Raw genomic sequence first — 85,531 nt, forward strand, 5'->3', positions numbered from 1 at the left:
GAGATTCCTGGCGCAGCCCTTCTGGCCGCGGTATTCCTGCGCGAGTCTCTGCCGTCCGGGACCTATGCGGGGCTAGCCTTGATCCTGGCCGGACTCGCCGTCGTCGTAATCGGTCAGCGGCGCGGTAAAGCCGGCCCTGAAGACAAGATCGCCGAGCTGGGTACCGACTGACGCGGAAGGTTACCGTCCGTGCTGCTACATGCCGCCGCGGCGCGCGCCCTGGCTCGTGTTGGCTGCGTGAATGGCCCGGAGCAGTTTCGCCGGGAAATAGACCGAGAAGAACACCACCATCGGGGCCTTCAGCGCCATTTTCTTGACGTTGTGGGCCTTGTAAGTGCGGTCGAAGCGGGTCACGTAATAGCGATAGTCGCGCGGTGAGTCCTCAAGCCTGCGGGCAGACATGCCGGAGACCATCTGCGGCCAGTACTGCACCCTGAGATCGTGGTCGGCAAGGTGCAGGGAAAGATCGATGTCCTCATGCATCTCGTCCTTCTCGTCCAGGCAGGTCTCGTCACGGATGGTTTCCCACGCGGAGCGGCGAAGCGCCATGTTGGAGCCAAAAAGGAAGTGGTACTGGTGCTTCGCAAGCCGAAGCATGAGCTGGCGCATTTTGTCGTCGGCTTTGAGCCCGAATCGACGCATGGGCATGTCGTAGTAAACCACGGGACCCGTAGCTGCTTGGGCAGAAGGATCCGTGAAGGCCTTCTGGACTTGTTCAACCCAGTCTGGTTCCAGGACGGAGTCGGCATCGATCCGGCCAAGGATCTCCGATGTAGCGCTGTTGAGGCCGAAATTACGGGTAGGGATGAGGCCTTGGGTCTTGTCCTGGCTCAACAGGATGATAGGGCTCTCCGGGTACTCCTGCTGCATCTGCTGGACGATCTGGGCTGTGCGGTCCTTGGACATGTTGTCCACGACGATGATCTCGTCTGCAGGCACTGACTGGTAAACGGCCGCGATAAGGCATTGCCGGATGACGCTCTCTTCGTTGTACGCCGGAATGACGATTGAAACGGTCGGCTTCACGGGTGCGACGGCTGCGTTACTGGCTGCATCTGCGGAAGATCTATCGGCTAGCATCCCCATAAATCTAGCATCAGGCCGGTGTCCGCTGAGGAAGCCTTCGGTGACATGTGGCCAAACAGTTGAAGGGACCCCGGCGAACCGGAATCCCTTCAACGTGAAGCGAGTATGGCTTTCGACTAGGCCTCGTGCTTTCCTGCTTCGTCCATGGCTGCCTCGTGCTTGCCGGCCTCGTCCTTGCCTGCCTCGTCCTTGTGCAGGCTGGCGGCGATGTTCTTCACCGCGGTCTTGGCGTCGGTTGCCACCTTTGCAGCGGCATCCTTGGCGTCCTCGACGGCGTCCTTTGCCTTTTCGGTTGCGGTTTCGGTTTTCTCAGCTACTTTGGTGGCGGCTTCGTTGGCCTTCTCGGCAACCTTTTCTGCTGCCGCCGCGGCCGGAACCGGTGAAGGAGTCACTGGGACCGGAGTCTTCCACGGGTCTTCCACGGGGCGGCTGGCCTTCCATGCGGCAACTCCGGCTGCCGCCGCTGCTGCCAGAACCGTGAAGATCAAGAGTCCGCGCTTCTTGGGCTTCTTGGTCTTGGCGAGTTCGTTCGAGACCGCCTTTGAGGCTTCCTCGGCTGCGGTTTTCAGCTGGGCCTTGGTGGCCTGTGCTTGCTCCTGGAGATTGTGCACCACTCCCGAGTCCACCAGCTTCTGGGCGACGGCATCCACCTGCGCGGGTGCGTTCTCAAGAGCGTGGTGGACAACTTCGGAGGCTTGACCGAGCTGCTCGGAGAGCTTGGGCAGGTACTCCTCAACAACCTTGTCCCGGGCGTGGCTAAGAGCCGGTGTGGCCTTATTGAGTGCGTCCTGGATCTTGGGCGAGGCGTCCTCGACGGCGTCATGGATCCGCGGTGCGAGGTTCGCCAGGCCTTCCTGGAGCTTCGGCGTGACGGTAGCAACGCCGTCGGCGAGGTTGTGCGCGGCCGATTTCAGGCCTTCCTGGAGCTTGGGCGAAGCGGTGTCGATACCGTGCTGGATACGGGGAACCGCCCAATTCACTGCTGCTTCGACGCGCGGCGTCGCCCAGTCCTTGGCATTCTCGACACCATTCACAACGGTGTGTTCAAGTTCGCGGGCAATCCGGTCCGATTTCTTCACAACTACCTCCCGATTATCATGCTCGTTTGTTGTTAGCCTACGTGGCTTGACCGGCACCGGCTATTGATCCAGCGGATTCATGGAAGATTTCACCGAGCGCGGAACCGGCCTCCTGGCCGCCTCGCCGTTGACCCTGCATGGAAGAATGGCGCTATGACCATCGCAACCGCAAAAGCAACTTTCCACACGAGCCTCGGCGACATCGTGGTTGACCTCTTCGGCAACCACGCGCCAAAGACGGTCGCCAACTTCGTTGGCCTGGCCACCGGCGAGAAGTCCTGGACGCACCCTGAGACCGGCGAAGACAAGACCGGTACCCCGCTTTACAACGGCACCGTTTTCCACCGCATCATCAAAGACTTCATGATCCAGGGCGGCGATCCCCTCGGCCGCGGCATCGGCGGACCGGGCTACAAGTTCGACGACGAGATCCACCCGGAGCTGAGCTTCAACGCCCCCTACAAGCTGGCCATGGCCAACGCAGGCATCCAGATGGGCAAGGGCACCAACGGTTCCCAGTTCTTCATCACCACGGTTAACACTGATTGGCTCTACGGCAAGCACTCCATCTTCGGCGAGGTTGCCGACGAAGAGTCCAAGAAGGTTGTCGACGCCATCGAGGCCGTCCGCACCGGCATGGGCGACCGCCCCGTTGAAGACGTCGTCATCAACAGCATTGACATCGTCCAGCTCTGACCCCCGGAGCCTAGCAACATATGAGTTACGGAATCCCGGCGGCAGAGCCGTCCGCAGACATTCCGGTGTGCCCCAGGCACCCGGACAGGCCCTCTTACGTGCGGTGCCAGCGTTGCGGGCGTCCTGCATGCCCCGAATGCCAGCGGGCGGCCGCCGTCGGGTTCCAATGCATTGACTGCGTCAATGAAATGAAGCGTTCGACGCCGGCCGCGCGCTCCGCCTATGGCGGCGCCATTTCGACAGGCCGGCCCCTGGCGACGTACGTGATTATTGGGCTGTGCGCCCTGGTGTACGTCCTGCAATGGTTGATTCCCGGCAATGTGGTGGAGGATCAACTTGCCTTCGCGTCGGTCTACGCCACCCCGCAGTTTGGGGCCTTCGAACCCTGGCGGATGCTGACGTCTGCCTTTGTCCATTCGCAGGGTTTTGTCCTGCACATCGTGCTCAACATGTACATGCTCTGGATCTTTGGCCAGGTCCTTGAGCCCGTTCTGGGGCGCATTCGCTTCCTGGCCGTTTATCTACTGTCCGCAGTCGGCGGCTCTGTGGGTTTCCTGCTCCTAACACCCATGTTGCCTCCAACCGGAGTGGAAGGCGCTTCCGGCGCGATCTTCGGCCTGTTTGGCGCACTCCTGGTGGTCCAAAGCCGGCGCGGCGGAGACACAAGGCAGCTGTGGATCCTCATTGCCATCAACGGAGCCATTGGCTTCTTGGTCCCCGGTATCGCCTGGCAGGCCCACTTGGGCGGGCTCATTACAGGTGCGCTCTCCGCGGCCGTCATCGCCTTTGCTCCGCGTGGACCGCGCCAGGCACTGCTCCAGACAGCCGGCATGGCAGTGGTGGCCGGGATTCTGGTCCTGGCCACCGTCCTTAGGGCCACGGCAGGCTAGCCCTTCCTCGCGCTTTACCCGAGGAGTTCCTCCAAGCGATCCATCGATTCCTTGATGCCCGCATCCATGCCGCTGGCTACCGCCATGTCCCTGGCCTCGACCGAGGGGAACACCGAGCGCTGCACGACGCGCGTGCGGCCCCCGAGATCCTCAAACCTCGTGGTGTCCAGGGTGACCTGACCAGGGGCGCCGTCGAATTCGAAGGTCTGAATGATCCTCAAGGGTTCTTGAACTTCGTGGAAGACCCCTCGGAAGCCGAATTCGTTGCCTTCGCGGTCCGAATGTACGTAGCGGTAGCTGCCGCCGGTCCGCGCGTCGTAGGACTCTAGACGCATTTCCAGGCGCCGCGGGCCCAGCCATTTCACCACAAGTTCGGGATCTGTGAAGGCCCGGAACACGCGATCCGGAGCGGCGTCGAAGTCGCGGCTGGTGTCGATGAACGGCGTGCCGGCCGTGACGTCAATGGTTGTTGTGTTGGTGCTCATTGTTCCTTCTCCTTTTCCGGATAGTCCCCTTCGGCCAAGTCAGCAGTAGTCTCTCCGGCTAACCGGGTTTCACCGGCCAATAGCTCGTCCAGCCGGGTGAAACGCTCTTCGGCCTGAAGACGGTAGCTCTCGATCCACTCGGCCAAGGGACCCAGCGCCGTGGTGTTCAGGTGACAGGGCCGGCGCTGCGCTTCCCTGCTCCTAGTGATGAGCCCGGCGCCTTCCAGCACCTGTAGATGCTTTGAAATGGCTTGGAGGGTGACGGTGAATGGCTGGGCGATCTCAGTGACGGTGGCGTCGCCCAAGGCCAATCGCGCCAGTATCCTGCGGCGGACAGGATCGGCGAGTGCCATGAAGGCCTTATTGAGCTGGTCTTCAGGATCCCGCACTGCTGCTCCAACAGTCTCCGGCATGTGTCTCCCCTGCCAGGCTCAGGCTCGAGCGTCGCGGACGGCTTTCCGCAGCACACAAGCACTTTGCTTCTTCAACTAGCTGCTTCTTGAAGTGTTATTCAAATAAGTCGTTTATCAACTGGTTCATTGAATAAACCAAGCCTAGGACTGTGCACGAACACCGTCAAGACCCTGAACGTGTTTTCCACAGGTGTTATCCACATTGTGTGTAACTTACAAGGATGTAGTTCCGTTGTGGATTGGCTGTGTGGGCTGAGATGACGCGGGTGACGGATTCCTCTGCGGATTAACGTCCACAGCTGTGGATAACTTTTGCCAGCGTGCCTGTGGTTATGTGGATAAGAAGCCCGTAATTCAGGGGTGTGTGGACAACCTCACTGTTGGCAGTGGCCGGGGCGCGGTATCAACAGGGTTATCAACATTGTTAATAACTCACACGGTTGTAGTTCGCAGATTCCCGGTAGCCTTGGAAGTGCGCCGTTCCGGGAGTTTTCCACGGTGAAGACAATACTTTTCCCCAACTGTGGATAACTTGTGGGTAGCTGCCTGTTGTTAAGTGTGTAACTTCGACGATTGCAGTTCCCGAGTTGCTTGTCATCTATCACTTGCGGACGGTGCTGACCACTGAAATAGCAAGCACGGCGAGTGCACCCCAATAGGCCGTGTTCCAACCAGCAGCTTGGGACAAGGCGAACACCGCGCCGCCAACGAGGCTGCCGGCGGATTCGCCGATGCTCGTGGAAATTTGTCGCATGTTGAAGAGCTCGAGTTGCGAGCGGTGAGCGCCGATGCCTGCGAAAGCAGTGTTCAACATGGGTGTAAAGAAGGCTTCCGCAATTGAGAAAACAACCACCGCAAGCAGGACTCCCGGAAGTGTGCCCCCTAACAGGGCCATGACGAGGTACGCGCCGGCGAAGATAGAAACTCCTCCGCGCATGAATGCAAAGGGGGCCGTTCCACCGCGCATTCTTCTGTTCATGAGCATGCTGATGGGGGCCTGGATGGCCACCACCAACAAGGCGTTTACGACAAAAACCGACGATCTTAGTGGGCCGGACTCGGCAATGGAGAGGAGATGGATCGAGATCGAAGAGAAGAGCTGCGCGTAGAGGAAACAACCAGTCGCGGAGGTGATCGCGGCCGCCCGGACTTTCCGATCCAGGACAAGCGCGGTGAACGTTTCCTTTGTGAGCGGTGGCCGTTCCGTAGAGGTGCGCGGTCGTGTTGGGGGAACGAAAATCGCAGAAACGATGGCAGCAGCAACGTATGCGGACGCAACCCAACAAAGAAGAGCAGTCGCTGAGCTGCTTAGGAGCAGCGCACCCAGAATCGGGCCAGCTGCTGCAGCCAGATTTGCGCCTACTTGGATTGCGGAGAAGACGGTCGTTCTCCGATCAGAGGACTGGAGTGATTCTGTGGCGAAGACTCGAAGTGCCATTCCGCTGACACTGATCCCTACGCCCGCGACACCAAGGAGAACAACGACGTTGGCCACCTGGTTCGCAAGACCCAGAGATCCGAAGGACAGTGCTGCAATGCTGAGCCCTCCGCAGACGGACAGTCGCAAGGGCCATGTCCGCATCATCCTGCTCAACAGCACCGCAGCGGCGCGCATGCTGACAGACAGAACAAAGAGCGCAACACCTGTCTCCCATCCGGAAGTAACGTGCCATTGACCGGCCAGCAGGGCTGGGAGAAGGGGCAACATTGCGTAAAACCCCAGCTGGGAAAGAAATGACGAAGGGACTGCTGCGGCCAAGACCCTCCAGAGATTTTCTCGGCGGAGCTCTTGCCCGCCCATCATTGCTGCAATTCAGGAAGGACTTTCGGTGTCCACATAGAGGGCAGGGGACGCCCCTCACTCTGGACCTTGATTTCCAGGGGATGCACCATCACCGGGCATATGTGTGAGGGAATCACGGTGATGATGGAACCTGCCTCAACTGCTGTGGGCCACGGACTCCAGACCCGAGTCCCGTGGCATCTGATGTTGTAGGGCGGCGTGCGGCCGGGGTCTCAGATCCAGCCGCACGCCTTGCAGGGGTCCTTGGATCCCTGCGCGTGCCAGACATTATCTATGTGTCACGAGTGCCGGAAACGTGTCGCCAGCCCGGCAAGGGACTTCCGGGAGATGCTTTCCTGGGTGCGTGGCACACGATAATCGGATGACGCAGACGGGCGTCAGGCCGAGACGTGTTCGTCCTGGGAAGCGATCGCTTGGGGCCTGCGGGCTGCGTCGCTGATTCGGAGCAGCAGGGCGACGATGATCCAGTTGGCAAGGAGGGAGGACCCGCCGGCGGAAAGGAACGGCGTCGTCAGCCCGGTCAGGGGAATAAGGCGGGTGACGCCGCCGATGATGATGAAACACTGAATCGCCATGGTGAAGGAGAGCCCGCAGGCGAGGAGTTTCCCGAACGCATCCCGGATGCCCAACGCGGCCCGGAATCCCCTGGTGAAAAGCAGCAAATAGAGCAGCACGATGGCGAACAGCCCTATCAGGCCTAGTTCTTCCCCGAGGGAGGCGATGATCATGTCACTGTTGGCGAAGGGCACAAGGTCAGGGCTTCCGAGCCCAAGGCCTTTTCCGATCAGGCCGCCGTCGGCCATTCCGAAGAGGCCTTGGACAATCTGGGCGCTACCTCCGGGAAAGCGGGTGTACACCTGGGCGTCGAAGGCATTGATCCAGGCGTCGATTCGCAAGCCGACGTGGGAGAAGATCTTCGCCGCGGCGTATCCGCCCACAGCCATGAGCACCAGGCCGAGAACCAGCCAGCTGGCCCGGCTCGTGGCAACGTAGATCATCACCATGAACAGCCCGAAGAGCAATATGGACATGCCCAGGTCGTGCTGGAAGACCAGTACGCCTACGCTCGCGGCCCAAGCGGTGACCATCGGCCCTGTGTCTTTGATTCTGGGAAACTGCAGGCGCCCGAATTTCCTGCCCGCCAACAAGATCAAGTCCCGGTTGGAGGACAAATATCCTGCGAAGAAGACGGCGAGCGTGATCTTCACGATCTCCCCGGGCTGGAACTGCAGGGACCCGACGCGTATCCAGACATTCGCGCCGTTGATATCGCCGGCGGAAATGCCCGGGACGAGAGGAAGGATGAGAAGGGCGGCGCTGACGGCAAGTGCAATGAAGGTGTACCGGCGCAGTAACCGGTGATCCTTCAGCAGCCACAGCGCGGCGGCTGCGACCAGGACCGAGACGATCGTCCAGTTGAGTTGATTGGTCCCGGCAGTGCTGCCGGTTGACGCGTCCAAGCGTCGGATCATGGCGATGCCCAAGCCGTTCAAAGCCACGACGATCGGGAGGATCACCGGATCCGCATACCGTGCCCTGAACCGCAAGACAACGTGGAAGACCCCGGCCAGCGCCGTCAACGTTCCGGCTTGGAGCCAGAAGCCAAAGTCGAGGGCTTCCTTCTTGTCCACGCTCGTCATTGCGATGGCTCCGATGCCGACGCCAAGGGCGAGTACCAGCAGCACCATTTCTACGTTCCGGCGAGGCTTCGCCAGAATCGCTTGCTGGCTCATTGGCATCTTCTTTCGTGGATTTCGGGCGGGCCGGGCGGGTCCCTCTCAGCGGGTCAGTGTTCAGTGCGTCATCATAGCCCGATCAGCTAGGCATCTGTTGGGAATGGAACCCGGCCGGTCAGCTGGCAGGCCCCGTCACAGGCTGTATCACCACGTCGTCGAGCTTTGGGAGCGCGCGCTCAAGCTGGTGCCGGGCGTCATCGACTGTCTCTTCCACGGCTGAGAGTGCTGCGTTGGCGACGACGATGGTGGCCGCTCCCTGAAGGCGATGGCCAACCCAGCGAAGCTGCAGCTTCGGCACGGATAGAACACCCGGGGTCCTTTCCAACGCCGCTTGGGCGTTGTCGAGGAGTTCGGGTTCTATTCCGTCCATCAGGCGCCGTCCGACGCTTCGCACAGTGCCCCAGAGCAGCACGATGATGGTCGCCGAAATCAGCAGGCCGACGATGGGGTCGGCCAAAGGGAATCCGAGCAGCACGCCGCCGGCGCCAAGTACCACGGCGAGGGAGGTGAATCCGTCGATGCGGGCGTGCACGCCGTCGGCGACCAGTGCAGCGGACCCGATCTGCCGGCCGACCCTGATGCGGTAGACGGCCACAATTTCGTTGCCCGCAAAGCCTATGAGTCCGGCCGCGAGAACCCACCACAGGTTGTGCAGGGGTTGCGGGTGGAACAAGCGGTCAATGGACTGCCAGGCGGCGACCACAGCAGAAAGCGCAACCACGACAACGATGAACAGTCCCGCAAGATCCTCCGCCCGCCCATATCCATAGTTGTAGCGGCGAGTTGCCGCCCGACGTCCCAGGATGAACGCGATCCACAGGGGCACAGCGGTGAGCGCATCCGAGAAGTTGTGGATGGTGTCGGCCAGCAAAGCGACGGAGCCGCTGATAAGGACCACCAGAAACTGCAGGACGGTAGTGGCAAGGAGTATGAAGAGGCTGATCTTAAGAGCCCGAACGCCCTGTGTGCTGGACTCAAGGGCATCGTCGATGGAATCGGCGGCATCGTGGGTGTGTGGAACAAAAAGCTCGTAGAGCCAGCCCTTCAGACCCCCATGGTGCTCGTGCTCGTGGTCATGATCATGGTCGTGCCCGGCGTGCTCATGGTCATGGTCGTGCACGTGGTCGTCGTGATGATCAACTTGCTGGTGACTGCTCATGCCGTTGCCTGTTCTGTGCGGTGGTGTGCAGGGGTGCCGCCGAGGGCGTGTTCTGCTTGGAAGATGGCATCTGCCACAAGTTGTCTGGCGTGCTCGTTCTCCAGCCGGTACATGACCCTGGTTCCGTCCTGCCGCGTGGAAACCATCCTCGCCAGGCGCATTTTGGCAAGGTGCTGCGATACTGCTGCCGGGGACTTCCCCACCAGGTCCGCCAGCGCGCCGACGGCCATTTCGCCGTCGCGGAGGGCCAGGATGATCCGTACCCTCGTGGCATCAGCCAGCATCGCGAACACTTCTACGGCCAACTCAACGTACTGGCTATCGACACCCAGCGAGCAGGTACTCTTATCTGCATTCATACGCAGATTCTTTCACACATCGTTACTGAAGCCACATCGAAGAGCCGGGAAGCCCCTCAAGTGGTCAGGGTTCAGAGGGCTGAATGAAGTTCTCAATGCATCCGCGGTGAACTCTCGATGAACCCGGGAACACTATCCACAGCGTTGTTCACATTGGGTAAAACCTCATGTGGAAAGCGTGCAGGCCCGGGATTCACCTGAATCTCGCGGTTTTTCGCGCCATGTACGTGGATGTCCACATGAATTGTCCACAGCTGTGGATAAAGTTACGCACTTCTGTGGAAAGAATATGGGGGTATCAGGGCCAAACTCCAGAACTGCCACGACGATGACTGTCCACGAGATGGGTATCGATGATGCCGATCGCCTCCATCAACGCGTACATTGTGGTTGGCCCGACGAAGGCGAAGCCCTTCTTACGCAGGGCCTTGGACAAAGCGATCGATTCCGGCGACTGGGTGGCGACATCGGCAAAGGTACGCGGTTCGGGCGTCGCCTCGGGTTGGAAGGACCACACGAAGTCCACCAGTCCGCCTTCGCTGCGTAGGGCGATGGTGGCTTTGGCGTTGGTGATGGCCGCGCGTATCTTGAGGCGGTTGCGCACGATCCCTGGATCCTGCATCAGCCGTTCGACATCCGCCTCGGTGAAGGCAGCCACGCTTTCCGGGTGGAAGTTCAAGAAAGCGGATCTGAACGCTTCGCGCTTGCGCAAGATAGTGGCCCAAGAGAGACCCGCTTGGAAACCCTCAAGGCTGATGCGCTCGTACATGCCCTGCTCGTCCCGCACGGGCATGCCCCACTCGTGGTCGTAGTACTCGCGCATGAGCGGGTCAGCGGATGCCCACGGCGGCCGGGCGAGGCCGTCATCGCCAATGATGGTGCCGTTCTCGGGCGGGGTCATGGGTGTTCCTCCGCAGGAAGCTGGTAGAAGTTGTTGTTGACATTGTGCCCCAGCCCTACGACATCCCCGTGACGCGCATGGTGATATTGATCCGCCCGCTGGGCAGTCCGCAGCCCTCGGGGGCCGTTCCGGGGAGCACCTTGGTGATGCCGTGGTACGCAAAACGCGAAGCACCGCCGAACACGAACATATCGCCGGAGGACAGTTCGACGTCGTTGTACGGCTTGGTCCGGGTCTCAGCGTTCCCGAATCGGAAGACGCAACTGTCACCGATACTGAGTGACACAACAGGGGCCCGGGACTTCTCGTCCTTGTCCTGGTGCATTCCCATCTTGGCGGCGTCGTCGTAGAAATTCACCAGCGCGGTGTCCGGCGTATAGCCGGCGGCTTCGGCGGCATCACCGTATGCCTCGAATAGTGCTTTGCGGCCAAGCCGAACCATCCAGTCGGGAAAGTCCAGGACCCGCCGTCCGTTGACGTCGAAGGCCTCGCGTGTGTACTTGTAGGGTTGCCAGTGCCAGCCCAGGCAAACCGTCCGGACGGACATCGGGTGCCCGCCGGGAAGAACGGCGGCACGCAAGGGGACGGGACCCTGTCTCCATTCACCGAAACGGGCCGTGATCCACCTCTGCTGTTCAAGGCTCAACCAGCCCGGAACGTGCACGGCGCCCGGCGCGATCTCCCGCGGACCGGCGTCGGGCGCGTCCGGCAACTCAAGCGGAAACAGCGGTTCCGTCCACCCGGAGCTCATGCTGCCTCAAGGGCCAACAAGGTGCGCTTGGCCTCCGTGCCGCCGAGGTAGTTGCCAAACGATCCATCGGATTTCACCACCCGGTGGCAAGGAACGATCACCGGCAGCGGGTTGGTGGCGCAGGCAGTACCGACGGCGCGCACGGCGCGCGGGCTTCCGGCCGCCAGGGCCACCTGAGCGTAGCTTTCCGTGTGCCCGTAGGCGATGTGCGGCAAATGCTCCAGAACGCTGAGCCGGAATCCACGCGAAAGGCTGAAATCCAGGGGGAGGTCAAAATTGTGGCGCATCCCGGCGAAGTATTCATCCAGTTCGCGGGCAGCCGGATCCAGGCGGCCAGCTGAGAAGAGGATTCGCGGACTGAGTTTTTCAGCAAGTAGTTGCAACACGGCGTCGTGGTCTTCCACTTCAAAGGCAACGCGCACCATGCCACGCTCCGTTGCCGCCAGCAGCAGTTTGCCGATCGGGGAATCCACGGTGCGGTAGGCGATATCGAGGGTGTGTTGTTCCGCGGCCGCCGCCGCGAGACGGTCGTGGAGTCGCTGGAGGACGGCTGGTTCCACGGAATCGAAGGGTGCGAGGAGCTCGGAGACGTCCGGTTCGTTGTGGTCGATGGTCATGGGGTCTCTTCTTTCACGTAGCTCACGGAGCCATCGACGAGGATGGTGCGAAGCGCCTTGACGCCGTCGGCCCCCGCTCGACGTGCGGCGTCGGGGGTTCCGCCGAGAAGCACGGCGACGTCCTTGTAAGGAAGCCCGGCGAGGTAGTGGTAGGCCACCGCTTGGCGCTGTTTCGGTGGAAGCTGCCCGACGGCGTCGAGCACTTCCGCATGGCCGTCGCCGGGGATGCCCAGCCCGGAATGGCTCACAGGCAGCACGTCTACGGGAACTGGCTGGCGATTCCGCGTTCGGACGATGTCGATGGACTTGCGGTGCGCGATGGTGACGAGCCAGGCCTGGACGTTGGCGCCTGCAGGAAGCTCAGGATAGGCCCTCAAGGCGGAGAGGAACGTCTCGGACCAGCCGTCTTCCGCGTCGTGGGGGCCAAGAACCGCACGGCATACACGGAGCACCGTGGGTCCGTGCTCCCGGACGATCAGCTCGAACGGCTTCTTGGGCTCCATCAGAAGAGCTTGCTTTCCTTCGCCGCCGCTGGTTCCTCGAGTTCCAGGAGGAACCGTTTGTTGTCGAGTCCGCCGGCGTATCCGGTGAGCCTCCCGTCGTGCCCTACTACCCGATGGCACGGAATGACGATGCTGAGCGGATTGCGGCCAACCGCCGAACCGACTGCCTGGGAAAGGTTGCGATCACCAAGTTCGGTGGCCAGTTCCCCGTAGCTAACGGTTTCCCCATACGGAATTTGTTCGAGCCTGGCCCAGACCCGCTCCTGGAAGGGATTCCCGGAAGCCCTAGATGGGACGTCGAACACCGTCCGTTCGCCGGCCAGGTATTCGCCTAGCTCAGCGGCGGTTTGCTGGAACAGGGGGTCGTTGGCCGGGGCGGCTTGACCGAAGAATTCCGGAGGCGGCATATGCCAGTGACCCTCGAAGAATATGCCCGTCAACAGCCCGCCACGGGCAGTCAGCGTGAGCTGGCCCAGTGCGGAATCAATGGTGGTGTGCCTGGTGGTCATGTCTAGTAGACGGTGCAGGCGGCTGAAATGTGAGGTCGCCGCTTAAGAGCGCCAACGCGTGGTCATGAGGAAGCCGACAATCGCGATGCCGAAGCCTGCCACGATGTTCCAGGACTCCCACGCCGGCACGGGAAGTTGGCCACCGGTGATGTAGAAAGTGATGATCCACAGCAAGCCAATGATCATGAGGCCGAACATGACTGGCTTGTACCAGACGGGGTTCGGCTTGTACTGCTGCGTGGTAGCCGCCTCGGCGGGGCGGGCGGCCCTCTTGCGGGGCTTGGACTCGGGCACGGATCCTCCTGGGCCGGGTGAATGAATGGCCACGCGCCAGCTTGATATCCTGCAGGAAGGAAGATTCCAGCGGTCAACGTGCACGCGGCAATTCCGGGTTCGTACTAGCAGTCAAGTCTAGCCGGATTTCGGAGGCCGCTCGTCGTCGGGCGTCCGTGCCTGTGAAGAGGAGATCCAGTGGCGCAGCAGCAGACGCAGCAGGCCGCTGCCGTGGCCGACGACGGCACAGGGAGCGGCGTCGAAGGTTCCCGGCGGCCCAGCTCGAGAAAACGCAAGGGACGGCCGAGCACCGGTGACGTTGTGCGCAAGGTGGTCCAGATCATCGGCGAACTCCTCCTCACCGCAGGAGTCATCCTGTTGCTCTTCGTGGCGTGGGAGCTGTGGTGGACCAACGTCGAAGCCGACGCGAAGCAAAGCCAGGCCATCCAGGGATTCGCCAAGGACTTTGCGGGACCGGTGGCACCGGTTGCCCCCGCTGACCCTGCCAAAGCGCCGAACTACGGGAAACCCGTCGTTGCGCAGGAACCCGAGCACGGCGGAATGATCGGCATCATGTACATTCCCCGATTCGGCCCTGATTATTCGCGGCCCATCATCGAGGGAACCGGCTCCGACATCCTGGACACCCTGGGCCTGGGCCACTACGGGACCACCAGCATGCCCGGGGCGCCCGGCAACTTCGCAGTCGCCGGTCACCGCCAGACCCATGGCGCTGTCCTGGACAACATCCATCTCCTGGTACCAGGCGACAAAATCTATGTGCAAACCAAAGACGGCTACTACACATACGTTTTCCGCAACAACCAGATCGTGCTGCCCTCGCGGACGGACGTCCTCCTCCCGGTCCCCACAAAGCCTGGTGCGACGCCTACCGAAAGCTACTTGACCATGACCAGCTGCAATCCGCGCTTCGGTGCGGAAGAACGAATCATCGCGTACTCCGTCCTGGAAAGTTGGCAACCCGCATCCGCCGGCCCACCCCTGGATATTGCCAAGCAAGTCGCGCAGACGCGCGGAAAGGGCTAAGCCATGTACGGATGGATTTTCCGCCACCTTCCGGGACCCCTTTGGGTTCGTATCCTGACATCAATGGCCCTCGCTGCATGCGCGCTTGTCCTGATGGTCCAGTTCCTCTTCCCCTGGATGTCACACTTCACTACCTTCACCGACTCAACGATTGGTTCAGCACAGCAGCCATGAGCACAACAAAAATCCTCGTCGTAGACAACTACGACAGCTTCGTCTACACCCTCGTCGGCTACTTGCAGGAACTCGGCGCGGAAACCACAGTGGTCCGCAATGATGACGTCACCCTCGCCGAGGCGATCGAGCTTGCCGACGCACGGGACGGCGTGCTGATCTCCCCCGGTCCCGGCACCCCTGCCGAGGCCGGCGTCTGCATCGAGTTGATCAAGTGGTGCGGCGACAACAACAAGCCGATGTTCGGCGTCTGCCTTGGCCACCAAGCGCTGGCGGAGGCGTACGGCGGAATCGTCACACATGCACCGGAGCTAATGCACGGCAAGACCTCACCGGTGCATCACGGGGGCAAGAGCGTTTTCGCCGGGCTGCCATCGCCGGTGACGGCCACGCGCTACCACTCCCTGGCAGCTGTGCGGGAGAGCATCCCGGACGTTCTGGAAATCACCGCTGAAACCGCCAGCGGGGTTGTCATGGGTCTGCAGCACCGCACGGCACCGCTGTGTGGTGTGCAGTTCCACCCGGAATCGGTGCTCACCGAAGGTGGCTACCTCATGCTCGGCAACTGGCTCGAATCGCTCGGGATGCCCGGTGCGGCCGCTCGTGCGGCCACCCTCAGTCCCCTGATCCAGCGCTAACCGCCCAAGCCGCCCACGTCGCCCAAGCCGCCCAACCCCGTTCCGCGGCTCCGGGTATCACTGGGGGAGGGTGTCGGGCTGGGGCTAGGGGGCGGGGCGGGAGCCTTCGCAACGATCACACTAATGGATTTGCCTTGGTCCACAAGGGACTTGAAAGCATCCCCCTGGCTCGTGACCTTTCCAGGCGTTACTTGCGAGTTCTCCTGCTCGGTGACGGAGATCGTCAGGCCGTTCTCCTTGAGCAAGGCCTCGGCATCCGCCACATTCAAACCAACGAGTTGGGGCACGGACACCTTGCCGGTAGACACCACCAAATCAACAGTGCTTCCCGCGCCCACAACCGCCCCTGAAGCCGGTTTGGTGCTGATGACGGAGCCTGCGGGAACCGTAGGACTATTGGACAAGGTGCTGGACCCGCCCACGAGGCCGGCTTGGCGCAGGAGGTCACGCGCCGCGGCTTCGGTGAGGCCGCTCAGGCCCGCCGGGACGGTTACGGAGACCGGACCGTCTGAAACGTTCAGTATGACGTGTGAGTTCGGCGCCACTTGAGACCCCACGCTCGGGTCCGTGTTGATCACTGTGCCCTTGGCGATGGTGTCATGCGGGACCTTGCGCGACTCCGGGCTGAGATTGGCGCCATAGAGCGCTTGCAATGCCATGGCCTCGCTCATGCCGGCCACTTGAGGTACCGCGACCAGCGCCGGCGGCGCCGGCCTCTGGTTCACGGTGCTGTACAACCAGAATCCACCGCCAGCCAGGACAAGCAGTGTAAAGATGACCACAACTGCGGCCCACGCACGACGGCGGGACTTCTGCCGGGGGGAACGCTCGCGTTCAGGGGTGAAACCAAGCGGCATGGCGCCGTCGTGATCTGGCTCGGACCCCTGTTCGCCGGCATGCTGGGCCAACAGGGTGTCCTGGTCGCCGGCGTCCTGGGCATTGCCCAGCCTCCCGTTCAGGGTGCTGTCCAGGAAATCGGCGCCCGTCAGGCCGCGCGCCAAGCCACCTTCGGGAAGGTGCTGCGTCGACGGTACTACTTCCTGGGAGTCCGTGGGCCCCGGGGAAAACGCAGGGACTGCCACGCCGTTTTTGGCGGCACGCAAGGCACGTCGGAAGGCAGCCGCATCCTGGAAACGGTCGGCACGGTCCTTCTGCAAGCCCTTGGCCAGGACGCTGTCCAATGCCTCCGACACTGCCGGATTGAACCTGCTGGCGGGCTCGGGGATTTCTCGGACGTGCTGGTAGGCCACCGAGACAGGACTGTCGCCGGTGAACGGGGGCCGGGACGTGAGCATCTCAAACAGCAGGCACGCCGCAGAGTACAGATCACTACGGGCGTCCACGGTCTCGCCGCGGGCTTGCTCGGGCGAAAGGTACTGGGCTGTTCCAACCACGGCCTGGGTCTGGGTCATGGTAGCCGCGGAGTCAGCCATGGCCCGGGCGATGCCGAAGTCCATGACCTTGACGTCGTTGGAATCCCCGGACACCATGACGTTGGCCGGCTTGATGTCGCGGTGGACGATTCCGGCTTTGTGGCTGTATTCCAGAGCGGACAAGACGCCAAGGATGAACTCGATGGCTTGATCGATATCCAGTTCCTTGGCACGGATCAGGTCGCGGATAGTCCGGCCGGACACGTATTCCATGACGATGTAGGGGACCCGGACGTCCTCGCCCGGACCACCGGACACCGTGTACTCGCCGGTGTCGAAGATGGCCACGATTGAGGAGTGGTTCAGGGCCGCCACTGCCTGGGCCTCGCGTTTGAAGCGAGCATGGAACTGCGGATCGCGGGCAAGATCGGCGCGGAGCAGCTTCACCGCCACGGTTCGGCCGAGCAGGGTGTCGGTGCCCTTGTAGACATCCGCCATACCGCCACGGCCGAGCAATTCACCGAGTTCGTACCGCCCGTTGAGGACGCGCTGGTTTGTCATTGGAGTGCTGTCCTCTCTGTGGGCAGGCGTGGAGCGTCCGGTCGTCATGGTGTCCTACGGGGTGGTCTTAGGAGAAGGAGACGAAGATGCGGTCGACTTGGACAGGTGGTAGGTAACTACGGATCCGGAAGGCACTTTCTGTCCGCCGGCGGGATCGGAGCTGACAAACGTGCCAGGCGCCTGGCCGATTGCTCCATCAACAGGGGTACCTGCGACCCAGCGCAGGCCGGCACCTTCGATGGCAGCCTGCACTTGTGCCTCGGTGGCGCCCTTGCCAATGGTCGGAACCGAAACCATCTGAGGACCCTTGGAGTAATTGACGGTGATGGTGGTCCCCTTGGGCTGGGGGCCGGACGGGTTGATGTCGATGACCGTGCCCGGCGTCGAGGGATCGAAGACCTGGACTCCGTTGACGCCCATGCCGAGCGCGCTCAGATCTGCACGGACCTTGTCATACGGTTGGCCCTTGTATGCTTCCGGGATCAGGTTGACAGTCTCCGCAGTGGGTGTGGTGGGCGTCGGGGCGGCCGACGTCTCCGTGGCGCTCGGACTCGCCGAGCTTGGCGGCGCGCTTGAGATTTGGACCGGAGAGTTCGAGGTGGCCGGGGCCGGATTCTTTGGCGAGAACAGCCCCGACTGGGACAGGATCACACCAACCAGGGCGAAGAGCAGGAGCACGATCAGCGCGACGAGGGGCCAGGTCCACGGGCTGCGCTTCTTGCGCTGGGGCCCCTCCTCGTATGTTTCTTCTTCCGCGAGGTAGTGGTCGTGCTCGTCAGCTTCCTCCAAGCTGCGTTCGGCGGCCAGGGCATTGGCGCGGGAGAGGGCATTGCCACCCTCGGCCGCAGCCCCTGCGGCGGCGGCCCCCGCTGCTGCGGCGCCGATCACCGGAAGGGCCGACGTCGACGTCGAACGCGTTTCCTTACCGTACGGCGAGGCGACAATGCCCGTGGGGGCGGTGGCCAGGTCAGTCGGCGCGGTGATGAGGCCTGTGGCGGATTCGAACAGCAACATTCCAGGCACGGCGGCGTGCGCAGCGGAAATGTCGCCTGCGCGGATAGCCTCTGCGGCCTCGGCCAGCTTGATCGCGTCTGCGGGACGGTTCTTCGGATCCTTGGCGAGCATCGACATCATTAGGGCGCGTACCGGAGTAGGGAGGCTCTCAGGCAGGGGCGGCGGAGCGTCGTTGACCTGGGCCAGCGCAATGGCGATCTGAGATTCACCGGAGAACGGACGATGCCCTGTGAGGGCTTCGTAGCCAATAACCCCGAGGGAATATATGTCCGAGGACCCCGTTGCCGTCTGTCCGGTGGCTTGTTCCGGGGCCAGGTACTGGGCAGTTCCCATGACTTGGCCGGTCTGCGTGAGGGGGACTTGGTCGGCGAGGCGTGCAATGCCGAAGTCGGTTACCTTGACGCGGAAGTCCGGCGTGATCAGGAGATTGCCCGGCTTGATATCGCGGTGTACCAGGCCTTGTGCGTGCGCAGGGGCCAGCGCACGGGCGGTCTGGGAAATGATGGACAACGTGCGGTCCGGCGAGAGGACCTGCTCGCGTTCCAGGATGCTGCTCAACGGCTGTCCCGGCACGAGCTCCATTACCAGGTAGGCGGATCCGTCTTCTTCGCCATAGTCGAAGACGTTGGCGATCCCCACGTGGTTAAGCAATGCGGTGTGGCGGGCCTCCGCGCGGAAACGCTGGAGGAACCCGGGGTCACCCGTATATTCCTCTTTGAGTACCTTAATCGCGACGATTCGGCCAAGGATCTGGTCCTTGGCCCTCCAGACCTCTCCCATGCCGCCAATCGCAATGCGACTGGTCAGCTGGAACCTGCCGCCGAGGGTGATTCCTGACGTAGGTCTCACTTATTCAACACCGCCTCAAAAATCTTCTTCGCGTTCGGACTGGTTAGCTTTGCGCCGGTAGACACGTCAACACCTTGCATGACAATGGTGACGGCCACTTGCGGGTCATTGGCCGGGGCGAACCCGGTAAACCATGAGTTGTTCAGGCCCGTGTCGCCCAACTGCGCGGTGCCGGTCTTGCCGGCCACCTGGACTCCGGGAACCGCAGCGCCACTTGCGATGCCCTTGGATACGACGTCGGTCATCCACGATGTGATCTGGCTGGCGATCTCGGGCGTGGTGGAGGTGCGCAAGGTCTCGGCTTTGGGTTCACTGATGACGCGGAGGTCGGGGGCGCGCACCGTCTTAATGAGGCTGGGCTTCATCTGGACTCCATGATTGGCAATTGCCGCGGTCATCAGCGCGATCTGCAGCGGAGTGGCCCTGACGTCACGCTGCCCGACGGCGGACTGGGCGAGTTGCGCCTGGTCCAGGTCCTTGGGGAAGATGCTGACAGCGGACTGGAGCTTGAGGAGGTCCCCGAAATCCTGCCCGAAGCCAAACTTGTTTGCCTGGTCCGCGATGGCCTTCTGCCCCAAGTCGAGAGCGATGCTGGCGAACGGAGTGTTGCAGGACTGCTCCAAGGCGAAGGCGAAATCGGCCGTGTTGCGGGTTGAGCAGTTGCCGCCGGCATAGTTGGGCAGCGATGCATTGGAGCCCGGCAACGGCAAGTTGTCAGGGTTCGGCAGCACGCTGTCCTTGTTGTACTTTCCGGAGTTCAAGGCGGCCGCTGTATCGACGAGCTTGAACACTGAACCGGGCGCCAGCAGCGCACCCGTGGGCCCACTCACGGATTGGTTCAGGTTGATCCCGGGAACCTGGTTGAGTTGCTCGTAGCTTGCCTTTTCCTTCGCAGAATCATGCGTGGCGATCAGGTTGGGATCGTAGGACGGCTTGGAGACCATGGCAATGATGGCGCCCGTCTTCGGATTGGTGACCACGATCGAACCACGCTGGCCGTCGGGAATGAGGTCGTAGGCGAGCTTCTGGATCGCGGGATCGATGGTCAATTCCACCGAGGCACCCTTCGGCTGGCTGCCGAGGAAAATCTGGCTGACGCGGTCCAGGAAAAGTTGATCGGAGCTGCCAGCCAGCTCATCGCGGAGCTGCTGCTCAAGTCCGGTGGATCCATAGGTCCTGGAGAAGTATCCCGTGATGCCAGCGTAAAGCTCCGGCTGCGCGTAACTGCGCTGGTACTTGCAGGTTTCGTCCCCGGCAACGGATTCGGCGATGGGCTTGCCGCCCACGATGATGGCGCCGCGGTCGTTGCAGTAGTTCGCCAGGACGGCGCGCTGGTTCCATGGATTGTCATTGAGGTCGCCGGCGCCGATGACCTGGACATAGCTGATGGCGCCGAAGAGGAGGGCGAACATGGCAACGGCTGCCATCCACGAGTTGCGTATGGAATGGTTCATGGGGTCTTCACCGCCTCTGTGGGGGCATGGGTAATGGGCGTTGTGTCCACCGGGCCGCGCGCGGTGTGGGAAATCATGAGCAGCAGGCCCACAATGATCCAGTTGGCAAGCAAGGAGGAACCGCCTGCCGCAAGGAAGGGCGTGGTGAGCCCCGTGAGCGGGATCAGCCGCGTGACGCCGCCGATCACCACGAAGCACTGAGTCGCGATGGCAAAGGACAGGCCGCAAGCGAGGAGCTTGCCGAACGCGTCCCGCGCGCCGAGGGCTGCGCGGAAACCACGGGTGAAGAGGAGCATATAGAGCAACACCACGGCGAAGAGACCGATCAGCCCCAGTTCCTCACCGATGAGCGCGATGATCATGTCGCTGTTGGCGAAGGGCACCAGATCCGGCCTGCCTTGTCCGAGCCCCGTGCCTACAAGGCCGCCGTCGGCCATGCCGAAGAGGCCTTGGACGATCTGTCCGCTACCGCCGGGGGACCGGTCGAAGACTTCCGGAGTGAACGCGTTCCACCAGCTGTCCAAGCGGAATGCGACGTGTGCGAAGAACTTCGATGCCAGGAATCCGCCACCCAGGATCAGTACGAGGCCGATGACCACCCAGCTGATGCGGCTTGTTGCCACGTAGATCATGACGATGAACAAGCCGAAGAAGAGGACTGAGGTGCCGAGGTCCCGCTGGAAGACCAGAATGCCGATGCTCACGAGCCACGCCGTGATCATCGGGCCAAGGTCCTTGAAACGGGGCAATTGCATTGGGCCGATCTTGCGGCCGGCCAGCAGGATGAGATCCCGATTGGAGGAAAGATAGCCCGCGAAGAATATGGCTAGGGTGATCTTGGCGATCTCGCCCGGCTGGAAAGTCATGGGACCCAGCCGGATCCAGACGCTGGCGCCCAGCACTTCGCCGGCGGAAATGCCGGGAACGAGGGGCAACACCAGGAGAATCGCGCTGGCCGCCAGTGCGATAAAGGTGAAACGACGAAGGAGCCGGTGGTCCTTGAGGAGCCAGATCACGGCGATTGACACGGCCATGGCCAGGAGGGTCCAGCGAAGCTGGTTGTTGCCGGTGTCTTCTCCGGGCTGGTCCATGCGATGGATGAGGGCGAGCCCCAAGCCGTTGAGCGCAACCACGATCGGAAGCATAATCGGATCGGCATATTTCGCGCGGAACCTCAGGACCATATGGAAAGCGAATGCGGCCACTACCAGAAGACTCGACTGGAACCAGAAATCGCTGTCGAAAGCGGCCGCGCTGTTGAGTCCGACCATCGCGCTTGCACCGATTCCCACGGCTAGGGAAACGATCAGGAGGACGAACTCCACATTCCGGCGCGGCCTGGGTATGGTTAGGGCCTGAATCATGGGGACACCGCGCAAGAAGGAACCGGCGTGGACGTGGGTGACGATGTCGGCTCATTCGAAGGGCTTGGGCTCGCCGGCGCGGGACTTGCCGTGGCCGTGGGGCTCGCCGTCGGCCTGGGCGTGCCTGTGGGGCAATTGGCTGGCAGACCGGTGGTGCCCGTATCTTGCAGGTTTTTCACAATCTGCTGGGCATCAGCGAGGTCGCGTGCCGGAACGGTCTGGCGGATGCTCTGCCGCGAGTATTCCGGCAATGAGTCCACGCGGATCTCGGTAACGGCCTCCACTTTTGAGAGCTGGAACGGGCCAAGGCTTTGCGAAATGCCATTGAAGATCGCCACGCGGTGGTCGAATTCACCGACGTAATACCGCGTCTGGGTCCATGCATATCCGAGCCACAGCCCCGCGACCACAAAAATCGCCAAGAGAGCCGCGACAACAGGCGTAAACCAGCGCCGCCTCCGGGCGACAAGCGGTTGTACCTCCGGGCGGTCCTGTTCGGCCTTGTGCGTCAGTACCGTGGCAGCGCGGCGCGCAACGCTGCGTCCAGCCACAGTAGGGATCGAACCGGTTTCGGCTGCCGTAGCGGCAGCGCCCACCAACTCGTGCGGCCGGCTTGAGAGTTCTTCGCGGAGGATCTCCGCCGACAGGTGCTCGCCCAAGTGGGGGTCTGTCGCCGTAGGAGGTTCAGTTGCCCCGGCGGGTTTGGCGGGACCCGCGGCGGCGGAAGCTCCGGCGTCGAGGGTTGCTTCCCTCGGCTTGGCCGCCGGCACGACCGTCGGCGAGGCCTGGCTGGGAGCAGGTTTAGTGGCTGAAGGGCCTTTGGCTGGCGCTTTCGAGTCGCCGTCGCGCGTGGTCTCCTTGCTCTGACCGGCCTTCGGCGCGTCTGCAATTGGCGCGGCTGGGTTGGGTGCGGCGACTGTTCCTGGGGTGACTGTTCCGGGAGTGACGACCTCGACGGCGGCAGTGCTGAGGCCGTCGCCCGCCCCTTCCACGATTTCCAGGAGCACCACAGTGACGTTGTCCGGAGCCCCATTGGCCAGGGTGAGCTCAATGAGGAGCTCGGCGCAATCGGCGAGGTCCTTGGTTTCCCGAACCACCTGCTCCACCACTGCCCCTTGGACATAGTTCAGGCCGTCGGAGCAGAGGAGCCAGCGTTCGCCCGGTTCGACGTCGAGCACGTCCAGGTCAAGTTCGGGGCTCGCGTCCACGTCGCCCAGAACGCGCATGAGAACGTTCTTGTGCGGGTGGGTTTCAGCTTCCTCCGGGCGCAACCGGCCTTCGTCGATCAGTCTTTGGACGAAAGTGTGGTCCACGCTGATTTGCTCGAATTTGCCATTGCGCAAGCGGTAGGCGCGGGAATCGCCGATGTGCGCGAAGTGCAGCCGCCTGCCTTCGAGGAGAAGGGCTGTGACGGTGGTGCCCATGCCTGCGAGCTTCGGGTCTACATGGACAAGCTCGGAGAGTAGGGAATTGGCGGTCTGGATTTCGTCCGCCAACACCGTTTCTGCGCCGTCCGGATAGGAGTCGTGATCAAGGTGGATCATGTCCAGCACTGTGGATGCCGAGGCGACGTCGCCGCCCGCATGCCCGCCCATGCCGTCCGCAACGACGGCAAGATGGCGGCCGACATAGGCCGAGTCGTCGTTCTTCGAGCGGACACGCCCGACGTCGGAGCGCGCCGCGTAGCGCATGATCATGGACGGTTCCGGAGGCAGGGCCTTGCCCTCGGAAGTCTGGGGGGAAGCCATGGGCTACGCCCTCAATTCGATAACCGTCTTGCCGATCCTCACGGGGACGCCAAGCTCCACGGGCAGGGCGCGGGTCAATTGTTGGTCGGCGAGGTAGGTGCCGTTCGTGGAGCCGAGATCTTCGATGAACCATCGGCTGCCTTGGGGGAAAAGGCGCGCATGCCGACCCGAGGCGTAGTCATCCTCAAGGACCAGCGTGGCCTCTTGTGCCCGGCCCAGCAGGATGGGGCTTGCGGCCAATGGAACGGTGGTCCCTTTGAGCGGACCCTCGACCACGACGAGCTGACGCGCATGCTGCTTCACAGGCTGGGGCGGCGCAGGAGCGAGCTCGGGATGCTTTCGAACCTCGCGCGCCGTCGGCGTTCCCATCGCTGCTTTGCGGCCGATCACGAGATCTCGGCGCATGGTCGAGACGATGCTGAAGATCAGCACCCACAGGAGCAGCAGGAAGCCGAAACGGAGTGCGGTGATAGTCAGTTCGCTGATGTCGCTCACGGGCGCCCACCAGCGGGCAGGGAAAGAAGTCTGAAGATGATTTTGGTCCGTCCCATGGTGATGGTGGATCCGTCAGTAAGTTCCACGCTGCCGTCCACCTTGTGGCCGTTGACGTAGCTTCCGTTGGTGGAACCTAGGTCGACAGCGCGTACCACTCCGGCCGCTGTCTGGATTTCCAAGTGCCTGCGCGAGACACCGGTATCGTCGACCAGGATGTCGGCCTCGGAGGACCTGCCCAGCACGACGGACGGTGCGTTGAGGGAATAGCGTTGTCCGCCAATGTCCAGGACGGGCTGGGGTCTTGTGGGTTCGCGGCTCGGCGCTGCGGGGACATTGGGCCGCGGAGCAGCAGGCGCGGCGGACCCGTTGGATTTCTCAGTCCTGGAGGTGATTTCGAGGTGGCCCTCGCGCTGGGCTTCGTCGTGAACGAAGGAAATCCGTACCGGCCCCTGGAGGATGTAACCCTGGCTGCGCACGTGCTGAATCACGACGTCGCACAGTTCTTCGGCCAGGGGAGTTCCCCACTCTTGGGCGCGACCGAAGTCTTCATTGCTCAAGAGGACTTCGAAGACGTTGGGTGCCAAGGTACGGCCAGCTGCGATCGTGATGGACTTGTTGTCCAGTTCGCGGCGCAGTTTGCTGGCGATCTCCACCGGCTCCACACGCGCACGCGATCCGGTGGAGAAGACGCCGCGGACGGCCTTTTCGATGCCGCGTTCAACCCTGTCAAGCAAACCCATGGTCCTTCTCCTTCCGTTTCGTTGCCCTGCAGTATGAGTAGTCAGGACGAATCGCTGCAGTTGCCGGAGCGCACGCAGAGACACTGTCCTCAATCCCGATACTACTGGGCAAGACTGTGAATGGCCTTATTCCACAACGCCCGGAAGGCCGGAAAAGTTCGCTTGCACGCCCTGTCCCGGTTCGCTTCCTGCGTGATTTCCGCATCCTGTGAGGACCTGACAGTCCGCGGATTTGCGGGGTTTTTACGGCCCCATCGTTGGTCGATTGGTGTTTTCAAGTGATTGTCCGTTATGCTTGATCTCGCTGCTTTCGCAGGGGTGAGGCCGGGGAAACCTGGTACGGCCCGGGCGGAAGAAGTTGCGCGCGAGTGGCGGAACGGCAGACGCGCTGGCTTCAGGTGCCAGTATCCGAAAGGGTGTGGGGGTTCAAATCCCCCCTCGCGCACGCAATTTAAGGAACCCCGGTCTTTGGATCGGGGTTCCTTTGTTTAACCTGACGGACTGCTACACCCGCAGCGCCCCGAGCCCGGCGATCAGCGCATCCAAGCCCATGCTGAACGCGAGGTCTGAAGGGTAGTTGTTCCGCTCGGGGCCCAAGCTGCGGACAGCCGACGTGAAGTGCGGAGTGGAGTCCGCCAGCCGGCCGGAATCGAAAATGTCCGCCGGAGCGTTCGCGTCGAAAGCAGCTCCAAAAATGTAGGCCTCAAGTGCCACGATGCACGGGATGATCTGCTTTTCCGGGAAGCCCGCCTGTAGGAATCCCTCGGTCACGGCTTCGTACATGGCGAGGGTCTGTGGGGCGTCTGTCACCGGAAGAACCGCGATCACCGAGATGAGCGGGGTGTGCCTTGCGAAAATACCGCGGTAGGAATAGGCCCATTGCCGTACGGCATCTTCCCAGGGCAGCGTGCTGAAACCGCCGAAGTCCACTTTGGACATCAGATCCTCTTCCACCAGCTTGAGGACCTCGTCTTTGGAGGACACGTGGTTGTAGAGGGCCGACGGCGCCACACCAAGGGAGCGGGCGAGTGCGGCCATGGTGAGGCCGTCGTAGCCCTTCTTACTGACCAGTTCAAGCGCCGCAGCGGTAATTCCGTCCTGGTTAAGGACCGACGCCATCGGCCGGCCCGCCCTGCGGCGCGCTTTGGTCTCGCCGGGAGCGGGGGTGGGTGCGGGCATCGCTGACCTTTCTGGAGGCTTGTCACCAGCATTATTCCACTGGGGTCTTCACAGCCGTGGTCAATCCAGCTACAGTTGAGATAAATGAACGTCATTCATTTATTGGTCAGCCAACGGGGACGGCCACAGAAAGGACATCATGTTGAATCTTGATCGCGACGTCGTAATTGTCGGCGCCGGTCCGTCGGGGTTGACGGCCGCACGCGAATTGAAGAAGGCCGGACTCAGTGTTGCGGTGCTTGAAGCCCGTGACCGCGTCGGCGGCCGCACGTGGACCGACACCATTGACGGGGCCGTGCTGGAAATCGGTGGACAATGGGTGTCCCCGGACCAGACCGTCCTCATGGGTCTCTTGGACGAACTCGGCCTGAAGATGTACTCCCGCTACCGTGATGGCGAATCCGTGTACTTGGCACCGGATGGCAGCCGCACCCGCTACACCGGGGCTTCCTTCCCGGTCAGCGAGACCACTGCGGCCGAAATGGACAAGCTCACCGCCATCTTGGACGGCCTCGCCGCAGAGATTGGCGCCGAGGAGCCCTGGGCGCACCCCAAGGCGCGCGAGCTGGACACCATCTCCTTCCACCACTGGCTGCGCCAGAACTCGACGGACGAGGAAGCCTGCAACAACATCGGCCTCTTCATCGCCGGCGGAATGCTCACCAAGCCGGCCCACGCTTTCTCGGCGCTGCAGGCTGTGCTGATGGCGGCTTCGGCAGGTTCCTTCTCCAACCTCACCGACGAAGACTTCATCCTGGACAAACGCGTTATCGGCGGCATGCAGCAGGTCTCCCTGCTGATTGCCGCGGAACTGGGCGACGACGTCGTACTTAACAGCCCGGTCCGCACTTTAAACTGGGAGCCGGCCGGCGAGGGCCACCGCGTCACTGTTGAGTCCGAGCGCGCAACCGTCAACGCGCGATTCGTCATCATGGCGGTCCCGCCGAACCTCTATTCGCGCGTTTCCTTCAACCCGCCGCTGCCGCGCCGTCAACACCAGATGCACCAGCACCAGTCCCTCGGCTTGGTCATCAAGATCCACGCCGTCTACAGCACGCCGTTCTGGCGCGAAGATGGCTTGTCCGGCACGGGTTTTGGCGCTGGCGCCCTGGTCCAGGAGGTCTACGACAACACAAACTACGGAGACACCCGCGGCACCCTGGTGGGCTTCATCTCGGACGAAAAGGCAGATGCCGTCTTCGAACTCAGCGCCGAGGACCGCAAGAAGGCCGTCCTTGAATCCATCGCCGGCTTCCTGGGCGAGAAGGCCCTGGACACCGAGGTCTACTACGAATCCGATTGGGGTTCCGAGGAATGGACCCGCGGAGCTTACGCGGCAAGTTACGATCTGGGTGGCCTGCACCGCTACGGCAAGGACCAGCACGCCAACGTTGGACCCATCTACTGGTCTTCCTCCGATTTGGCTGCGGAGGGCTACCAGCACGTGGACGGCGCAGTCCGGATGGGCCAGGCAACGGCCGCCCGGATTGTCACCGCCAACAACCGCGTCGCCGCGGTACCGGTGGCCTAGGAAGCTGAACAAATCCACACGTGAGGTCTCGGCTCTTTCGCACGTTGAAAGCGTCGAGACCTCACGTCTGAAAGTCCGTCCCCGATCCCCAACGCCAAGATTGTTGAACAATCTTGGCGTTTCAGGCATGATAGTGGAGTATTCAACCTGAGACGGGGATCACAATGCCTTATATCGACCTCAACAGCGACGTCGGAGAATCCTTCGGAAACTGGACCATGGGCGACGACGCCGCCGTCTTTCGATACGTGTCGAGCGCCAATGTGGCCTGCGGATTCCACGCCGGAGATCCCAGCACCATCGCCAGTACGTGCCGCGAGGCCGTTGCCGCCGGAGTGACCATCGGCGCACACGTAGGTTACCGGGACCTCGCAGGCTTCGGACGACGCTTCCTGGACTGCGCTGCCACGGAACTGGCCGAGGACGTTCTCTACCAACTCGGCGCGCTCCAGGCCCTGGCCCGCGCGGCAGGCTCAGAGATCAAATATGTCAAGCCGCACGGCGCCCTCTACAACGCGATCGTCCACCACGAGGTCCACGCACAGGCAGTGGTCGACGCCGTCCATGCCTTCAGTCCCGGTCTTCCACTCCTTCTTCTGCCGGGCTCGGTAGCCCTCGCCAAAGCTGAAGGGAAAGGCCTCCGTGCCGTAGCCGAGGCGTTCGCCGACCGCGCCTACAAGCCTGACGGCACCCTCGTATCCCGCCGCGAACCGGGTGCCGTGCTGCACGACTACGCTGCCATCACCAAGAACATGGTCCGCCTTGCAACCGAGGGCAAAATCGCGGCCAGCGACGGTTCCGTGCTGGACGTCCACGCCGAAAGCATCTGCGTCCACGGAGACACTCCCGGCGCCGTAGCCATGGCGGCCGCCGTCCGCAGCGGGCTCGAAGCCGCCGGCGTCACCGTTCGGAGCTTCGCTTGAGCATCACAGGAACACGCTGGGCAGGTCCGCGCGCTCTGCTGGTGGAACTCTCCGACCTCGCCTCCGTGCTGGCGTTTCATTCCCGGCTGCTTGCAGAGCCGCTGCCCGGCCAGCTCGACGCGATCGCCGCGGCAGCGACCGTACTACTCAAGTTCGGCACGCACGCCGAGGCACTCGCGGCGCGCGCCGCCGTCGGGCATGTTGACCTGCACGAGGTGCCGCAAGAAAATCCCCGCCAAGTCACCATTGAGGTGGTGTACGACGGCGAGGACCTCGCCGAGGTGGGCATGCTCACCGGACTGGGGGCGGACGGCGTCGTGGCCGCCCACGCCGGGCAACTCTGGACCGCCGCGTTCGGCGGATTCGCCCCGGGATTCGCGTATCTGCTCGGCGAGAACCACACCCTCGACGTTCCCCGCCGCAGCTCGCCCCGCACCGCTGTTCCAGCCGGTTCAGTAGCGCTCGGCGGGACGTTCTCCGCCGTCTACCCGCGGCAGTCCCCGGGCGGGTGGCAGCTGATCGGGCGTACGACGGCGGTCCTTTGGGACCTCGAGCGGGAGTCGCCGGCGCTTGTCCGCCCGGGAGATAGGGTCCGGTATGTGGCGGTCCGCGAGGCCGTTGAGCTGACTCCCGCACCTCCCGCAGCACCTCCCGCAGCCCCCGGGGTCACCGGACCCGCGCTGGTGGTGGACTCACCCGGGCTGCAATCGCTCGTCCAGGACCTCGGCCGCCCCGGACTGGGAGATCTGGGAGTTTCAGCCGCGGGCGCCGTGGATCAACAATCGACGCGCCAAGCCAACCGCTTGGTGGGCAACGAACCCGGTGCTGCGGTGATCGAAAATGTGCTGGGCGGACTTTCTGTCCAAGCCGACGGCGACCAAGTGCTCGCCATCGCCGGAGCCGTTGCGCCTCTGGAAATCCGGGACGCATCGGGCGCTCCTGTACGCCGGGCCGCCATGTGCTCACCCTTCGCTCTGTTGGACGGCGAAACCCTCACTCTGGGCGCCCCATCGCTCGGAGCCCGCAGCTACCTTGCTATACGTGGCGGGCTCGATGTGCAGCCGGTTCTTGGCAGCCGCTCGAGCGATTCGATGTCAGGAATCGGACCCGCACCGCTGTCTGTCGGAATGCGCCTGCCCGTGGGGAAAGCGCCGCTGTTCCAAATGGTTGGCGCTCCCGAGAAATCCACGCTGCGGCTGGGAACGGTCTTTACGCAACTGCGCATCACCTTGGGCCCTCGGGACGACTGGTTTGATTCCCGCGCCCTGGAGTCGCTCACGCAGGAGGACTGGATCACCACGGAGCAGTCGAACAGGATCGGTGTCCGGCTAAGGCCCGGAAGCAACCGTGCGCTCGAACGAAACCCCGACCGCGGCGCCGGCGAGCTCCCCAGCGAAGGGGCTGTTGCCGGGGCACTCCAGGTCCCGCCCAACGGACATCCCGTCCTCTTCCTGGCCGACCACCCCGTGACGGGCGGCTATCCGGTGATTGCCGTCGTCGTACCCGAAGACCTTCCGACGGCGGCGCAATTGCCGCCCGGCCACCGCGTGGGGTTCACGATCGTGGACCCCGCAACCCTTGAACCACTTGAACCTGCCGTTGCCGGCGCTGTCTCCGAAGGAACCCAGCCATGAAAAAGGTCCTGATCGCCAACCGAGGCGAGATCGCCGTAAGGATTGTCCGAGCCTGCTCCGACGAAGGCCTGCAGTCCGTTGCCGTGTACTCCGACCCCGACGCCGATGCCCTCCACGTCCGGTTTGCCGACGAGGCCTACGCGCTGGGCGGTTCCACCGGCGCCGAGACGTACTTGGATATCGCAAAGCTGATCGACGTCGCCCGCCGCGCCGGTGCTGACGCGGTCCATCCCGGATATGGCTTCTTGTCGGAGAACGCTGACTTCGCGCAGGCAGTGATCGACGCAGGCCTTATGTGGATCGGCCCCGCGCCACAGTCCATACGGGAGCTGGGAAACAAGGTGGTCGCCCGCGAGATCGCCGTCCGCGCCGGGGCTCCGCTCGTTCCCGGCAGCGACGGTCCTGTGGCCAACGCGGCTGAGGTTCTTGCTTTTGCCTTGGAATACGGCATGCCCGTGGCCATCAAGGCGGCTTTCGGCGGCGGCGGACGCGGGCTCAAGATCGCAAGACGGCTGGAAGACATCGAGGACGCTTTTGAATCGGCCGTCCGTGAATCCAAGGTGGCCTTCGGACGCGACGAATGCTTCGTAGAGCGCTTCCTGGACCAGCCAAGGCATGTCGAGGCCCAGATCCTGGCCGACATGCACGGGAATGTTGTGGTGCTCGGTACGCGCGACTGCTCCCTGCAGCGCCGCAACCAGAAGCTCGTGGAAGAAGCCCCCGCGCCGTTCCTGAGCCCTGAACAGCGAACCCTCATCCACGAATCGGCCAAGGCCATTTGCCGCGAGGCCGGATACTACGGCGCAGGAACCGTCGAATACCTCGTGGCCGTGGACGGCACCATCTCCTTCCTGGAAGTCAATACGCGCCTTCAGGTTGAACATCCTGTCACCGAGGAAACGTCCGGCGTGGATCTGGTCCGCGAGCAGTTCCGGATCGCCGCAGGCGGTGTGCTCTCCCTCACCGAGGACCCCGAGCCGGCAGGCCACGCCTTCGAATTCCGGCTCAACGCCGAGGATCCTGCACGAGGCTTCCTGCCTGGCCCCGGCACCGTGGACGTGTTCGAAGCGCCCACAGGACCAGGCATCCGCGTGGACTCCGGCGTTCGATCCGGCTCGGTGGTTCCTGAAGAATACGATTCCCTCTTGGCCAAACTGATTGTCCGCGGCGAAGATCGGCAGCAGGCCTTGCGCCGCGCCCGGGCTGCCCTGGACGAGATGCAGATCAAGGGACTGCCCACCGTGCTGCCCTTCCACCGGGCAGTGGTCCGCCACGAAGCCTTCACCTCGGAAGACAAGCTCGGCGTCTACACCACGTGGATCGAGACGGAGTTCGCCGAAGAGCTGGCTGCGTCTCCCGAGATCGCACGCGGGGCACCTGGTTCCGAACGCAGCACGTTCACAGTGGAACTGGACGGCAAGGCGGTGCAGCTTGGCCTCCCCGTCCGCCTATTTGATGCGCTCATGAACGGCGGCGGCGGTCCAGTTGCTACGGCTCCGGCTCCGGATGTGGCCGACGATGCCGGACTGGCATCGCCGATGTCCGGCTCGCTGGTGAAGTGGCTGGTTGAGGACGGTGCGGCCATTGAAGCAGGTCAACCCGTGGCCGTGTTGGAGGCCATGAAGATGGAAACCACCGTCCCGGCCCACCGTTCCGGCACCGTGGCGCGGGGTCCGCAAGAGCCGGGCGCCGCCGTCGGGCGCGGAGAGGTGCTCGCGAGCATCGGCTGAGGCGTTCGCGTCGGGGTGCGGCGGCACATTCTGCTGGATCACCCGAGGGGGCACCGTTTTTTGCGCGGATTTCCGGGCCGCGTCCGAGGCTTGGACGGTGTGATCCAGCAAAATCCGTCGGGCATCGCCATTCGGTAGATTTGGAGGCATGCCCATGAACGCTGCGCTGCAAGGAATCGCCGACGCCGGCCACGCCACCCACGCCCACACTGGAGCGTGGGTTGCCGCCCAGCTTCGGCAGCGCATCTCCGACGGCCTGTTGCCGCCCGGCACGAAGCTTTCCGAGCAGGCACTGTCCGAGGCACTCGGCGTTTCCCGGAACACCCTGCGGGAGGCCTTCACCGTGCTTGCCGGTGAATCCGTGGTCCAGCGCATCCCTAACCGTGGGGTGTTCGTGGCCGCCCCCGGAGCCGATGACGTCCGGGAAATCTACCGGGTGCGCCGCCTTATCGAACCGGCGGCCGTTCTATGGGGAGACGTCCCTGCCGAAGCCCTCAATGCCATGGACGTCATCATCGACAAGGCCCGGGCAGCCCTCGTGGAAGGATCGGTTGCCGGCATGGCAGACGCCAACCAAGAACTGCACAAGGCCTTGGTGTCGTTGTCGGGAAGCGCGTCCCTGGAGGCCCTGATGGAGAAGGTGCTGGCCGAGATGCGCTTGGTCTTCCACGCCATGGCCACCACCCCCGACTTCCACGGCCACTATGTGGAACGCAATGCTGCCTTGGTTGCCCAGATCCGCAACGGTCAGCGCGAAGAGGCCGCAGCCGAGTTGCGCCGCTACCTGGACGGGGCGGAGCACGAGCTCTTGGTGCACATCGGGGCTATTCCCTAAGCCTTCAACGAGGCCTTTAGGGTGCAGAAACACCCGCCGCTGCTTCGGCTTCGGCCATCGCAACGTCCAACTGCTCGACGGCGCCGGCATAGTCCGTCCCGGCGGCGATGCGGCAGCGCTGGGCTTCTTGGAGCGCGCGAACCAACGCGGCGGTTTGGGGAATGTTGACGTCGCTCATGCCTGGGAAGTCGATGCCTTTGGCGGGGTCGAGTTCATACCTTTGCCAGCGAGCCAAAAGGGCGTCGTGACGGGCAGCGGCATCGGCATACCCTGGCCGGTTTTCCGGCCTGCTTTGGCGCTTCTGCTCCAGTTTCCGGCCGACGGAGAATGCCGCAAGCGCGGCACCAACGCCCAGGATGAGCATCAAGAGCCCGACGGCGGGCGAGGCCAACGCAGGGATGACGACGGCCGGGACAACCACCACCAGCCCGGCGAAGACGTTCCAGAAGACGGCGTCGGGCTCTTTGACAAGGTCACGGTCGCGGTGTGCGGGCGGCCCGGCCAAGGTGACGTGTCCGCCGTCGGGAGCTCCTTGTGCGACGCCCTTACGGACGGCATGGACCGTCAAGGCAACAGCGCACATGAGCAAAATTGCCCACAGTCCGATCTGCCAGACCGTCAGCTGGACCCCAGTTGTGGCGGGCATCGGACCACCTCCAAGCGAATGCGCACCGCTCTAAATTCAGTATGCGCCGAGGAAACGTTGGAGGCGAGGGCCTGATTTGGGCACAAACGCAAGAAGGCAGTTCACCCCGGCTGGGCTGATCTGCCTTCCTGTTGAAATCGGGTGGAGCTTAAGCGTGGTCCCGCTTGGATGTCTTGGGTGCGTCCCGCTTGGCTGAGGCGTTTGCCTTGGCTTCCTGGGTAGCTTCCTTTTTGGCAGCTTCGTCCTTGATGCGCTTCGCCTCGGAACGTACGGCTGCGTGGGTGGCGCGCTCGACAACGAGCCACTGGGGCGGGGCTTCCAGCAGTTCGGTGATTTCAGCTGTCGTCAGGGGCTCGGTGATGCCGCCCCGGGCGAGACCGCTGATGGAGATGTTCAGCTTCTGGGCAACCACGGGGCGCGGGTGCGGGCCTGTCCGGCGGAGCTCGGCGAGCCACTCCGGTGCGTTGGCCTGGAGCTCGGCGAAATCGGCGCGGGTGATTTCCGAATCCTGGAACTCCTGGGGTGTTGCGGGCAGGTAGAGGCCAAGTTTCTTGGCAACGGTGGCCGGCTTCATGGACTGGGAGTTTGCAGAGGTCATGGTTCAAGGGTATCTGCCGCCGCAGGGAAGTGGCACAGCGGCTGACGGGATCGCCCGGACGTTGCTCCGAGCGATCGGCGGCTGCGGGATCGGCAGATAGCCGGTCACATACGGTTTTGCGGTCAATAGTTCTTATTGAAAGCGCATATGAGGTTCTAGGATGAATTCATGCCGCATATACGAGTCTCAGAGGCCGCCCGCTTCCTCGGCGTGAGTGACGATACCGTCCGCCGTTGGATTGATCACGGAGCCCTCACCGGAACAAAGGACGAGTCCGGCCGCCTGGTGGTGGACGGGCTTGAGCTTGCCCACCTGGCCCGTGAGCAGGCGGCGCTGCCCGAGGACCCCAGCAAAGTGGGCCGTTCTGCGCGCAACCGCTTCGTAGGGCTCGTCACCGGCATCACCACGGACAAGGTAATGGCCCAAGTAGAGATGCAATGCGGACCCTTCCGCGTGGTTTCCCTCATGAGCAGCGAAGCCGTCCGGGAACTTGGCCTTGAGTTGGGGTCCGTTGCAACGGCCGTCGTCAAGGCCACCACCGTCATTGTCGAAACGGCGCAGGGAAAGAGCATCACGTGAAAATCGCCCGCAGGAACGTTGGGGTTTTGTTGGCGGCAGGGAGCCTGATTGCCGGACTCGCTGGCTGCGCCGGCACCCCCGGATCAGGTTCGCCCAGCGCCACTAGCAGCAGCGCCGTAAGCGCCGGTTCCCCAAGCGGCAGCTCGCCCCAGCTCTCCGGCACCGTCACGATATATGCCGCCGCTTCCCTCAAAGCAACATTCACCAAGCTGGCCTCCGAGTTCGAAGCCAAGAACCCCGGCACCAAAGTGGTCTTGAGCTTTGCGGGCTCCTCAGACTTGGTCACGCAGATCACCCAGGGAGCCCCCGCGGATGTGTTCGCTTCCGCTGACACCAAGAACATGGGCAAACTCTCCGACGCCTCCCTCGTGGACGGAAAAGCAACGAACTTTGCCACGAACGTCCTGACCATCGCTGTCCCGCCGGCCAACCCGGCGTCGATCGCTTCCTTCGCGGACCTCGCGAAACCAGGCGTAAAGGTAGTTGTCTGCGCCAGCCAGGTACCGTGCGGGTCTGCCGCCCAGAGCGTGGAAAAGGCCACCGGCACCACCATCAAGCCCGTAAGCGAGGAGTCCTCCGTGACCGATGTCCTTGGCAAAGTGAGCTCGGGCGAGGCCGACGCCGGCTTGGTTTACGTCACCGACGTCAAGAGTGCCGGTGACAAGGTCAAGGGCGTCCCGTTCCCCGAGGCCAGCAACGCCGTCAATACCTACCCGATCGCCACGGTGGGCACCAGCAAGCACAAGGACCTGGCCGCCGCATTCATCAGCCTGGTCACCGGCGGCGAGGGCAAGAAAGTCCTGGGAGACGCGGGCTTTGGCGTACCGTAGGCGTTGATGAACTACAGCGGGGTTCCACGGTGGGTCTACGGCTTGGCGGCAATGGGTGGCTTGTTCGTCCTGCTGCCGTTGGCTGCCATGGTGGCAAAGGTCGATTGGTCCCGCTTCATCCCGCTGGTGGCCTCCGAGTCCTCGCTGACGGCGCTGGGGCTTAGCCTACGTACTTCCGCCGCGAGCACCGCCCTCTGCGTCCTCTTCGGCATCCCCTTGGCGCTGGTCCTTGCCCGCCGGCCATTCCGCGGGCAGCGACTCCTCCGCGCCTTCGTCCTCCTGCCCTTGGTGTTGCCGCCGGTAGTGGGTGGCATTGCCCTGCTTTACACCTTTGGGCGTCAGGGGCTACTGGGCAAGAACCTTGAGCTCGTGGGGATCCAGATCGCCTTTTCGACGACGGCGGTGGTCCTGGCCCAGACGTTCGTCGCCTTGCCGTTTCTGGTAGTCAGCCTCGAAGGCGCCCTGCGGACGGCCGGCAACCGCTACGAAGCCGTTGCCGCGACGCTCGGCGCCCGCCCCGCCACCATCTTGCGACGCGTGACCGTGCCTATGGTCCTCCCCGGGCTCGCTTCCGGAGCGGTGTTGTCCTTTGCCCGCAGCCTCGGGGAATTCGGGGCCACTCTGACTTTCGCAGGGAGCTTGCAGGGGGTCACACGGACCCTGCCACTGGAAATCTACCTTCAGCGCGAGACCGACGCGGATGCCGCCGTCGCCCTTTCGCTGGTGCTTGTTGCGGTGGCGGTGATCGTCGTCGGGCTGTCCTACCGGCGTCCGCACCGCGCCGACATTCCGGCGGAGGCCGCGGCATGAGTTTCCACATCGACGCTACCGTCCGCGCCCGCAACGTTGACATTTCATTGAGCGTTGGGCCGGCGGAAACCGTGGCGATCCTGGGGCCAAACGGCGCGGGAAAATCGACACTGCTGTCCGTCGCTGCGGGACTCTTGCGGCCCGACGCCGGCTCTGCCCGCCTGGGGGAGCGGGTCCTGTTCAACCTCGACGGCGGCAGCCGGGTGTGGACCCCGCCGCACCTTCGGGGGACGGCCTTGCTCGCCCAGGAACCATTGCTTTTCCCCCACCTGAGCGTCCTGGAAAATGTGGCTTTCGGCCCGCGCAGCGCAGGTGCTTCGCGGGCGCAGTCACGCGAAACGGCGCGGCACTGGCTTGCCGAAGTCGACGTCGCACAGTTGGCTGAACGGAAGCCCGGCGAGTTGTCCGGAGGGCAGGCCCAGCGCGTTGCCGTGGCCCGGGCGTTGGCAGCGAGCCCCGAGTTGCTGCTCCTTGACGAGCCGATGTCTGCCTTGGACATCCATGCCGCTCCGCACCTGCGCCGGCTCCTCAAGCGCGTCCTGTCCGGGCGTCGCGCCGTCATCATCACCCACGATGTCCTGGATGCCCTCATCCTCGCGGACCGGGTGATCGTTATGGAAAAGGGCAGGATTGTGGAGGAAGGCCCTACACGGGAGGTATTCCGGCGCCCCCGAAGCCAATTCGCCGCCGGACTGGCCGGGGTGAACCTCCTCGCGGGCACAGTCACCGAAGACGGACTCAGGACGTCCGCCGCGGCGGGCGGCGCCAGCCTGCATGTCGCGGGACATCTGGATGATGAAGCAGAACCGGGCCAGCCCGGCGTCGCCGCCTTCCCGCCGTCGGCCGTTTCAGTGTTCCTCGACGCGGCACACGGCAGCCCGCGCAACTCATTCCCGGTTGCGATCACGGATCTTGAACCGCACGGTGACCACATCCGGGTCCGGGCCGGAGATCTGGCAGCGGACATCACGCCCGCTGCGTCCGCCGAGCTGGGACTCGAACCGGGGTCGCGCGTCTATTTTGTGGTCAAAGCCACGGCAGTCCAGGTGTACGCGGCGTAGCTTGGCGGGCGCTGCGTTGCCGGATGGTGCGCGGTACTGTGAACTGGTGCCTGCCGATCAAGAATCCCTGCCCGCCTCCGGAGCCCCCGACGCCTCCGCTGCCGAATCCAGCGGTCCCCGCGAGCTGCGCTTCGCTTACGTCGCCGGCGTGACGCCCGGGAAGTGGATCCGGCGCTGGGAGGAGCGCATGCCTGGTGTTCCGCTGCACTCGTTCATGTCCGACGGCGGTGCGCAGCTTGCGGTGTTACGCGACGGTTCAGCGGACCTCAGCTTTGTTCGCTTGCCAGTGGACCGCGAGGGGCTCAACGTCATCCCGCTCTACGAAGAGCAACCCGTGGTGGTGGCTCCGAAAGGCCACGAAATCTCAGTGTTTGAAGAGGTGGCACTGGAGGATCTCGCGGAAGAGAACTTCCTGGATGTCGGAGAGATGGGCGGGCCGGAGATGGCCATGCGGGTGGTGGCTTCCGGTGCCGGTCTCGTGATCCTGCCGATGTCCGTGGCCCGGCATTTCAACGTCAAGGACACGGTGGCGCGTCGCCTGACCGGGGCGGAAGGGACGCAGATCGCCCTGGCGTGGTTGAGCGACGCCACGAACGAGGTCATTGAGGAATTCATCGGGATCGTCCGCGGCCGCACGGCCCAGAGCTCTCGGCAGCCTTCGGCGCAGCAGGAGAAACCCAAGAAGGCCCCCAAGCCGGACCGGCGCGGCACCGGCGCCAAGAAGCCGGCTGTTGCCCAGCGCTATGCCCCGAACCCGGACAAGGGCCGCGGCAAGGGCTCCCGCAAGAAAGGAAAGCGCTAGGCCATGGGACTTGGAGCGAAGCCGACCATCCGGGACGTCGCCAAGAGCGCGGGTGTTTCCCTCACCACCGTGTCCTATGTGTTATCCGGACGCCACGGCGGCACCACCCGCATCAGCGAGTCGACGCAAGCGCGTGTGCAGGCGGCTGCGAAGGAGCTGGGTTACGTGCCCAACCAGGCGGCCCGCGGAATGCGTCGGGGCAAGACCGATCTGGTCGCTATTGCCATCGGCGATCTCGAATGGCCCTGGGACCGTGCTTTGGCTACGGCTGCTGCACGCATCTTGCCCGAGCACGGCTACCAGCCCGTGATCCTCATCGGCGAGGGGTGGCGGCGGTTCATGCTCTCCGGCGGTGCCGATGGCGCCATCATTGGTGCCCTTCCTCCCGGCACCCTTCTTGACCTCACGGTAGGCGAGCTCGCCCGGCGGGGAGTAGCCCAGGTTGTCATCTCGGACACCATGCAGCCTGCCGGTTTCGACGTCCTGGCCCCCGGATCTGCCGGTGGGACCCCGGAACCGGAAGCCCTCGAAGGCGCCATCACGCTCCTCCTAGACCGGCTCTCCGGCCGCACCATCGGCGTTGGAACTACCATGGCCGCGCCTTGGGAGTTCCGGACACCGTAGCTTTCCCTACCCAACTAACTCGCATTTGTTGTCGTTATGGGGGCTCATAACGACAACAAATGCGAGCTACTTGGGCCCGGCAGGGCTAGCCCGCGTTGACCGTGCTCGCTAGGCGTTCGCGCATCCGGGCTCGGCTGTCATGGGTCCTTAGCTATTGGTCAGGCGGTAACGCTCAATCTGCTTGAGGCGCCGCTGGAGGCTGTCCCGCCGAGGGTGGGGGACGACGTCGGCAGCCTCGGCGGTGAGGTCGATGTGTTCGGTGCCGTACTGCCACAGCAGGAGATCATCGAGGAGGCGGTCCGGTCCGGGGGAGTAGCGATGGTCCAAGGCTTTGCGGACCTCGGTGATCCGGTTGGCGCTGAGGAGTCCGGCGAGCTCCACGGTCTTGTTCAGTCCGTGTGCGGCGAGAAGCTCCGCGGCCCAGCCCCAGTCGTCATCAACTTTACGGTCAACGTGGGGAAGGAGCGTCCGCCAGACGTCCCGCACACGGTTGGGCGTGAGGGGCATGGAGCCTTCGCCCTCCAGATCCCAGTAGCCGCGGACTTCCTCGTAGCGTTCGTGGAGATCGGCGAAGGCGCTCTCTACTGTTTCCAACATGGCCGCGGTCGCGGTGAATTGGCGGTCGAAGTGTGGCGTCCAGGCGCGGGGATCCTCGGCCTTGAAGCGGATGTCGTGTTCGATCTCGCTCCAGGCGTGCGCAAAAACCGTGCGGATCTGGCATTCGAAAAAGTAGCTGCCATTCGGCGGAATGTCTGGATTGAAGACCTGCTGGTAGGCCTTCACGGTTTCGTTCTGGATGGTGCGCAGGATGAGGTGGCGGCTCGAATACCCATACGTGCCGGACTCGATGGAGCCGATGTCCTTTTCAAGGTCGCCGCGGCAATCGAAAAGCTGGCGCTGGCGCTTGATGAGGTTGGCCACCGCGGCGTTCTCGGCCGGAAGCTTGGTGATGACGCGCAGCCCCACCATGTCATTCAAGGTCCGGAACGGGTCCGGGAACTTCAGCACCCGCGGGCCGCCATCCAGCGGCACTTCGGTGCGCGAAATCTTCTCCCGGAAGGATTCGACCGTCTTGGTGCGTCCCGTGACGAAAAGGGGCACGGACTCGCTGTTCTTGAGCATGTCCCGCAGAGTCAGCAGGACGTCACGCGTGACAAGCTTCAAGGCAGGCCGGACGCGGGCATAGAGCTCCACGTTCGCCTGTACCGATTCGCGCAGCTCAGGATCCAAGCTGTCCCAATTGCTAGCCATGCCTCCAGCTTACGGGGACGGGCTGACAGTTTCGGGAGCCGGCTGCGCTAACAATATGGGTCGGCCTTGTCCTCCAGGTAGATCGAAGTAGTGCAGGCGCTACCGATGCGAAGCCTGGAAACAGGCGACATCGTATTGGGAAGTGGGCGAGTAGTGCTGTCCTCCCACGCCGCCGTTGGTGCTGTTGATGCCTGGCTCGTTGAACGGTGATCCCGGGCTGTTGGCGGCATTGCCCGGCGTGTTCGGTTCGAGCGCTTGGCAGGACTGATTAGGCCGCCCGGTTCCAGGCGGGTTTGCCGCTGATGCGGGCGAAGCAACGGCCAGCACACTCAAAGTCAATGCCACAAGAACCGACGCGGAGATACGACGGATCATTGGAATCACCTCCGGATTAAAGAAGCTTTCCCGCGACGCCGCGGGAATTGAAGCGAGGGTCGCGCTTCACCCCTGAGATTACGCTCGCGCTCTTGATCCAGAAAGGCTTTGCGTTGACGCTCAGACCTCGGCTCCCCCTCCGCGCCGTCCCTCCACGATAGGCTCGGCACAAAGGAGGACACGATGAAGCGGCACAAGTACTACTACGGCGGCCACTCCAGTCAATGGGGCGAGCTGTTCGTACCGGACAACTCGCTGGAGGCGCACCGCAGTCGGCACGACGGAGTGGTGGTGGTGATCCACGGCGGCTATTGGCGCTCGCAATACGGCGCAGAGCTCGGTGAGCCGATTGCCAGGGACCTCGCCGCGCATGGAATCGCCGCCTGGAACCTTGAGTACCGCAGGGCCGGAAACGGTGGCGGGTGGCCGCACACGTTCGAGGACGTCCTCGATGGAATCGACCATCTGGGGGAGATTGCCGGCACGCACGGACTCAACCTGGCCAAAGTGGTGGCGCTGGGACACTCCGCTGGCGGCCACCTTGCGGTCTGGGCAGCCGGCCGTGAAAAGCTCTCCAAGATTGGCGCCCCCGATGCCGATCGGCAGATCCATCGGCACGACAACGGCACAGCGGTGCGGCTGACCGGCGTCGTGAGCCAGTCAGGGCTGCTGAACCTGGCCGATGCCGAGCGACTCAACCTGAGCAACGGTGCAGTCGACAACCTCATGGGCGGCGACTCCGTAAGATACCCCAAACGGCATATTTATGCGGACCCCATGAGGTCACTCCCCATCAGTGTTCCGGTCTTCGCCGTCCACGCTGCCGCTGACGAAGATGTTCCGTGCAGCCAGTCTGAGGCCTATGTTGCCGCTTCGACTGCATCCGGAGGCGCAGCACAGCTCCTCAAGGTACCCGGGGACCATTTCGACCTGATCGACCCCAGGGCGGTTGCGTACAAGAAATGCCGCGAGTTGGTGCAACGGCTGCTGGCGTGACGGACTTCTGACAAGTCACCAACTGTCATTGCGAGACGCGCACTACATCTGCGTGGCAGAGTTGTCCCATGCTGACAGTCATAGGTGAAGCCCTGGTTGATGTGGTCCAGCGCTCCTCGGGAGTCGACGCCCACGTGGGCGGCAGTCCGCTCAATGTTGCGGTGGGGTTGGCCCGGCTGGATCACGCCGTCCAGTTCATCGGCCGCTTCGGCAAGGATGCCTACGGCGACTCGATCGCAGCCCATCTGCGCTCCAGTTCCGTCATGGTTCCTCTGCCGCCGGACGAGAATCCCACCAGCGTGGCTACCGCCTTGATCGACGACGACGGCGCGGCCAGCTACACGTTCGACCTCACCTGGGAGCTTCCCGGCTTCGCAGCGCGGCTACCGTTCATGCTTCAGGGGACATCCCTCCTGCACACGGGCTCCATCGCCACCATGTTGGAGCCGGGTGCAGCGGAGGTCCTTGCCGCCGTCGAGCATGCCCACCCGAACGCGATCATCAGCTTCGATCCCAACTGCCGGCCCAGCATCATCACAGACCGGGACTATGCTCGCGCCCAAGTGGAGCGCTTCGTTGCCCTCTCGGACGTAGTCAAAGCTTCCGATGAGGACCTTGAGTGGCTCTATCCCGGCGTCGACGTCCTGGATTCCGCCCGGCGCTGGCTCCGCTTAGGCGGTAGTGCCGGGCCCGCCGTCGTCGTGGTCACGCGGGGAGCGGACGGACCGTGGGGAGTCACGGCCTCGGGCGAGGCCCAGGTGGACGCCCCGAAGGTAGGCGTGGCGGATACGGTGGGAGCCGGCGATTCCTTCATGGCTGCGCTCCTCTCAGGGATCGTCGATCACGGACTGGCCGGGGCACAAAACCGGGACGAGCTGCATGCGATGCCCGCCGAAGTGCTCGAAGGGATCCTCAATCATGCAGCGCTCGCCGCGGCTATTACTGTCTCCCGGCCAGGCGCGAACCCCCCGACACGCGCGGAAATCAACGCCCAGAGTGCCCTTGAGGCTGGGGCCAGCATTGAAAGGCAGTCATGAGCTACGCCGACCTTCCCCGCGTCCAAGCCTTTGATCTCACCAGCGAATCGCTCAGAGATGGTGACGCACTCGAGCCGGCACAGACCAGCAAACGCTTCGGCGTGGCCGGGGGCGAGGACGAATCTCCGCAGCTGAGCTGGAGCGGAGCACCGGATGGCACCAAGGGCTACGTCGTTACCGTCTTCGATCCCGATGCCCCCAAAGCCGGTGGCTACTGGCACTGGGCCGTGGTCAAGATCCCGGCCAGTACGAGCTCCTTGCCGGCGGGCGCGGGCACTCAGGGTGGTTCGCACCTGCCGTCCGGCGCTTTCCAGTTGAAGAACGACGCCGGGTTCCCCGGTTATCTGGGTGCCGCGCCTCCGCCGGGACACGGCCCGCACCGGTACATCGTGGCCGTGCACGCCGTCGATGTCGAAGAGTTGGGCCTCGACGCCAGCGCCTCCACCGGTGCTCTTGTCCGCAAGCTGACGTCGCATACCTTGGGGCGGGCTGTGATCACGGGCCATTTCGAGCGCCGCTAATCCTGGCGCGCTCTGTGGCCGAGGCTGACCCCACGTAGACTGACATAATGCGGCTCGTAGCTAGTGATATTGACGGCACCATCCTTGGCCATGACGGCCAGATAAGCAGCCGCACCATCCGCGCCTTCCATGCTTGCCGTGACGCGGGCATCGAGGTGGTGTTCGTGACCGGGCGGCCGCCGCGCTGGCTCTACCCGCTCCGCGAACAGATCGGCCACACTGGCACCGTCATCTGTTCCAACGGGGCCGTGGTGTGGGATCTTGAGGCTGCCAAGCTGATTTCCGCCGATGCCTTGAGCATCGAGTCCGTGCTCGAGGCGCGCCGGATCATCAAGCAGCTCCGGCCCGACGCCTTGTTCGCGGCCGAAACACTCACGGGATTCCACCTTGAGCCGGGTTTCATCGAGAACGAAACCAGTGAGCTCCTGGCCGAGTTCACTCCCGCGCGGTTGGAGGAAACGCTCACCGCGGATGACGCCGTCGTAAAGTTCCTTGCGGTGACACGCACCGGCAGCCCGGACGATTTCCTGGCAGAGGTGCAGCCCGTCGTCGCGCATCTCGTGGCGACCACGCACTCAGCGCCTCGGACCGCACTCCTGGAAATGTCCGCTCCCGGCATCAACAAGGCCGTCACGCTGGCCGTATACGCGGCATCAAGGGGCATCGAGGCCGCGGACGTGGTGGCTTTTGGTGACATGCCCAATGACGTCGAGATGCTGCGCTGGGCCGGCGACGGTTACGCGATGGCCAGCGGCCACCCCGAGGCCATCACCGCCGCGGGCCAGCAAGCACCGCATTTCGACGACGACGGCGTGGCCCAGATTCTCGAGGCAAAGCTCGCTTCCCTGCGGGTCTAGTCAGTCGTGCACTCGCCAGGACTAACCTTGAGTCCGCAGTCCGTGGCTGTGCGCCAAGGCAATGGCCTCTGTTCGTGAACCCACGCCGAGCTTCCTGAAGATATTCCTGACATGGAATTTAACCGTGTTTTCGCTGATGTGCAGCTTCGCGGAAATGGCTCGGTTGCGCTGTCCGGCAGCCAATAGTTGAAGGACTTCCATTTCGCGCTCCGCCAGGCCCCATCCGCCGATGTCGCCTACGGGAGCTGATGGCGGATCCAGCGGCAGGACCACCTGAACGTCCGCTCCCCAGCCGGCCATGACCTCGATGCTCATGCGGCCGTCCAATGCTGCCACTCTGCTGTTGAGCCTTGCAATGTTGGGCGAATCCGCAGTCAGTTCACCCAGGCCGTCGTCGCGCACATTGATGAGGAGGTTCACGCCGTCGCAGTCCCATTGCACGCGCACACGCCTCACGGCGGGCTGTTCCACGATGGCCAGTACCAGACCCCGCACGATCGCCCGGGCAGCATGGGCTACTTCGCCGGGCAACGCGCGGCCGTTGACCGGTGGCTCGATGAACTGGATGTCGAGCCCGCTGAAGTGCATGAGTGGCCGCAGGTCCTCCCGCAGCCTTTCAAACGCGGTGGCCACAGGCTCTTCCACGAGATCCGATGTGCGGTCGCTCAACGTCCGAAGATTGACCAGCGAGGTAGCGGCGAGGTCCGTGACGGCCTTGCGGGCAGCAGCGTCGTCGAGGGAGCCTGATCGTAGCGCCGCCAACATCGTCTCCAGCGTGGTGGAATGCCTGTCCATGAGTTCGGCCGTGACGCGGAGCCGCTCGGCGGAAGCCGCCCGGGATTCCAAGAGGTACGACGGCGGCGCGTCCGCCACCTTCTCCTGGATGCGACGCGCCGTCAGTTGCCACAGGTAGTCGAGCATCCTCAGCGCAGACTCACGCTCCAACGGTTCTTCGGGCAGGACCGGCTCAGTGAGGGTCAGCAGCGCATTGGTCTCGGACGTCAAGGCAAGAACGGGCCGCTGGCCTCCGGCGATGGTCGCCTCACCCTGCCAGGCCTCACCTCCCGCAATATGGGAGCGCAACTGGTCCAGTTCAGGAATGGAGACGCGGCTGATGATGCCCTCCGCCCCTGCCTTCTTCTGGGGCCGGCCAGTGCAGTCCTCGGTGAAAATGACCAGCGCGCTGCTGCCCACGTAAGGCAGCGCCGCTTCACGAAGTCGCTCGGCGATGCTCATCAACGGGGCGTTCGCTAGTGCGGCAACCGCTTCCAGGAGGGTCCACGTGCTTGGAGTCATCCCGCCACTTTAGCTTTATCGTCACGAACTTCACTACCCAAACGGGTAGCCAGGACTGCCCATGCTCAGCGTTACGCCTATCCGTTCAATCCGGAACGATTGATTCAAACGCAGCAATCAACTGAGCAGGAGGTAACGCATGATCATCACCGCAGAGACTGTCCACGCCGCATCGGACCTAGATCGCGTCCCGGCTCGCGGCGCCCAGGATGTCGACCTAAGCCAAGACGTCGACATGAGCTTGGCACTCGTGGGTAGCGAGATAGCGGAGACCGCCGCTGAAGTGGACCTGCGGCAGCTGTCCCGCCTGGCCACGGAAATCCAGGCCGCGGGGAACTCGGCCACCGGCCGGATCTTTGTTGCAGGAGCCGGCCGCAGCGGCCTTGTCCTGCGGATGGCTGCGATGCGGCTGATGCACCTCGGCTTCGATGTGCACATCGCGGGGGACACCACGACGCCGGCTATCCGCTCGGGCGACCTCCTGCTACTTGCCTCGGGCTCCGGGACGACCTCCGGCGTTGTGCGCGCCGCTGAGACGGCCTCCAAAGCCGGCGCCAGGATCGCCGTGTACACGACGAACGCAACGTCCCCGCTCGCGGAACTGGCCGACGTCGTCGTTATCATTCCCGCGGCGCAGAAGACAGACCACGGATCCACAGTGTCCCGCCAGTACTCCGGGAGCCTGTTCGAGCAGGTGCTCTTCCTCGTTGCCGAAGCAGTCTTCCAGACCTTGTGGGACAACGACGCCACCCCGGCCGAAGAACTCTGGCTCCGCCACGCCAACCTCGAATAGCCCCTGATTTCCACCGCACCAAAACCACAACAAACTACGGAAAGAGATCCCCCATGAAGCTGCAAGTCGCCATCGATGTCCTCACCACCGAAGCTGCCCTCGAGATTGCGGGCCAGGTGGCCGAATACGTAGACATCATCGAACTCGGCACTCCCCTGGTGAAAAGCGAAGGCCTGTCCGCCGTGACCGCCATCAAGAGGGCCCACCCGGACAAGATCGTGTTCGCCGACCTCAAGACCATGGACGCCGGCGAACTCGAGGCCGACATCGCCTTCAAGGCCGGCGCGGACCTCGTCTCCGTGCTCGGCGGCGCCGACGACTCCACGATCGCCGGTGCAGTCAAGGCGGCCAAGGCACACAACAAGGGCATTGTGGTGGACCTGATCGGCGTTGCGGACAAGGTAACCCGTGCCAAGGAATCCCGGGCTCTCGGTGCCAAGTTCATCGAATTCCACGCCGGCCTGGATGAGCAGGCCAAGCCGGGCTACAACCTGGATGTCCTGCTGAGCGCCGGGGAGGAAGCCCGTGTGCCGTTCTCCGTCGCTGGTGGCGTGAACCTGTCCACCATCGGAGCCGTCCAGCGCGCCGGAGCGGATGTCGCCGTCGTCGGCGGTTCCATCTACGGCGCAGACGACCCCGCGCTGGCCGCGAAGCAACTCCGCGCCGCCATCATCTAGCAACACTTTTCGGCCGGGCCGGGCCGGGCCCGACTGACTCGCATTTGTTGTCGTAATGAGGCCGACAAACGACAACAAATGCGGGTTGGTTTGGCCCGCTCACGGATTACACAGCTTCAGTCCAACTGCCGTTCAACTTGCCCACATACTCTTTTGCCATTCGATACCGAACAAATATGGGGACAAGATGGCAAAGAGAAAAACAACCGGGTGGCCCGACGCCCCGGTTCGCCGCGCAGAGCCGGCAGAACATTGGAAGCAGCTTCGCCGCGGGGACCGCGTGCGAGTCAAGCTCGGGCCGGGGTTCGAGAACCCCGGTCAGGTGGACGCCGTTTCCAGCGACCACAGCGTGGTTTGGGTAAACCTCGACGGCGGCCGCGGCCGCACGCTGGTGCACTGCGGCGACGGCGTGGAGATCGTCCGGCAGGAGTCCTGACCGGATCATCCGGTCGCACCGCTATGGCCACCCCGCCGCGGGTTACGCTACCCGAGTGAGCCTGAACTTGCCCTTCTTCAGCCGTCCTGACGGAAAAACCGCGCCGCTTGCCTTCGCGCACCGCGGTTTTTCGCCGGACGGCCTCGAGAACTCGGCCTCGGCATTTGGCGCCGCGCTTGAGCTTGGCTTCACGCACCTGGAAACCGACGCACGCACTACCGCCGATGGCGTGGTGATCCTTTTCCATGACGACACCCTGGACCGTGTCACGAACCGCCACGGCCGGATCTCCAGCCTCAGGGCTGCCGAGGTTACCGCAGCACGCATTGGCGGCCGCGAAGCGGTTCCCCTCTTGGCAGCCATCCTTGCCGAATTTCCTGAGGCGCGGCTGAATATCGACGTCAAGGATTGGCACACCGTCAAAGCCCTCGCCGGGGTCATCGAGCAGCTTGACGCCCATGATCGCGTGTTGATTGCCAGCTTCTCCGATCGCCGGCGTCGCGCTGTCCTGCGCCTGCTCGGCCGTCGTACGGCATCCTCGGCGGGCATCGTCTGCAATGCCGTCTTCACCCTTCTGGGACCGCTTCTTCCAGAGCGGTGGCTGGCGACGATTCTGCACGACGTCGATGCCCTCCAAGTGCCCGTCCGTTACGGACCATTGACTGTGGTGACGCCTGGATTCCTTCGGAGGGCGCACCGGAGCGGATTGCAGGTGCACGTCTGGACGGTCAACGACTCCGCAGAGATGACCAGGCTGCTGGATATGGGCGTGGACGGGATCGTCACGGACCGTGCGGATCGTCTGAGGGCGGTGCTGCAGGGCCGGGGGCAGTGGTGGTGAGCGTCCGGGCGCGCGCTTCCAGGAAGTCGCGCTCGGCGTCGTTGTCTGTGCGCTCCTGCGCGGCGCGGTAAGCGGCGACAGCTTCGTCGTCGCGGCCGAGGCGCCGGAGCAAATCCGCCCTCACGGCGTGGAACAAGTAGTAGTTCCCCAGTTCAAGGACGTCGACGGCGGCGAGCCCCGCGGCGGGTCCCTCCACCTCCGCGAGGACCACGGCTCGGTTCAAGGCGACCACCGGCGTCGGCTCCAAGGCCAGTAGTTGCCCGTACAGCGCCAGGATTTGACGCCAATCGGTGTCCTCAGGCCGCGCGGCGTCGCTGTGCACCGCGTTGATGGCAGCCTGCAATTGGTACGGTCCTGGCTGGTTCCTCTTCAAGCATTGCCGCACCAACAGTTGTCCCTCGGCGATCAGCATAGTGTCCCAGAGGCCGCGGTCTTGGTCCGCGAGCAGTACCAGGCCGCCGTCGGGAGTTGTCCGGGCAGCACGCCGGGAATCGAGAAGCAGCATGAGGGCCAAGAGCCCCTTGGCCTCGGGCTCATCGGGCATGAGTTCCACGATGAGCCTGCCTAGACGCACGGCCTCGCGGCAGAGGTCTTCGCGCACCAGCCCGGCACCCGAGCTCGCCGCGTAGCCCTCGTTGAAGACCAGGTAGACCACGGCCAGTACCGACTTCAGCCGCTCCGGGAGTTCGGCGCCAGTCGGTACACGATAGGGGATGTGGGCGTCGCGGATCTTGCCCTTCGCCCGCACCAGGCGCTGGGCCATGGTTGGCTCGGGTACCAGGAAGGCGTGGGCAATTTCGGCAGTGGTGAGTCCGCCCAGAAGCTTGAGTGTTAGCGCCACCTGGGCGCCCCGGTTGAGGGCTGGGTGGCAGCACGTAAAAATCAGCCGGAGCTGGTTGTCCTCCACCGTGTCCACCTCGATTGCTTCGGGTTCATCGCCCTGCAGGAGCGTCACTTGGGCGAGTTTCTCCCTGCCGGACGCCTCGCGGCGCAGCCTGTCGATGGCGCGATTCCGGGCGGTGGTGATGATCCAGCCGGCCGGGCTTGGCGGCAGTCCGGTGTCCGGCCAGCGGGCCACAGCCTCGGTGAAGGCATCCTGGACCGCGTCTTCGGCGGCGTCGATACTGCCCAAAACGCGGACCAGGACGGCCACGGAGCGTCCATACTCTTCGCGGAATATTTGACCGATCTCCGAAATATGTACCATCGGGAAACTAATCCCGATAGCCCGCGAAGGGCCGGACTTCGATGGGCAACGTGGTGGCTTGGGCGGCTTTGCGTCCCCACTCGAGTGCCACGTCCAGGTCCGAGGCTTCGATCACCCACAGCCCGCCCACGTGTTCCTTGGCTTCGGCGAACGGACCGTCCGTGGTGAGTACTTCGCCGTCGTTCACCCGCACCACAGTGGAGGTGGTGGCGGGGTGCAGCCCACCTGTGAAAACCCACGCGCCGGCGTCGTGCAATTCCTGGTTCAGGACGTCCAGATCGGCCATGATTTTGTTGAGGATCTCGGGTTCCGGGATGGGGCCGTCGGGTTGGTAGATGCTGAGCAGATAGCGTGACATGACTGTTCCTCCTTGGGATGTGGCGCCGGCACTTTGCCCGCGTCTCACCCTCTATACGAACGGCGTGGGCTGTTTTCGACATCTCCACGCACGAATCTGCGAAAAGCTTAGCCCCGCTGGCAGGATGGGATGATGCGCATCCTGATTGCCCCGGACAAGTTCAAAGGTTCCCTCACCGCTGCCGAAGCGGCATCGGCCATGGCCGAGGGGGTATTGCGGGTGTATCCGGATGCCGTGGTGACGCAGTTCCCCATCGCCGACGGTGGCGAAGGAACACTCGAAGCGGCCGTGGCGGCAGGGTACGAAGAGCGGATCAACGCCGTCGTCGGCCCTATTCTCAAGCCGGTGGGCGCTGCATGGGCCATCCGGCAAAACGCCTTCGGCGGAGCCACCGCGGTGATCGAAACGGCGCAAGCGTCCGGATTGGCGCACATGGAGCCGACGCCGGAGAACGCCTTGCGCGCCCACAGCTACGGTTGCGGCCAACTCATCGCCGCGGCCCTCGACGCTGGAGCCACGGAAATTGTGCTCGGCTTGGGTGGCTCCGCGATGTCCGACGGCGGCAGTGGCGCCTTGCGCGCGCTCGGCCTCAAGCCCCTGGACGCGGCCGGGAACGTGGTTCCGCTCGGCGGAGGCTCGCTCGCCGACGTCGTATCCCTAGATGTCTCCGGGCTGGATCCGCGGCTGACCGTGGTGAGGTTCCGGATCGCCGTCGACGTCCAGAACCCGCTCTTTGGCAACGACGGCGCGGCGCATGTTTTCGGTCCGCAGAAGGGCGCGGATGAGGACGCCGTGGAACTGCTCGACGCCGGCCTGCGCAACTGGGCGTCCCTGCTGCGCGAAGCGCGCGGACAGGACGTCAACGTCCCCGGGGCTGGCGCGGCGGGCGGGTTCCCGGCGTCGTTCTTGGCCTTCACACGGGCTACGCTGGAAGGCGGTTTTGCGCTCGTGGCGGGACTCACGGGTCTTCCCGAACAGCTCGGCGGGGCGGACCTGGTGATCACCGGCGAGGGTTCCATGGATTCGCAGTCGCTGACGGGCAAGGCCCCGATCGCCCTGGCCGATTCGGCCCACGGTCATGGCATTCCCGTGATTGTGGTGGCCGGCAGGATCCTGGTAACGCCCGAAGAACTCGCAAGCCATGGGGTGGTGGCCGCGGCACAGTTGCTCGACGTCGCGCAGCGGAAGAACGGACTGCCCGACGCCGACGACGCCGTAGCGAATGCCGCCAAGTACCTCGCATGGGCCACGAGCCAGGTGCTTGAAGGGGTCTAGATCGCTGAATCCCGGCCAAGGGACATGCCCCCCGTTACGTCACATTGAGGCACATGCCCTCCGTTGACCACGAGGAATGGACATAGTGCGAATATGTCCATTCCTCAGTGCCAAGACGGGGCATGCTCGGGGTTACTCGGCGTCGTCGCCGGGCAGATAATGAATGTACAAGTATGGCTCTGACTTCTGCCATGCATTAACGATGCGACGACCCCGTCCGGGACGCCGTCACCGCCTGCCGGGCTGGCAGCCGGCCAGCACGGCACCATCGAATCGAGGAGCACACCATGTCCACCTTGAAAGAGCGGCTGCACGCAGACGTCGTCAGCCACATGAAGGATGGCAACCGCATCGCCCTGAACGCCACCCGCAACGTCCTCAGCGAGATTGACACCCGTGAGAAAGCCGGCCAGACGCCCATCCACCTGGAAGACGCCCAGATCACGGCCATGTTGCAGAAGGAGGCCGCGCAGTATCACGAGGTCGCCCGGCTTTACGAGGAGGCCGGAGAGTCCGATCGTGCCGCCACCGAGATCGCGGATGCCGAGGTAATCGAGGCCTATCTTCCGGAACCCCTGACCGCCGACGAAGTCGAGTCCATCGTTGACGAGGTCATCGCCTCGCTCAAGGCCGAAGGCGTGGAGCTGTCCCTCATGCACATGGGCTATGTCATGAAGCCGGTCTCCGAAAGGGTCGCTGGACGCTTCGACGGCAAGGCGGTCAGCGAGATTGTCCGCAGGCGCCTCTCATAGCTAAATGGACGGGTACCCCCGCTACGGGCCCGAACCCGCTTGGGAGCATGCTCCCCGTTGGTCACGAGCAATGGACATAGTGCCAATATGTCCATTGCTTGCCGCTAGAAGGGGGCATGCTCACCGCTTCTTTCCGCTCCTCTTTGCCGCTGCATTCATAGCTGCTTTCGCTGCCGGCGGCAACCCTGCCGTCTCCATCTCCGGCTCTGCGACGGTCCCGCGCCAACGCGCCAGGCCCTTCATACCGTGGTAGACCACCAAGGCAGCTGCGGAACCCAGCGCGATGCCGGTGAACTTCAATTCGCCGATGGTCCAGGTGTAATCGGCAATCCCAATAATCAAAGCGACCGCGGCTGTGGTCAGGTTGATCGGGTTGGAGAAGTTGACCTTGTTCTGCACCCAGATTTTCACGCCCAGGACGCCGATCATCCCGTACAGCATGGTCGCGGCGCCGCCCAGAACGCCAGCGGGGACGGTGGCGATGAGTTCGCCGAACTTGGGCGAGAAACTCAGGAGGATGGCGAAGGTCCCGGCAACCCAGTAGGCCGCCGTCGAGTAGACCTTCGTGGCTGCCATGACGCCGATGTTCTCGGCGTAGGTCGTGGTGCCGGAGCCGCCGCCGAATCCGGCGAGGACCGTCGCGACGCCGTCGGCCAGCAACGCGCGGCCGGAGACGTCGTCGAGGTTTCGTCCGGTCATCGCTGCCACGGACTTCACGTGCCCCACATTCTCAGCCACAAGCACCAAGACAACCGGCACGAACAAGCCCACGACGCCGAGGTGGAACTCCGGCGTCTGGAAGTGTGGCAGGCCGATCCACGAGGCCGCGTCCATCTTGGAGTAGTCCACCTCGCCGCGCGCCATGGCGGTGAAGTAACCCACCACCACACCCACCAGGATGCTCAGGCGGCCCAGAATGCCGCGGAAAAGGACGCTCACCAAGATGATCGTCACGAGCGTTACGAGTGCGGTGATCGGGGCTTTGTCGAAGTTCGCCTTCGCGGCGGGCGCAAGGTTCAGCCCGATCAGGGCAACGATCGCGCCCGTCACAATGGGCGGCATGGTCCGGTTGATCCATTCGGCGCCGAACTTCTGCACCACCGCACCGATAAGAGCGAGTACGACGCCGGCAAGCACCACTCCGCCCAGCGCACCGGGAACGCCGAACTGCTGCTGGGACGCCATGATGGGAGCGATGAAGGCAAAGCTCGAGCCAAGGTAGCTAGGTACGCGGCCCTTGGTGATGACCAGGAACAACAGGGTGCCGATGCCGGAAAAGAGCAGCGTGGTGGCCGGCGGCATGCCCGTGATGATGGGCACCAGGAAGGTGGCTCCGAACATCGCGACGACGTGCTGCATTCCGACGCCGATGGTCAACGGCCACGCGAGCCGCTCCTCAGGTGCCACCACATGTCCCGGCCGGATCGTCTTGCCGTTGCCGTGCAGCTTCCATTTGGTTCCGAGCATGCTCATAGACGGGAGCCTTCCCTGAAAGTTGTGATTGTCCGGGTGCAACCTTACCGCCCGGACGGCCTGCCGATTCCGCTGTGTGGAACGTCACGTGGCTTCACGGGAAGAGGCGCGGCGAAGTTGAAGTTGCAACCATGGAAAGCATAAGCGCCCGGCCGTCGATGGCTGCGGGCACAGCGAAAGGTACGCGAATGACAATCGCCCACGAAGAAGCAGTGATTGACGCCGCAGCAGTCGACGCCATCTTTGCCGAAGCCCGCACTGCCAACTCCTTTGCCGGTGAAGTCTCCGAGGACCAGGCCCAAGCCATTTACGAACTGACCAAGTTCGGCCCGACGGCGTTCAACTCCCAGCCGCTGCGCGTCACCTACGTCCGTTCGGACGAGGCCCGCGCCAAGCTCGTCGAGACTCTTTCGCCGGGCAACAAGGCGAAGACGGCTTCTGCCCCACTGGTCGCCGTGCTCTCTTACGACACTGCCTGGCACCAGCAGTGGGACAAGTTCCTTCCCGTCTACGCCGCCCCGAAGGCCATGTACGACGCTGACCCCGAGTTCACCGCAACCACGGGCAACAACAACGCCCACTTGCAGGCCGGCTACTTCATCCTCGCCGTCCGCTCCCTCGGCTTCGCCGCCGGCCCGATGACCGGTGCCGACTTCGCCGCGATCGACGCCGAATTCTTCCCCACCGGGGACCAGAAGAGCTTCCTCGTGGTCAACATCGGCCAGCCGGGCCCGGACGCCTTCGGTGAAGCCAAGCCGAAGTTCGCGTACGAGGACGTCGTCCGCACCGTCTAACGCCTACGCTCCATGTGACCCTCGCTCACTTTTGCAGGCTCTTCCGCCAACGCTCGCTCACCACTGTGAGCGAGCGTTGGCGCTTAAGGCCGGATATGTGATGGAGGGTCGGTGGTTTTGTGCCGATAAGTGACTGAGCGTTTGCCTCGACCGGCTCTCTCCCACCTGGCGGTGGCAAAATTTCCTTATGCGGAACCTGATTCTGGTGGCGTTCGTCGAAGCGGTAACTGACGGGCTGGTCTTCCCGCGCAGTGACTGGCCGCTGCACATCACCTTGTTGAGGTTCGACGTCGCACCCTCCGATGGTGACGACGTCGCCGCCCGTCTCAGCGAGCTTGTTTCAGCGCCCGCGGTGGGTGCCCTCGGGGCGGAACTTACGGTGGGGCCCGACGCCGGATTCGGTCACCAAGGTTCCATCCCGGTCAGCCTGGTGGACCCCCATCCCATTTTGCAGGGCTTGCACGAGGAACTTTTCGACGCCATGGAGATCGTTGGCGGGCGCGCGTCAACCCCGCGCTACGTCCTGGACCACTACCGTCCGCACATTTCGCATCACGACGGCAAGCGCCCCAAGCCGGGTGACGCCGTCGTGCTCGACCAGATCGCGCTGGTGGACATGGCGCCGGAAGGCAACCACACGATCCGCAGGATCCTGAAGCTGTGGCGCCTCCCGGCAGAGTCCAGCTAGCGCTAGGAAATCACGCCGTCCACAAGAGCCTTGGCCTCTTCCTGGACCTGCTTGAGGTGTTCGGCGCCCTTGAAGGACTCGGCGTAGATCTTGTATACGTCCTCGGTTCCGGACGGGCGGGCCGCGAACCAGGCGTTCTCCGTGACCACCTTGAGCCCGCCGATTGACGCGCCGTTGCCGGGGGCTTCGGTCAGTTTGGCGGTGATTTCCTCGCCCGCCAGCGTGGTGGCCGTAACGTCTGACGACGAGAGCTTGCCAAGTGCGGCCTTCTGCTCGCGCGTGGCGGCAGCGTCGATCCTGGCATAGACGGGTGAACCGAACTGGTCCGTGAGTCCCTTGTACAGCTGGGACGGCGACTTGCCTGTGACGGCCGTGATCTCCGATGCCAGGAGGGCCAGCAGGATGCCGTCCTTGTCGGTGGTCCAGACACTGCCGTCGCGCTTGTTGAACGAGGCGCCCGCGGATTCTTCGCCGCCGAAGGCACCCTCGCCGGAGAGCAGGCCCGGCACGAACCACTTGAAGCCCACCGGAACTTCCACGAGCTTGCGGCCCAGCCCTGCGGCCACGCGGTCAATGATGGAGGAGGACACCAGGGTCTTGCCGACCACGGACTGGGGGTTCCAGCCGGTCCGGTTGCGGTACAGGTAGTCGATCGCGACGGCGAGGTAGTGGTTCGGGTTCATCAAGCCGCCGTCTGGCGTCACGATGCCGTGGCGGTCGGCGTCGGCGTCGTTTCCGGTAGCGACGTCGAAGGCACCCGTGCCAGCCGAAGCGCTGTCCGACATGCGCTTGATGAGTGAGGCCATAGCCGACGGTGAAGAGCAATCCATACGGATCTTCCCGTCCCAGTCGAGGGTCATGAATGCCCACTGCGGGTCAACGGTGGGGTTGACCACGGTGAGGTCCAGCTGGTGACGCTCGCCGATTTCACCCCAGTAGTCCACGGATGCGCCGCCCATGGGGTCTGCCCCGATGCGGACGCCGGCCTTCCGGATCGCGTCCAAGTCCAGGACGGCCGGGAGATCGTCCACGTAGCTGCTGAGGAAATCGAACTTGCCGGTGCCCTCCGCTTTGAGGGCGTCGTTCAGCGGAATCCGCTTGACGCCGCGCAGGCCGTTTTCCAGGAGTTCGTTGGCGCGGTTGGCGATCCAGCCTGTGGCATCCGTGTCGGCGGGGCCGCCGTGCGGGGGGTTGTATTTGATTCCGCCGTCGGCAGGGGGGTTGTGGCTAGGGGTGACCACGATGCCGTCCGCCTGGGGCTGCCCCGGGCCGGCCTCATTGTTGTACTTCAGGATCGCGTGGCTGAGCGCCGGGGTGGGCGTGTAACCGTGCCGCGCGTCGATCAGGACGTTGACCCCGTTTGCGGCGAGGACTTCAAGGGCGGAATTCTGCGCTGGTTCGCTCAGCCCGTGGGTGTCCTTGGCCAAGAAGAGAGGGCCGGTGATGCCCTGGCCGGCCCGGTATTCCACGATCGCCTGGGTGATGGCGAGGATGTGCCCTTCGTTGAACGAGGCCTTCAGGCTCGAACCCCGGTGTCCGGAAGTACCGAATGCGACACGCTGGGCGGGATCACTGAGATCCGGCGTCACGTCGTAGTACGCGTCAAGAAGAGCGGTGATGTCTACAAGGTCCTGGGGAAGGGCAACAGTGCCCGCACGGCTAGCCATTGACCCAGCATGCCAGACGGTCCGGTGCGCTAGAAGAGAAAACCCACTATTGCGGCGCCTATGACATCGTATTTCCGCTGCACTAACGAAGATTCACCACCCGTTTACCGGAGTGCGGCACGGGGTTTGGGAGTTGGGGCGCCGGGAGCTTATGTGCGCCTTGGCTCGGCGGTAGGCTGGGCAGAAAGACTCATGAGGGGATTTTCCATGACCGACCAGCCACCTAAACCCGAGGACGCCCCCCAGGGTGATGAACCGCCCAAGGGCTACGAACCGCCGTCGTTTGTGCCGCCGGCACCCCAAGCCAGCGAAAACCCGTACGGCGAGCAGCCGTTTGCCTCACCGGCTGCTCCGGGACCCTATGGCCAGCCCGAAACGCAGCCCCAGCCGCAGCAGCCGCAGGAACCGTACGGCCAGCCCCAAGGCGGTCCTGCCCACTTCGGGCAACCCGCCTATGGACAGCAACCGGCATACGGCCAGCCCGCATACGGACAGCCGGCCAGCCCCTACGGCCAGCCCGCCTACTACGGCATGCCCGTCGAGCCAAAGGGCCTGAGCATCGCCAGCATGTGCTGTGGCATCGCCGTCTTTGTGGGCTTTGGCTTCTTTGTCCTTCCGCAAGTTGCCGCCGTGATCCTCGGCCACATGGCCCTCAAGAGGGAGCCGGCGGGCAAAGGCATGGCCATCGCGGGCCTCGTGATGGGTTACCTGGGCATTGTCGGCGTGATCATCTTCTGGATCTTTATCGCGATTTTTGCCGCCACCGCTTCGCGTTACAACTACAACTACTAGCAAACGACGACGGCGGCCGGCGCGCCTGGTGGGAATCCCGCCAAACGCTCCGGCCGCCGTCGTCGTTTGAGTTTCTTTTGTTAAGGGACTAGCGGACGCCGCCCATCAACTTCTTGATGGCGGGCGAGCCGGCAGCCAAGGCCACCGCGATCACAACGGCCGTGCCGCCGACGCCCAGGAAGTACGGCAGTTCGTTGTCAGGGTTGTACAGTCCGGCCAGGATGCCGGCCAGCGCGGTGCCGAGGGACACCGAGAGGAAGAACAGGGCCACCATCTGCGTGTGGAAGGCCTTGGGAGCCAGCTTGGTGCTCACGGACAGGCCGATGGGGGACAGGAACAGCTCCGCCAAGGTGAAGAGGAACAGGATTCCCACAAGCACCAGGAGCGGGGTCTTTCCAGCGCCAGTGAGCGGGATGAAGGCCAGGAACGCCAGGCCCATGACGAAGAGTCCGGCAGCGAACTTAACGGGGGATCCCGGCTGCTTCGGACCAAGTTTTGTCCACAGGGCAGCCATGACGCCGGCAAAGATAATGATGAATACGGGGTTGATGGACTGCACCCATGCGGCCGGCATTTCCCAGCCGAATAGATTGCGGTCCAGTTTCTCCTCCGAGTACACGGCAATGAACGTGAACTGCTGCTGGAAGAGTGCCCAGAACGCTGCCGACGCGATGTACAGCGGAATGAACGCGACAACACGTTTGCGCTCAAACGGTGTGACCTTCTTGCTTCTGAAGATCAGCGTGAAATAGATCACCGAAGCGACAATGGCGGCGTAAGCCATGCTGCGGGCGAGGTTCCCGGGGTTCACCACACCTGTCATCAGCAGCACTGCGATCACGATGGCGATGCCGAAGAAGATGAGCCCGTAACGGCTCCGCTGTGCGGAGGGCAGGGGGTTCGGGACGCGGTGCGCTTCTTCAGGGAGCTTGTTGCGGCCCAGTGCGTAGATGACGAGGCCGATTGCCATGCCGATTGCGGCTGCGCCGAAGCCCCAGTGGAAGCCGTTGCTTTCCTGCAGCCAGCCGGTAACGAGCGGTCCAATGAGGGCGCCGAGGTTGATGCCCATGTAGAAGATGGAGAAGCCGGCGTCGCGCCGTTCGTCCTTCTCCCCATAAAGGGTGCCGACCAGCGCCGTTGCGTTCGCTTTGAGGCCACCGGACCCAACGCCTACCAGCACCAACCCTGCTACGAGGCCGGGGATGCCGGGCAGGAGCGCCAGCGCTATGTGGCCGGCCATGATCATGATGGCGGAGCCGAACAGTACCCGTTCCGAGCCGAAAATCCGGTCCGCCAACCAAGCGCCCAGGATCGTGGAGAGGTATACACCTCCGCCGTACGCGCCGACCAGCCCGGCGGCGAGCGATTTGTCGATCGAGAGTCCGCCGTGGTCAGCGGTGAAGTACATGTAATACAGCAGGATGCCCTGCATGCCGTAGAAGGAGAAGCGTTCCCACATCTCCACGGAGAACAGGCTGGCCAGCATCTTTGGGTGGCCGAAGAAGGACGTATCGCCAGTGATTTTGGCGGGCGTCGGTGTGTCTAGAGTTGTGCTCATCTAATCCATGCTGACATTGGCTAAGCGCATTGTCACATTTTTTAGGTGCCTCAGGTAACTATTCGGATGGGTGGAGTGCCGGTTTTTGGTGCCCTTCAAGCTGTGCTGCAAGCTGCAGGAGCAGGAGTTCGGATCCCGGTTTTCCAATGAGCTGGATGCCCATCGGAAGGCCCCCGCCGGACGTCGCTCCGGTCCAGTGCACGGGCAGCGTGATTGCCGGCAGCCCGCACACATTCACCATGGAGGACCAAGGCGCAAACTCGCATTGCTTGCGGTAGTCATCGTCCGCGTCGCCGGGCCAGTCCGGGGCCGGCCACTGCTCTCCACCGGGGTCCTTCCCGGTGAACCAGCCCACGGGCCTTGGCGTCTGTGCCAGCGACGGCGTGAGCACGAGGTCCCACTGTGCGTACTGCACCACGGTGTCGTGAGTGAACTGCCGCAGGAAGCTGGTGGCCTCGTTGACTTTCGCAGCGCTCCGTTGTTGCGCTCGACGCCGGAAGGTCCGGGTCAGCGGGGTCAGCAAGGCTTCGCGCTGCGGCAGGATGCGGGCGCTCCCGACGCCGGCGGTCCAGGCAGCGGTGAACGCTTCCGGATAGCGGTTGTCGTAGCGGATCTCGGCGTCGAACACTGAATGGCCGGCATCCGTCAGCAATTTGATGCCCGTGTTGAGGGCATCAAAGGCCTCCTGCTCCGGGGTGAAGGGAAATGTGGTGGACCATGGGCTGTCCAGGCTCACGCCGATACGCAAAGCGGCCGGCACTTCCCCAAGGGCCCCAAGGTAACCCCGCTCTGGCTGGCTTTCTCGCGGAACCAGGGCGTCCATCATGAACGCGGCATCCGCTGCGGAACGCGCCAACGGCCCGGCAACCACCAAGCGTGCGGCGTCACCGGCGCTTTCGCCAGCGGGCACCAAGCCCCGGCCCGGCTTTAACCCCAGGAGGCCACATGCCGCAGCCGGAATACGTATGGAACCGCCGCCGTCGCTCCCGGGGGCGAAGGGAACCAAGCCAGCGGCAACCGCGGCAGCGCTCCCTCCCGATGATCCGCCAGAGCTGCGGCTCAATGCGTGTGGGTTGCGCGACGGCGGTGCGATGCGGTTTTCGCTGTAAGCCGTCAGTCCGAATTCCGGAACCTGAGTCTTGCCTAGTGAGATCGCGCCGGCGCCTTTGAGCGTAGCAGCGAGGGCTCCGTCCTCAGGAGCGGGTTTGCGGTCCAGCGCCGCACTGCCGTGGGTGGTCGCGACTCCAGCAACATCGGTGAGGTCCTTGAACGCCAGCGGTACCCCGTGCAGGAGCGGAAGTTCCGCTCCTGCACGGTGCCGGCGAACATACGCCGCGTCGGCCGCCCGGGCGTCTAGTATCGCTTGGTCCGCTGTCACCGTGACGAAGGCGCCCAGCGCGTGGTTGTGCTTTGCGATCCTCGCAAGGAAGTGTTCCGTTGCCTCAACAGCGGACAGATGGCCCGTTGCCAGGGCTTCCCGCAACGCCACAGTGCTGAGTTCGTGGATCTCACCCAAGGAAACGGGATTCCAAGCGCTCTTCAACGGCCACAGGGTTGGCGGAATCCCCGGCCGCCGCGGTGACCCGATACGCGGCCTTACCCTTGACTTCCGCAACCACGTCCACAAGTTCCGTGCCCCGGTAGACGAGCCCGACGCCGTCGTCGGTGCAGTGCGTTTCCCCCAGCACCCCTCCGGCAACAAGGCGATGGACCAGCGGCCGCCGGCCCGGCTCGGAGTCATAGTGGACGCCGTTGGCGAAAGGAAGGAAGCCGAGCCCATTGGTCACGGCACGCAGTTCAGGGCCGTAGGAATCCGTGGTGCCACCCTGGAACCAGCAAATCGAGCCTGCTGACACACCGGCCAGGACCACTCCCTGTTCCCAGACGCGCCTCAGAATGCTGTCCAGTCCATGTGCACGCCATACGGCCAGCAGATTTACTACCGAACCGCCGTTGACCCACACCACGTCCTGTTCCAAAAGGTAGGCCTCGGGGTCGCTGTAATTGGGCATCGTGAACAGGTTCAAGTGGCTGAAGTCGAAACCGGAAACCCGGGCGGCCTGGTCCAATTCCGCGGCGAACCAACGCTGGTCTCCGGATGCCGTACCGATATGCGCCACTCGCGGGGCTCGCCCGCTTACGCCGGAGAGTTCGACCGCGTGGTGCATCAGGAGATCGAACTCCATCCGTGTGCGATGACCGGACTTGTACCCGCCGGACGTGGCAAGGATGGTGGGCTCGCCGGTGGGCAAGTGGCCTCCTCCTCGTCTTGCGTGGTCGCGGTGCTTGCAACGGTAGGCTTGATTGTAGATCTGAATCAACTGGAGGGAACTCACGTGAGCGATTTCGACACTGTGCCTGTCGGCGATGTTCCGGCCGACGCGAAAATCTTGGATGTCCGCGAGGACTACGAATGGGTGGCAGGCCACGCTGAAGGTGCCCTTCACATTCCGCTTGACCAGATCCCGGCACGGCTTGACGAGCTTGATCCCGACGATGACCTCTTTGTCATCTGCCGCACGGGCGGGCGGTCCTACCGGGCCGTTCAGTGGCTAGTGGGGCAGGGCTACACGGCCACGAACATCGCCGGTGGCATGGACATGTGGTTCGAGTCCGGCCGCCCCATGGTTTCGGAGAACGGCCTCAAGCCGGTCGTCCTCTAACCGCGACGCATACCACTTAAGGAATATTTGATGTCGGCATCCGCGCCCACCTACACCTTCCTCGGCCCGGAAGGTACGTTCACCGAGGCGGCACTCCTGCAGGTCCCCGGAGCTGCCGAAGCCAACAGGGTGCCGTGCACCAATGTGAACACGGCCTTGGAGCGGGTTCGTCGAGGAGAGGCGGACGCGGCCATGGTTCCCATCGAGAACTCGGTGGAAGGCGGCGTAACAGCCACCCTGGATGCAATAGCCACCGGAACTGAACTTCGGATCATCAGCGAAGCCTTGGTGCCTATCACGTTCGTCCTGGTTGCCCGCCCCGGAGTGAAGATTTCGGATATCCGTCGGGTCTCCACCCACGGTCACGCGTGGGCCCAGTGCAGATTGTGGGTCGACGAAAATATCCCTAATGCGGAATACGTGCCGGGATCCTCGACGGCGGCTGCCGCCGTCGGGCTTCTCGAAGGCGACGTGCACTATGACGCGGCCATCTGCGCCCCCCTGGTCGCCGCCGAACGGCCCGGCTTGAATGTCCTCGCCGAGAACATCGGCGACAACCCCGGCGCGGTCACCCGGTTCGTCCTGGTCAGCCGGCCCGGTGCCCTCCCCGAACGGACCGGCGCGGACAAGACCACAGTCGTCGTTCCACTCCCGGAAGACCGCCCTGGCGCCCTGATGGAGATCCTGGACCAGTTTGCCACCCGCGGAGTCAACCTCAGCCGGATCGAGTCCCGGCCCACCGGACAGTACCTGGGACACTACTTTTTCAGCATCGACGCCGACGGCCACGCCTCCGACGCCCGCATAGCCGATGCTTTGGCGGGCCTGCACCGGATCAGCCCGGCCACCCGGTTCCTGGGTTCCTACGCCCGGGCAGACGCTCAACAAACGTCGGTTGCGCCGCATACTTCCGACGCCGCTTTCGCGTCCGCGCATGCGTGGGTTCGCGGCATTCTGGGCGGGGAATCCGCTGCGCAAAGCGTTGGATAATTGACTCTTCAACCCCTATCGCGTGGATAAAACTGTGCGTATGCTTGCTTGATCCACAATTGATGGACGCATGCCCCTAACGGAGGGAGCGGGCCATGTCGGGAAATAGCAATGACACCAGCGGCCAGGGAATGATCGTCAACCCGAAGCCCAAGGCGGACAATCAGGACTGGGACGGCGACGACGCCGACCGGGCCGATCGCTTGCGCTTTGAGGAAGAGCAGGCCATGATCCGCGAGCAATCGGAAGCGCGCGCAGCCGCCAAGGCCCTGGCGGAACACAAGGCAACGGAATCGGCGAAGAACGCCAAATAGCCTCTCGCCCTATTGCACACGCGCCAGTTATTGCACGCGAACCAGAAGAGAACGCGGCTCCACCTTGACGGTGACCTTCGTGGCCTCACCCGAGGGATCACCGTCAAGTTGCGTGGCCATAGGTTCGTTGCTCTGGATGACCACCTTGCCCGAACGGTAGAAGTTCATGACCGGAAGGTTTCGGTTGTGCTTGAACAGGATCTTGGCGTACACGGAGAGCCAGCCGATGGCGCTGCGGGGGCTCATCACCACAACGTCGAGGACGCCGTCGTCGATCATGGCATCGGGAATGAAATCGATGCCGCCCGGGATCAAACCGCAATTGGCGAACAGGACGCTGCGGATCTTCCGGGACTGCTCGGGCTCGTCGTCCATGGCGATCGTGACTCTCTTGCGTCGGCCGGGTAGGTGGCGGACGCCCGCCTCCGTGTAGGCCAGCCATCCGACTGCCTTCTTGAGGTCGTCGTTGGTGTCACCCACAACCTCGGCATCCAGGCCCATGCCCGCAATCACCAGGAAAGCATGTTCCGACGAGGCGCCCGTCCGATCATTGTGGATGGCCATGCGGGCGGTGTCGATGTAGCGCTGGTGGCCGAAGAGGGCAGTGTGGACGTTCCCCCGCAGGTCGTTGACGTCCAGGCTCACGTTGCGTGCCAACAGGTTTCCGGTCCCCAAGGGAATCAGGCCCATTGCGACATCGGTGTGTGCGAGGGTCTCTGCCACCACGCGGACGGTGCCGTCGCCGCCGCCCACTAGTACGACGTCGGGCCCATAGGCCAGCGCCGCCTTGGCTTGCGAATGGCCGGGATCGTCCGCGGTCGTGTCGAAGAACTGGGGTTCGTCCCAGCCGGCAAGATGGCAGGCTTCCCGGATGATCCTCCGGGCGTCTTCGGCCTTGGCCTTCACAGGGTTAAGGATCACGGCAACCCGCTGTAAACCGGGATCGGGCTTGTGGGCGTCTTCGCGCACGGCGCTGCGGGCGTGCCTGGCTCTCAGCCGACGCACACCCCACCAACTGGAGACGGCGAAGACCACACCCCCAGCGAGAATCACGTACAGGATCCAATCGCTCATGGTTCTTTAACCCTATCCCGCCGCGGGGTGCAGCCGCGCATGCAGAAGGGGGCGCCTGCCGCCGTCGAACGCTGGCCACAGGGCGGCGCCCTCATTCGATACTCTTGTCTGGTGATCGACGTAAAAGACCTCAGCGAAAACCCGGACAAGTTCCGTGCCAGCCAGCGCGCCCGCGGCGCCGACGAGTCCGTGGTGGACGCGATCATTTCCGCCGATGCAGACCGCCGCGCAGCCCTGATCCGCTACGAAAACCTCCGTGCGGAGCAGAATGTCTTTGGCAAGAAAGTGGCACAAGCCAAGGGCGAGGAAAAGCAGGCCCTGCTGGCCGAGGTCAAGGAGCTCGCCAATGCGGTCAAGGCTGCTTCTGCTGAGGCGGACGCAGCCCAGGCCAAGCAGGAGGAGCTGCTCCGGGTCATCCCCAACTTGATCGTGGACGGCGTGCCAGAGGGCGGCGAGGACGATTTCGTGGTGGTCAAGACCGTCGGCACGCCCCGCGAATTCCCGGACTTCGAGCCGAAGGACCACTTGGAGATCGGCGAGCTCATTGGCGCGATCGACATGGAACGCGGCGCCAAGGTATCCGGTTCCCGCTTCTATTTCCTCCGCGGAGTGGGTGCGCGCTTGGAGATGGCGCTGCTGCAGATGGCCATGGACCAAGCCATCGAAGCTGGCTTCGTTCCCATGATCACACCCACTTTGGTGCGTCCCGAGACCATGCAGGGCACCGGATTCGATGTGAAGCACGACGCCGAGATCTACCGCCTCGCTGAAGACGACCTTTACCTCGTGGGAACCTCGGAAGTAGCCCTCGCCGGCTACCACGCGGACGAGATCCTGGACCTTTCCGCTGGCCCCATCCGCTACGCCGGGCAGAGCTCCTGCTACCGCCGCGAAGCGGGTTCGCACGGCAAAGACACACGTGGCATCATCCGCGTCCACCAGTTCAACAAGGTGGAGATGTTCATCTACACCACGGTTGAAGAAGCCGCTGCCGAGCACGAGCGCCTCCTGGCCTGGGAAGAGGAAATGTTGGCCAAGGTCGAGATCCCGTACCGCGTGATCGACACTGCGGCCGGCGACCTCGGCATGTCCGCGGCCCGCAAGTTCGACTGCGAAGCCTGGGTCCCTACCCAGAACGCGTACCGCGAGCTCACCTCGACGTCCAACTGCACCACCTTCCAGGCCCGCCGCCTCAACATCCGTGAGCGTGCGGTCAACGAGGACGGCGTAGCGAAGGGGACGCGCGCCGTAGCCACCCTGAACGGCACGTTGGCCACCACCCGCTGGATCGTGGCCATCCTGGAGCACCACCAGAACCCGGATGGCTCGGTCAACGTCCCCAGGGCACTCCAGAAGTACATCGGAGGGCTCGAGGTCCTACCCGTTCTGTAGCCCTCCTGGACGGGTCACAGCGCAAGCCCAGGCACTGATCCCGCCCTTGTTCGCTCTCCTCCCCGTTGCACGGTGGGAATTTCGATCAAGGGCGGGATTCTTCGTTTCATCTAGTCCTCGACAGGCAGTGTCGTCCACATAGAGGTTCCCGCCAGATGACCGAGCCCGGGCCATGAATCATGGTGGAGGGATGGATATTCCCAGCGGCCTCATCGATACCTCGGCGATCCGGCGCACAGGAGCGCGTACGGATTCCATCCACAGCCAGTTCAAGTCCGGAAAGTTGGTAAGGATCCGGCGTGGGTTCTATGTTGAGGTTTCACATTGGCTCGATGCGCGGCCCTGGGAACGATTCGCGTGGTCGGTGGCCGCGGCGACGCGTTCCATCCCGGGGGCTATTTTGTGCAGGGAATCGGCAGCGCTGGTCAGCGGAATTCCGGTCCTGCGAACTCCGGGGCACGTGGAACTCCTCACTCCGCATCAGTCTCAGTCCGGCAGGCGGAAACCAACCTTCCAGGTCATGGGAGACGGCCCATCAGCCAAACAGATCAGGAGCAACGGCGACTATCCGCTCCGGTACTACGCGCTCCCGGACTCGGAGTACGCGCTCCGGGACTTGGAGTGCGAAACGCACGGCGAATTTCGTTGCACCGGGCTATTGCGGACCGCTTTGGATATTTCATTTTCCACGCGTCTCAGCCAGGCCTTGGTTGTTGCGGATGGTGTTGCGCGGGCGCTGTGGAAACGGGGTGAAATGAACCAGGAGGGTAGCTTGCTCGATGCCGACGCGATTGGTGCGGCGTTGGAGGGCCATCCGCGTGAGGCCGCCCGAAAACGTGCCCGGATCGCACTTCGCCTGGCCCATCCAATGGTGGAATCGGCGGGTGAATCGTACAGCCGCGCTGCCTTTCAATATTTGGGATTTGAGCAACCTGTTCTGCAGCACGAAATCAAGGATTTAGAGGGATTCGTTGGCCGAAGTGACTTCTGGTGGCCGGGACAAGGCCGGGCCAAGGGCGTCGTGGGGGAGTTTGACGGCAAAGCAAAGTACGCGGACGCAGATCTGCGAAACGGCCTGACCGCGGAGGAAGTCTTGTACAGGGAAAAGCTGAGGGAAGACCGGATACGCGATCTTGGATACGGTTTTGTGCGCTGGGGTTGGGCCCACGTCGACAACCCCGAGAGACTGCGTCAAAAGCTGCTCGGTGCGGGATTGACCCCATCCTTAGGTGCATCCCGAAGAAACCCGTTCTAGTTCGCGAATCATGCCGTTGTCCGGTGGGAACATCGAACAAGGGCGTGTTTCGAGGCAATCCCCAGCCCAAGTAAATACTCACACTGTGGACAACGTGGGAGTATTCACCCCTTGTTAACCCCTTGCTGTGGCCTGCGTCCTAGCTGGTGTCAGTGGGGGTCTGCTTCACTGTAGGCATGACTATTTTGACTGGTACCTCAGTCGCTGGCATCGATGACCAGCGGAATTTCAATCACAAACTCATGGTCGCACTGGATGTTGACGGAACCCTCGTGGACCACGATGGCCACATGTCGCAGGGAGTCCGCGACGCTGCAAGGGCCGTCGTCTCCGGCGGTCACGACGTCCTGATCGCCACCGGCCGTTCCTTGAACGCCACCTTGCCCATCATCGAGCAGATCGGCCTTGAACGGGGCTACGCGGTGTGCTGCAACGGCGGCGTCACGTTGAGGCTCGATCCCCAGTTGGATGCCGGCTACGAGATCATCCACAAGGCCACTTTCGATCCCGCCCCGGCGCTGATGGCTCTCCGCGAGCAGCTTCCGTCCGCAAAGTACGCGCTCGAGGATGAGGACGGGAACTTCCTCTCCACCGAGCGTTTCCAGGACGCGAGCTTCGGCGTCGAGGCAATCGGCGTCGATTTCCAAACAATGCTGGATGCCACCGCGGTGCGCGTTGTGGTGTTCAGCAGCGAGAACACCGCCGAGGAATTTTCCACTGCCATCCGCAAGATCGGCTTGTCCGGGGTCACCTACTCGGTGGGCTGGACGGCCTGGCTGGACATCGCCGCCGCCGGAGTTACCAAGGCCAGCGCCCTTGAGCAGCTGCGCCAGCGGCTCGGTACCCACCCGCGCCACACTGTGGCGGTGGGAGACGGCCGCAATGACATTGAGATGCTCAGCTGGGCCAGCCGCGGCGTTGCCATGGGCCAGGCACCTGAGGAAGTCATCGCCGTCGCGGACGAGGTCACGGCTTCGGTCTACGACGACGGCGCGGCCCTCGTCTTGCGCGGCCTGCTGTAACCGCCGTACACGGCCGGGCCCCCCGATAACCGCTGCCCTGAAACTCCAGTTCAAGGGGAGTCGGAGACCGAGGTGATGATACGCCGGAGGCTCATGGCCACCGACGCCGTGGCGGTCACGGATGCCTGGTCGGCAGCGGCCTCCGTGACGATTCCACCAAGGGCTTCCACGCTATCCCTCGCCTCTGCCAAGCTGCTCTTGAATTCTTCTGCGTCTCCATCCCTCCATTGCCCGATCACCACCGCTACGTTCTCCAGGGCCTCAGACAAATTCCTTGGGACCCCCTCCGGAATAACAGTTCCAGCGTCTTCTTCCCAGATCACGCTTGCCAGGACGTCCGTGATGTCCTGGATTTGGAAGGTCAGCCGTTCCACTGTGCGCAAAGCGTCCAGGTCGCCAGCCAGGCGCTTTGCCCGACGGCGGGACCGCGGGTTCGCTTTGGCGCTCAACTTCGCCTCGTCAACCACTGTCCGCACAGCGGCAGCGGTCCGCGCGAGGTCGCCACTGCGACTCGCCCAAGCCTCATGGTTCGGTGGCCAGGATTCCGTCATGGCGCTGGCCATGTCCGCGAGTTGCTTGGACAGTGCCTGTTGGTGCCCGTCGATGGCCGGATCGATGCCTTCAAGATGCAAGGGAGGGAAGACCAGCCAGTTCACGGCGAAACCGACTGCAACTCCCATGGCCATTTGCAAGACATATGCGAAGGAGAAGCCCTGGGCATTCGAATAACCCAGGACCAGAACAAACAACGCCGCCATGGGAACCCATTCGGAGGCGCTTCCAAGCCTTGGCAGGCCACCGATGACCACGCCCAGGCCGACGACGACGGCCACCGCCAGTGCGTTCGGGGCGGTAAATGTGGTCACGGCGAAGGCCATGGCAATGCCCAAACAGAGTCCTAGCAGGCTCTGCAGTCCGTGTTTGGCTGAAGCCGCAACAGTGGGGTGCATGCTGACCAAGACGCCCAAGGGCGCGTAATACGGGTAGGAGGCGGCAGGCCCAGGCATCAGTGGCGCGAGGTACCAAGCCAGCCCGGCCGCGACGGCCGTCTTGGCAGCAAACAGGAGACGGTGGCCTGTGGCGGCCTGCCTAAGCGCTCGAAGAATCCGCGGCACATTTGGCTTGGGGGTCATGGACCCAACGTAGGCCGGGAGGACTGGACGTGTCGAGGACGAGTTCAGTAAACCTCGAGGATCAACTGCAGCAAGCGGGCCGCTGCGGGCCTGGCAGCATGCTCCTCAACCCACTGGGCACGGGCAAGTGCCTTGCTCACGGCCTGCGTACTGATCCCCAGTTCTTGTGCGACTGCCTTCTGTTGTCCGCGAACGCCCGGCGTCAGCAAATCCAGCACGCGCCACTCGGCAATGCTTCGATGCTGCACGATGTGTCCTAGAAGCCGCAGCACGGCCTCCGACTCGGCGGCCAAGGCAGCAATCGGACCTTCAACGGCCACGGGGATGCGCTCCTTGCCGTTCCGCAAGCGGTCCACGGCACGGCGGGCGTAGACCAGCCCGTGCCCGGAGGCGTCTTTGATCTGGTTGGGCAGGGGTTCGTTGACGGGCCCGACGCCGATCCCCACGTACCACTGCCCGCCCCGCAAAGCGATGAGCGCCGTATCCACGGCGTGGTGCGGGGAGTCCACGATGCCTTGGACTTCATCCTCCACCGAGCGGTCAAAGTCCAGGCGCGCAGGGATGTGGCGCAGGTCTTTCAGCAGCTGCGGAACGAGGTCTCCGTTGCCGCGGCTGTCGCGTTGGTTGATGGTCAGGGTGAACATGGTGGATCAAACACTACCGGCAGGTAGCCGAGTTTCAACCGGTTAATTCAGAGCCGACTGCTCGTGACGACAGCGGGCGGCAGCGATTGTGAGGCGATCATTCCGCGACGGGAATGCGTACCCATAAACGACGACGGCGGCGGGGGGGGGTGCAGGTTGACCCCCCCCCCCCCCCGCCGGGCCCGGTGGGGGGGCCACCACCCCCGGGGGGCCCGGTTCCATGTGAACCGCACCCGCCGCCGTCGTGCACGTTGGCTGGGCCCACTCCGCCAGGGCTCCCTGGCCGAGCGGAACGAGGTTAGGGTGGCGGTGGGGACTTAGTGGGAGACCGGAACGTAGCGCTTGATGGAAGCTTCCAGCTCGGCTTCGGCAGCAGCGCGGTCGGCCCAGCCTTCAGCCTTGACCCACTTGCCCGGTTCAAGGTCCTTGTAACGGGTGAAGAAGTGTTCGATTTCCTTGATCAGGAATTCGCTGACATCCGAGATTTCCTGGATGTGGTCGAAGCGCGGGTCGGCCGGAACGCACAGGACCTTGGCGTCTCCACCGCCGTCGTCGGTCATGTTGAACACGCCGATGGGGCGGGACTCAACGATGACGCCGGGGTACAGGTCGAAGTCCTGCAGGAGCACCAGTGCGTCAAGCGGGTCGCCGTCCTCGCCCAAGGTGTTCTCGAAGAACCCGTAGTGGGTGGGGTACTGCATGGACGTGAAGAGGACGCGGTCCAGGCGGACGCGGCCGGTCTCGTGGTCAACTTCGTACTTGACACGCGACCCCTTGGGGATCTCGATCGTGACGTCGTGCTTCATGGAATGCTCCTTGACGGTATTGGCATGGGCGCGGCAACAGAGCAGCCGACGCCGCCGACTACTATTGAGGATATAGCGAGAGGCCCAAGTTTCTTGAAACGGTGGGGACATTCAAGACTTTGAGGACTAAAGCTGCATGAAGGGCGTTGACGAGGCGGGGGCTGAAAAGCAGGCTTCGGACCAGCAGGAGACCCCCCTTCTCAGACCGAGGAAGATCAGACCCAGGAAACCGGCGCGGAAGAGCTTTGTTCGCTTTCTGCCAGTGATCTTCCTGACTTTGGTCATCGCTGCCTTGGCCGTGCCTATGGGGCTGGGCGTGGCGCCCGGATTCTTCGGCCCAACGTTCCTGGGGGCCGCCAGAACGCCTACGCCCAAGGTACCCGCATGGCAACAGATTCCCAACGAGCTGAGCCGTGCCCAGGTCGTTGCGCCCTTGGACCCTTCAGCCCCGGTCCCGCTGCCAGCCGATGTCGCCCGCCAGCTCAACGCCACACTGACCCCCGACGGCGGAGGAGACTTCACCGGCGTCGTTCAGGATGCGTTGACCGGACTTCCGCTTTACGATCGCGACGGCGCCAGGAACCGGGTCCCGGCGTCCAACATGAAGCTGCTCACCGCCGTCGCGGCGCTGCGGGCGATCGGTCCGGAGACACGCTTCAGCACACGGGTTCTGGCGGGTCCCTCGGCGTCGACCATTGTGCTGAGCGCGGGAGGCGACGTCCTTCTCGGCGCGGGCCAATCGCAGCCCGGCGAGGTGATGGGCCATGCCGGCCTCGAAACACTCGCGGCGGCTGCAGCGAAAGCACTTAAGGACCGCGGCGTCACGGGTCCCGTCACCGTGCAGCTGGACGACACGATCTTCTCTGGACCAGCCTTGAACCCGGGATGGAGTCTCGACGACGTCGCAGCAGGCGAAACGGCGCCGGTCTTCCCGCTCGCGCTGAACTCGGCGCGGAACAGCGCGGGTGCCCCCACTATTCCGCGCCCGCAGGACGCAGCGCTCGCGGCCGCGGAGGCGTTCGCCGGGAAGCTCCAAGCCGCGGGTGCCGCTGCAGGCTTCACGGTGTCCCCGGGTGTGGAACGTGCGAAGGCTCCTGCAGGAAAGCAGGATGTCATCGCCAGCGTGGAATCTGCCACTGCCCGCGAGCAGATTGACCTGATGCTGGAAACCTCGGACAACTATCTAGCCGAAACATTCGGCCGGATGGCTGCGCTGTCCGCGGGAAAACCAGGATCGAACGACGGCGCCACGGCGACTGTGAGCGCCCAGTTGGCGGAGCTGGGAATCGCCACGGACTCAATGCACTTGGCCGACGTCTCCGGGCTCGCATTGGGCAACCAGGTATCAGCCCGGCAGTTCGTGGACGTGGTCCGGGCCATTACCTCCGGACCGGACACCCGTCTCCGTGCCGCCCTCGCCGGGTTCCCGGTGGCCGGACTGACCGGGACGCTCGGTGACCGCTACGGCGACGCCAGCACTTCCCAAGGGGCGGGGTTGGTGCGGGCCAAGACCGGAACCCTGAATTCGGTCATCGCCTTGAGCGGCTATGTGGTGGACGCAGACGGCCGTCTGCTGGTCTTCTCCTTTATCGGCAACGGGCTGACACCGGGAGCGGCCGGGAACAAAGTGGCGCTGGACAGATCCGCCACCACCCTCGCCGCGTGCGGTTGCCGAGCGGGATGACGTTCGCCGCTGAGCGAACTTAAGGGCGCAGATTCAGCCTGCTGTGTTCTGATGGTTCGTATGGAGTCTCAGCAGCAAGCCCAGTCCCTCATCAACTGGGAGTTGGCCGCCTCCACGGCTGCCCGCCTCGCTCCCCCAGGTCCGGCCATGAGTCCGGGCGAAATCGGCAAAGCCGTGGATAGCCTGCGTTTCAGCGCGGACATTTCGGTGCCGCATGTGCATGACATCACCGGTCTGGAGGCCGCGCGCGATCTCCGCGATTCCCATGTCCTGGTAGTGGACCGCGCATCGTGGGCGAAGGCGAACACCCAGAGCTTTGCGGTGATGCTCCAGCCAGCCCTTCAGCAAATGCTGGAGTCCCGCCGCGGTCCGGCCATGACACCTGCTGCTGCGGCCGCGAGCGGCGCCATCACGGGTAGCCAGCTCGGAGCTGTGCTTGCCTTCTTGTCGAGCAAGGTCCTGGGCCAATATGATCCCTTCGCGGCACTCGCCCCGGATTCGAAAGCGCCTCCAGCCGGCCGGCTCCTGCTGGTGGCCCCGAACATCGTCTCCGTGGAGCGCGAGCTCAACGTGGACCCGGACGATTTCCGGCTCTGGGTCTGCCTTCACGAGCAGACCCACCGCGTGCAGTTTGCCGCCGCGCCTTGGCTCAGGACCCACATGCTTGGGGAGATCGAGCGGCTCAGCACCAACCTGCTAGGCAATGTGGACTCCATCATGGACCGTGCCACGGCCGCCGCGCGGTCCCTGCGCGATCGCTCCACTGGTGCCGCGCCCGGCCGCGGGGCCATCTTGGATCTGCTGCAGAACCCCGAGGAAAAGGCCTCGCTCTCGCATCTCACAGCTGTCATGAGCCTGCTGGAAGGCCACGCCAACGTTGTGATGGACGCCGTCGATTCCACACTGGTCCCTTCAGTGAAAACCATCAGGCAGCGCTTCAACGCACGGGGCAAGGACCGCGGCGTGATCGAGAAATTCATCCGCAACATCCTCGGCCTGGATGCCAAGATGCGCCAGTACAGCGACGGAGCCAAGTTTGTCCGTGAGGTGGTTGCGGTGGCTGGCATGGCGGGCTTGAACCGGGTATGGGAATCGGCCGAACAACTGCCCACGGAAGCCGAAATCCACGACGCCAAGCTGTGGCTTGAGCGGATGGGTCTGTGACCGCGGGTACCGAATCCAGCCCCGCGGGGCCGGGCAGCAGCCCACGAAGCAGCGGACGACGGCGTCCCGGGCGTTTGGTGCCGGTCGTCGGCAAAGCACGGAATATGTTGCAGGACGCACTGGCCTCCGCAGGCTATCCCGAGCGAATCCTGGTTGCTTGCAGCGGCGGACCTGACTCCCTGGCCCTCGCTTCCGTGGCAGCCTACTTCGCACGTCGTGGCCACGTGCACGGCCACCCGGTGAGCGTGGCCGGCGTCGTGGTTGACCACCAGCTGCAGGAAGGCTCGGGTGAGGTTGCGGCACGAACTGTTGAGGTCTTGCAGGAGCTGGGGCTTTCGCCTGTCCAGCTGCGGACCGTGGATGTGGCCGCCACCGGTTTTGGACCCGAGGCCGCGGCGCGCGACGCCCGGCACGCAGCCCTTGAGGCGGCCGCCACGGAGCTTGATTGCCAGGCAATCCTGCTCGGGCACACCCTGGATGACCAGGCGGAACAGGTGCTGTTGGGCCTGGCCCGGGGCTCGGGAACCCGCTCCCTCGCCGGAATGCGACCCGCCCGCGGCAAGCTCCTTCGTCCCTTCCTCGGCCTCCGCCGCGCGGAAACACTCGAAATCTGCGAAGTCGAGGAGCTCGAAACCTGGCACGACCCCAGCAACGCGGACCCCGCTTTCGCCCGTTCGCGGACCCGGGTGGAGGTGATGCCTTTGCTTGAGGACAAGCTCGGACCCGGCGTTGCCGAATCGCTCGCCCGCACCGCCGCGATCCTTCAACAGGACGCTGATTTCCTGGAGCAGCTTGCCGCGGAGAGCTACGCGGCCCTTGTGAATCGGACCGACGGCGGCGTCTGGCTCCCCGAAGATTCGTTGAGGGAGTTGGCCCCCGCACTGAGGTTCCGGGTGATCGCCAAAGCAGCCGCCGACGTCGGGGGCCAGCAGCCCGGCTACGGGCGGCTCCAGGCAGCTGTTGCATTGCTGCGCCGGCAGGGATCGGCCGGTCCGGTGCAGCTTCCCGGAAGCGTCAGCGTCTATCGGGTGTCGTTGAGTGAATTGGAGCGGGCGGCCTCCGCGCAGGTAGATGCCGTTCCCCGCGAAGGCGGCGGCTGTGGGAAGCTAGTATTCCGGCAACACAAATCGCCCCAACACTAGCCGCACCCACGCATCAACACAGGAGCCATTGGTGGATTCAAACGACGTCCAGGCAGACCTCAAGCACGTTCTCTACACCAAGGAGCAGATCCAGCGACGAATCGGTGAACTGGCTGCACAGATCGACAAGGACTACGAGGGCCGTGAACTTCTGATCGTGGGCGTGCTCAAGGGCGCCGTCATGGTCATGGCCGACCTTGCGCGCGCACTTCACAGTCACGTCAGCATGGACTGGATGGCCGTGTCATCGTACGGCTCCGGTACGCAGTCCTCCGGCGTCGTACGCATCCTCAAAGACCTTGACACCGACCTCATGGGCAAGGATGTCCTGATTGTCGAAGACATTATCGATTCCGGGCTGACGCTTTCGTGGCTCAAGACCAACCTCGAATCCCGCGGCACCGCATCGGTGGAAATCTGCACGGCTTTCCGCAAACCCACAGCCGCCAAGGTGGAGATTGACGTCAAGTACGTCGGCTATGACATTCCCAACGAATTCGTCGTCGGCTACGGACTGGATTACGCCGAGAAGTACCGCAATTTGGACTTTGTGGGAACCCTCGCCCCGCACGTTTACGAATAACTCTTCCCGCAGCGAACCACCGCGGCATGGTTCGCGGAGTGAAAGCGGCCTCCTCTTCGGGAGGCCGCTTCTTGTTGTGCAGTGACGTCGGGGATCCTGAAAGAACCATGGATTTCCCCCGCGAGCTTCCGGAATTCCCTGTCCGTGTACGCCTAGAGGGAACTTTTGCCCCTCACTATGCGTGAATCACTCCGAACGGTGTAAAGCTAGAAACTGACGCAGCACCACACGCGCGCAGAAGCTGCGCCGTGCAGCACTACCAGGAGGGACGGGGCGGAGCCCCCGAACAGATGAAAGCTAAGAGTTTCTTAAAGGGCCCGGGCATCTGGATTGTTGTCGTAGTCGGCCTGCTCCTGGTGGCATTTGCAACTCTTGCCCCAGGCGGATCAACCCGTATCGACACCGATAAGGGCCTTGCGCTTCTCGCCCAAAGCGGCAAAGTGGACCAAGCCAAGATTTACGACGCCGAGAACCGCGTTGATCTGACGCTGAAGGACAACCTGGTCATCGACGGCCAGGATAAGGGCAAAAACGTCCAGTTCTTCTATGTCACCCCTCGCGGCGCAGACGTCGTCAAGGCTGTCACCAACGCCCAGCCAGCCAAGGGCTTCACTGACCAGCCCGTTGAGAACAACTGGTTCTCCGGACTGTTCTCCCTCCTCGTCCCTGTGCTCCTTCTGGGTGTCCTCTTCTGGTTCCTGCTCTCGCGCATGCAGGGCGGCGGCTCCAAGGTCATGCAGTTCGGCAAGTCCAAGGCCAAGCTCGTCAACAAGGACATGCCACAGGTGACCTTCTCGGATGTCGCCGGTGCGGATGAAGCAGTCGAAGAGCTTCAGGAAATCAAGGAATTCCTCGCTGAACCGGCAAAGTTCCAGGCGGTCGGCGCAAAGATCCCCAAGGGCGTGCTGCTGTATGGCCCTCCGGGTACGGGCAAGACTCTTCTGGCCCGCGCCGTCGCTGGCGAGGCCGGCGTCCCATTCTTCTCCATCTCGGGCTCGGACTTCGTTGAAATGTTCGTCGGTGTCGGTGCGTCCCGCGTCCGCGACCTCTTCGAGCAAGCCAAAGCCAGCGCGCCCGCAATCATTTTCGTAGACGAGATCGACGCCGTCGGCCGTCACCGTGGTGCCGGTATTGGCGGCGGCAACGACGAGCGCGAGCAGACGCTGAACCAGCTTCTGGTTGAAATGGACGGCTTCGACGTCAAGACCAACGTCATCCTGATCGCGGCAACCAACCGTCCGGACGTCCTGGATCCTGCCCTGCTCCGTCCTGGCCGCTTCGACCGCCAGATCACTGTTGAAGCGCCAGACCTTATTGGTCGCGAACAGATCTTGAACGTCCATGCCAAGGGCAAGCCGATGGCGCACGGTGTCGACCTCAGGGGCGTCGCCAAGAAGACTCCCGGCTACACGGGTGCAGACCTCGCCAATGTGCTCAATGAGGCCGCGCTCCTGACTGCACGGTCCAACGCCAACTTGATTGACGACCGTGCACTGGACGAGGCAATCGATCGCGTCATGGCCGGCCCGCAAAAGCGCAGCCGCGTCATGAAGGAGATGGAGCGGAAGATCACGGCCTACCACGAAGGCGGCCATGCCTTGGTGGCGGCAGCACTGCGCAACTCCGCTCCGGTCACGAAGATCACCATCCTGCCCCGAGGCCGCGCCCTCGGCTACACCATGGTTGTCCCCGAGGACGACAAATACTCGATCACGCGCAACGAACTCCTGGACCAGATGGCCTATGCCATGGGTGGCCGCGTTGCAGAGGAAATCGTCTTCCACGACCCTTCCACGGGCGCCTCGAACGATATCGAAAAGGCCACCGGAACGGCCCGTAAGATGGTCACCCAGTTCGGCATGAGCGAGCGCATCGGCGCCGTGAAGCTTGGCGTGGGTGGCGGCGAGCCGTTCCTGGGCCGCGACATGGCGCAGGAACGGAACTACTCGGACTCTGTGGCGTACATCGTTGATGAGGAAGTGCGCCGCCTGATCGATCAGGCCCACGACGAGGCCTACGCCATCCTGACCGAGAACCGCGACGTCCTGGACCAGCTGGCCCTCGAGCTGCTTGAGCGGGAAACGCTGAATCAGTCCGAGATCGCCTACATCTTCCGTGACATCCGCAAGCGGGACTTCCGTGAAGTATGGCTTTCCAAGGAATCCCGTCCCGTCCAGACCATCCCGCCGGTGGAATCCCGTGCGGAGAAGGCCGAACGCGAGGCGCAGCAAGAAGCCAAGGCAGCACGCCTGGACGAACCACTGGACGCTCAGTCCCCGCATCCGCAAGGAGTCAGCAGCCAGGAGTCGTTCAGGGGTCACGGACCTGACGCGGGCACCGACGTTTCGCATCAAGGCTAAGCTTTCTGCTGTGACTCACATCGACGACGACGACTTCAGCAGTGCCACCAGTGATGACTTCGGCGGTTCGTCCGAGGGGAAACCCTCGGGCGGCCACGGCCACGGACACCACTCGCACAAGGTCGACCGGCCCCGCATCGAGGCGGCCGTCCGCGAGATCCTCATTGCCGTCGGCGAGGATCCGGATCGCGGTGGCCTGGTGGATACGCCGAAGCGTGTTGCCAAGGCTTACGCCGAGGTCTTCGCGGGCCTGCACCAGGATCCCGCGGACATCCTGTCCACCAAGTTCGACCTAGACCACGAGGAACTCGTGCTGGTCAAGGACATCCCGTTCTACTCCACGTGCGAGCACCATTTGGTACCGTTCCACGGCGTCGCGCACGTGGGGTACATCCCTTCCCATGATGGCAAGGTGACGGGCCTGAGCAAGTTGGCTCGTCTCGTCGATGTTTTCGCCCGTCGTCCCCAAGTGCAGGAACGCCTGACCACCCAGATCGTCGAAGCGCTCGTGACCCACCTCAAGCCCCGGGGAGCGATCGTCGTCGTCGAATGCGAACACATGTGCATGTCCATGCGTGGCATCCGCAAGCCCGGCGCCAAGACCGTCACCAGCGCAGTGCGCGGGCAACTTCATGACCCGGCCACCCGCGCCGAAGCCATGAGCCTCATACTCGGAAGGTAACAAAGACCATGGATTCCCTCGCAGCAGCACCAGGAACGGGCCCGGCTACCAGCCCCCTGCCCATTCTCCGTAAACCCCGTCCAGCTGCCCGCTTCACGGACCTGCCGGCCGACCGCACGCTTGTCATGGGAATTCTCAACGTCACGCCGGATTCATTCAGCGACGGCGGCAAGCACCCCACGGCGGATACCGCGATAGCGCACGGCTTGCGCATGTTGTACACGGGCGCGGACATCATCGACGTCGGCGGAGAATCAACCCGCCCGGGCGCCGAGCCTGTCTCGCCGGAAGAAGAGCAACGCCGGGTCCTGCCGGTGATCCAGGCGCTCGTGAAGGCCGGAGCGCTCGTCAGCATCGATACGACGCACGCTTCGACGGCCGCAGCGGCCGTTGAGGCCGGCGCCGCGATCATCAACGATGTTTCCGGGTTGAGCATCGAACCTGAGATGGCCGAACTCGTCGCGCGCTCCAAGGTGCCCTACGTCCTGACGCATCGTCGGGGCGACGCCGAGACCATGAACAGCCTTGCCGACTACGGCAACGTCGTGGAGGAGGTCATCGAGGAGCTTAAGGGCGTCCGAGACAAGCTCTACGCGGCAGGTGTGTCACCTGAACAGATCATTGTGGATCCGGGCCTCGGCTTCTCCAAGGACGAAGACCAGAACTGGCAACTCCTCAAGTACGTCGGCAAGCTGGATGAACTCGGCCACAAGGTCCTGATCGGAGCTTCCCGCAAGCGCTTCCTCGGAACGCTCCTGACCGTTGCCGGCAAGGCGGCGGCCCCGGAGGAGCGGGACCACGCCACGGCTGCCATTACGGCAATCAGCGCCGCGAACGGCGCCTGGGCCGTGCGAGTCCACGACGTCGGCCCCAGCCTTGACGCTGTCAAGGTTGCCGCGCGCGTCAGACACTAAGCTTCGTGAGCAAAGGGGGAGGAACCGGTTTGGACAAGATCACACTGACCGGCGTGACCGCCGTCGGGCATCACGGCGTCTTCGACTTCGAGCGCCGGGACGGACAACCGTTCGTCGTTGACGCGGTGCTGCACACCGATTTCAGCAAGGCCGCGGAAACCGATGACCTGCAGTACACGGCGCATTACGGTGAAGTGGCCGGGTATATCACGTCCCTCATCACAGGCGAGCCACTCAACCTGATCGAGGCTCTCGCGGTGCGGATCGCAGAGGGGATTCTGGCCGGCTTCAACGTCGCAGCCGTCGATGTAACCGTCCACAAACCCAAGGCTCCCATCGAAGTGCCGTTCGGTGACGTCACCGTCAGTGTTCACAGGGAGCGCGCATGACCTCCCGCTTCACGAAGGCCATCCTGGCTTTGGGCAGCAATCTGGGCGAGCGGAACGATACCCTGTCCACCGCCGTCGCCGACCTCGTGGACCGTCCGGAAATCCGCCTGCTTGGGGTGTCTCCCGTGGTCCAGGCCAAGGCCGTGGGCGGGCCCGCAGGGCAACCGGACTTTCTCAACATGGTGATCGCCGTTGAGACCACCCTTGCGCCGCTGGACCTGCTGCAGCACTGCCACGACGTCGAGCAAAAGCACCACCGGGTCCGCGAGGTTCGCTGGGGTCCGCGCACTTTGGACGTGGACATCATCCTTTACGGGGAGCTCACAAGCGATGACGAAACCCTGACCTTGCCGCATCCGCGGGCCGCGGAGCGCGCCTTCGTGCTGTATCCGTGGGCCCTCCTGGACCCTGCCGCTCGGCTCAACGGTGAGAGCGTTGCCGAACTGGCCGCCAAAGCCGAGGACTTCCCCGGGCTTCGGCCTTTCGATGGTTTCGACGGATCCGGCAGCGTCGCTGCCGCCGGAGCGGTGGAATAGCCCATGAAGGCCATGCGTCCACTCTTGTTGGCGATCATCGCCGTCCTTCTTGCCGCAATTGGTTGGCTGACCACCGTGCTCACCACGCGTTACAGCATGGCGACGCCAGTGCTTCCTCCGTCCGCGCTGGTGACTATGGGTTTCATCGCCGTGCTCACGTTGATCATGGGCATCCGCGTCCTGCGCTGGCGGAACGGCAAAAAGAAGACCATGCTCAACCCCATCCTGGCCGCGCGAACCCTGATCCTGGCCCAAGCCTGCGCCTACGCGGGCACAGTGCTGCTGGGCTGGCACGCTGGAATCGTGATTGAACAGCTCCGGATCTGGAACCTGCGAAGCGACCAAACCATCTTGTGGCTTGCGCTCATCATGGGTGGCGGCGGGCTCATCATGACCATCGTAGGGCTCGTAGTGGAGCGGTTTTGCCGGATTCCTCCGGAAGATCTCGAAGGCGGCCCCGGTATCCAGGATCGCCGCCACGGCGAAGCCAAGGGCGAAGGCGAGTATGCATACCGCGGCGATTGACCCCCCTGGTATCCAATGGTTGCGCGTTTCGCGCAAATACGTGACTGTGCGGCTCGTCGAGTGGGCCATCGGCAACGTGATCATGATCGGTCTCTTCAGCCTGCCCTTGCTCTTCGTCCAACTGGGATGGTGGAAATGGCCGCCGCTGTGGCTCGCTGTGGCCGTCCCGTCAGCCTTTCTGGTGCTTGCCTTGTGGAGGCTCGTGTTGATCCCGAGGCAGGTGCGGGCCATCGGCTATGCGGAACGCGATGACGACCTCTTGATCCGCCGGGGCATCTTCTTCCAGCGGACCATGGTGGTTCCTTACGGCCGGATGCAGTATGTCGACGTCTCCGTGGGGCCCGTCGAGCGGATGCTAGGGCTTTGCACCCTCAAACTCCACACCGCTTCGCCCGGAACCAATGCCCATTTGCCGGGTCTCCCGGCCGCTGAAGGGGCACGGCTGCGCGAGCAGCTTTCGGCCCGGGGTGAAGCGAGGCTGGCCGGGCTGTGACCCAGGAACAGACCGCCGTCGACGGCGACTGGCACCGCGTGCACCCGGCGTCGCCGTTCGTGCGGGGGTGGGTGGCACTGGTTGCGATCGTCTATTTCTTTGGCCGAGACACCTTCGAGCGAACCCTCCAGGGCCGCGGAACCATCGGCGACAACATCAACGAGCGCACCGTCTGGCTGCTGGTCGGCGGCGGCGTCGTGCTTTTGCTGGCCTTGGGGTCCTTCGTCCTCAATTGGTACTTCACGCGTTATCAGCTTGCCGAAGGTTTCGTCCGGGTCAATACGGGCTTTTTGTTCAAACAGCAGCGCCAGGCCCGGCTTGACCGGGTCCAGGCCATCGACATCGTCCAGCCCTTGCTTGCCCGTATTTTCGGGCTCGCCGAGCTGAAGTTCGAGGTCGCCGACGCCGGCCACTCGGCCATGCGGCTCTCTTACCTCAAGCTCGCACAGGCGAAACAGCTCCGCGCCACCATCTTGGGCCGGGCCGCCGGCATCGCGGATGGGAGCGAAACGGTCGAGGTTCCTGAGGCGCCAGAACAAGTGGTGCTGTACCTCCCGCCCGGAAGGCTTGTCGGTTCGCTGATCCTGAGCGAGCAAAGCTTCTTCATCGTGCTCAGCGCCATTGCATCCGTGCTGATCTCTGTGTTGACTGAGTCCCGCGCCTTCATCCTCTACTTGATTCCGGCGATCCTTGGCTTGGGTACCGCCTACTGGCGCTCGTTCAACACGGGCTACAACTTTACGGCGGCAATTTCCCCGGACGGCATCCGTCTGCGCTACGGGCTCCTGGATACCCGGGCCCAGACCGTGCCACCGGGCCGAATCCAGGCAGTCAAAGTCAGCCAGCCCCCGTTATGGCGCGTTCTTGGCTGGTATCGGATTCGCGTGAATGTCGCCGGGTACGGAGAGCACCACCGCAACGAGGGCGAGCACCGTACCATGCTCCTTCCGGTCGGCCGGAAGCCTGAGGTGATGATGATGCTCTCCCTCGTCCTGCCCGATCCAGGCACGGCCGACCCTGAGCGCGTGTTCACGGCCGGCTTGAAAGGCCTGGATTCTGACGGCGGTTTTGTCACCACGCCGAGGCGTGCATGGCTTCTTTCCCCGTTGGGTTGGCGTCGAAACGGCTTCCTCGCAACGGACACGGCATTGCTGCTGCGCTCGGGGCGCTGGTGGCGGCATTTGGTACTGGTCCCACATCAGCGGACCCAGTCCATGGCTCTCCATCAAGGTCCGTTGGCCCGGCTATTCGGGGTGGCTGACCTCGTGCTGCACACGACCCCGGGTCCTGTGGCGCCCAGGCTCATCCAGGCAGCCACTGAAGAAGCAGTCGGCTTGTTCGACCAGCAGGCGGCCCGGGCCAGGCAAGCCCGCAAACTACAGAACCTGGCACAGGGCAATTCCGAGCAATGGCTAGCCCAGCTTCCACCGGCGGCGATGCCGGTGCTCCCGGCTCCGCCAACCACGCGAGCAGTACAGCACGCAGCAACCCAGGAGGAGCAGGACCATGGCTAGGCCAGGACGACTCGGCGTTGGAATCATTGGCGCCGGCAAAGTGGGTGCCGTCCTTGGGGCGGCGCTGCGCGGTGCCGAGCACGCCGTCGTCGGGGTTTCCGCGGTGTCGGAGGCGAGCCGGGAGCGGGCCGAAACGCTTCTTCCCGGTGTCCCAATCCTCGAGATCCAGGACATCGTGGAGCGGGCAGAGTTGGTGCTCCTTGCCGTCCCGGACGATGCCCTTGGCGAACTCGTGGAAGGACTGGCCAAGCTCGGAGCGTGGCAGCCGGGCCAACTCGTGGCGCACACTTCCGGCCGTTTCGGCGTCGGGATATTGAAGCCGATCCGGGCCGCTGGGGCCATCCCGCTCGCCCTCCACCCTGCCATGACGTTCACGGGGATGAGCCTGGACCTGACCCGGCTCATGGACTGCACGTTCGGGGTTACTGCCGACGCCGCTATGTTGCCCATCGCCCAAGCCCTCGTGGTGGAGATGGGCGCCGAACCGGTAGCGATCGCCGAGGCCGACCGGACGCTCTACCACGCAGCGCTCGCTCACAGTTCAAACCATCTGGTCACGCTCGTGGCCCAGGCCTCCCAGCTGCTGCGGGAGATCGGCGTCGACACGCCAGAACGCATGCTCGGCCCCCTGTTGCGCGCCACGTTGGAGAACGCGCTGGCCTCAGGCGAGTCCGCGTTGACCGGACCCGTGGCCCGCGGAGATGTGGGGACCGTCGCTGCCCATGCTGAGGCCCTCAACGAGTACGACGCCGGTTCCGGCGGCGATGTTCTCGCCGCCTACCTGGCCATGGCCCGGGCAACGGCCCGCCGCGCGGTCAACCGTGGCCTGCTCAAAGAGGGCCAGTTCGACGACATCAACAACGCCTTGGACGGTTCGAATACGCGGGACAAAGGTGAAGACCCTCCAGGCAACGACGCTGCCGGTGTACAGGAAGGAAACTGAGAATGGCCATCAAACTCGTCACCACCGCGGCGGAACTGCGGGCCGAAAGTGCCCGGTTGCTTGCGGAAAAGCGCGGCAGCTCGCAGGGCCTCGTACCCACGATGGGAGCCCTGCACACCGGTCATGCAGCGCTGGCCCGCTCCGCCGTCGAGCAGAACGACGTAGTGGTGGCTTCCATCTTCGTGAACCCCCTTCAGTTCGGCGAGGCCGCGGATCTTAAACGCTACCCGCGCACCCTTGATGCGGACATGGCACTGCTCGACGCCGAGGGCGTGGATCTCGTCTTCGCCCCTTCAGTTGACGAGGTCTACCCCGGCGGGGAGCCGCTGGTCCGCGTGACCTCGGGGCCGCTGGGCGAGAAATGGGAGGGCGCCTCACGCCCCGGGCACTTCGACGGCGCCCTCACGGTGGTCGCGAAACTGCTGCATTACGGCTTGCCCGGCGGTCCAGCCGTCGACGGCGGTGCTGCCGCGTACCGCGCGTACTTCGGCCAGAAAGATGCCCAGCAGTTGGCCCTCGTGAAGCGGATGGTTGCCGATCTCAGTTTTCCGGTGAAGATCGTGGCGGTGCCCACCGTGCGCAATGCGGAAGGGCTCGCGCTCTCCAGCCGGAACCGTTTCCTTTCCGAAGAGGAGCAGGAGGCCGCCTTGGTGCTGTCACGCGCCCTTCGCCTTCTCGAGTCCCGCGCCCTGGCGAACGAACCACTGGGGCTGGATTCCGCCGTCGCACTCGTTGAATCGCAACCCCTGGTGCGATTGGACTACTTCGACGTCGTGGATCCCCGAACGCTGGAACCGCTCGCCGAAAACTGCAAGGACACGCCGTTCCGGGGCGAAGGGCTCGCGATCATCGCGGCGAAGGTTGGTCCCGTGCGGTTGATCGACAACGTGCCGCTGAGTTCCTGACCGTTGAGCTCCGGAGTGTGGTCACTGAACTTCCGGGTGTCGGGGCGAAAACGTTTAGAGTAACTGCTGACGGGAATGCCTTTGAAGCTTAGACTGTTGCAGTCTTAACCGGTGCCGAGCGCCGGAAACAACCGCACCCAAAGCTGAGGGATCCTCATGTCTACCGACGTCACGTCAGGCGCGCACGGCAACCCCGTGCCGGAAACGGGGACACTGCAAGCCAGCGACAAGATGTCGCGCGAGTCTGTCACCGTTATCGTCACGCTCCTCATCGCCACCTTCGTGGTGATCCTCAACGAGACCATCATGAACGTCGCCTTGCAGCGGCTCATGACGGACCTCAACGTTGACGCACCCACGGTCCAATGGCTCTCCACTGGATTCATGTTGACCATGGCGGTGGTCATACCCACCACGGGCTTCATCCTCCAGCGGCTCACCACTCGAGCTGCTTTCCTCCTTGCGATCGGGCTCTTCAGCGTCGGCACCCTGCTCGCGGCCCTGGCCCCGGGTTTTGGCGTGCTCCTGCTGGCGAGAATCATCCAGGCGGGTGGGACGGCGATCATGTTGCCGCTGCTGATGACCACCATCTTGACGCTCGTTCCGCTGTCCCGCCGCGGCGCGGTGATGGGCAACGTAACCATCGCGATCTCGGTTGCGCCGGCCTTGGGTCCCACGGTTTCCGGCATCATTCTTGACCACTTCTCGTGGCGATTCATGTTCGTCTTCGTACTGCCGGTCGCCTTGCTGGCCATGGCCATCGGTGCGCGCTTCCTGACCAACGTGGGTGAACGCGGCAACGTCAAGCTGGACTTCGTCTCGGTGGTCCTGACCGTTCCGGCTTTCGGTGGCCTGGTCTATGGTCTGAGCCAGATCGGCGGCCATGGCGGAGCAAGCGCCCTGCCGGTTGCTGCCCTGGTGATCGGCGTCTTGTGCATGGTGGTTTTCGTTTTCCGCCAGCTCAAGTTGCAGAAGTCCGATTCGCCTCTGCTTGACCTGAGGGCTTTCAACTTCCGTATGTTCACGGTGTCCGTACTCCTCATGGTGGTTGCCATGATGGCCCTCTTCGGCGGAGTGATCCTGTTGCCGCTCTACCTGCAGAACGTCCTCCACCTGCAGCCGATGGAGACCGGCCTGGCACTCCTTCCGGGAGGCCTGGCGATGGGTCTGCTCGGCCCAGTGGTCGGCAGGCTGTTCGACAAAATCGGTCCGCTCCCGCTCACGGTGACCGGTTCCGTGCTGCTGGTCCTAACGCTGTGGCAGTTCTCGATGCTCACCGCGAGCAGCCCGTTGTGGTGGGTCGTCGTCCTCTACGCGGTGCTCAGCTTGGGACTGGCTTTGCTGTTTACGCCCGCGTTCACCACGGGCCTCAACCCGCTCCCGCCCCACCTCTACTCGCATGGCTCGGCCATCATGAGCACGCTGCAGCAGGTGGCGGGCGCCGCAGGCACTGCACTCCTGGTCTCGATCTTCGCCGTGGTGTCGGCCGCGTCCGGTTTTGTGGCCGGAATGCAGGCCGCCTTCCTGACGGCAACAGTGATTGCAGTGATTGCCGTGGTGCTGTCCGCCATGATGCGCAAGACCGAAGGGGCAGCGGGGCACTAGATCGCTTGCCTAGGCCCTTTCGCTGGGCCCTATCGCTGGGTGCCCTATCGCTAGGTGCCCGACGGCGCCGCTCACTTTTCGTGATGCGGCGCCGTTTTGCTGCTTGGCGCGGCTGCAGTGAGGGGCACGGGTCAATGTGACGCACGGCATGTTTGTGGATTGCGACTCGAAAGGCCCTATGGCTGGTGGCGCCGGGTGCGAAATCGCCGTGTTGTAGGGGCCTTTGGGGCCTAGGGCTGTGATATCGGAGCGATTTGCCTGTGGTCTTGGGGGTGTGTAAAGTAATTCGAGTCGCCGCCGCTGATGCGGAAAAATTGCGACAGACTCCCTTCCAGATGGAAACCAAATTGTTGGTTCGTTTTCTTGCGTTCCGGTGTGGTTTCCGGGGGTCTCGGATGGTGTTTTGTCCGCCGCGGTTCCCGGGTTCGGGAGTTGTGCGGAGAGGGCGGGTCTGGTAAGTTTGGGAAGTTGCTCCGGAGCGATCGCGGGCCCTTTGTGGGTGTGGGTGGTGTCGGGTGTGTCTGTTGTTTGAGAACTCAATAGTGTGCCAAGTTTGTTGATACCGGTTTATTTTTTATTGAATTGGTTGTTTTGGCTGGTTTCGTGTCGCTTCGGTGGTGCGGGGCTGGTTTTTTACAGCTGGTTTCAAATTTTG

The 85,531-nt window shown here is 63.6% G+C and carries 88 protein-coding genes and 1 tRNA gene (1 of these 89 only partly in view); 51 read left to right on the top strand and 38 right to left on the bottom strand.

Translation table 11 applies throughout. From position 1 onward, the window contains the following. Nucleotides 1–171 carry the end of a DMT family transporter gene (locus tag OOZ51_RS05615; RefSeq protein ID WP_265978191.1) on the top strand. Its footprint begins 738 nt before the window's first position, so 171 of the gene's 909 nt are visible here — the last part of the coding sequence; its start codon lies off the left edge, out of view; the stop codon is at nt 169–171. 24 nt (nt 172–195) lie between these two features. Here the strand turns inward: OOZ51_RS05615 and OOZ51_RS05620 are convergent, their stop codons facing one another. Together OOZ51_RS05620 and OOZ51_RS05625 are read right to left on the bottom strand one after the other, a co-directional pair. Further along, nucleotides 196–1,080, bottom strand: a complete 885-nt coding sequence (locus tag OOZ51_RS05620) for a glycosyltransferase family 2 protein (RefSeq protein ID WP_265978192.1) — start codon at nt 1,078–1,080, stop codon at nt 196–198. Nucleotides 1,081–1,202: 122 nt separating this feature from the next. Then, the gene (locus OOZ51_RS05625) at nt 1,203–2,165 is read right to left on the bottom strand and encodes a hypothetical protein (protein WP_265978193.1); all 963 of its coding nucleotides are present in this window, start codon (nt 2,163–2,165) and stop codon (nt 1,203–1,205) included. A gap of 153 nt (nt 2,166–2,318) precedes the next feature. Here OOZ51_RS05625 and OOZ51_RS05630 point away from each other — a divergent pair, with 153 nt between their 5' ends. Both OOZ51_RS05630 and OOZ51_RS05635 read left to right on the top strand, forming a co-directional pair. Continuing rightward, on the top strand, nt 2,319–2,861 hold the full coding sequence (locus tag OOZ51_RS05630; RefSeq protein WP_265978195.1) for a peptidylprolyl isomerase: 543 nt from the start codon (nt 2,319–2,321) through the stop codon (nt 2,859–2,861). A gap of 20 nt (nt 2,862–2,881) precedes the next feature. Then, entirely contained in the window at nt 2,882–3,751 is an 870-nt protein-coding gene (locus tag OOZ51_RS05635; protein WP_265978196.1) for a rhomboid family intramembrane serine protease, read from the top strand. Between the two features lie 14 nt (nt 3,752–3,765). Here OOZ51_RS05635 and OOZ51_RS05640 read toward each other — a convergent pair whose 3' ends face one another. The 12 genes from OOZ51_RS05640 to OOZ51_RS05695 all read right to left on the bottom strand — a co-directional run bounded on the left by OOZ51_RS05640 (nt 3,766) and on the right by OOZ51_RS05695 (nt 13,282). After that, nucleotides 3,766–4,236 (bottom strand): SRPBCC family protein, encoded by a 471-nt coding sequence (locus OOZ51_RS05640; RefSeq protein WP_265978197.1) that lies wholly within the window; start codon nt 4,234–4,236, stop codon nt 3,766–3,768. Next, a complete protein-coding gene (locus tag OOZ51_RS05645) occupies nt 4,233–4,649 on the bottom strand; it encodes an ArsR/SmtB family transcription factor (RefSeq protein WP_265978199.1) in 417 nt (138 codons plus the stop codon). The genes OOZ51_RS05640 and OOZ51_RS05645 overlap by 4 nt, the downstream gene beginning before the upstream one ends. A gap of 601 nt (nt 4,650–5,250) precedes the next feature. Next, nucleotides 5,251–6,453 (bottom strand): MFS transporter, encoded by a 1,203-nt coding sequence (locus OOZ51_RS05650; RefSeq protein WP_323054684.1) that lies wholly within the window; start codon nt 6,451–6,453, stop codon nt 5,251–5,253. Nucleotides 6,454–6,830: 377 nt separating this feature from the next. Then, nucleotides 6,831–8,186 carry an FtsW/RodA/SpoVE family cell cycle protein gene (locus tag OOZ51_RS05655; protein ID WP_265978200.1) on the bottom strand — a complete coding sequence of 452 codons (1,356 nt, stop codon included), beginning with the start codon at nt 8,184–8,186 and terminating at the stop codon, nt 6,831–6,833. 118 nt (nt 8,187–8,304) lie between these two features. Continuing rightward, nucleotides 8,305–9,348 carry a cation diffusion facilitator family transporter gene (locus tag OOZ51_RS05660; protein ID WP_265978201.1) on the bottom strand — a complete coding sequence of 348 codons (1,044 nt, stop codon included), beginning with the start codon at nt 9,346–9,348 and terminating at the stop codon, nt 8,305–8,307. After that, a complete protein-coding gene (locus tag OOZ51_RS05665; RefSeq protein WP_265978202.1) occupies nt 9,345–9,707 on the bottom strand; it encodes an ArsR/SmtB family transcription factor in 363 nt (120 codons plus the stop codon). Before OOZ51_RS05665 ends, OOZ51_RS05660 begins: the two co-directional genes overlap by 4 nt. A 298-nt stretch (nt 9,708–10,005) precedes the next feature. Next, entirely contained in the window at nt 10,006–10,608 is a 603-nt protein-coding gene (locus OOZ51_RS05670) for a DNA-3-methyladenine glycosylase I (RefSeq protein WP_265978203.1), read from the bottom strand. 55 nt (nt 10,609–10,663) lie between these two features. After that, nucleotides 10,664–11,359: an alpha-ketoglutarate-dependent dioxygenase AlkB family protein gene (locus OOZ51_RS05675; RefSeq protein ID WP_265978204.1), complete on the bottom strand. Its 696-nt coding sequence runs from the start codon at nt 11,357–11,359 to the stop codon at nt 10,664–10,666. Beyond that, nucleotides 11,356–11,976 carry a methylated-DNA--[protein]-cysteine S-methyltransferase gene (locus OOZ51_RS05680; protein ID WP_265978206.1) on the bottom strand — a complete coding sequence of 207 codons (621 nt, stop codon included), beginning with the start codon at nt 11,974–11,976 and terminating at the stop codon, nt 11,356–11,358. Before OOZ51_RS05680 ends, OOZ51_RS05675 begins: the two co-directional genes overlap by 4 nt. Then, a complete protein-coding gene (locus OOZ51_RS05685; protein WP_265978208.1) occupies nt 11,973–12,479 on the bottom strand; it encodes an RNA polymerase sigma factor in 507 nt (168 codons plus the stop codon). Before OOZ51_RS05685 ends, OOZ51_RS05680 begins: the two co-directional genes overlap by 4 nt. Beyond that, nucleotides 12,479–12,988, bottom strand: coding sequence for a methylated-DNA--[protein]-cysteine S-methyltransferase (locus OOZ51_RS05690; RefSeq protein WP_265978209.1), 510 nt, complete (start codon nt 12,986–12,988; stop codon nt 12,479–12,481). Before OOZ51_RS05690 ends, OOZ51_RS05685 begins: the two co-directional genes overlap by 1 nt. Nucleotides 12,989–13,030: 42 nt before the next feature. After that, nucleotides 13,031–13,282 carry a cell division protein CrgA gene (locus OOZ51_RS05695; RefSeq protein ID WP_265978211.1) on the bottom strand — a complete coding sequence of 84 codons (252 nt, stop codon included), beginning with the start codon at nt 13,280–13,282 and terminating at the stop codon, nt 13,031–13,033. Nucleotides 13,283–13,582: 300 nt separating this feature from the next. Here OOZ51_RS05695 and OOZ51_RS05700 point away from each other — a divergent pair, with 300 nt between their 5' ends. Both OOZ51_RS05700 and OOZ51_RS05705 read left to right on the top strand, forming a co-directional pair. Continuing rightward, nucleotides 13,583–14,308: a class E sortase gene (locus OOZ51_RS05700; RefSeq protein ID WP_265978292.1), complete on the top strand. Its 726-nt coding sequence runs from the start codon at nt 13,583–13,585 to the stop codon at nt 14,306–14,308. A gap of 170 nt (nt 14,309–14,478) precedes the next feature. Continuing rightward, nucleotides 14,479–15,120, top strand: a complete 642-nt coding sequence (locus tag OOZ51_RS05705; protein ID WP_265978212.1) for an aminodeoxychorismate/anthranilate synthase component II — start codon at nt 14,479–14,481, stop codon at nt 15,118–15,120. On the opposite strand, the gene pknB is transcribed toward OOZ51_RS05705, so the two are convergent. From pknB to OOZ51_RS05740, 7 genes are read right to left on the bottom strand one after another with little or no spacing between them, the layout of a single operon-like run. Then, nucleotides 15,117–17,102, bottom strand: a complete 1,986-nt coding sequence (gene pknB, locus OOZ51_RS05710) for a Stk1 family PASTA domain-containing Ser/Thr kinase (protein ID WP_416346347.1) — start codon at nt 17,100–17,102, stop codon at nt 15,117–15,119. The two genes, OOZ51_RS05705 and pknB, sit on opposite strands and share 4 nt — an antisense overlap. A gap of 6 nt (nt 17,103–17,108) precedes the next feature. Beyond that, a complete protein-coding gene (locus OOZ51_RS05715) occupies nt 17,109–18,917 on the bottom strand; it encodes a protein kinase domain-containing protein (protein WP_265978214.1) in 1,809 nt (602 codons plus the stop codon). Beyond that, nucleotides 18,914–20,371, bottom strand: coding sequence for a penicillin-binding transpeptidase domain-containing protein (locus OOZ51_RS05720; RefSeq protein ID WP_265978215.1), 1,458 nt, complete (start codon nt 20,369–20,371; stop codon nt 18,914–18,916). Before OOZ51_RS05720 ends, OOZ51_RS05715 begins: the two co-directional genes overlap by 4 nt. After that, the gene (locus OOZ51_RS05725; RefSeq protein ID WP_265978216.1) at nt 20,368–21,735 is read right to left on the bottom strand and encodes an FtsW/RodA/SpoVE family cell cycle protein; all 1,368 of its coding nucleotides are present in this window, start codon (nt 21,733–21,735) and stop codon (nt 20,368–20,370) included. Before OOZ51_RS05725 ends, OOZ51_RS05720 begins: the two co-directional genes overlap by 4 nt. Beyond that, nucleotides 21,732–23,483: a PP2C family protein-serine/threonine phosphatase gene (locus OOZ51_RS05730; RefSeq protein ID WP_265978217.1), complete on the bottom strand. Its 1,752-nt coding sequence runs from the start codon at nt 23,481–23,483 to the stop codon at nt 21,732–21,734. Before OOZ51_RS05730 ends, OOZ51_RS05725 begins: the two co-directional genes overlap by 4 nt. Nucleotides 23,484–23,486: 3 nt before the next feature. Next, nucleotides 23,487–23,969 (bottom strand): FHA domain-containing protein FhaB/FipA, encoded by a 483-nt coding sequence (locus OOZ51_RS05735; RefSeq protein ID WP_265978293.1) that lies wholly within the window; start codon nt 23,967–23,969, stop codon nt 23,487–23,489. Between the two features lie 5 nt (nt 23,970–23,974). Then, on the bottom strand, nt 23,975–24,718 hold the full coding sequence (locus tag OOZ51_RS05740) for an FHA domain-containing protein (RefSeq protein ID WP_265978219.1): 744 nt from the start codon (nt 24,716–24,718) through the stop codon (nt 23,975–23,977). Nucleotides 24,719–25,080: 362 nt separating this feature from the next. On the opposite strand from OOZ51_RS05740, the gene OOZ51_RS05745 reads away from it, so the two are divergent. Then, a tRNA-Leu gene (locus OOZ51_RS05745) sits at nt 25,081–25,163 on the top strand. A 59-nt stretch (nt 25,164–25,222) separates the two neighbouring features. Here the strand turns inward: OOZ51_RS05745 and OOZ51_RS05750 are convergent. Further along, entirely contained in the window at nt 25,223–25,897 is a 675-nt protein-coding gene (locus OOZ51_RS05750) for a TetR/AcrR family transcriptional regulator (protein ID WP_265978220.1), read from the bottom strand. A 139-nt stretch (nt 25,898–26,036) separates the two neighbouring features. On the opposite strand from OOZ51_RS05750, the gene OOZ51_RS05755 reads away from it, so the two are divergent. The 5 genes from OOZ51_RS05755 (at nt 26,037) to OOZ51_RS05775 (ending at nt 32,550) form a co-directional block, all read left to right on the top strand. Beyond that, the gene (locus OOZ51_RS05755) at nt 26,037–27,428 is read left to right on the top strand and encodes a flavin monoamine oxidase family protein (protein ID WP_265978222.1); all 1,392 of its coding nucleotides are present in this window, start codon (nt 26,037–26,039) and stop codon (nt 27,426–27,428) included. Nucleotides 27,429–27,592: 164 nt separating this feature from the next. Beyond that, nucleotides 27,593–28,351: a LamB/YcsF family protein gene (locus OOZ51_RS05760; protein WP_265978223.1), complete on the top strand. Its 759-nt coding sequence runs from the start codon at nt 27,593–27,595 to the stop codon at nt 28,349–28,351. Continuing rightward, nucleotides 28,348–29,985, top strand: coding sequence for a 5-oxoprolinase subunit B/C family protein (locus OOZ51_RS05765; protein WP_265978225.1), 1,638 nt, complete (start codon nt 28,348–28,350; stop codon nt 29,983–29,985). The genes OOZ51_RS05760 and OOZ51_RS05765 overlap by 4 nt, the downstream gene beginning before the upstream one ends. Then, nucleotides 29,982–31,715, top strand: coding sequence for an acetyl/propionyl/methylcrotonyl-CoA carboxylase subunit alpha (locus OOZ51_RS05770; protein ID WP_265978226.1), 1,734 nt, complete (start codon nt 29,982–29,984; stop codon nt 31,713–31,715). Before OOZ51_RS05765 ends, OOZ51_RS05770 begins: the two co-directional genes overlap by 4 nt. 148 nt (nt 31,716–31,863) lie before the next feature. After that, nucleotides 31,864–32,550: a GntR family transcriptional regulator gene (locus OOZ51_RS05775; protein ID WP_265978227.1), complete on the top strand. Its 687-nt coding sequence runs from the start codon at nt 31,864–31,866 to the stop codon at nt 32,548–32,550. A gap of 16 nt (nt 32,551–32,566) precedes the next feature. On the opposite strand, the gene OOZ51_RS05780 is transcribed toward OOZ51_RS05775, so the two are convergent. Then, on the bottom strand, nt 32,567–33,196 hold the full coding sequence (locus tag OOZ51_RS05780) for a hypothetical protein (protein ID WP_265978228.1): 630 nt from the start codon (nt 33,194–33,196) through the stop codon (nt 32,567–32,569). 148 nt (nt 33,197–33,344) lie between these two features. Next, nucleotides 33,345–33,794 carry a DUF5997 family protein gene (locus OOZ51_RS05785; protein WP_265978230.1) on the bottom strand — a complete coding sequence of 150 codons (450 nt, stop codon included), beginning with the start codon at nt 33,792–33,794 and terminating at the stop codon, nt 33,345–33,347. 168 nt (nt 33,795–33,962) lie between these two features. On the opposite strand from OOZ51_RS05785, the gene OOZ51_RS05790 reads away from it, so the two are divergent. Genes OOZ51_RS05790 through OOZ51_RS05815 form a run of 6 tightly spaced genes read left to right on the top strand, consistent with a single transcriptional unit; the run spans nt 33,963 to nt 38,500 of the window. Next, nucleotides 33,963–34,373, top strand: a complete 411-nt coding sequence (locus OOZ51_RS05790; RefSeq protein WP_265978231.1) for a TOBE domain-containing protein — start codon at nt 33,963–33,965, stop codon at nt 34,371–34,373. Beyond that, nucleotides 34,370–35,203, top strand: a complete 834-nt coding sequence (modA, locus tag OOZ51_RS05795; RefSeq protein ID WP_265978232.1) for a molybdate ABC transporter substrate-binding protein — start codon at nt 34,370–34,372, stop codon at nt 35,201–35,203. Before OOZ51_RS05790 ends, modA begins: the two co-directional genes overlap by 4 nt. Nucleotides 35,204–35,209: 6 nt before the next feature. Further along, nucleotides 35,210–36,013, top strand: coding sequence for an ABC transporter permease (locus OOZ51_RS05800; RefSeq protein WP_265978234.1), 804 nt, complete (start codon nt 35,210–35,212; stop codon nt 36,011–36,013). Continuing rightward, the gene (locus OOZ51_RS05805) at nt 36,010–37,074 is read left to right on the top strand and encodes a sulfate/molybdate ABC transporter ATP-binding protein (RefSeq protein ID WP_265978235.1); all 1,065 of its coding nucleotides are present in this window, start codon (nt 36,010–36,012) and stop codon (nt 37,072–37,074) included. Before OOZ51_RS05800 ends, OOZ51_RS05805 begins: the two co-directional genes overlap by 4 nt. Before the next feature lie 46 nt (nt 37,075–37,120). Then, nucleotides 37,121–37,876, top strand: coding sequence for a LysR family transcriptional regulator substrate-binding protein (locus OOZ51_RS05810; RefSeq protein WP_416346348.1), 756 nt, complete (start codon nt 37,121–37,123; stop codon nt 37,874–37,876). A 3-nt stretch (nt 37,877–37,879) separates the two neighbouring features. Further along, the gene (locus OOZ51_RS05815) at nt 37,880–38,500 is read left to right on the top strand and encodes a LacI family DNA-binding transcriptional regulator (protein WP_265978237.1); all 621 of its coding nucleotides are present in this window, start codon (nt 37,880–37,882) and stop codon (nt 38,498–38,500) included. A 147-nt stretch (nt 38,501–38,647) separates the two neighbouring features. Here the strand turns inward: OOZ51_RS05815 and OOZ51_RS05820 are convergent, their stop codons facing one another. Together OOZ51_RS05820 and OOZ51_RS05825 are read right to left on the bottom strand one after the other, a co-directional pair. Beyond that, the gene (locus OOZ51_RS05820; RefSeq protein ID WP_265978238.1) at nt 38,648–39,751 is read right to left on the bottom strand and encodes a GTP pyrophosphokinase; all 1,104 of its coding nucleotides are present in this window, start codon (nt 39,749–39,751) and stop codon (nt 38,648–38,650) included. Nucleotides 39,752–39,850: 99 nt separating this feature from the next. Beyond that, on the bottom strand, nt 39,851–40,126 hold the full coding sequence (locus OOZ51_RS05825) for a hypothetical protein (RefSeq protein ID WP_265978239.1): 276 nt from the start codon (nt 40,124–40,126) through the stop codon (nt 39,851–39,853). A 183-nt stretch (nt 40,127–40,309) separates the two neighbouring features. Here OOZ51_RS05825 and OOZ51_RS05830 point away from each other — a divergent pair, with 183 nt between their 5' ends. The 4 genes from OOZ51_RS05830 to OOZ51_RS05845 all read left to right on the top strand — a co-directional run bounded on the left by OOZ51_RS05830 (nt 40,310) and on the right by OOZ51_RS05845 (nt 43,537). Beyond that, nucleotides 40,310–41,122, top strand: a complete 813-nt coding sequence (locus tag OOZ51_RS05830; RefSeq protein ID WP_265978241.1) for an alpha/beta hydrolase — start codon at nt 40,310–40,312, stop codon at nt 41,120–41,122. A 68-nt stretch (nt 41,123–41,190) separates the two neighbouring features. Beyond that, the gene (locus OOZ51_RS05835) at nt 41,191–42,159 is read left to right on the top strand and encodes a carbohydrate kinase family protein (RefSeq protein ID WP_265978242.1); all 969 of its coding nucleotides are present in this window, start codon (nt 41,191–41,193) and stop codon (nt 42,157–42,159) included. After that, the gene (locus OOZ51_RS05840) at nt 42,156–42,680 is read left to right on the top strand and encodes a YbhB/YbcL family Raf kinase inhibitor-like protein (RefSeq protein ID WP_265978243.1); all 525 of its coding nucleotides are present in this window, start codon (nt 42,156–42,158) and stop codon (nt 42,678–42,680) included. Before OOZ51_RS05835 ends, OOZ51_RS05840 begins: the two co-directional genes overlap by 4 nt. Before the next feature lie 47 nt (nt 42,681–42,727). After that, nucleotides 42,728–43,537 carry an HAD family hydrolase gene (locus OOZ51_RS05845; RefSeq protein WP_265978244.1) on the top strand — a complete coding sequence of 270 codons (810 nt, stop codon included), beginning with the start codon at nt 42,728–42,730 and terminating at the stop codon, nt 43,535–43,537. A 21-nt stretch (nt 43,538–43,558) separates the two neighbouring features. Here OOZ51_RS05845 and OOZ51_RS05850 read toward each other — a convergent pair whose 3' ends face one another. Next, entirely contained in the window at nt 43,559–44,833 is a 1,275-nt protein-coding gene (locus OOZ51_RS05850) for a helix-turn-helix transcriptional regulator (RefSeq protein WP_265978245.1), read from the bottom strand. A gap of 139 nt (nt 44,834–44,972) precedes the next feature. On the opposite strand from OOZ51_RS05850, the gene hxlB reads away from it, so the two are divergent. The 4 genes from hxlB to OOZ51_RS05870 all read left to right on the top strand — a co-directional run bounded on the left by hxlB (nt 44,973) and on the right by OOZ51_RS05870 (nt 47,580). Continuing rightward, nucleotides 44,973–45,626: a 6-phospho-3-hexuloisomerase gene (gene hxlB / locus OOZ51_RS05855; RefSeq protein ID WP_416346349.1), complete on the top strand. Its 654-nt coding sequence runs from the start codon at nt 44,973–44,975 to the stop codon at nt 45,624–45,626. Between the two features lie 53 nt (nt 45,627–45,679). After that, entirely contained in the window at nt 45,680–46,303 is a 624-nt protein-coding gene (gene hxlA, locus OOZ51_RS05860) for a 3-hexulose-6-phosphate synthase (RefSeq protein WP_265978246.1), read from the top strand. 187 nt (nt 46,304–46,490) lie between these two features. Next, nucleotides 46,491–46,739 (top strand): KOW domain-containing RNA-binding protein, encoded by a 249-nt coding sequence (locus OOZ51_RS05865; protein ID WP_265978247.1) that lies wholly within the window; start codon nt 46,491–46,493, stop codon nt 46,737–46,739. A gap of 61 nt (nt 46,740–46,800) precedes the next feature. Then, complete coding sequence (locus OOZ51_RS05870; protein WP_265978298.1) at nt 46,801–47,580, top strand: glycerophosphodiester phosphodiesterase family protein; 780 nt, start codon at nt 46,801–46,803, stop codon at nt 47,578–47,580. Here the strand turns inward: OOZ51_RS05870 and OOZ51_RS05875 are convergent. Beyond that, a complete protein-coding gene (locus OOZ51_RS05875) occupies nt 47,522–48,787 on the bottom strand; it encodes an RNA polymerase sigma factor (RefSeq protein WP_265978248.1) in 1,266 nt (421 codons plus the stop codon). The genes OOZ51_RS05870 and OOZ51_RS05875 overlap by 59 nt on opposite strands. Before the next feature lie 7 nt (nt 48,788–48,794). Further along, on the bottom strand, nt 48,795–49,145 hold the full coding sequence (locus OOZ51_RS05880; RefSeq protein ID WP_265978249.1) for a YciI family protein: 351 nt from the start codon (nt 49,143–49,145) through the stop codon (nt 48,795–48,797). A gap of 132 nt (nt 49,146–49,277) precedes the next feature. Here OOZ51_RS05880 and OOZ51_RS05885 point away from each other — a divergent pair, with 132 nt between their 5' ends. Together OOZ51_RS05885 and OOZ51_RS05890 are read left to right on the top strand one after the other, a co-directional pair. Then, nucleotides 49,278–50,420: a glycerate kinase gene (locus OOZ51_RS05885; protein ID WP_265978250.1), complete on the top strand. Its 1,143-nt coding sequence runs from the start codon at nt 49,278–49,280 to the stop codon at nt 50,418–50,420. Nucleotides 50,421–50,707: 287 nt separating this feature from the next. Further along, nucleotides 50,708–51,172 carry a GatB/YqeY domain-containing protein gene (locus OOZ51_RS05890; RefSeq protein WP_265978251.1) on the top strand — a complete coding sequence of 155 codons (465 nt, stop codon included), beginning with the start codon at nt 50,708–50,710 and terminating at the stop codon, nt 51,170–51,172. Nucleotides 51,173–51,292: 120 nt separating this feature from the next. Here the strand turns inward: OOZ51_RS05890 and OOZ51_RS05895 are convergent, their stop codons facing one another. Continuing rightward, entirely contained in the window at nt 51,293–52,645 is a 1,353-nt protein-coding gene (locus tag OOZ51_RS05895) for a uracil-xanthine permease family protein (RefSeq protein WP_265978252.1), read from the bottom strand. 188 nt (nt 52,646–52,833) lie between these two features. On the opposite strand from OOZ51_RS05895, the gene OOZ51_RS05900 reads away from it, so the two are divergent. After that, nucleotides 52,834–53,439: a malonic semialdehyde reductase gene (locus tag OOZ51_RS05900; RefSeq protein ID WP_265978253.1), complete on the top strand. Its 606-nt coding sequence runs from the start codon at nt 52,834–52,836 to the stop codon at nt 53,437–53,439. Between the two features lie 187 nt (nt 53,440–53,626). Continuing rightward, nucleotides 53,627–54,127 carry a 2'-5' RNA ligase family protein gene (locus tag OOZ51_RS05905; RefSeq protein WP_265978254.1) on the top strand — a complete coding sequence of 167 codons (501 nt, stop codon included), beginning with the start codon at nt 53,627–53,629 and terminating at the stop codon, nt 54,125–54,127. A 2-nt stretch (nt 54,128–54,129) separates the two neighbouring features. Here OOZ51_RS05905 and pgm read toward each other — a convergent pair whose 3' ends face one another. Then, nucleotides 54,130–55,794 carry a phosphoglucomutase (alpha-D-glucose-1,6-bisphosphate-dependent) gene (gene pgm, locus OOZ51_RS05910; protein ID WP_265978255.1) on the bottom strand — a complete coding sequence of 555 codons (1,665 nt, stop codon included), beginning with the start codon at nt 55,792–55,794 and terminating at the stop codon, nt 54,130–54,132. Nucleotides 55,795–56,001: 207 nt separating this feature from the next. Here pgm and OOZ51_RS05915 point away from each other — a divergent pair, with 207 nt between their 5' ends. Continuing rightward, nucleotides 56,002–56,586 carry a DUF4190 domain-containing protein gene (locus tag OOZ51_RS05915; protein ID WP_265978256.1) on the top strand — a complete coding sequence of 195 codons (585 nt, stop codon included), beginning with the start codon at nt 56,002–56,004 and terminating at the stop codon, nt 56,584–56,586. Nucleotides 56,587–56,674: 88 nt separating this feature from the next. On the opposite strand, the gene OOZ51_RS05920 is transcribed toward OOZ51_RS05915, so the two are convergent. Genes OOZ51_RS05920 through OOZ51_RS05930 form a run of 3 tightly spaced genes read right to left on the bottom strand, consistent with a single transcriptional unit; the run spans nt 56,675 to nt 60,396 of the window. Continuing rightward, the gene (locus OOZ51_RS05920) at nt 56,675–58,144 is read right to left on the bottom strand and encodes a peptide MFS transporter (RefSeq protein WP_265978257.1); all 1,470 of its coding nucleotides are present in this window, start codon (nt 58,142–58,144) and stop codon (nt 56,675–56,677) included. A gap of 58 nt (nt 58,145–58,202) precedes the next feature. After that, nucleotides 58,203–59,660 (bottom strand): amidase, encoded by a 1,458-nt coding sequence (locus OOZ51_RS05925; RefSeq protein ID WP_265978258.1) that lies wholly within the window; start codon nt 59,658–59,660, stop codon nt 58,203–58,205. Then, nucleotides 59,653–60,396 (bottom strand): Type 1 glutamine amidotransferase-like domain-containing protein, encoded by a 744-nt coding sequence (locus tag OOZ51_RS05930; protein WP_265978259.1) that lies wholly within the window; start codon nt 60,394–60,396, stop codon nt 59,653–59,655. Before OOZ51_RS05930 ends, OOZ51_RS05925 begins: the two co-directional genes overlap by 8 nt. A gap of 84 nt (nt 60,397–60,480) precedes the next feature. Between OOZ51_RS05930 and OOZ51_RS05935 the strand changes: the two genes are divergently transcribed. The 3 genes from OOZ51_RS05935 to OOZ51_RS05945 all read left to right on the top strand — a co-directional run bounded on the left by OOZ51_RS05935 (nt 60,481) and on the right by OOZ51_RS05945 (nt 62,111). Continuing rightward, entirely contained in the window at nt 60,481–60,807 is a 327-nt protein-coding gene (locus tag OOZ51_RS05935) for a rhodanese-like domain-containing protein (protein ID WP_265978260.1), read from the top strand. A gap of 30 nt (nt 60,808–60,837) precedes the next feature. Then, complete coding sequence (gene pheA, locus OOZ51_RS05940; protein ID WP_265978261.1) at nt 60,838–61,797, top strand: prephenate dehydratase; 960 nt, start codon at nt 60,838–60,840, stop codon at nt 61,795–61,797. Between the two features lie 95 nt (nt 61,798–61,892). After that, nucleotides 61,893–62,111, top strand: coding sequence for a hypothetical protein (locus tag OOZ51_RS05945; protein ID WP_265978262.1), 219 nt, complete (start codon nt 61,893–61,895; stop codon nt 62,109–62,111). A 27-nt stretch (nt 62,112–62,138) separates the two neighbouring features. Here OOZ51_RS05945 and OOZ51_RS05950 read toward each other — a convergent pair whose 3' ends face one another. Further along, complete coding sequence (locus tag OOZ51_RS05950; RefSeq protein WP_265978263.1) at nt 62,139–63,185, bottom strand: diacylglycerol/lipid kinase family protein; 1,047 nt, start codon at nt 63,183–63,185, stop codon at nt 62,139–62,141. A 111-nt stretch (nt 63,186–63,296) separates the two neighbouring features. Between OOZ51_RS05950 and serS the strand changes: the two genes are divergently transcribed. From serS to OOZ51_RS05965, 3 genes are all read left to right on the top strand, one after another. Continuing rightward, entirely contained in the window at nt 63,297–64,577 is a 1,281-nt protein-coding gene (gene serS, locus OOZ51_RS05955) for a serine--tRNA ligase (protein WP_265978299.1), read from the top strand. Between the two features lie 670 nt (nt 64,578–65,247). Further along, the gene (locus tag OOZ51_RS05960; RefSeq protein ID WP_265978264.1) at nt 65,248–65,832 is read left to right on the top strand and encodes a hypothetical protein; all 585 of its coding nucleotides are present in this window, start codon (nt 65,248–65,250) and stop codon (nt 65,830–65,832) included. Between the two features lie 176 nt (nt 65,833–66,008). Then, nucleotides 66,009–66,854, top strand: coding sequence for an HAD family hydrolase (locus OOZ51_RS05965; RefSeq protein ID WP_265978265.1), 846 nt, complete (start codon nt 66,009–66,011; stop codon nt 66,852–66,854). 50 nt (nt 66,855–66,904) lie between these two features. Here OOZ51_RS05965 and OOZ51_RS05970 read toward each other — a convergent pair whose 3' ends face one another. The 3 genes from OOZ51_RS05970 to OOZ51_RS05980 form a co-directional block, all read right to left on the bottom strand. Further along, entirely contained in the window at nt 66,905–67,987 is a 1,083-nt protein-coding gene (locus tag OOZ51_RS05970) for an FUSC family protein (RefSeq protein ID WP_265978267.1), read from the bottom strand. Between the two features lie 44 nt (nt 67,988–68,031). After that, the gene (locus OOZ51_RS05975; RefSeq protein ID WP_265978268.1) at nt 68,032–68,631 is read right to left on the bottom strand and encodes a hypothetical protein; all 600 of its coding nucleotides are present in this window, start codon (nt 68,629–68,631) and stop codon (nt 68,032–68,034) included. 317 nt (nt 68,632–68,948) lie between these two features. Beyond that, complete coding sequence (locus OOZ51_RS05980; protein ID WP_059388921.1) at nt 68,949–69,437, bottom strand: inorganic diphosphatase; 489 nt, start codon at nt 69,435–69,437, stop codon at nt 68,949–68,951. Nucleotides 69,438–69,741: 304 nt separating this feature from the next. Here OOZ51_RS05980 and dacB point away from each other — a divergent pair, with 304 nt between their 5' ends. The 15 genes from dacB (at nt 69,742) to OOZ51_RS06055 (ending at nt 84,876) form a co-directional block, all read left to right on the top strand. Beyond that, the gene (gene dacB / locus OOZ51_RS05985) at nt 69,742–71,121 is read left to right on the top strand and encodes a D-alanyl-D-alanine carboxypeptidase/D-alanyl-D-alanine endopeptidase (RefSeq protein ID WP_265978300.1); all 1,380 of its coding nucleotides are present in this window, start codon (nt 69,742–69,744) and stop codon (nt 71,119–71,121) included. A 60-nt stretch (nt 71,122–71,181) separates the two neighbouring features. Further along, nucleotides 71,182–72,285: a zinc-dependent metalloprotease gene (locus tag OOZ51_RS05990; RefSeq protein ID WP_265978270.1), complete on the top strand. Its 1,104-nt coding sequence runs from the start codon at nt 71,182–71,184 to the stop codon at nt 72,283–72,285. A 104-nt stretch (nt 72,286–72,389) separates the two neighbouring features. Continuing rightward, nucleotides 72,390–73,427 carry a tRNA lysidine(34) synthetase TilS gene (tilS, locus tag OOZ51_RS05995; RefSeq protein ID WP_265978271.1) on the top strand — a complete coding sequence of 346 codons (1,038 nt, stop codon included), beginning with the start codon at nt 72,390–72,392 and terminating at the stop codon, nt 73,425–73,427. A 31-nt stretch (nt 73,428–73,458) separates the two neighbouring features. Continuing rightward, nucleotides 73,459–74,010, top strand: coding sequence for a hypoxanthine phosphoribosyltransferase (gene hpt / locus OOZ51_RS06000; protein WP_184741199.1), 552 nt, complete (start codon nt 73,459–73,461; stop codon nt 74,008–74,010). A gap of 290 nt (nt 74,011–74,300) precedes the next feature. Further along, nucleotides 74,301–76,370, top strand: coding sequence for an ATP-dependent zinc metalloprotease FtsH (gene ftsH / locus OOZ51_RS06005; protein ID WP_265978302.1), 2,070 nt, complete (start codon nt 74,301–74,303; stop codon nt 76,368–76,370). A gap of 10 nt (nt 76,371–76,380) precedes the next feature. Next, nucleotides 76,381–77,052 (top strand): GTP cyclohydrolase I FolE, encoded by a 672-nt coding sequence (folE, locus tag OOZ51_RS06010; protein WP_265978272.1) that lies wholly within the window; start codon nt 76,381–76,383, stop codon nt 77,050–77,052. 8 nt (nt 77,053–77,060) lie between these two features. Beyond that, nucleotides 77,061–77,966: a dihydropteroate synthase gene (gene folP / locus OOZ51_RS06015; protein WP_265978273.1), complete on the top strand. Its 906-nt coding sequence runs from the start codon at nt 77,061–77,063 to the stop codon at nt 77,964–77,966. A 29-nt stretch (nt 77,967–77,995) separates the two neighbouring features. Beyond that, entirely contained in the window at nt 77,996–78,355 is a 360-nt protein-coding gene (folB, locus tag OOZ51_RS06020) for a dihydroneopterin aldolase (RefSeq protein WP_265978274.1), read from the top strand. Continuing rightward, nucleotides 78,352–78,891, top strand: a complete 540-nt coding sequence (gene folK, locus OOZ51_RS06025; RefSeq protein ID WP_265978275.1) for a 2-amino-4-hydroxy-6-hydroxymethyldihydropteridine diphosphokinase — start codon at nt 78,352–78,354, stop codon at nt 78,889–78,891. The genes folB and folK overlap by 4 nt, the downstream gene beginning before the upstream one ends. 3 nt (nt 78,892–78,894) lie before the next feature. Continuing rightward, nucleotides 78,895–79,416 (top strand): DUF3180 domain-containing protein, encoded by a 522-nt coding sequence (locus OOZ51_RS06030; protein WP_265978276.1) that lies wholly within the window; start codon nt 78,895–78,897, stop codon nt 79,414–79,416. Beyond that, nucleotides 79,397–79,909, top strand: a complete 513-nt coding sequence (locus tag OOZ51_RS06035) for a PH domain-containing protein (RefSeq protein ID WP_265978277.1) — start codon at nt 79,397–79,399, stop codon at nt 79,907–79,909. The genes OOZ51_RS06030 and OOZ51_RS06035 overlap by 20 nt, the downstream gene beginning before the upstream one ends. Next, nucleotides 79,906–81,423, top strand: coding sequence for a PH domain-containing protein (locus OOZ51_RS06040; protein WP_265978278.1), 1,518 nt, complete (start codon nt 79,906–79,908; stop codon nt 81,421–81,423). Before OOZ51_RS06035 ends, OOZ51_RS06040 begins: the two co-directional genes overlap by 4 nt. Continuing rightward, entirely contained in the window at nt 81,416–82,366 is a 951-nt protein-coding gene (locus OOZ51_RS06045; protein ID WP_265978279.1) for a Rossmann-like and DUF2520 domain-containing protein, read from the top strand. The genes OOZ51_RS06040 and OOZ51_RS06045 overlap by 8 nt, the downstream gene beginning before the upstream one ends. Nucleotides 82,367–82,368: 2 nt before the next feature. Then, nucleotides 82,369–83,271 carry a pantoate--beta-alanine ligase gene (gene panC, locus OOZ51_RS06050; protein ID WP_265978280.1) on the top strand — a complete coding sequence of 301 codons (903 nt, stop codon included), beginning with the start codon at nt 82,369–82,371 and terminating at the stop codon, nt 83,269–83,271. A 156-nt stretch (nt 83,272–83,427) separates the two neighbouring features. Continuing rightward, complete coding sequence (locus tag OOZ51_RS06055; RefSeq protein ID WP_265978281.1) at nt 83,428–84,876, top strand: DHA2 family efflux MFS transporter permease subunit; 1,449 nt, start codon at nt 83,428–83,430, stop codon at nt 84,874–84,876. Nucleotides 84,877–85,531: the final 655 nt, after the last annotated feature.

Origin of the sequence: Arthrobacter rhizophilus, from assembly GCF_026241105.1 — a bacterium.
Taxonomy (GTDB): Bacteria; Actinomycetota; Actinomycetes; order Actinomycetales; family Micrococcaceae; genus Arthrobacter.

Coding starts and splice junctions, on each gene's coding strand:
- OOZ51_RS05620 (WP_265978192.1), bottom strand. CDS start 1,080: ATGCTAGCCGATAGATCTTCCGCAGATGCAGCCAGTAACGCAGCCGTC.
- OOZ51_RS05630 (WP_265978195.1), top strand. CDS start 2,319: ATGACCATCGCAACCGCAAAAGCAACTTTCCACACGAGCCTCGGCGAC.
- OOZ51_RS05635 (WP_265978196.1), top strand. CDS start 2,882: ATGAGTTACGGAATCCCGGCGGCAGAGCCGTCCGCAGACATTCCGGTG.
- OOZ51_RS05640 (WP_265978197.1), bottom strand. CDS start 4,236: ATGAGCACCAACACAACAACCATTGACGTCACGGCCGGCACGCCGTTC.
- OOZ51_RS05645 (WP_265978199.1), bottom strand. CDS start 4,649: ATGCCGGAGACTGTTGGAGCAGCAGTGCGGGATCCTGAAGACCAGCTC.
- OOZ51_RS05650 (WP_323054684.1), bottom strand. CDS start 6,453: ATGATGGGCGGGCAAGAGCTCCGCCGAGAAAATCTCTGGAGGGTCTTG.
- OOZ51_RS05655 (WP_265978200.1), bottom strand. CDS start 8,186: ATGAGCCAGCAAGCGATTCTGGCGAAGCCTCGCCGGAACGTAGAAATG.
- OOZ51_RS05660 (WP_265978201.1), bottom strand. CDS start 9,348: ATGAGCAGTCACCAGCAAGTTGATCATCACGACGACCACGTGCACGAC.
- OOZ51_RS05665 (WP_265978202.1), bottom strand. CDS start 9,707: ATGAATGCAGATAAGAGTACCTGCTCGCTGGGTGTCGATAGCCAGTAC.
- OOZ51_RS05670 (WP_265978203.1), bottom strand. CDS start 10,608: ATGACCCCGCCCGAGAACGGCACCATCATTGGCGATGACGGCCTCGCC.
- OOZ51_RS05675 (WP_265978204.1), bottom strand. CDS start 11,359: ATGAGCTCCGGGTGGACGGAACCGCTGTTTCCGCTTGAGTTGCCGGAC.
- OOZ51_RS05680 (WP_265978206.1), bottom strand. CDS start 11,976: ATGACCATCGACCACAACGAACCGGACGTCTCCGAGCTCCTCGCACCC.
- OOZ51_RS05685 (WP_265978208.1), bottom strand. CDS start 12,479: ATGGAGCCCAAGAAGCCGTTCGAGCTGATCGTCCGGGAGCACGGACCC.
- OOZ51_RS05690 (WP_265978209.1), bottom strand. CDS start 12,988: ATGACCACCAGGCACACCACCATTGATTCCGCACTGGGCCAGCTCACG.
- OOZ51_RS05705 (WP_265978212.1), top strand. CDS start 14,479: ATGAGCACAACAAAAATCCTCGTCGTAGACAACTACGACAGCTTCGTC.
- pknB (WP_416346347.1), bottom strand. CDS start 17,102: ATGACGACCGGACGCTCCACGCCTGCCCACAGAGAGGACAGCACTCCA.
- OOZ51_RS05720 (WP_265978215.1), bottom strand. CDS start 20,371: ATGAACCATTCCATACGCAACTCGTGGATGGCAGCCGTTGCCATGTTC.
- OOZ51_RS05725 (WP_265978216.1), bottom strand. CDS start 21,735: ATGATTCAGGCCCTAACCATACCCAGGCCGCGCCGGAATGTGGAGTTC.
- OOZ51_RS05730 (WP_265978217.1), bottom strand. CDS start 23,483: ATGGCTTCCCCCCAGACTTCCGAGGGCAAGGCCCTGCCTCCGGAACCG.
- OOZ51_RS05740 (WP_265978219.1), bottom strand. CDS start 24,718: ATGGGTTTGCTTGACAGGGTTGAACGCGGCATCGAAAAGGCCGTCCGC.
- OOZ51_RS05750 (WP_265978220.1), bottom strand. CDS start 25,897: ATGCCCGCACCCACCCCCGCTCCCGGCGAGACCAAAGCGCGCCGCAGG.
- OOZ51_RS05755 (WP_265978222.1), top strand. CDS start 26,037: ATGTTGAATCTTGATCGCGACGTCGTAATTGTCGGCGCCGGTCCGTCG.
- OOZ51_RS05760 (WP_265978223.1), top strand. CDS start 27,593: ATGCCTTATATCGACCTCAACAGCGACGTCGGAGAATCCTTCGGAAAC.
- OOZ51_RS05770 (WP_265978226.1), top strand. CDS start 29,982: ATGAAAAAGGTCCTGATCGCCAACCGAGGCGAGATCGCCGTAAGGATT.
- OOZ51_RS05775 (WP_265978227.1), top strand. CDS start 31,864: ATGCCCATGAACGCTGCGCTGCAAGGAATCGCCGACGCCGGCCACGCC.
- OOZ51_RS05780 (WP_265978228.1), bottom strand. CDS start 33,196: ATGCCCGCCACAACTGGGGTCCAGCTGACGGTCTGGCAGATCGGACTG.
- OOZ51_RS05785 (WP_265978230.1), bottom strand. CDS start 33,794: ATGACCTCTGCAAACTCCCAGTCCATGAAGCCGGCCACCGTTGCCAAG.
- OOZ51_RS05790 (WP_265978231.1), top strand. CDS start 33,963: ATGCCGCATATACGAGTCTCAGAGGCCGCCCGCTTCCTCGGCGTGAGT.
- OOZ51_RS05800 (WP_265978234.1), top strand. CDS start 35,210: ATGAACTACAGCGGGGTTCCACGGTGGGTCTACGGCTTGGCGGCAATG.
- OOZ51_RS05805 (WP_265978235.1), top strand. CDS start 36,010: ATGAGTTTCCACATCGACGCTACCGTCCGCGCCCGCAACGTTGACATT.
- OOZ51_RS05815 (WP_265978237.1), top strand. CDS start 37,880: ATGGGACTTGGAGCGAAGCCGACCATCCGGGACGTCGCCAAGAGCGCG.
- OOZ51_RS05820 (WP_265978238.1), bottom strand. CDS start 39,751: ATGGCTAGCAATTGGGACAGCTTGGATCCTGAGCTGCGCGAATCGGTA.
- OOZ51_RS05825 (WP_265978239.1), bottom strand. CDS start 40,126: ATGATCCGTCGTATCTCCGCGTCGGTTCTTGTGGCATTGACTTTGAGT.
- OOZ51_RS05830 (WP_265978241.1), top strand. CDS start 40,310: ATGAAGCGGCACAAGTACTACTACGGCGGCCACTCCAGTCAATGGGGC.
- OOZ51_RS05835 (WP_265978242.1), top strand. CDS start 41,191: ATGCTGACAGTCATAGGTGAAGCCCTGGTTGATGTGGTCCAGCGCTCC.
- OOZ51_RS05840 (WP_265978243.1), top strand. CDS start 42,156: ATGAGCTACGCCGACCTTCCCCGCGTCCAAGCCTTTGATCTCACCAGC.
- OOZ51_RS05845 (WP_265978244.1), top strand. CDS start 42,728: ATGCGGCTCGTAGCTAGTGATATTGACGGCACCATCCTTGGCCATGAC.
- OOZ51_RS05850 (WP_265978245.1), bottom strand. CDS start 44,833: ATGACTCCAAGCACGTGGACCCTCCTGGAAGCGGTTGCCGCACTAGCG.
- hxlB (WP_416346349.1), top strand. CDS start 44,973: ATGATCATCACCGCAGAGACTGTCCACGCCGCATCGGACCTAGATCGC.
- hxlA (WP_265978246.1), top strand. CDS start 45,680: ATGAAGCTGCAAGTCGCCATCGATGTCCTCACCACCGAAGCTGCCCTC.
- OOZ51_RS05865 (WP_265978247.1), top strand. CDS start 46,491: ATGGCAAAGAGAAAAACAACCGGGTGGCCCGACGCCCCGGTTCGCCGC.
- OOZ51_RS05875 (WP_265978248.1), bottom strand. CDS start 48,787: ATGGTACATATTTCGGAGATCGGTCAAATATTCCGCGAAGAGTATGGA.
- OOZ51_RS05880 (WP_265978249.1), bottom strand. CDS start 49,145: ATGTCACGCTATCTGCTCAGCATCTACCAACCCGACGGCCCCATCCCG.
- OOZ51_RS05885 (WP_265978250.1), top strand. CDS start 49,278: ATGCGCATCCTGATTGCCCCGGACAAGTTCAAAGGTTCCCTCACCGCT.
- OOZ51_RS05890 (WP_265978251.1), top strand. CDS start 50,708: ATGTCCACCTTGAAAGAGCGGCTGCACGCAGACGTCGTCAGCCACATG.
- OOZ51_RS05895 (WP_265978252.1), bottom strand. CDS start 52,645: ATGAGCATGCTCGGAACCAAATGGAAGCTGCACGGCAACGGCAAGACG.
- OOZ51_RS05900 (WP_265978253.1), top strand. CDS start 52,834: ATGACAATCGCCCACGAAGAAGCAGTGATTGACGCCGCAGCAGTCGAC.
- OOZ51_RS05905 (WP_265978254.1), top strand. CDS start 53,627: ATGCGGAACCTGATTCTGGTGGCGTTCGTCGAAGCGGTAACTGACGGG.
- pgm (WP_265978255.1), bottom strand. CDS start 55,794: ATGGCTAGCCGTGCGGGCACTGTTGCCCTTCCCCAGGACCTTGTAGAC.
- OOZ51_RS05915 (WP_265978256.1), top strand. CDS start 56,002: ATGACCGACCAGCCACCTAAACCCGAGGACGCCCCCCAGGGTGATGAA.
- OOZ51_RS05920 (WP_265978257.1), bottom strand. CDS start 58,144: ATGAGCACAACTCTAGACACACCGACGCCCGCCAAAATCACTGGCGAT.
- pheA (WP_265978261.1), top strand. CDS start 60,838: ATGTCGGCATCCGCGCCCACCTACACCTTCCTCGGCCCGGAAGGTACG.
- OOZ51_RS05945 (WP_265978262.1), top strand. CDS start 61,893: ATGTCGGGAAATAGCAATGACACCAGCGGCCAGGGAATGATCGTCAAC.
- OOZ51_RS05950 (WP_265978263.1), bottom strand. CDS start 63,185: ATGAGCGATTGGATCCTGTACGTGATTCTCGCTGGGGGTGTGGTCTTC.
- OOZ51_RS05965 (WP_265978265.1), top strand. CDS start 66,009: ATGACTATTTTGACTGGTACCTCAGTCGCTGGCATCGATGACCAGCGG.
- OOZ51_RS05970 (WP_265978267.1), bottom strand. CDS start 67,987: ATGACCCCCAAGCCAAATGTGCCGCGGATTCTTCGAGCGCTTAGGCAG.
- OOZ51_RS05975 (WP_265978268.1), bottom strand. CDS start 68,631: ATGTTCACCCTGACCATCAACCAACGCGACAGCCGCGGCAACGGAGAC.
- OOZ51_RS05980 (WP_059388921.1), bottom strand. CDS start 69,437: ATGAAGCACGACGTCACGATCGAGATCCCCAAGGGGTCGCGTGTCAAG.
- dacB (WP_265978300.1), top strand. CDS start 69,742: ATGGGGCTGGGCGTGGCGCCCGGATTCTTCGGCCCAACGTTCCTGGGG.
- OOZ51_RS05990 (WP_265978270.1), top strand. CDS start 71,182: ATGGAGTCTCAGCAGCAAGCCCAGTCCCTCATCAACTGGGAGTTGGCC.
- tilS (WP_265978271.1), top strand. CDS start 72,390: ATGTTGCAGGACGCACTGGCCTCCGCAGGCTATCCCGAGCGAATCCTG.
- ftsH (WP_265978302.1), top strand. CDS start 74,301: ATGAAAGCTAAGAGTTTCTTAAAGGGCCCGGGCATCTGGATTGTTGTC.
- folP (WP_265978273.1), top strand. CDS start 77,061: ATGGATTCCCTCGCAGCAGCACCAGGAACGGGCCCGGCTACCAGCCCC.
- folK (WP_265978275.1), top strand. CDS start 78,352: ATGACCTCCCGCTTCACGAAGGCCATCCTGGCTTTGGGCAGCAATCTG.
- OOZ51_RS06030 (WP_265978276.1), top strand. CDS start 78,895: ATGAAGGCCATGCGTCCACTCTTGTTGGCGATCATCGCCGTCCTTCTT.
- OOZ51_RS06035 (WP_265978277.1), top strand. CDS start 79,397: ATGCATACCGCGGCGATTGACCCCCCTGGTATCCAATGGTTGCGCGTT.
- OOZ51_RS06045 (WP_265978279.1), top strand. CDS start 81,416: ATGGCTAGGCCAGGACGACTCGGCGTTGGAATCATTGGCGCCGGCAAA.
- panC (WP_265978280.1), top strand. CDS start 82,369: ATGGCCATCAAACTCGTCACCACCGCGGCGGAACTGCGGGCCGAAAGT.
- OOZ51_RS06055 (WP_265978281.1), top strand. CDS start 83,428: ATGTCTACCGACGTCACGTCAGGCGCGCACGGCAACCCCGTGCCGGAA.